Origin of the sequence: Desemzia sp. C1, assembly GCF_020882875.1 — a bacterium.
Classification (GTDB): Bacteria; Bacillota; Bacilli; order Lactobacillales; family Carnobacteriaceae; genus Desemzia; species Desemzia incerta.
Genome location: NZ_JAJIZP010000003.1, coordinates 2,050,525 through 2,165,867, shown reverse-complemented (window position 1 = coordinate 2,165,867; position 115,343 = coordinate 2,050,525). Strand labels below are relative to the sequence as shown.

Below are 115,343 nucleotides of genomic sequence, written 5' to 3'. Positions count from 1 at the left end.
TGATGAGTTTGGGAAGCAGGAAAATCAGTAAATCCTTGGACCAATTTGGCCGCTTCATCGTATTCCATTTGTCCAACCGATTTATCCATCAATTGTATGAACAATAAGTTGATGAATTGAAGGACTTCTCCTCTGGAACGGAAATTATCTGCTAAGATGATCCGCTCACCGTCTTGGTTGTTTCCATAAGATTCGTATTTTTTCAAAAACAATCCAGGGTCAGCTAGACGGAACGAATAAATGGATTGTTTGACATCCCCCACCATAAAGAAATTACCGTGATCTGTTTCTTGCTGAGTCAGCCAGTACAATATATTCTCTTGCAGTTGGTTGACGTCTTGGTACTCATCTACCATCACTTCTTTAAACTTCTCTCTATAATGCATACTCGCTTCAGTCGGAGTCCATGTCCCCTCATCAAATTGTGCTAAGATATTTAACGTCAAATGTTCCAAGTCATTAAAATCGAGCAAGTTCCGTTCTCTTTTTCTAGCTGTATAAGCTGTAGAAAAGAGTTGCGTGACTCGGCTCATCTCTTTGATCAAAGGCACGGTTTTGTGCATCAACTCGATTTGATCTGCCAGAGGTGCTGAAAAATACTCATCTTTCATTGTTTGATACCGTTTCTTATTCTGATCGCGAATTGACTTCATGTCTTGTGCGACTTCTTTGATTTCTTCATCGGCATTCTTTTTAGGACTTTTCCATCGAGCAAATTCAAATGAACGCATCGACTGATAGATCGCTTCGACATTCCCTTCATTCAGCAAGCGCAGCAATTCAGCAATATGATTGCCTTCTGCTTCCAATAGTTCTTTATTGGCGATAAGGTCGTCACTGTTCTCGCCCATACTGATTGCGTAGTTGTATTGTTCTTCCAGCCCAACTAAGATTTCTCTGATTTGAGGTTTGAGCAAGTCAGTAAATAACGTACTGGTTGTAAAAGAAGCTTCATCGACTTCATATAAGTCTCCTAAATGTTCCAGCCATAATTCCGGATTAGGATTGGCACGAGAAAATTCAAACAATGAAAAGACTAGATCTTGTAGTCCGCTGTCGGTACGGTCATTTGAATACGTACTCGTCAATGTCTTGAATAAACTGTCTTCTTCGCCATATAATTCTTCTCTGACATCGTTCCATACATCTTCTTGCAGTAAGACGATCTCAGTCGAGTCGGTCAGCAAACGAAAGACAGGATCCAAATCGATCAAGTAGTAGTATCGGCGGATGACTTGCAAACAAAATGAGTGAATCGTACTGATCGAAGCTTGAGACAGCATCGGGATTTGTTTGACGAGATGTCTTTTTTGACTGATCAAACTTTCACCAGTGATTGCTTTTTGTAAAGCAGATTGGATACGCTCTTTCATTTCTCGAGCTGCTGCATCTGTATAAGTAACAATCAGCAATTCGTCCACATTTGTTCCTGCTTTGACTTTTTCGATTACTCGTTCAACTAAAACGGTCGTTTTCCCAGAGCCGGCTGAAGCAGAGACCAATAAATTGGTCCCAGAATCGTAAACGGCTTGCCATTGATCATCTGTAAAACGACTATTTTCAGGTTTTAAGGGTAACTCTCTCATCTTACAGCAGTCCTCCTTCTCGTTTCATGCGTTCCAGTATCTCTTCCATACTTAATTTTTCCATTCGACGGTATTTATTTTCCGTATACAAAGCAGCATCGAAGAACGAAACAGCTTTTAAGGGACCGTTCACCGAAGAGATAAACGAACTTTTCTCTTTGATTGGACTCAACCGCGTGTCTCCTTTGATGATACTGTTTCCGGCTTCAATGATTTTTCGTTTATTGAAGTTCAGTAACGTCTCAATATCATCCAGGGTCACAAACTTGTTGGACTTCATTGTCCCTTTAGCCAATTGTTCAAATGGATAGATCAGCGATTTTTTCTTCGGTTCAACCGTCAGATCCAACGCATCTAGCATGTCTTCATCATCCAATAAAAACCCGTCCATTTTATACAGCTTCAATAAAGATTCTCGGTACGAATCTTCATCGCTGAACGTTCCTTCTTTAAGGAAAGGATTTTGTACTTGCAGGTAAAAAGCACCAGCTGGAACAGCTTTCTTGCCGATCAATTCATCGGAGTGTTCTACGGCAATATCTAAATACGTCAGCATTTGCATGGCTAATCCGTAGTAAGCATCAATAAAACTAAACGAGTGTTTACTGGATTTGTAATCGACTACAGACAAGTAATGCTTGTTGTTGATCTCCATCGCATCCACTCGGTCGATTTTCCCTCTCAAATGCAGTTCTCCGCCATTATCCAATGGGAAAACATGCCCTTCGATCCCTTTTTGAGCAGCAATTCGCCCAAACAGCACTTCTGTTTTCGCATTTTCCATATTGGTCCGTCTACTTTGATGTTGAATCGCCCATGCTACTCGCTTGATGGTATTGGCTAACTGCTCACGAATGTAGTGCATACGGTTGGACGCAGATAAAATCTGGTATTTGCTTTTAGAAACTAGGGATTCCAATACTTCTTCTGTCAATCGCTCCAGAGCTTGATTATCCAGTTGATCAAATGTCACATCTCGGTCGATCAGCGTTTTGAACAGCAGATCCAAGGCTTCATGGAAGTATTCTCCCGTTCCAGCCGGTGATAATTCGAAGACATTCCGTTCCCTTAGCTTCAATCCGTACGTCAAGAAGTGAGAAAACGGATCAGCGTAATACGATTCAAGTTGAGAAACAGATAAATACAGGTCTTTTCCATATAGTTTTTCTGCGAGATCTTCTGTCAAAGGAATCGGGATATTTTTTTGACGCAAGCTCGCCACAAGACGCTTGAACGGTTTAGCTGTGCGGTCATTATTTTTAAAGTACAAGTACAGCATTTTCCAAAATGGATGCAAATCATCTTGGCTGTCTTGCGCTTTTCTCAATACCATTAGCAGTTGACCCATAGTCGCTTCTCTTGAGCTGATAAAAGACAATACCGTTTCTTTGGTCAATTCTGTCAGTGAAGTAATGTCCGCTTGTTTAGGTTGGATCTTCAATGAAAAATGATCCGCGATCCGCTGAACATATGGAGACAGTTTTGGACTTTCTTTTGCTTCGCTGCTGGTTGGGTAAGTCAAATACAACTTGTCTGAAGAATCAAGAAAGGCTTGGTACGCAATAAAAGGTTCCGCAGCCATTTGAGATTCAACAGATGGTTTCAAGTATTTCTCTTCCGTTGCGAGATAGCCTTCAATCAGCGAACGGTCTTCTTCTGTCAGCATCGTCTTGTTTTCTGCTTTGATCGGCAAATTGACATTAGTCATTCCGAGAATGAACGTCACTTTAGCTGTACCGATCCTAGTTCCGGCTAACCCTGAAAAGATTACTTGATCGATTGTCGGAGGGACAATGCTGTAAGAAGCATTCTCAAACCCAGTAATCAAGATCATACGGAAGCTTTCTTCGTCAAATTCTTGCTCGCCTAATACTTCCACATATTCATCTAACATCTCGGTAAACACTTGCCACACTTGTTCGTGTCTTCGTGCCCCTTCCAAATCCTCTTGTTCAATCAATTGGTCACGCCAGAACAACAATTGTTCCGGAACACCATTAGACTCTAAAAATTGATAAAGAATACGGGCAGCATCCATACTGGTCTCAGCTTTATCCAGACGTTTAAAAAACGGAACCAATGTGTGATTTAGAAAATCTTTGATTTGATTGGCTGTCTGTTCAAACAGGACATCTGCATCTGATTGGAAATCCGTTTCGTCATAATGGAACCGCGTATATTTCCATGGGTCTTTTTTCGTCCAATGGTAACCTTCGTATCCATACGCCAAAACGACATTTTCTGTAATATCTACTGCATCTCTATATTGTTGAGCGTGTTTTATGAATTGTTTTGTGCGTACCAGACGATCAGTAGTCAATGGCGTTGTAAAAGCCGGCAAGAACAATTCCGTTCTTAAAAAGCGCATCACATCTGAGTAACGCCAATTGTTCTTTTTGATCGCAAATAAAGCGTCTAATAATTCAGTCAATGGATGGTGAGACATGACTTCTGCACTATCAAAAAACATTTCAATATGATGCTTCTCAAATGTTGGTTCCAACAACGTACGGTATTCCTCTGGGTTACGCGCCAAAACTAGAATGTCTTTGTAGCGGTATTTCCCGCTGGCGACCAATTTGATGATTTCAGTAGCCACATGATTGACTTCTGCTTGTTTGTTTTCCGCTCCCCATACTTCGATACACTCGCCGATCGTAGAATGGTCTGCTGTTTGTTTCGATTGAACCGGAGACAATTCGTTGCTTTCAACCCAATACTCTTCTAACTGATTCAATTCGCCACAGTAGTAGTTGTTTTTGGAAGAGATGATCTTGTCTAAGTAAACTTTGATCCCGTTAGTACGGGCAGCTTGGTAGATCTTGTAATACGTCGTTCCCGTAACTCGAAACAAGCTCAACAAATCTGGTTTTTCAGTTGGATAAGGCTTGTCTAACGTCAATGCTATCGTCACTTTATTGGCTTGCTGCATCAGAGCCAAGATCAATTGTTGCTCTTGAGCGGTAAATTGATAAAAACCTTCGATATAAACGTAGGTATCTGACATGTCCATGGTACGGACTTTGTCAATAAGTGCTGTGATCACATCTTCTGACTCGATGTATTTGCCTTTGACTGCTTCTCCATATGCTTGGTAAATCAACGAGATATCTTGCAGTTTTAACTTAAAGTCAGCTTCTTGAGGTGTTTCGCCTAATAAATGCACCATTTGGGCTAAATCTTCTGTTGAGATACGTCCGCTGCGCAACTCAAAAAACAAATCACTCAGTTTTTGGATAAATCCGTTTTTCCGTACTTCGCCTCTATAAATAGTTAACTCTTCTTCATATTGCAGCAATAATTTTCTTAACAGCATTGATAATCCTGTTTGTGTCAGTTGTGGTCGTGCATACAGATCTGAATCTTGCAATAAAAACCAAGCTAAACGACTGAAACTGAGGACTTGAACATCCATCATTCCCAATAATTCTTGGCGATTGAATGGTTCTCTTTCCCCTAATTCTTTTAAGACCGTCATTTCAGCATCGAACTTGATGTGTTCAGGTACAAGATAAAACACTTTTGTCTCTCTATTTTCACTCAATAACTCCGAAATTTCATCCAACATGCCATCTCGTTTATCTGTATTGGCTCTTCCTAATCTAAATTGTAATCCCACGAATTTCACCGCCTACTTTTTGACTATTCTTTCTCTATTTTACCATATATCCAACTGTCTAATAACTAAAGAGAACGAAAAAAACAGAACACTTGTCCGCTTTTTTCGTTCTCTAATGTTATCTTAATTGAGCGTAAGCTAAACTCCCTGCCATAATCAGAAAGCCTACCCCATAAACAAATTTGAAGGTTGCTCGGTTAGTTTTGTGTCGATACCGTTTCATACCGACTAAACCGCCTAAACCGCCGCCAACTAAACCCAGCAGCAACAAACTTTTTTCGGAGATCCGCCATTGATTCCGTTGGGCTCTTTTTTTATCGATGCCCATTAGAATGAATAACCATACATTCACCAAAAGGAAATACAACACTAAGAGCATGTTCTATGCTCCTTTAGCAGCGTTCAATTGAGCAATAGCCACGATGACATCGGTAGCTTTTTCCATACTTTCAACCGCTACAAACTCGTAACGACCGTGGAAGTTTTCTCCACCGGCAAAGATATTTGGTGTTGGAAGTCCCATGAACGAAATTTTCGATCCATCTGTTCCTCCGCGAATCGGTTCGATAACCGGTTCGATGTTCAAGAATTCCATCGCTTCTTTAGCCAACTCGATCGGACGCATATCTTTTTCGATGATTTCACCCATATTGTAGTATTGATCTTTCAAGACCACTTGGATGCGATCGCTGTCTAATGTCTCATTCATTTCTTTTGCGTTTTGTTCAATCGTTGATTTGCGTTCTTCAAATTTTGCTCTGTCGTGATCACGAATGATGTAAGACAACTGAGCTTGTTCTTCTTCTCCAGAGATGTTTAGTAAGTGATAGAAACCTTCACGGCCTTCAGTTTTCTCTGGAACTTCATCTTGAGGCAATTTAGCATCAAAAGCCATCGCCAATTTGATGGCATTCACCATTTTTCCTTTAGCCGTACCTGGGTGGACGTTTTTCCCTTGGATCGTAACGATTGCTGAAGCTGCATTAAAGCTTTCAAATTCCAGCTCTCCAACAGGTCCGCCATCCATCGTATACGCAAAGTCAGCGTCAAACTCTTCTACATCAAATAAGTCCGCTCCGATTCCGATTTCTTCATCGGGTCCAAACCCTACACGAATCTTTCCGTGTTTGATGTTCTCGTCGTTGATCAATGTTTCCATAGCGGTCACGATTTCAGCGATACCTGATTTGTCATCAGAACCTAGTAAAGTAGTACCGTCTGTAGTTATTAATGTTTGGCCAACATAATTTTTCAAGTTGGGGAAATCTTCCGGAGAAAGCACAATATTCTCTGCTTCGTTTAAAACGATGGCTTCTCCATCGTAGTTCTCGTGGAATTGCGGAGATACATTCTCTGCATTGAAATCAGCTGTATCCATGTGCGCAATAAATCCGATCGTAGGAACGTCTTCATCAACATTACTTGGAACGGTAGCTGTTACAAAACCGTTTTTAGTGTTGTAAGAAACATCAGACAAGCCGATTTCTTTCAACTCTTCCATCAATTTTTCAGCAAATTCTACTTGTGACTGTGTACTCGGAATCGTTGTACTGGTTTCGTCTGAACGAGTTTCCATTTTGACATAGCGGATAAAACGTGGGATTAGATTTTCATACATGTGCATTAACTTCCTTCCATTGCGGTAATGATGATTCTTATTAGAATATTATCTCTTACTTTAGTCCTTTTGTGCAAGTACTAGTCTACAAAAATTTAAACGGATCTGTATTCAAAGAGGAAGAGACGATTTCTACATCCCAATCCAATTCGGATTTCCATTCTGTAAACAAGTCAACCAGCTTCGGTTTGCAAATTTGTTCAATGTGGTGTCCTGGATCTATAACAGAAAGGCCGTCTGCTTCCATATCATGTCCAACGTGGTAATACACGTCTCCAGTGATGTAGACATCCGCTTGTTTTTTGAGTGCGTCGGCATAAAACTTGCCGCCATCACCTCCACAAACGGCTACTCGTTGGATGAGCTGGTTTTCATCACCCGTGATATAGCGCAGTCCGTCTACTTGGAACGTTTCTTTCATTTTTTGAGCAAAATCTATAAATGTCATCGGTTCTGCTAGATTTCCTACACGGCCTAACCCAAAACTGTCGTACAAATTTTCGATCGTGTATAGATCATAAGCCGGTTCTTCATAAGGATGAGCTTGAATCAGCGCGTGTTCTACGGCTTTCACTAAACGATTCGGCACGACAACTTCTACTTTTAATTCCGTCACTTCTTCCGCTTCATTGACATCCCCAATGGTTGGATACGCCCCTTTTATCGGCGTGAATCTTCCCGTTCCTTTAATCGTGTAGCTGCAATCGACGTAATTCGTTCCGATTTGTCCAGCTCCAGTAGCTGTTAAAGCATCTCGTACTTCAGCAGCGTTTTCAACTGGGACCATCACAGCCAATTTCTTATAATACTCTCGTGTCGTTTCTGTCATCACTTCTGTATCGGATAACCCGATTGCTTCTGCCAACCAATCGTTCATCCCGTTTTCCGTAATGTCCAGATTAGTATGCGCTGCATAAACCGTGATGTCATGCTTGATCAAATCATGGAACATCTTGTTTTGTGGAATATCACTCGTTAAATTTTTTAAAGGACGGAAAATCGGCGGATGATGTGCAAAAATAAAATCCACTCCGTTTTCAATCGCTTCTGCCACAACTTCAGGACGCACATCTAATGTGACCATCATTTTCGAAACTGGTTTGTCTAAAGTCCCAACTGCCAAGCCAATCGGGTCTCCCTCTTCAGCTAAATGAGACGGTGCAAATGCTTCGAATTTTTGTACAAGTTCTTTTCCAGTTATTCTCATGCCTTTAACAACTCCTCTATTTGTTGAATTGTCTCTTTCACGATTTTGAGTTTTTCTGTCTGATCTGACTTTGATTGTTCTAGACTGTTTTGAATGTACTGATTTTTCTGCAATTCTTGTTGCCATTTCTTTTTGAACAATGGCGTTTGATTCTCTTTCAATAAAAATCCGAATTGCAAATCAGCTTCTGTTGCGTCTACAGGCTGATCACTCTTTTCAGCAACCGTGATTTCATAGAGTTTATGATTTTCTTCCAATAAGTCTTCAGCAACTATTTTATAATCATGTTCGACCAACCATTTGCGCAAAGTATATTCTCCAACGTTCGGCTGCAGCAATAAACGTTCTTTTCCACTCAAATTCCCGGCGTTGAAACCTTTATCTAAAATAGACGCAATCAAACTGCCGCCCATTCCGCAGATCGAGATGGCTGTAATATTATCTTCCAACTCTACGACGTCGAGTCCGTCTCCAAAACGGACATCGATCTTATTTTCAAATCCCAATTCAGAAACATGCGATTTAGCAGATTGATAAGGTCCATCCACTACTTCTCCTGCTATCGCATAGTCAATCGTTCCATTCAAGACTAATGCACTAGGCAAATAAGCATGGTCTGAGCCGATGTCTGCCAAACGATCATTTTTTCTGACATAGTTTGCGACTTTTTCCAGACGCAAAGACAATTTTTTTTCATCCATATCAACAACGTTCCTCCACGTACAATTTCTTTAAATTAATCTTCCAAGAATCCTTCATCCATCAAGTAGCCTTCAGCTGCCTCTTTAGATTTGAAGATGCCTTCGATTTGTCCGTTCTCAACGAGTACAGCCCACATAGGGTGATCATACTGCAAAACCAATTTTTCGCCATAATGATTGGTCCATAATTCTTGGTATCCCACTTCATAGCCGTTTTCTTTTTTCTTCAAATACTCTAAAGCTTTATCTACTAAATCTCTGATTTCCGCTTCAGAAGCTTCTAAAACAGAAATATACCCTTCTTTTTCCGTTTCTTCTTTAGGCATGTACCCTGCATAAATCAAGGCATTGCCATTTGGGTGTAAGAAACGTACGACCATCGTTTTAGCAATAGCACTTCCTTCAAAATGGTAATTCACTCGGTTCATGGATACAGGTGCAGCTGTTAGTTCTGGGTAGCTGTCAAAAATAGCCTTTTTTTCTTCAAATGATAACATGTAATTGCTCCTCACTCATACTTTCGTTCCTTTTCAGTATAGCAGTTTTTCAGTGAAATTACTTAGATAAGTATGATTTTTTAGTTAGATATCCTTTACGAATAAACATGCGGACGAGTATTATATGATGATGTTAAACCGATTATAAAATCTAAGACTATTGATTAGTGTTATGTAAACGGATAAAATAACGAGAAGGCAATAAAACAATGATATTCATTCGTTGGAAACCAAAATTGCGGAATTATCTATAAAAGAGGTGGTGTATTGAATTTTTCAAGATACTTTTTAACGGAGAAGCATGAGTTTTACCGTTTTGATGAAGATTCCGAAACGATTGCTTACTTCCTAATAACCGATACAAAAAATCGTACTCCTGAGTCTTATGGAAAAGCTCTATTTGATGATTCCTTCGAGCCTTCAGACAATGACTTTTCTGTAAAAGTTGGTGTATTAGACGATTTAACTGAAAAACAAAAAGAATGGATATTGTCTTTTGCTGAGAGTTTATTAAGTTACAAATACGATATTGATTATTCTGTCGATTTTTTTGACTTGAATTGTGATTTTGAAGTTGATTATCCATATGGATCTTGGTTAACTGAATTCATTGAAATGGTAAATGACCAATTCGAATCAGGTATTCAAGTAGAAAATACTCAGTCCTTTATGAATTTAATCCAGAAATAAATACATATAGGAATCATACTAAACACTACACCCCTCGTACTTATCTTATTTAGATAAGTACGAGGGGTGTAGTGTTGTTTATTGATAGTTAATGATTGAAAAGTTATTGTCTTTTTGCTCTTCTTTTCTCAGCTGTAATAAAAACTTTTTCTTCATCCTTTTTTCCAATAGTAACAATCTCGATTATTTCTATTTTTCCATTTACAGAGGGTTTAAAAATAAGACGAATACCCAGTTTTTGGTTTTTCAATTCTTTAAATCCTGCTAATTTTGCATAGTTGGTATTTCCAAGACTCTTGCCAATCTCTGATCCTCGAATTTTTAACCGCTCTTCAGCTGCGTCCACCCATTGTTTTAGTATGCCGTCTAATTTCTTGTAATCTTTTTGAGCTTCTTCCCAAAAATATACCTGAGCCATTAGTCAAATAACTCTTTGTCAGACATAGTAACAAATGGATTCTTTTCTCGCTCTGTCTCAAGAACTTGTTCAGCAGGAATGAGCTTGCCTGGACCTTCAATGATTCTACCTTGCACTTGAGTGTAAAAAAGTTTCTCTTCTAATTCTTTATAACTATTAACTAACTTTTCATATACCTCATTGCTAAGAATCACAGCTTCAGGTTTATTATGATTAAAAATGAAAGTTGGTTCGCCCGTTTCATTTGTTTCTTTTACAATTTTTGAGAATTCTTTTTTTGCTTCAGTAATGGATTTCATTTTCATGTCAAAAGTTTTTAACATTTATGATTTCCTCCATTTCTTTAATCTTTTAATTTATTATATCTAAAAAAAGACCTTTATTCAAATCTTATTAAAGTGTTTTTAACAACTCTTTCTCTGGATGAAATATGCACTTATTTATTTAAAGCATACCTATTTCAAAGAACAAAAACAGCCCAGTAAAAAGCTGCAATTAAGAAAGAGACAGCTACTAAACTATTGAAAAAGACAGCAAATTTTGCTCCTTGAACAGGATTTTTATAATGCCTCAAAGCAATCAAAGCGAAGTTTCCAGCTAATAAGATATACGCTGATACTTGCCAAGTACTGAAAGTTATCTTGTGCATAGAATATGGAATCAAGAGCAATAACATCAAAATAAAAATGGCTACTCGTAAACTAACATACAGTTTTGTGGATTTCATCTTAAACTAGGCCCCATTTCATTATTTAGTTGCGTCAGGAGTACAGCGTCTTTTTTTGAACCATCTCCAAAAGAATAAAATTATTTCAGGTACTATTACAACCCCGATAACGATAAACAAAGCAGACATAGATCTATCTAATAAATGTTCATAAGCCCAGATGTAAAAAATAACCAATATCAATATACGCAGAATAAAACTGATAACTTTCTTTCCCACTAAAAAAAACTCTTTTCTGATTAATTTGGTTAACGAAGCTTGTACATTTTATAGAAATCATCGTGTTTGTTTATTCAAGAAAAGAGTTACTATGTATGCGAAAAGAGCTAATATTCCCCAATAAGTAAAGCTCAAGAAGACACCTATTCCATTAATAGGAATAACTGCATTTGCAATTGGATTAAAAATAATATCGAGTGCTAAAAAATTGAGTATTGTTTGAACAGTCGTTTTAACTGACATCATGTGACCTCCATTTATGGAATATCATAAATTTTTCTGTATGCTGATATGTATAAATAATAACCGTGATTTATTACTATCATTTTAAACCTCCTTGTCTCTTTTTACTATAGTTAGTTGCAATATAATATAGAAATTCTCAAACGATACATAAAAAGAACCTGAAACATTTTTGTTTCAGGCTCTTCAATAATCAATATCAAGTTTATAAATCGATCGGTTGTCCACCAGTTACACCATAGATTTGACCCGTGATATAACTTCCTTCATCTGATGCCAGTAAAACGTAGACTGGAGCTAATTCGACAGGTTGTCCGGCACGTCCAAGTGGGCTGTTTTGTCCAAATTCAGGAACTTGCCCTTCTAGTTTTCCATTGTCCAATTGCAGCGGTGTCCAAATTGGACCAGGTGCTACACCATTGACGCGCACGCCTTGTGATGCAAAGTAAGAAGACAAGGAAACTGTAAAGTTGCTGATTGCTCCTTTTGTAGACGCATAGTCCATTAATGGTTCGCTTGGATTAAATGATTGAACGGAAGTTGTCGTGATGATCGCACTTCCTGGTTTTAAATGTTCTTCTGCAGCTTTTACAGATTCAAACATACTGATGATATTTACTTTGAAAGTATCGTGGACTTGTTTCATCGACAAATCACTTAACGAAGGGCGAGCAATTTGCTGAGCAGCGTTTAATACTAATATATCTAAGCCGCCAAAAGCTTCAACCGTTTTTTCAACGATTTCTGTTGCTGCACCATCTTCACGCAAGTCATATGGCAATAGCAATGCTTTTCTGCCTTCTTTTTCAATCAATTCTTTTACTTCATTAGCGTCTTCTTCTTCACCTGGGAAGAAATGAATCGCCACATTGGCACCTTCTCGAGCATAAGCTATAGCAGCTGCTCGTCCCATACCTGAGTCGCCGCCTGTGATTAAAGCGTTGCGTCCCTCAAGTCGGTTATACCCTTTATACGATTCTTCACCGCAATCTGGTCTAGGCTCCATCTTACTTTGTAATGCTGGGGTGTTCTGTTCTTGTTCCGGAAATTTATCCGCATAATACTTGTTACGTGGATCTGTTAAATGTGTATTTTCCATCAAAAGTCATCTCCCTTTTTTATGATTACATAAATAAGGATAACAAGATAATTTTTATATGGCTATTGATACGCATCACATTATCAATAAAAAACAGTTCTCCCCAAACATCGATTTTAGGAAAACTGTTATGTGTTTTATCAATAGTCAAGCTGTCTTAAATACAAAATAATTCTCTTTTTTTCATCAAATTTTGCATTGTACTGTCTAATAGCATATTCTAATGTTCTCTTTGTTTTTGGCTCATCGCTGAATGCGTTTAATAATTTATAAACCAATTCTGAAATTATATAGATCAGTCCTGAAGAACCTAATTCAAGCCCTAACAGCTCCTCATCAGACAACTTGGTGTCTACTAATCTTTTTACTTCCTGATTGTATTCACCTTTAATCAATATGTAGTCTTCTTTGCGTTGAAACGCTTCTAGTAAATCTTTCTCATTCAACACTTCAAAATAAACAAATTCTTCTGCCAAATGAACATCTCCCTTTCAATAGAAATAAAGGCTCTTTAATCAACTTTATTTTTTATGGAATATAGAGTATACAAAAATCCCACCATAAAACCCCGCATATTTAGGAAAATCTTGTAAAAGATATCTAATCGCTGAAACATTTTCTATCAAAATTGGTGTGAATAAATGAGAGACAGACAGCGTCAAATAAATTGCGAAGCAAACAAAAGCAATCAAACGAAAATTCACTTCTCTCATATATTTTACTGAATATAACGCGATAAAGATTAGTAACATAACCAAGAAAGTAGGAGTTAAGGTATAGAGCACCTGAACATGGGGTTCTGAAATAAATTCACCTCTCAAAAAAGTTTCTTCTGTTACTTGTAAAAAGTATCGGTAACCAATCATCAAAATTGTCGGAATTAACACAAACAAACCATAAAAAGTTGTTTTTTTCATAGACATTTTCATCTCCCTATTTTTAGTTTAGAAACTAAGCTATAAACCTTGTTATTTTGCTCAATAAATTGAGTATTTTTTTAAGAAGCGTCCTATTTAATGTACAGATAAATTCTTTACTTTTCTGTCATAGACCGAGCGTACTTATCTAAGCCGATACCATTCAAATAAAGAGCTATCGACAAGAGTAATGTTACAGTGGTCATATCTTTTGGAAATATCACGATCATTAATAAACTAATACCGATATCTATTAAAAGACTAGTACAAATTATACGTTTTATTTTTTGCTGTATTTCTTTTGAGAAACAGTTTAATCTATCCAATATCTCTACAGGAATCCAAAAAGAAGTGAGTTTAAAGGAGACATTATTTATCAAAAATCCAAGCAATGCGATTATTTTGGTTAAAATCAACAAACTAAAAACGATATTAATTATGCCATTTGCCATAGGGTCCTCCTATACACTAAGGGGTAAGATTTTTTGATTACTTCACATTTAAAAATTATCTTTTACTTCCCAAGATAAAAAAACGCTTTTTTCTAATACCTTTTTATCTTTTTGTACCTCGTCCAAAACTTTCAATATTAAGGGAGATGCATTCTCAGCATTTAACTCTGTTATAGGAACCCACTCTATACCGTTAGAATCATTTTTTCCATCTTCTACTATTTCAGGAATACTTCCTTCATTTTCAGATAATTGAATATCATAAAGTGCAAAAATATGATGAGTTGTATACTCAGGAGAACTTTTAACAAAACTATCATAAATCCGATTGTTTCCGTACTTCGAAACTTTATGTCCGGTTTCTTCTAAAACTTCTCTCGTTAATGTTTCCGTCAACCCTTCCCCGTCCTCTTGACTGCCACCAGGCAAATCGTATCGATTCTGATAAGGTCCTGCATTTTTTCGTATACATAACAGCCTATCTTCAGTTATATGAACTCCGTATACTCCAATATGTTGATGATACTTCTCTCCATTGTACATTCATATACCCCTTTTTCATCATAAGTTCAAAGCCACTGACTTAAGTTCATGTATTTGTTTTTAAAAATAGGCTATGACCGATTTTTAACAGAACTAAACTCTATATCAATAAAATTGAATCGTGCAATTATCAGTCGCTACCAGAGCAATCTCTTCTTTAACAAAAACTTTTTCTCCTACATGAAATTCAGTAAGGTTCTCGTTCCTAACTTGTCTATCAGCGATATTAAATTCATCGCAGTTTATTTTGTAGGTCTCCCTAAAATTATCTTTGTAGACTATGGAAACCTCAATCAGTTCTTTTTCCATCATCATATCTCCTTTTAACTAGTATGCTTTCGCAGCAATTTCTCAAGATATCAAAATTACTCAAACGCCTCTCTCTTGAGAATACTTTTGATCAATCCTCCAGATATTAAATGATGGATCAAAACTTGGGTTAAAACTGTTCAATTTGTTCAAGTTTTTCTACTATCAATATACTTAGATCAATTGCTTCACCGTAATCAACAGGTGAAGCTGTGTCTTGAAGAGTCGTTAAAACAATCATATTTTTATAAGTCATAACAAATGGAACACAATAAACGTTGTCTTGACTGAAATATAACCAGTCCGAACCTTGAAAATCATTGGTAATATTTTCTTCATTACGCATAAAAGAAATAGTGAAATACTTAGTGCCGTTTACATAAGTAATAGTTTTTTCAGTTGCTTTATCTGAACCTGAAGAGAGTTCACCATCAGAAGTCAAGAACTCTCTTTTATTGAAAGACAGTTCTTTATCTATAGCCGTAACTGAGTTACCTAAATTACTCAATTAAGGATTCACAGATTAAATTTTCTAACCTTTTCCTTAACTTGCTCCACTGCTGGTCAGCCATATCATTCCCTCCTCTAAATAGTAGGATTCTTTTTCTTTTGATAAATCATTCCTACTAAAAAAACAGTGGCAATAGCCAGAAAAATCAAACTTAAGTATCTAAGACTTTGGGGACTGGTAAAGTAGGTTAAAAAAGAATACGTGTATTGCCATATGACCATACTGGGTCTAGTCATGTAGTTCCAGAATCGTTTCAAAATTTTTTTCATCGCACAAAACTCCATTCTATTTGTATTTATTAAATGCTTTTTGAATCATTTTTGTAGAGATAAAGCCTAAAATGATTGAAGCAAATAGTAAAATTACTGAAGGTAGCAATTGAGCAATGCCCTCTCCATAAAAATAATCCTTAAAGACCCATAATCCAATAAAAATGTAACCTAAAGTAAATACTAAGCGAAATATATAATTAAACAGTGTGGTAGAAAATGAAGAAGGATCTGGTGTTTTTTCGTCACTGTTGTTCATGCTGCCAGTAGTACGATTAGTATTTGTATTACCCGATGTCTGACTTGCATTTACCCTGTCATACATAGAACTGGAAATATTATTCTCTTTATCGTATTTGTTTTGATGGTCTCTGTTACTCATCTTAAACACCGCTTTCTGTGATAACGTTCACATCACCATTATACCTTAGTTGAAAGAAAGTAAAATAACAATTTGTATAAAAAACTGATTTGTTAAAAGTATTTGGATAGTAACCTATGCAAATTAAACGTCCACGTAAACAAAAGCAAAAACAACCATTCATCATTTGAATGGTTGTTTTTATATGTATTCAAAAAATTATGTTTGATTAATTCAATTTTTTCAACCGAAAACCGTTAAGGATAGAAAATGTGAGAAATAATATCATAATAGCGGCAACTAGGGCAACTATTTCATATATAGGGTGCACATTCAACGAACTTAGGAATATGCTGAAAAACAATAGAAAGATGCCAATATAAGTCCATTTTCCAGTTTTAATTTCAATGATATCGCCATCACTAACTTTTAGCTCATTACTTGTAATCCCAAGTTGCGATACTTTTAGCAACGCGTCTTCCTCTACAAACTGCAGCTCCAAAGATTCCTGATGAGAAATTTTAGCAACTTTTTTCCCATTTACTTTTATAGCAAAACGAACTGCCATACCCGTAAATCCGGTATTTCTAATGATTTTAATGGACATCCAATCACCCTCCCAAAATTTGATACGAATTTAAAATGATTATATAAACGCTTTTAAGAAAAGTGATTTGACGTTCAACACTTGAAAATAGAGTAACTATTTTTCTAACATACTATTTATCTTTCAGTTTCTCGAGTCCTTTCCTAATTATATAAACAACAGGTCTAATAAAAAAAGTTAGTCCTATCAGAATGAAAAAAGAACTGTATGTTAATTTTCCATTGATCAATAGATTTTTTGGATTACTAGTAGGAATTGGAAAAAACATTGTCGTGTAAATTATCCCTGTTAAAATATCCAATAATAAATACCATTTCGCATTCTCTTTTCTACTAAAATACGCATTGTGATAAATAGTAAACCCGTTAAAAATCAGTAGAATCAGTCCCATGATAAATAACGTTTCTAATCCTTGAGTTTCACCCCATTGATAACTCAAAAAAATCGTTTAAGATAAAATCAAACATCAAAAGAACTAATAGCAACATAAATGAATAGTATCCACATTTATAACGCATCATTTTCTGATATTCATCGTAATCGTTCATCATTATTCCCACCCCAGTTAAATAATTTTCATTCGTTCTTTTCCATCCTTTTTTCATTCCATTCTCGAATAAAGTAAGGGATTGAGATAGACAATCCTAATAATGCAGGCATGAGTTTAAAAATTTCAAATCCAATTTTGCCATTAATCAGAAGACTATTTGGATTAGAAATGAAATATTCAATAGTAAAAGTTAAATTTATAATCCCACTTATCAAGAAAAACCACATATACCCTCGTTTTTCATTCTCTTTTGTGTACCAAGCATTATGGTAAACACTGATGATTGTGTTAAACAATGAGGCGATCAGCACGATGACGAAAATCTCTATCTCTTTCGTTGTTCCCCATTCCCAGTGAGAACCTAATCTAACTGCTAAGAAAGCATTTATCAGTAGTAGACCAATAAGAAGATTAAAAGAATGATTAGCGCACTTGTACTTCATGAAAATTTGATATTCATCATATTTTTTCACTATTATTCCTCCCAGAATAAATCATTTAATGTTACACCCAGCACTTTACAAATCTTAATACACAGATTGATCGTTGGATTATAGTCTCCTCTTTCAATAGCACTGATCGTCTGCCTAGTGACATCCACTGCATCTGCTAGTTGTTCTTGGGAGAGGTCTTTTTGTGTACGAGCTGTCTTTAATCGAATGTTTTTAGCCATATATCTGCTCCTTTTAATGACAACTATATTTTACATTTAGACAATTATAACATACAGTTTTTATCACTAGTGTTGCATGAAACATAATATGTTTCACAATGTTATGTATCCTATTCCAATATGCAAAAAAGTCCTTTATACTGAACTTGGATGACTTATCCAAGACCAATAAAAAGGACCCAACTTATGGATAAGTATAAACTAAATTCTGCTTTTAATAAATGGTTTTCGGCAATTAAGTTAGAAAAATTACCGATTCCTATTCGTGAAAAGGTTTTTGCCTTTGATAAATACCATAAGAAACTTAGTTTCTTTCGAGCTCTGCAGCTTTTTCTTCATGCGATCAATGAAGAGAAAGAAAGTCTCAGAGATATGGATACTGCTTTTGTTTCCAAAGAACTTCAAAAAGAGATTGGGATTGAAAGCATCAGTTATTCTCAGCTTTCTAGAGTTCTTCCCAAAATGGATTCAGAAATTCTTTTAGCTATTTTTTACCAGCTTCTCAGTCAGGTTAAAAAGAAAATGCCCGTGGATAAGCGAAATAGTCTCTATTTAATTGACTCTTCGACCTTTTCATTGAATCAAAATCTTTATCAATGGGCTGATTTTCGTAAAACGAAATCAGGAGTTAAGCTTCACTTAAAACTCTGCTTTATGGATAATGACCATCTTTATCCAGATGATTTTACACTAACTAATGCGATTGAACATGATACAAACCAGTTGGAAGTGTTGGTCAATCAACCTGAGGCAACTTATGTATTCGATCGTGGTTACCTAGATTTCGAACGAATGGATAAAATGCACTGGAATGGTTATTTCTTTGTGACGAGAATCAAAAAGAATACAAAAGTTCATGTTTTGGAAACATTAGCAGCTTCCAAAGAAGACTCTATTATCAGCGACCAATTGGTCGCATTAGGTGCTCAAAACTATCTAACTTCCCGATTTCGTTTAGTGACTATTCAAGATCAAAAAGGGAAAGTTCTTCAGTTCATCACGAATCGTTTTGACTGTTCCTCTGCTGAAATTGCAGAAATGTATAAAGCTCGTTGGCAAATAGAACTGTTCTTCAAACACATTAAACAGCATATGACAATCAAAAAGTTTTTTTCAAGAAGCGAACAGGGAGTCGTAAATCAATTGATTTTAGCCTTGATTGCCAGTTTACTAACCTATTTGATTCAGTTAGAAACAAAGACTGGACAGTCTATTTTCCAAATTAAACGACTTTTTCGTTACCTCCTATTTCAACCTGCAGAAAAATGGATTGAACTTTTAGTGCCCAATTGACTACAATAAAACGTTGTTGTTGGATGCTAATGGAATCAGCTAAATAAGCAAAATTTTCTGGAAATAGTCATCCTTTGCGTAAGCATTCGATTTTTTTTACTTTTTTCAAGAAAATAATAATTCAGAATATTCTGACTATATTTATGCAACACTAGTGAGTTTTAGTAGTTAATTCTTCCGAATTTCATCTCGCCTTAAGTCTGTATGATGAACTAAAAAGTCCTGAACGTTTCCATTTCCAATTTCCAACATTTGGAGACATTTTTCTTTGAATGCAAATTGTTATATACCAAAGCAAAAACAACACCAAAATAGATATCATAGCAGCTACAGAATTCATCCAAAAGCTAGTGGCAGGTAAAAGGCCAACTTTGTTCATCAAAGAAAGAATAGTTGGAACCATAAAAGATGTTGTCAGATAATTTGCTATAAATAAACAACCAGCATCTCGTATCAAATTATAGTAATGATAATTTTTTTGATAATCTAAAATGCCAAAAAAGATTAAGTCTGCAATTATATTTATCAGGAGTAAATAACCTATCAGGACATAATTTGCTTCATATGTGATTAAGGAAATTAAAACTATCAGCACAGGAGTTTTGAATAGCCGTTCATAAAAACGTAATTGGTCTTCAAATTCTAAATCTTTAAATTTCCTCACAGTATCACCTCTCCCCCATCTTATTTAATAACCCCAAAGATTACATTAGGTTCTTCAATAGATTCATTGAATGTATTTTGCAAAAGTTCTTTAGAAATGGGCGAATTTTCTCCTGCTAGAATAAAAGATTTCATAAATCCTCAATTTGTTTAAAAAGAATTTTCTCTATAGCATCTAAACAATCTTCTGCAATATGAGTTGGTTTTGTTTCATTCCATAAGTGTCTATTTTTTGTTAAACTTTCAATTCCTTCACCTGTTAAGACTAGAACGCTTTTCATATCGGAATTTTTAGCAAGGAGCATATCATTTTTCCCAGAATCTCCTACTACATAACATTTTTTCGAGTCTAAATCATATTTTTTTATAGCTTCCCTAACAAAAAAAGGCTGAGGCTTTTTACAATGGCAATTGTCTTTTCTAGCGTGTGGACAAGTATACACTTCTGCTATCTTAACCCCTTCATTTTCTAATTTATTCAATAATTTTCCTAGAGAATCATTGTATTCTTCCAGTGTCATTCGCTCATGAGCGATATGACTTTGATTCGTAATTATTATATTTAGAAAACCATTCTCGTCAGCTTTTTGCAACGCTGGTACAGCTTGGTCAAAGAATTTAAAATTATTATTTATTAGAGTTTGACTATCTGCACCTAAAGTACCTAAAAGATCCCAAATTATTGCCTTATTCATAAGCAACAGATTCTCCCCGTCTTAACTTTTTGAAATGGATGAAAAAATTATTGTCTCATTCTACAAAATATAAGCATCTAGCGATAAGCTAGCATCATACTTAAAACAATTTAATGCCGCAAAAGCATAAAGATCAACATCATCGGCCTCGATACTCACTGTCTCATATTGAGCAATCAGATTATCCATTACTTTTTTATAAAATGGCATATAACTTTTGATATCGTAAATATCTGCTCCACCAATATAGCCTATCTCTATCTCACGACTATTATCTGTACTGTAACAAAATACATAAGATCTAATTTCTTCATTTTTTATAAGTAATTTAGACTCCTGGAAATTTAAATCATCGATTATTATTTCCTTCCACTGAGCCGTTGTGATGTCTTCTCGTAATGGATTGATTCTTTTATGAAAGTCTATATAATTTTTCAATTGCAATTTAAAGACTTGATCCTGAATTTTATCAGTCATCATTCCTAATGAATAGATCTCTCCATTTACTTGAGATGTTTCTAGGTTGCTAATTTTCGCTTCCGTTAAATTGGGTGTATAACATTTCCGCACTAATTCGAATCCACACTTGATTAAAAAATTTGTAGCTGCATGATCTGTTGATTTAACGGAGACTTGAAGCTTTTTAGTATCTGAAGTTAGATACAACTGATCAAAAAGTTCTCTCCCGATTCCTTTCTTTCGATAGTCTGGGTGAATATAAATTCCTATGTACTCTCTGTAAGGGTGAATTGAATTTTTCCATAAACTTCCTATCCCTATAAGATTTTCGTTTTCTATAGCTAGAAAAGTTATCTTTGCTTCCTTACCCCAAATTAAAGAGTAAGAAGCAGTTTTTAATAGTTGATTTATTGCTTCATCGAATGCTGGTTTATATGGGATAAACATGTTGCTTCTCCTAACTAAGGTCTATAAATAACCTCGAATTCTTCACACACTACTAAAGCTTCTTCATCGAAAATCCGATTGTTATTTGTATATTCTTTTGAGAAGAAGTCAATATGCACTTTTCTCCAATAATCCAATGTTCTATCACCTTCGCCCTCTTTAAATGCATGATCTTTTGATACCTTATTGAAAGGTGTCACATAGACTTTTGTTATTTTGATAATACAAACAGCATTACCATTTCCATCCAAAATGATGCTTAATTCATTTTCTTGCGGTATCACTTCATCCTCTATTTCATACAGTTCATATCCTGAAGTCGTAGCCGTTTTAATACCTCGCAAAGTTAATTCAGCTAATTCGTCAGGATACGCACCATAACTCCAAGCTTCATAGTCAGCATTCTTTTGTTCTGGGTATTCCTCAATAAACCGCCCCCATAATTCCGTTGCTTTCATTCATATTCCCTCTCATTCTATAGATTAAAAAATTATTTAAGTTCATAATGTAAAACATATTTGTTATCTTCTTTATTAAAAGAATAGTCTCTAAATCCTTCTGAACGCAATAGATTTCCCATTACTTCATTACCTTTAACATAATCTGCAATTAAAACAGTGTATTTATTTTTTTCTTTACTCATTTGTATAACTTTTCTTATCGTTGCTCGACCATGGCCTTTCCCTTGATATTGTTTTCCAATCATCATGCGCCAAATCATAATTTCTTTTTCATCTTCATCAATATCTAACAGTAGAAAACCTACAACTTTATTTCCATCTCGTATGGCATAAGGAAATACATCATTATTATTGCGATACAAATAACATTCCGCTAAAGAATGGACATTAGAAGCAACAAAATGTTTTTGGTCCTCAGTAATTTCTAGATTGATTACATCTTTAAAATTTTCTTCATTAACAGGTACAAATTCAATCATCTCATATCAATTCCTTACTGAAGCTAATATATAGTTTAATAGTTTGTGACTTTTGTGATTGAAGAAACTTGAATAGGAAAACCGCTTCTCGGCATATTCTTGGTGGAATAGTTTTTCTTCACCATTCAAAACAACTACTCTAATAATTCAGTATTAAGGCATAAAAATAAACCAAATGAAGAAGCAGTAGCATAGAAACAAAATAACAATAATATACGTAACCAAAATCAGTACACTTATCAGTCGGATTGATTTAAGTTTAATAAAAATGTTGTTCTTCGAAAATAGAACGACTATTGTCACCAAAAATAAGAATAAAAACAATACTATGAATCCAAATAAATAATAACCAGGATATAAAAAAGGGGTTAAGTAAATCAAAAACAACCCTATTGATAACAAAACAGTTAAAAACAAGGAAAGAGAAGCTTTTTTTATATCCATATTTATCATCTCCAAAAGTAGATTAAATTTAAAATACAGAAAAATAAGATTAATCTCATCTTAATATCATTCTACACTAGAAATGCAAATAAATCACATGCTTTATCAAATCAGTTAACAAACTAGAAAAATGTGTCCCTGCCATAAACTCTACCGTCATAAGGCAGCTATAATTCCTTGATGCAGCCTTTAGAGACTTCCATAATTTTTTTGCGTTACCTTTGTATACCTAATTAACAGAAATAAGTAACGCAAAGCCAGCTTTAATTCTCTTAATCCTCAATTCACCTTAAAAAAGGAACACAAATTCAAATTTGTGTTCCTTTTTTGGCTTGAAAATCAATTAATGGATACGTAAAGACAGTTTTCTAAAATTTTTACAATGTTCCACCCACTTCAACCTTCTCTATTCCTCGGAACTAGAAACTCCTGTAGGAATCAGGAGTGCTGGTAGCCATGTAAAGGATGCAATGTGAATTAGCCAGGGTTTGGGCTTCAGCCCTTACGCTGGCTTTGAAAGCTTGCAAGTCTGGAGACGTTTTTTGGCTCCAGGCGTTCCCATGGCTTTTACCCAGCATCCCTGATTCCGGAAGGAATTTTTTTCAACAAAAAAAAACACTCACCACATGGCAAGTGTCTTTATAATTTATCTTTTATTCCAAGAAATCTTTCAATTGTTTAGATCTGCTTGGGTGGCGCAATTTGCGTAGAGCTTTTGCTTCGATTTGACGAATACGCTCACGAGTAACGCCGAAGACTTTACCTACTTCTTCAAGTGTTCTTGTACGGCCATCATCTAAACCAAAACGTAAACGCAATACGTTTTCTTCACGATCTGTTAAAGTATCCAATACATCCTCTAATTGTTCTTTCAACAATTCGTAAGAAGCATTGTCTTCAGGACTAGTTGCGTCGTGGTCTTCGATGAAGTCTCCTAAATGAGAATCATCTTCTTCACCAATAGGCGTTTCTAATGAAACAGGCTCTTGAGAGATTTTTAAGATTTCACGTACTTTTTCAGTTGGCAAATCCATTTCAGCACCGATTTCTTCTGGTGTAGGATCTCTTCCCAAATCTTGTAATAATTGACGTTGGATACGCACTAATTTGTTGATGGTTTCAACCATGTGCACTGGAATACGGATCGTTCTCGCTTGGTCAGCGATAGCACGAGTGATTGCTTGTCTGATCCACCAAGTTGCATACGTAGAGAATTTAAACCCTTTAGTATAGTCGAATTTCTCAACAGCTTTCATCAATCCCATGTTACCTTCTTGAATCAAGTCTAAGAATTGCATTCCACGTCCTACATAACGTTTTGCAATACTTACTACTAAACGCAAGTTGGCTTCAGCCAAACTTTGTTTCGCTTCAGGATCTCCTTCTTCGATTCGTTTAGCTAAAGAAACTTCTTCGTCGGCAGATAATAGATCTACACGACCAATTTCTTTTAAATACATACGAACAGGATCATTGATCTTAACGCCTGGAGGAGCAGTCAGATCTTCTGGTTTTTCTTCCTCTTCTTCTTTTTTCAGTTGTCGTTCAGTAGGATTTCCATCTTCTCCGACAACACCAATTCCAGCATCTTCAACGCGTTGGATTAAATTATCCATATCTGTAGCGTCTAAACTGAAAGGCGTTGCAATTTGATCAGCTAATTCATTGTACTTGATAATCCCTTTTATCTTGTACTCGCTGATAACTCTTTTTACCGCTTGTTCATACGTTTCTTTATTTGCAGTTTGTTTTTCTGCCATCAAAAAATGCCTCCCCTTTTCCAACTGAATGATTTAAAAAATACTTAAATCCATTAATTATGATCTTACCATACCTCACTTGTTTTTCAATAAGCGAGATAGATCCACGACTTCCTTCATTAGGATACGCAATTCATCTCGATTCCCTTGTCTGGAAGCTTCTTTTATTTGCTGCTGCTTTTCTTTGAGCTGATTTTCTAAAGAGGATTTTCTAGAAATAATATCTACACAGTCTATAATTTCCTGATTAGACATCTCTTCACTCACAGACATCAATTCAAGTTCCGCAATATGGTTCCTCAATTCAGGTTCTTTTACGAAATCCATAAAAGCTTCTACAGTTCCTTGATTATCTGTCTGTTCTTTAAAACTCTCAAACAACACATACAGCATTTGGTACTCATCGTGAAGAAAGTGAAAGTGTTCATCGATGCTTTTCAGCTGTACCCAAGCAGCTTCAAAATGGAACAAGCGATTCAGCAATAATCTTTCTGCCCGTTCAATCGGCCCAATCGTTCGCCTTTGCTGTTGAACTTGAGGAGCGACTGCTCTTCTGGGCGGCTCTTGCTGTTCTGTTTGTTTCCCTTTGTTTTTCTTGCTTTGGTACGCATAGAACGTCTGTTGGAACTGCTCTTTCAGTGTCTCGAGTGTCAAATCGAACTCTTCAGACAACTGCTTCAGATACACTTCTCGTTCTACTGCTGAAGGAATTGTCAGCATCTCATTGAGAATTTTTTCAATATACCCCAACCGTTCGCTCTCATTGTTTAAATTGAGCGATTTTCGGTAATAGCGCATCTTGAAGTTGAATAACGTATCTCGTCCATGACGGACAAATTCAACAAATGATTCCGGAGACTTTTGCTTGATGTAGTCATCAGGATCCAGACCTTCTGGAAAACTCACTACTTCTACATCAAAATGTGTTTCTTCCGTCAAAAGATCCGTAGCTCTTTTGGTTGCCTCAATCCCGGCATTATCCCCATCATAAGCTACTACGATTTTATCTGTGATTCGATCCAGCATATGAATCTGTTCATTCGTTAAGCTGGTTCCCATGGTAGCCAAGGCATTGGTCACACCGGCTTGATAAGCCGAAATAACATCCATAAAACCTTCAAATAGAATTGCTTCTTTTTCTTTTCGGATCGTTGAACGTGCCCGCTTATAGTTGAACAATACTTTTCGTTTATTGAACAAATACGTTTCTGGACTGTTCAGGTATTTAGGTTCATTGAAATGCGGATTTTCAGTCGCTTTGAACAGCCGGCCAGATAAAGCCACGACTTTTCCTTGCTGGTTTTCTACCGGAAATAAGATCCGGTTAGAAAATCGATCCATTTTATCCCCATTCTCACGAGTGATAAAGAGTCCAGATTCTTCCATCTGCTGCTCTGTATATTCTTTTCCTTGTAAATATTGCAGCAACACTGTTCGTTCTTTAGGAGAAAAACCGATTTTAAAGGTTTCAATTGTCTCCATAGTCAATCCGCGATCCAGTAAATACTGTAACGCTTCTTCACCAGCAGTCGTATTGACCAAGATATGGTGGTATAACTCCACACTATCTTCATGCATTTGGATCAATTGATCTTTTTTCGAGTCTCCTGCTGCTTGAAAACCATTCTGCTGCGGCAACAACTCATTATCTACAGGGATATTAGCCAATTCAGCTGTCTTAATGACCGCTTCTGGAAAAGATAATCCATCTACTTCCATTAAAAATGAATAGACGTTCCCTCCACGCCCGCAACTGAAACAATGATAAATTTGTTTTTCTTCTGTAACGGAAAATGATGGTGTTCGTTCTTCGTGGAATGGGCAAAATCCAAACAAGTTCTTTCCTTGTTTTTTCAATTGCACATACTGACTTACGACATCCGTGATGTTGGTTTTTTGCCGAATCTCATTAATTGTCTCTTCAGGAATCCTTACTGCCAAATACTCCACCTCAATCCATTCAAGACTGTTGTCTACTAAATAAACAGTAAAAGTATCTAAGAGTCGCACTCATCAAATAAGTGCGACTCAATTATTTTTCATTTATTATTATACGCAACAATACATAATGTATTATAGCATGTAAGGCTTTAAATTACAAAGTCAAAATATTATATGATCCGCTTTTCGGCGTATATTTGCTACGGATTCATAGACTATTTTGAATCGAAGCCTCCTTATTGGATGGACGCTACTTTTTTACCGATATTCGTCCGTTTTTCAAGTCCTAACCAAATGACTTGGGCGATAGTAAAATCGATCATACTGTGTACGACTGTGCCTAGTCCAACCAGCAATAATACGGAAGACATAAACCCTTGTGCGTAATACCCTTCTGTCATGTTTCCTCCGAAATAAAACAACGAAACTACTGCAATTTCACTTACAGCATGAACAATCCCGATCCCTAATGAAAAAAGAATCGATTGTCCTTTATTATTCAGTAAAGATGGGCGTTTTTTCAATAGTTGAGAACCGAGGACTACAAATACTACATGCGTCAGTGCCCTTAATGTTACCACTATTGGGAAACCGCCTAAAAAGAAGCCCATTGTTGTTCCAAGTGCAACGGTCAGCGCCACTCCTGGAGAAATGAACATAGCAATAAATATAGCAACATGACTCGCTAAAGTAAATGAGGCTGGTTCTAAAATGATCTTTACCGGACTGATCATCGGAATCAAAATCCCGATAGCGATCAATATAGCTGTTAACGTTAATTTTAATGTCTGATTTGTTTTTGTTTTCATTTTTTCACGATCCTTATAGGTTTTTTACAGGTGTCAAGACACCTGTAAAACAATTATATAAGTTATCCGAAAAATGTCAATATAAAATCAGCTTACGTACAATATATTTAGTCGCTTCAGTTCTTCTTTGATTTCTTCAAACGTTTCACTGTCTTCACAGGCAATGGTGTGTAAATGGATTCCATTGGTTAAGTCTGAAAGCAATCCTGTTTCCGTTTCTAGCACCCGTTTCGTAAATCGGTCTGCGTCTTTTCGAGAAGCAATGTTTAACCGCCCCGCCAACTCTCCATAAATTGGGTGTTCGACAATGACGTCTAACAATTCCCCACCTTTATCGACCACGGCATACAATTCCTGTTTCGTCTGGTTGCCTGTATGCTGACAAGCTATGGTACCGGTATATTGCCGGTATGTATTTTTCGACCGGGCAGCAGCATCTAACACATAACCGCGCGGGGTTGCAATAATATCTACTCCAGAAGCACGCAGTAAAGAAACGTCCCCCACAATCACTTGTCTGCTGACACCGAACTGTTTAGCCAGCTTTGACGCACTGAATGGTTCGCTTTCTTGTCTTAATGTTGCAATAATCGATTCTCTTCTTTGAGCAGCATCCATAATCTTATCCATCCTTTTTTGTCCTTAATGTATTCATTATACAAAAAGGATCCTCCATAATACAACGGAGGATCCTTTTATATTTGGAGGTGCGGATGTTTTTTTGGACTTTTTCAAGCAATTAAACCTAGTTTCTTTCTGTAATCAATCGGACTGAGACCGCCTAGAGACAATTTTATTCTTTTGTTATTGTACCAATGCAGGTAATCATCAAGTAGTTCAATGAATGCGTCAATTGAAATATTGTCCCATTTAAAGCCATAGAAGAACTCATTTTTAAGTCTACCGAAAAACCCTTCGCAAGCCGAGTTATCCGGTGAACATCCTTTTTTAGACATGGACTGTGTCAAACCGTTGGTTTTAATCCTTTCAATCCAACCTGGCCATCTGTAGTGAGCTCCGCGATCAGAGTGTATGATTGGCTTTGAATTATCAGCGAGTGTATCAAGTGCCTGATCAAACATACTATTAACGAGCTCCGCATTTGGTTGTGTACTGATAGTCCAACTAACTAAGGCCCCGTCAAAACAATCGATAATGGGCGATAGATAGACTTTTCCGGCGGGAATACGAAATTCTGTAATGTCTGTCAACCACTTTTTGTCAGGTGCTTCAGCTTTGAAATTTCGTTGAATAAGGTTAGGTGTCGCGGGAGTAATTTCACCTGCATATGAACTATATTTCTTTTTAGTTACTGAATGAACAATGAGTTTTTCTTCCTTCATAAGCCGTCTAACAACTTTCTCGGAAACAACAATATTTTGCTTTTTTAGAACGTCATGCATACGACGATAGCCATACGTACGACGACTTTCAATAAAAATATCTTTAAGCATTACCCTTAGATCAGCATATTTATCCGGAAGCTTAGCCTGACTTCTGTGGTAATAATAACTACTCTTAACTAAATCCAAATTCTCTAGTAAAAGTGCCAATGGATAAAAGGTTTTTAATGCATCAATCACTCTTGTTTTTTCCTTGTTGGAGAAATGTTTTGGATTGATGCCCCATTCTTTTTTACAAGTTCGGCAGACTTTTCCAAGATATCTTTTTCCATTCGTAGTCGATAAACTTCTTGTTTTAAAACATCAACTTCATTTTTCAACCCTTCTAGTTGAGGGCTATCAGGCATATTCGTCATATTAGGTGGAAGCTCCTCTCCGATGAGCTCCTCTTTCCAATCATAGAGCGTTTTACGGGTGACCTGCAGGCGCTCAGCAATTTTGTGGACAGAGGTTTCTCGGCTCACAAGATGGATAACGGCCTCTTTTTTCTGCTCTTGAGAATAGTTTAACTTACTTCGCCTGATTTTACGAGCTTCAGGTGCAAGTTCTTTACACCAATCGCTAAGAATGTTTCTATCTGGATAACCCAACATGCGAACAGTTCTAGAATAATTGCGACCGTATTCGATATAGTGATTAACAGCAAACTGCTTTTCTTCTTGCGTAAATTCACGTTTTCTTTTTGAAGTCTTAGAAAGATCACCATTCTCTTCATATTCCTTAAACCATTTGTATAAAGCTTTTGAAGAAGGATAGCCTAATTCATGAATGACTGACGCCAAAGAGTGTTCGTATTTGATGTAAAGTTTTACAGCTTTCATTCTTTCTTCGTAAGAGTACATGGACATTCTCCTGACTTATAGTTGTCCAAGATTATGTCCGCACCTCCTTTTGTTGTTTAAGAAGCAAATTGTGCGTCATGAAGGTTACGATAAACTCCATTCAAAGCCATCAGCTCTTCATGGTTTCCTTCTTCAGCAATCCCGTCTTCATTGACTACCACAATACGAGTCGCATGTTTGATCGTTGCTAAACGATGGGCAATGATCAATGTTGTGCGCCCTTCTGCTAATGAATTCAAGGACTCTTGAATCACTTTCTCTGTTTCTGTATCCAGCGCTGAAGTAGCTTCATCCAAAATCAAAATCGGCGGATTTTTTAAAAACATCCGTGCGATAGACAATCGTTGTTTTTGACCTCCAGAAAGCTTGACGCCTCTTTCTCCGACAACACTGTCGAGACCTTCAGGCATATTTTGAACTACAGTTTCTAAATGTGCCAAACGGATAGCTCGATAAACTTCTTCATCTGTAGCCTCTAAATTCCCATAACGAACATTTTCACGAATCGTTCCTGGGAATAAAAACACATCTTGTTGGACGACACCGATTTGATTGCGCAAAGAATCTAACGTGATATCTTGAATATTGTATCCATCAATCGTAATTTCACCTGAATCGATCTCATAAAAGCGCGGCAACAAATTGCAAATCGTTGATTTTCCGGCTCCACTCGGTCCGACGAAAGCAACAGTCTCACCAGGATGGATCGTTAAATTGATTCCATCTAATACAGGAGTTTTGCCTTCATAAGTAAAGGACACATTTTTGTATTCGATATTCCCAGTAAGACCACTGACTTCTACTGCACCTGGTTTATCTTTGATATCAGGTTCCAGATCCAATTCTTCAGAAAACCTCTTGAACCCGGCTATACCTTTGGGATAACTTTCAATCATGTTGTTGACTTTCTCTATCGGTCTGACAAAGACGTTCGCTAATAAAATAAAACCGATGAAGTCACCGTAACTGATTTCTCCTTGAATCGTATAGTATGCCCCAAAAAACAATGCGAACAAACTAATCAAACGAATCAGTAAGTAATTGTAGGCATGACTGATGCCCAGCATTTTGAAAAACAAAATTTTAGATTTGCGGTACGATTGGTTCAATCCTTCAAATAGAGAACTTTCGTGAGCTTCATTTGCAAAGGCTTGAACCACGCGGATACCGCCAACAGCAGCTTCAATCCCAGCACTGAAGTTCCCTAAGCTGTTGTAAATATCTGTATTGACTTTCGTCATGCGCTTATTGAAAAAAGCTAATGCCAAAGCAATAAACGGAACCAAGATAATGGTTGCGATCGCTAATCCGGTATGGATTTGAAGCATCATATAAAAAGCACCCGTTAAGGTGAAAATCGTAATAAAAATATCTTCCGGACCATGGTGAGCGACTTCTGCGATCTCAAAAAGATCAGAAGTCAGTCTTGTGATCAGCTGGCCTGTCTCACGGTTGTCGAAGTATCGAAAAGATTGCCGCTGCAAATGAGAATACAAGTCTCTACGCATATCGGTCTCAATATTCGTTCCCAATTTATGTCCGTAGTACGTCACTACAAACTGCAGTGATGTGGTAATGATATACAATAACAGCATTCCTACAGAAGCTGCCACGATCAAAGTCCAATTGGCAGTCGGCAGCAGTTCATCTGTTACTTGACTGACAACGATTGGAAATGCCAGTTCCAAGACAGCTACCACTACAGCGGAAATGAAATCGATGGTAAAAAGTGTTTTATACGGTCGGTAGTAATCAAAAAATCGTGTTAACATAATATCCCCCTAATGAACGATCCCTAGTCGCTATAGTTTTTTCTCAATGTATTCTTTCAAGATCACAACATGATTATACACTTCATCTTTTGCCGCATACACCAATGTCACATCTTGTGTCTTTAAACAGTCGTCTAGTTGTTGAATAAAAGTCGGTGTTTCTGGATTGGCGTCTAATTCTTGAAGGTACTTCTCTTTGAAAGAATCAAACTTTTCCGGATCATGCTGGAAAGATTTCCGCGCTTCTGTAGTAGGTGCGATATCTTTGTTCCACTCGTCAACAGCTGCTGCTTCTTTTTTTATCCCTCGAGGCCAAATACGGTCTACTAAAATCCTATACCCATCTGTCGACGATGCAGCTTCATATACTCGTTTCATTTTCACTTTATGAGACATATGAACAGCTCCTTTTCCTTATTCAAGTACGATAGTTAAAAAAAGGACTCCACTAGAAATGACTCTTCCTAATGGAGCAGGTAATTCAACTTACTTGATCACTAATTTATCTAAATCAGCAAAAGATAATGCAAATTGTGCGATCTCACGAAGCATAGACAAACGATTGTTTCTTACTGTTTCGTCTTCTGCCATGACCATGTTTTCTTCAAAGAATTCATGGATGGAAGGCGCTAAGTTGGATAAAGCAGCGTATCGTTCTCTTACAGAGAAGTCAGCATAACGCTCTTTAACAGAAAAAACAGCGTCGTATAGATTCTTTTCACTGGCTGTTTCGAACTTATCGGTCTCGATAGAAGTCTCATCAGAAGCTTTTTCAGCTAAATTGATTGCACGTTGGACAGCCTCGATAGTTGATTTAAAGGTTTCTAATTGGCTTTCAGCTTCTAATACTTGAGCGATCTCAATGATTTGCAAGATATCGTCTTGAGTAGAACCTAAAGCAGCATCCACTACCCCGTAATTCAATTGAAGACTTGTCAATAATTGACGGATTCTGCCTTTGATGAAGCTTAATGCATCAGCTTGTGTCTCAGCGTATCCGCTCAACATCAATTCTGGCTTTTCATGTAACTGAGAAGAAATGTTTGCCCAAATCGTACGGACTGGGAATGACCATTGTTTGTCGACAACGATACGAATCATTCCATAAGCTTGTCTTCTTAGACCAAACGGATCATTTGATCCTGTTGGAACAACTCCAGCAGCAAACAAACTCATTACACTGTCTAATTTGTCCGCAATAGCTAGAACAGCCCCTACACGACTAGTTGGCAATGCACCTTCACTAGAAATCGGTTGGTAATGCTCACGAATCGCTTGAGCAACTGCTGGTGTCTCACCAAATAATAAGGCATATTTCTCGCCCATGATTCCTTGAAGTTCAGGGAACTCATCTACCATGTTCGTTACCAAATCAAATTTATAAATGTCGGCTGCTCTTTTCAGGTCGGTCATTTCTTGTTCAGTCAACCCGATTTGTTTCCCGATCACTTCAGCGAATAGTCCAGTCCGTTGCATTTTTTCATACAATGAACCGATTTTTTCATGGAAAGTAACAGATTTCAATTTTTCTAGGCATGCATCGATAGACAATTTTTTGTCTTCTTCAAAGAAGAATTGAGCATCATCTAAACGAGCAACTAATACTTTTTCATTTCCTTTAGCTACGTTTTCGATGTGGTCCGCATTTCCATTACGTACAGAAATAAAGTACGGCAAGATATCTTTTTCTTGATTCATCACGTAGAAATAACGTTGATGATCTTTCATCGAAGTCATCAAGACTTCATTTGGAATCGCTAAGTAAGATTCATCAAATGTTCCGTAGAAAGCCGTTGGGTATTCTACGATATTAGTGATCTCTTCTAGTAACTCTTCGTCTAATGGAACCGTCCATTGGTGTTTTTCAGCTAACGCATTGATTTGACTAACGATCAAAGCAGTACGTTTTTCGTTGTCGGCTACCACAAATTGCTCACTTAGAGCTGCTTCGTAATCTAATGCCGTTTCGAAGACAACATCTTCACCTAAGAAACGATGTCCGCGGCTGGTATTTGACGTTTCTACATCCAACACTTTAAAAGGAATCACTTTCTCATCTGCCATAGCAGCGATCCAGTGGATAGGACGAATGTATTTTAACGAATGATCTGCCCAGTGCATGCTCACTGGGAAAGTCATTGATGTCACGACTTCAGACAATTGCGGAAGAATATCCATAGCAGATTTTCCAGGAATGAATTTGTCTACGTGAACGTATTCTACACCTTTCAACTCTTTGAAATAAATATCTTCTGGCGTTAATCCTTGACCTCTAACAAATCCTTGAGCTGCTTTTGACCAGTTTCCTTCGTTATCTAAAGCAATTTTCTTCGCTGGACCTTTAGCGGTTACTTCTTGATCTTCTTGTTTTTCAGCTACATCATGAATCAAAACGGCCAAACGGCGCGGTGTAGAATAAGATTTGACTTGTCCAAAAGACAAGCGGTTTTCTGTCAAAAATTTTTCCACGCGCTCCATTAACTGGATGCGGCTTTGAGTGATCACGTTAGCGGGCATTTCTTCTAATCCGATTTCAAGCAATACATTGTGACTCATCTTATTCAGCTCCCTCCACTGTAATGTCTTCTTTCAATAATGGGAATCCCAATTTTTCACGCTCATTGACGAAGGCTTTTGCGATCGAACGAGCCATGTTACGAATACGTGCTAAGTAACCAGCTCTCTCTGTTACCGAAACAGCTCCTCGTGCATCTAACAAGTTGAATGTGTGACTGCATTTAAGCACGTAATCATAAGCTGGATGTACCAACCCAGCATCGATTTGTTTTTGAGCTTCTTTTTCGTACTCTTCAAAGAAGTGCAGCAACATCTCTTGATTGCTGTTGTTAAACGCATATTGAGAGTGTTCATATTCTGGTTGAATAAAGATTTCTCCATATTTTACGCCTTGAGTCCACTCAATATCGTATACACTGTCTACTTCTTGGATGTAAGAAGCTAAACGCTCAAGACCATATGTGATCTCGCTGGTAACAGGCTTGCACTCTAATCCGCCGACTTGTTGGAAGTAAGTAAATTGTGTGATTTCCATTCCATCCAACCACACTTCCCATCCTAGTCCTGCACATCCCATAGAAGGGTTTTCCCAGTTGTCTTCTACGAAACGAATATCGTGTTCTAAAGGATTGATGCCTAATAATTCCAAGCTTTCCAAATACAACTCTTGGATGTTTTCAGGAGATGGTTTCATCACAACTTGGAATTGATGATGTTGGAACAAACGGTTTGGATTCTCTCCATAACGGCCGTCTGCTGGTCTTCTTGAAGGTTCAACGTAAGCCGCGTTCCATGGTTCTGGACCGATAGCACGCAAGAACGTATAAGGACTCATCGTACCAGCACCTTTTTCTGTATCGTAAGCTTGCATCAGCATACAACCTTTATCAGACCAAAAATTTTGCAACGTCAAAATGATCTCTTGAAAAGTTAAACTGTCTTTTTTCATTTTTGATTCACTCCTAGAATTTTTTTGAAATAAAAAAAGTCCCTATGCTCAACACTGTTCGTTAAGCATAGGGACGATTATATACACTAACCGCGGTTCCACCCTAATTCTAGTATTGTTATCGAAACACTACTAGCATCTTTGTTGGTCTCAGCTCCAGATGCCTTTCAAAATCTTCTTGTTATTTGGCTCGCACTATCCCAAAATCGCTTTAAACAAGGGTCAGATTTTTACTTCTTCCTTCAACGCTGTTTCTTCAATTCTTTATTATAATAGCTTCTTTATTGACTCATTGTCAATCTTTTCTGTCATTTTTTTCAGGGTTGCGGGCATCTTTCAACACGCTGCCCCACTTATCCATTTTCTTGATGAACCCTTTACTTTTTAATTTGATCCCAACGGAATCGTCGTATATCTGGTCCACCAAAGATTGAATCTCTTTTTTTGTCTCTTCTTTCACACTGATAGACCCAATTTGATCTAAGGAAACCCTCGAAAATAAACGAATGAAGTAGATGCTCCTTTGAGTCGCATGATATCGGTGTTCATCCATATGCCAGTGTTTCTGGCACAACAGTCCTCCATATGTCTGAGAATAATCAAAAGGACCTTCCGTATTGCCGCAAACCCGGCATCCTCTTAACCCTGGAGCAACTCCAAAATAAGGCAGCAGCTGGATTTCAAAAATATTCATGATGATTTCCGGATCAGATCCTTCATCGATTTCTTGTAAACTGGCAGCTAACTTATGATATAAAGCAGGATTAGGCTGTCTGTCTTCTAATGCGACATCTGTCAGATTTAACAAATAAGTGGCATATGCATTTAAGAAGATATCCGTTTGCATGCTCTGGTACTGCTGCTGGTCTTTAGCGTCATTCAAAAAACAAAGCCCCGTTGTTCGAACGTCTCCAATATAAGTTGCTTTTGTAAAAGGGAGGATGGCTGTTTTTAGTTTGTTGTTTCTCTTCCCTGTTCCTCGAGTAAAAAACGTCAACTTGCCAAACCGATCTGTAAAGATCTTTACTAAATGGTCTTGTTCTCGATGTTTTTTAACAGACAAAACAATGCCTTCAAATTCTTCAACTTGAGACAATTCATCCACTCCCTTTTAACTCAGTTTAATAGTCGTCTTTTCTGTATCCGAAATCTTGCAAATTGGTTTGACGATCTCGCCAATCTTTTTGCACTTTCACCCACAAATCCAAATAGATCTTGTCTCCAAGCAGTATTTCAATGTCTTTTCTTGCACGGATCCCAATATCTTTCAGCATTTTACCGCCTTTACCGATAATAATGCCTTTTTGAGAAGAACGTTCTACAATGACCGCTGCGTGAACTTGAACTTTGTCATTTTCATTGCGTTCAATACCTTCTACCACTACTGCTACAGAATGCGGTATTTCTTCACGAGTCAATTCCAATACTTTTTCACGAATCAATTCAGAAATGATAAAGTATTCAGGATGGTCCGTAACTTGGTCTTCAGGATAGAATTGAGGTCCTTCAGGCAAGTATTTCTTAACTTGAGCTAACAACGTTTGCACGTTGTTTCCTTCTTTGGCAGAAATTGGAACGATTTCCGCATAATCCATAGTGGTTTTGTAGTCTTCAATAATCGCAAATAATTTATCGGGATGAACTTCATCGATTTTGTTGATCACTAAAAATACTGGAGTTGAGCTGTCTTTTAATTTTTCAATGATGAAATTGTCTCCAGGACCACGTTTTTCAGTTGCGTTGACCATTAAGAGAATCACTTCTACACCCTTGAAAGAACTCAATGCAGAATCCACCATGAAGTCTCCTAGGCGGTGTCTTGGCTTATGGATTCCAGGTGTATCGATAAAAATAATCTGCTCTTCTTTTGTTGTGTAGATACCTTGGATCTTATTTCTAGTGGTTTGAGCTTTATCACTCATAATCGCGATTTTTTGACCTACAACTCGATTTAAAAATGTTGATTTCCCTACGTTAGGTCTTCCTACAATAGAAACAAAACCTGATTTATAACTTTTTTTACTCATTAATCCATATCCTCCGATCGAAATGCACCTGGTAATAATTCTTTAATGGTGGTTTCGTGTTTATTTCCTTTTTTATTGGTTAGTAAGACAGGCATATCCGGATGACAGAACTCAGCCATCACCTGACGACACGCACCGCATGGTGAGATTGGGCCGTCAGTATCACCCGTCACTACTAAGTAGTCGAATTCTTTCTTACCTTCAGATACAGCTTTAAAAATCGTTGTTCTTTCAGCACAGTTGGAAAGTCCATAAGAGGCATTTTCAATATTGCAGCCGGAAAAAACTTCTCCTTCTTTTGTGACTAAAGCAGCACCCACTGGAAATTTAGAATAAGGTACATACGCACGGTCCAGCATAGCAGTTGCATCATGGATAAGTGTTTCGATTATAGTGTCATTTGGTTTCATGAAATAATAGCTCCTTGAATAAGTATTTTTTTATAGGATTAAACGTAAATTTATACAAACCAACTAAAAATCTTAGGCAGCAAAATGGTTCCGCCAACAATCAGTGAAAATAGGGACGTTACCAATACCGCCGCCGCTGCCATATCTTTAGCTTTTTTAGCTATAGGGTGAAAATGGTGATCTACTACTAAATCTACGACATTTTCAATAACTGTATTCCAAATTTCCATCACAAAGACTAGAAACACACACAGCAACATCCAAAGCCATTCTATCGTAGTAAGATTGCAAAAAAGACTCAATAAAATAGCTGCCAAACCTAACGTTACATGTGTACGCATATTTCGTTCCTCACGAAATACAGTGGTGACTCCTATAAAAGCATATTTAAAAGAATCAATGTATCTTCGGTTTTTAGTGCTTTTTTTATTCTCGTCCAAGACCATACTCCTTTAGTATTTCATTTTGCAGCCCAAACATTTCTTTCTCATCTTCCGGCTCCATATGATCGTAACCGTTCAAATGCAAAAATCCATGTAAGGCCAGAAAACCAAGTTCTCTTTGGAATGAGTGTCCATACTCGATAGCTTGCTCTTTTGTTCTATCGATCGAAATAATGATATCCCCGATATTTTTAGGAATAAGACCTTCAAAATCACCTAAGAAGAAATCCGGCTCATCATCCACTTCGTCTTCTAACGCAAAGCTGATGACATCTGTCGGCTGATCTTTGTCCCGGTATTCGCGATTGATCTCTTGGATCCGTTCATTCGTGACAAAGGTAACAGAGACCTCAGTATTTTCCGGCAGCTCCAGCTTTCCTGCCGCAAATTCCAATAACGTACGGACTAGTTCTGTTTGTTCTGAAGATACCGTATTGGTTTCATCAAATAAATCTAATTCCATAAAACTTGACCAACTCCTTAAATTTCTCATTCATTTTTTAAGATTTTTCATTGTGAGGTTCTATTTTTGGGTATTCGATCCGACTATGGAACGTTCCCACTAAACTTTCGACTAAGGAATTTTCAACAATGTGCAACTCTTCCATAGTAATTGAGCATTCATTGAATTGACCTTCTCTAAAACGCTCGGCAATCAAAGAGTGGACAAAGTCTTCAATCGATTTTTTCGTCGGGTTGGACATTGAACGACATGCTGCCTCGGCACTATCAGCGATGTTGATAATCGCTGCTTCTCTTGATTGAGGTTTAGGACCAGGATAGCGAAACTCGCTTTCATCTACATCTGGATTTTCTTTTTTAGCTTCCGCGTAAAAATATTTGACCAGTGTTGTTCCATGATGTTGCGCACAAATATCAATGATCGACTCAGGCATATTGGCTTCTTTTAATATCCTCACACCTTCAGAGACATGTCCTAAAATGATGTCTTTGCTTTCGTATGGCGATAACAGCCGATGAGGATTATCCATACCGCTTGGCAGATTCTCTACAAAAAACAATGGATGCGTCAGCTTCCCGACATCATGGTAATAACACGCCACACGAGTGAATAACGAATCCCCGCCAATCGCACTCACTGCGTTGGAACTTAGATTAGCCACCATCAAACTATGGTGATAGGTTCCAGGAGCTTTCGTGAGCAGCAATTTCAATAATGGCTGATTCGGATTAGACAACTCATTCATAGTCAATACAGCTTTATCGTCATAGTAAACATCAATATAAGGAATCAACATAATGGAAAATACATAAGACAATATTCCGCCTAGAATCGAATAAACGAGCATCATAAGCGTTTGGATCGTAAATACAGGTTGGTTTAGATAAAGAATCATTGATAACATTACTATACCATTTCCTATTATCATTAACCAAAGTAAGCTGCCAGATATTTTCTGCTCTTTTTGCTGTTTCGTAAAGGCACCAAACAAGCCATTCAAGCTGTAAATAACAGCAATGATCAATGCGCTAGTGGTTCCTTTGTAATCTGCAAAAACAAAAATCGAAAACACCGGCAAAAAGCTGTTTAAGAAATAACTGAAACGACTGGATAGAAATGCATTTGCCAGCATTGGCGCTAAGGCTGCAGGATAAAGAAAAGCAATATTGTTGATTCCAGCTAATTGCAGCAGCTGCAAGCCTTTCATTATCGCTACACTGACAATCACCAATAAACTGTACAGTACAATGACTTTTGTCATTTTCTCAGATGACGTGGTTTCGATCTTAGTGATGTAATAGATTCCAGTAATTTGAGCAGCTAGTAAAACCAGTAAGCTGTACAACATTTGATAGGATGGTTCGTCATCCAACATGCCCAACAACTCTAATTGGTGGATATCTGTACTATCTACCACATGCCCTTCTTGAACGATTACTTGCCCTTGCAAGATCATGACCGGCTGCACATTATCCATGGCCTGTTGTCTAGCTTGTTCGGTTGCTTGATCATTATAGATATTATTTTCAACAATAGCTTGATCGACAATCAAATACCCTATTCGCTGATACGAACTATCAAGGTCACTGTATTGGATCGTGTCTTGAGCGTCTTCAATCGTTTCTTTTAATTGATCCGCTCGTATGGGTTCAGACATTTTTTTGGAAGTGATCGTAGTGACCAAATCACTTAATTTAGTTAGCGTATCAGAAGGAGTATTTAATAACTCTACAATGATCCACTCAGGAATTTCCGCTATAAAATCTTGAGCAGCTTGTTCTAAATTAGTCGTTTTTTCCTGAAACATACTGTACTTTTCTTCTGTGGTTAGCGGTTCTTCTTCTACTACAGGTGCGGCATCAGTTTCTTCATCCGCATCTTCGGGTTTAGTGGCACGAGATTTCTCCAGCTTTTGAATTTCTTCAATCGTCACAAACAATAACTGGACTTTTGACAGCTGTTTATTTTTCAACTCTGAGTTGAAACTGTAAACAGGCGCCACATTGTCTGCAGCAATTTTTTGATTGATTTCTGTCTGTGCCGTATCTTCAACGGTCGAATTCGCTCTTATTGTGGTGTCTGCGACTTCATACAGTTGGATATCCAACACATCCGGTTTTAATCCTGAATACATTAAGGCAAACAAAACAGAGGAGAACAACAACATGATTAAAGGAATAAAAAACTTTCCTAATTTGTTTTTCACTATAGTGAACACTTTCATCATGTGTATTCTCCTCTGTTGTTTATTGTTTCTTCTCTTCTTTGTCTTGGTTCAGCAACGATTCAGTCTTTTCTTCGCTGTAGGCTTCAATGATGCTTGCTACTACAGGGTGACGCACAACGTCCGCAGCATCAAAGGTGCTGAATTTAATGCCCTTAACAGAACGCAATACTCGTTCTGCATGAACTAGACCACTTGTCGTTCCTCTTGGCAAGTCGATTTGGGTCACATCGCCATTGACGATCATTTTTGAGCCAAATCCTAAACGAGTCAAGAACATCTTCATTTGTGGAACAGTTGTATTTTGAGCTTCATCTAAGATAACAAATGCATCATCTAGTGTTCTCCCTCTCATATAAGCTAAAGGAGCAATCTCGATGACTCCACGATCCATCAAACGAGCTGTATGTTCAGAACCGAAAATGCTGTACATGGCATCATAAATCGGTCTCAAATAAGGATCGACTTTCTCCTTCAAGTCACCTGGTAAAAAGCCTAAACTTTCTCCAGCTTCTACAGCTGGGCGACTAATGATGATTCGTTTGACGTCTCCTTTTTTCAATGCAGAAACTGCCATGACAACTGCAAGGTAAGTTTTTCCTGTACCAGCAGGCCCGACACCAAAAACCACGTCATTTTTTTGAATTGAATGCACATATTGTCGCTGACCAAAGGTTTTTATCCGAATAGGTTTGCCATCATGATCTCGGCCAATCTCTTCTTCATACATACTGATAAATTTCGATAAAGTACCTCGATTGGCCATTTTTACAGCTGTAACGATATCGGCTTGTCCGATTTGTATACCTGTCTTCAATAATTCTTGCAACTGGATAAACATTTCACTTACTAAATCTACGTTTTCTTTAGATCCTACAATCTCTAACTTATCTCCGCGAGTATGGATGACCACATTCATAGATTCTTCAATCAATGTCAAATTTCGATCTTGTGAACCGAAAAGATTAATGGCTTTATCAGGATTTTTTAGTTCTAGTGTACGAGTTTCATTTGTAAGTTCAGACAATCGGCAAACACTTCCTTTTTTTATTTATACAAATCATAGCATATTTTAACGGTAAAAAGAAGCTATCTAACAACTATATCAAGAGTTTCCAACGAATGTTTTGATGCATTTATCGTAAATCCGGCTTCTCTTAACAAGTATTAACGGGATGTTGTATGGATTTTGTCTCCCAAAAAAAGAAAACCTTTTCAATACGAAAGCAACTTTCTTTGGACAAAAAAAGATGGCTTCGAATAGACATTCGAAACCATCTTTTAAAATCGCTGATACAAAACTTTCCTAAGAAAGCTGTTCTTTCACGATTCGATTTACTGCGTTGCCATCAGCTTTGCCTTTAACTTTGGGCATTATGGCACCCATAACTTTACCAAAGTCGCTGGTGGACGTTGCGTTCACAGAAGCAATCACTTCTTGAACGATCGATTGAAGTTCTTCTTCAGTTAACTGTTTAGGCAGGTAGCCTTCCACAATGACGATCTCATTTTCCAATTTCTCGACCAAATCTTGACGATCTGCATTCTTGAATTCAGTTAGTGAGTCTCTTCTTTGCTTCATTTCACGAGAAAGAACTGACAATTCTTCTTCCTCATTCAATTCCGTACCTTTTTTGATTTGTTCGTTTTGCAATGCAGATTTCAACATACGCAATACAGAAAGCTTTTCTTTATCTCTAGCTTTCATTGCTGTTTTAACATCTTCATTGATCGTAGTTAATAGAGTCACGCTTCTTCAACCTCAATTCTAAAGACTTGCAAGGATTAATGCTTGCGTTTTCTAGCTGCTTCAGATTTTTTCTTACGTCTTACGCTAGGTTTTTCATAAAATTCCCGTTTGCGAGCTTCTTGCATAGTACCTGTTTTAGAAACGGAACGTTTGAAGCGACGAAGAGCATCATCAAGAGATTCATTGTTCTTAACGACTGTTTTTGACATATTCAATTACCCCCCTCCGTGCTATTTAAGTAACCGTTATTTCATATGCATAACATGCATAATTAACAAACTGTCCTACTACATTATATCTAAACGTTTTCGCTACGTCAATATGACTTTAGCTATATTCAACAAAAAACTGTCATTAACAAATGATAATGTCTTAATAAATAACAAATGAAAATGTCCCATAACTACGTTACTCTAATCTTATTGGATTGGAGAGATAGAATGGGAGCAGAATTAACTATGTTTGAAAACAAAAAATATGAAGTCATAAAAAAAGTATGTAATGGTCAGTGTTCAAAGGAGCGGGCAGAGATTGAACTAGATTTATCCCGTAGGCAGATTAACCGATTGGTTAATCGCTATAAAACGCAAGGAAAAAAAGGTTTTAAGCATGGGAACAAGGGACGAACTCCCGCTACAACGTTGTCAAAAGAAACCCAACAAAAGATTATTCGACTCTACAGAAAGAAATATGATGGTTTTAATTTGTTCCATTTTACAGAAAAACTGCAGGAGGAAGAACAAGTAACCGTCTCTTATACGACCGTTCGCAATTTATTATATCAAAAACATATTCTTTCTCCTCGTGCTTCTAAAAAAACACAACGAACGAAGCGCAAAGAATTAAAAGAGAAAGAACGGTCTGACCAACTACTAACAAAGAAAGAGAGCCAAGTTTTAAATGAATTAGAATACGTAGATCCTGTGAAAGCTCATCCTAGCCGCTCACGAAAGAAATATAAAGGTGAACAGCTTCAAATGGACGCTTCAAGACACGATTGGTTTCAAAACGGAAAATATGCGCATCTCCACGCTGCTATAGATGACGCCACTGGAATCGTGGTTGGGGCTTACTTTGATAAAGAAGAAACATTAGATGCCTATTACGAAGTAACACATCAGTGTCTGACTACCTACGGTATTCCGTATAATATTTTGACGGATAATCGAACCATCTTTCACTATAAACAAGAAAAGAGCCCTTCAGAAGAGAAGGACACTTTTACACAATATGGATATGCCTGCCATAACTTGGGAATAGAGTTAACCACAACAAGTATTCCTCAAGCAAAAGGAAGAATTGAACGATTATGGAATACCCTCCAAGATCGTCTCCTAAATGAAATGGCCTTAAAAAATATCCAATCCATTGAAGAAGCAAACCAATTTTTGAAACATTATATTCCTACATATAACGCCAAATTTGCTTTACAGCTAAACGATACCAAAAGTGTTTTTGAAAAGCTACCAAAAGATATCCATTTAGATTATATACTGGCTCGCTTTTCACACCGAGTTGTCCAGAAGGGACACGCACTCAAATATCAGAACAAGTTATATCATTTATATAATCAAAATCAGCACGTCTTATTGGCCCCAAAAACGAAGTTAATGATTATTCATACTAAAGAAAATCAACTGTATGCTAGTCATCAGGATTCACTTTTCATGTTAAAAGAAATTCCGCTTCACGAAAAAGTTTCAAAAGAATTCGATAAGCCAATCGAACGTAAAAAGATGCAGGTGCATATCCCTCCAATGAGCCATCCTTGGAAAAAAGCATCTTATGATCGCTATCTTCGGAAGAAAAACCAAAAGGAAGCTCTTAAAACCAATTCTAGAACATGAATACAAGTTTTTAACTAGAAAATAGATTTAGAACGCTAATTTCAGTTGATTCAGAAAATGGCTTCGTGGTTTTCGAAGCCATTTCCTGAATCAACTTTACCAAGCGTAGCGCGGTAGTTTTGCCAGGAATAGGATCAACGAAATAATGACAGTGAACCTAACTCAAATTTGAATAAAATCGGGACATTTTCATTTATCATTGACACAAAGTCTTTAGTCGATTCTTGGGTAAATTTTATTTTGTAAGCCATTATTCCCAACCATCAGCTTCATCAGGATCATATTTTGTATTTGCTAATTCTTCTCCCATTACTTCTTCTACCGTAAATGTAACCGGATTTTCTTGAGAATCTTGAATTGCGATTCTTCTAGCAACCTCAGCTTCACATGTTTTTTCTTCTAATTCCTCAATTTGGCTCAATAAACCTTCATACACTTCTTTTGATAGAACTACTCCAGCAACATCATTCCTATTAAGAATGTAAATACCTTGTTTTAGCTCTTCTGATTTTTCAAAAACATCCATAGGACTCTTTTTCACATCAGTAATAGACCATTTTGCAGCATTTCGATTGCCAAATCTATCACTCCTCTACATTGTTAATGTCATTATAACAAAGTAAAAAGTTTTCTAAACGTCTTTTGTCAGTCTTTTAAACATCCTAAGTCTGATTTATTCAACTGTAATTTCTGTCAAATCATTTTTTATTCTCATCATCTCCTTTCAGTATGTGTAAAATAGTTCTCGAGAGTTAATAAATTTACTGGAAAAAAGAAAGAAGGCACTTTATCATAAATGTATGCTTTGCACGGCAAATACATAAATGAAAGAGGCCTTCTTATGGATAAAATTATATCAAAGGTTTACCAAATAATAAAGGATTCGAGTAACTTAATAGATACAGAAGAAGCCATTCAAGTCTGTATGTATGATATGTTCGCTCAGTTAATGGGGCAGATTTTCACCAACCTCAACCAAGTGATCAAAGAGGAAAAACAGCGTGAAGGCTGGAAAGTGAAACGAGAGGATTGGAAAACGGTCCAGTTTATTTTCGGTCCCGTTCGGTACCGCCGTACCTTAATGATGGACCAAAATCATCAGAACCATTATCCGCTAGATGAGTGGTTAGGCATTCGAAAATACCAGCGTCATAGTCCATTAGTAGAAGTGAAAGTGGCCGAATTGGCGAGTAAAGCTACTTATCGAGATACCGCAGATATCCTGAATGAATGGACAGCCATGACGATTAGTCATCAAACCGTGGGCACCATACTAAAACGTGTAGGAGAAGCTCAAGCCAACGAGGACGAAGAGACGGTGACCGAACTAGAGGAATCAGCTACCTTACCAACAGGAAAAAAAGTGGACTACTTTTATGCCGAGGCAGATGGTGTTTTTGTGCGGGGAACTAAAAAGAAAAAATGCATAGAAGTTCATCATGCCCTCCTCTATGAAGGATGGGAGAAAAATGGCAAACGGGTCTCCTTGAAGGAGCCCAAAGTTATTATGACAATCAAAAAATCAGCCGGTTTTTGGTCAGAAGTTCAAGCTTTTACGGCTAATCGTTATGCTTTACAACAGTCTCAAGTCATAACGAATAGTGATGGTGGTCAAGGGTATACTGCCGAAAAGTTTCAAGAAGCTTTTTCTCAGTCCGCTTTTCCAGTTCTCAATCAGTTAGATGCTTATCATGTTTCTCAAAGCTTGAATCGAGCATTTGGAAGGCAAGCGCATGAATTTAAAACACCTATCAAGCAAGCCCTTAAAAACCACGATAAAGACCTGTTTACCATTTGGATGGATACCTATGAAAGTACTTTGGAAGACGCTCAAGAACTCAAAAAATTAAAGGAATTTAGAACCTATATTTCAAACAACTGGGAGCGTATTTTTGATTGGCGTGAAAAATTGGAAAGCGCACCGAAGGACGCCAGACGCTTAGGGGCGATGGAGTCTCATCAACGCCATATTTCATTTCGGATGAAAAAACGAGGCATGCATTGGAGCAAGCGTGGTTGCGAAGCGATGGTAAAAGTCAAACAAGGGATGTTTAACCAAACATTACGCGAAGCCTATCTTCATCAGCAAAATAGAAGTAGCAGACAGCAACGTCAGGCCAAACGGACGGTTCGTTTGGCATCCTTATTCCAGGAAAGAACCCGTCCTTCTTTAGGAGCTAAAATGGGAACCATCTCTTTGTCCGCTTCAAACTCTTCAGCTTTAGGACAACTCATTAAGAGTTTTCGTTGATTCCTGTCTGTTTGGAGAAGGTTCCTGGTTTGCGGAACGTTCTTTAAACAGATAGGCCAGCAAGCGGCGAAGCTGCGCGGTAGCAACAAGTGTACAAAAATAGAGTGCCTAATCAAGCAGTAAAATAGGATGATCGAGAAAAACTTGACACAAACCTCCTTTCATCATTTATTGACTTTCAACCTTTTTAACGATATTTTTAAACTACTCAACTAAATCGGAATGAACATAAAGGAGGCCTACTAGATGCCTGAAGAATACACCCAAGAAATGATGGCCGAATTATTTGGTCACATCCTGGTTTCGCATAGACCAGTCTTTTCTTTTACAGAGTGCTTAACGATTTATTCAAAAGAAGACATGTTGGCAATAGCTCAAGATATAGATTTTAAAGTTCGCCGCAGTAAAACAAAACAGGTCATTGCAGAGGACTTTTTTAAACAGCTGTCTCTTAAAAGTCAATATAAGTTAACTTTTCAACCGACAGAAAATATTCAACTCTTAAAAGAACTGATAAGTGGTCCCAAAGAAATTGATTTTCTTTCATTTTCGCGTAAGCATTTTGAATTATTCGATTTATTACACCATCGTTGGGTTTTCCTCTTTTATTACAAAGGCACCTACACGTTAGTATTGCCAAAGGAAACCAGAGACATGCTGCTGACTTTCATTGATGATACCGAATTCAAAGAAACCCACCATTTCAGAAATCTTATCCGTAACTATACAAATGCCTTTTTGAATTTATACGGTGCTTTTGAAGCAAACTTTATTGTTGAAACGTGGAACAAATACAACAAGAAGCATCAACTTGAAAAAACTGACTTTTTGTTTGAGGTTGTTCAATTAGGCTGGTTTGAAGAACGGCTCAGAATTACCGATAATTTAGAATTTATTTTTGATGATTCGGTTATGGATGAAACAGAAGTACCTAACTTCATCCAGAATCATTCCATACATGACTACTACCAGCCAACAAAAGTAGATATCCAGTATTTTGCTAAACACGAATTTGATGAGCGAACTGCTCAATATAAGAAAATGAAACGGTTTTTTGCTAAAAAAATGAGTTCAGAAAAACTTGTAGATGTCATGGATATGATTATGGCGTATATTAAACTCGATTTTGGCATGCGTGGACTAGTTCAAGAATTAGATAATCAGTTTGATATTCTTTTTGATGACTTTGAAGACGTACAAGACTTTAGCACTCTATATCAAGACTTAAACAACCATTCACGCAAATGGTCCAATCGTGGCCATACACCAAGCGAATTAATTAAAAATCATCATACACTATCTTCCATTCCTAATAATGTTGTTCCTTTTACAAATAAGAACGCTGGAAAGCAAGAACCTGTCCAAGTAAAAAAAATTGGTCGAAATGAACCTTGTCCGTGCGGCAGTGGGAAGAAATACAAACATTGCCACGGGAAATAGTATGTAATAAAGCCATCAAGTGAGAAACTAAACTTGATGGCTTTTTGTATATTTTTTTGTTAGTTGCTTTATTTCTTAATCTTAAGACGTAAAGTTAAAAAAAGTCATTTTTTAAGCAAATCTGCTCTGCAACTCTTCTTTATTATCGAAGTTAACTACTCCAATATTATATTCATTAAGAGCTTGTATAAATTCTTCTTTAACATTACTATAATTTTCTCCACTCACAATTACATCAAGTGTAGTATTCTCACCATAATTAACAGCTCTATACGAAGAGGTATCTAACCAACTTATTAAAACTGAATCCACACTATTTTTATTGAGTGAATTTTGCACTTTCACTAATTTTCTTTCTCGGTCTTTATTAAAAAAAAGATAATCAATCTTATGTTTTAATTGTGACTTTCCCGTTATATAGAAATTTGGAAAGTAATTATACTGCGATTTATTTTCTGAAAAGTACTCTAACACTTCTTGATAAAAGATTGTTTTTATTCTACTACTGTGAGTGAAAGACAAATCAGATAGCCTTAATAAAGTTTGAGTCATTTCATGTATAGATTGACTTAAGTTTTTTTCATCTGATACTTTAATGATTTCATTATTCGTACTCAGATTAGCGGAATCGAAATCAATAATTGAATGCATTAATTGATTTCTCAACGTAGTATTCTTCATTAAATCTATTCCATTAGACTTTAAATTCCAAATAGTATAACCTTCATCTGTAATTTTGAAATTCGAACCGTCTTTTATTACAATCAAGGAAATATTATCACCAAAGTTGTCGAGAAAAGGTGTCTGTACTTCGATGGTATTATTATTAACGTCTTGAAACTGATGATTATTTTTCACCCAATCAAAGTAGTTTAAAGCCATATCGTTTGCTTTCAAAAAGAACACCCCCTCTCCCTTATTATATATCAAAACCATCTTGAACAGTTAGTTGAATCATTTCTTTATTTTGGATATTGGCATACTCAAGAATGTTCTGTAGTATTACAAATACATCAGTAGTATTTGTAATTGACCTGTATGGTAAAGGATAACTCTTTGTATGAGTGTGTCCATCATTTTTTAAAATAAATTCTTCTTCCGAAAATATATTAATTCGATTTCCTCTAATTCTTTCACCATTAGCATTTTTATGGAATCCATTGTTTACCTAGATAATTCATAGTTTTATGAGTTTGCGCTCTAAAACCGTATTTCTTCAACATTTGTAAAGAGTTTCTTTTTTCACCCATTTGGTGCGTGAAAAAAGAACACCTTTCTGTTAATGTAGATTTGACGAAAATACAAAACAGAGGTGTTCTATATGTCAAATTTACGCGATAATCGACTAAGTTTCAATAAAAATGTTCAAATTTCCTCAAAAAGTGAAAAGCTATCTTCCCATGGCGGATTGATTTTGGTTCGTGAGTTCCTCGAAAAAATTCAGTTTAATAAATTAGTGAAGAAAAATGTGCATTTTGAAGACAAGCGGAAATTCTTTACCCATTCAAAGAACACAACGTTTCTTCAGGTACTGTATCAACTCATTTCAGGTTATAAGTCGGATAGCGCAGCCAATGCCTTGCGGCATGATCCCGTTTTTAAGCTCATCTTAGATGAACAAGAAGGCAGTTCACAGCCAACTATCTCTCGGTTCTTTTCAGAATCGACAGAAAAAAATTTAGATGAATTGAATGACTTGACACAAGCCTTAATCGAGCTGTTTCATGAATCTCAAGCTACACAAGAAATGGTTTTAGATTTAGATTCTACTCATTCTGATACATTTGGTAACCAAGAGTCTACTGATTATAATGCTCATTATGGGACAACTGGCTACCATCCATTGCTTGCTTTTGATGGACTTACAGGTCTTTTTCTTGGAGCTAAGCTGCGTTCTGGAAACCAATATACCTCAAAAGGTGTCGGTTCTTTTGTCCGTGATTTACTAGATTCCTATAAAGACCGTACAACTGAGTTAAATATTCTGGTACGTGGAGACAGCGGATTTGCCACACCTGAAGTTTATGAACTAGCAGACGATTACTCCGTTCAATTTGTGATCCGTCTAAAAGCTAATACGAAACTTCAAACGATTGCAGAACATCTGATCACCTATGGTGATGATACGAATTGGGAAGAAACAGAAGTTCAGTACTTTAACATCGATTATCAAGCAAAATCATGGAAGAAACCTCAAAGAGTAGTGATAAAATCGACACGCGATGGATTGCTTTTTCGCCATGAATTTGTGACAACTAATCTTTCTACTGTTATTCGCAATGACCAAGTGTTTAAGATGTACCAAAACCGTGGGACTATGGAAAACTTTATTAAAGAAATCAAGTCAGGCCTCTATTTTGATAAAACAGATAGCTCTGCGTTTTTGACGAATGCCATCCGGATGACTATTAGCGGAATTGCTTATGATCTTATTCAGTTAATGAAATACTTAGTATTTCCAAAAACAGAAATAAAATCTCTTATCGATACCATTCGTTTTCGGTTCATTAAGGTTGCTTCTCGACTGACACATCATGCTCGTCGAGTTCAAATCCAATTCAGTTGTGCAAATGTGTATGACAAAGAGTTTGAAACGATTCTTCAGAATTTAACTTACCTATGATTCGAGTGTTAAATCGATAATTTTAAAAATTATTCAAAAAAACAAGGGGAAAGTGCGCTCTTTTTTAGTAGAAATGAACTTTTCTTTTCTTCCGTTAGGAAGGAATCTAATCGATTTGTAAAAAAGAAAGAAACATTTCAGTTTCGCCTAATTTTTTGATAAAAATGTCCCTGTATAAAAATCTATGAATGATTCAGGTTGAAGAAAATTATAAAAAGTTAGATTTTATTCTTGGTACAAGTGAGAAAGATGAAGGGTTATTATTATTGGTTCTTTCTTTCCTAGGATTTCTGATTGCACCATTGGGCCTCATTAGTTCGCCCATCGTAATGGCTAGAAATAAAAAAACAAACACACTCTACACGTTTGTGTCCGTAGCCTGTGTTTGTTGCATCGTCTTCAATCTATTTATAGGTTATGGTATTTTAAGCGATATTCTTGGCTGGGGAACGACGACTGTTAATTACTTGATTTAGCAACTAGTACGTAATTGCAATTTTATTAGACTGTACTTTTGCTCTTAGATTGATTGTCGTCGTGAACAAAAATACTTTTCTTTTCAAGTAATAGGTAGCTTGTGTCGCATGATCTACTTTTAATATTGCACTTGTAAAACTGCCTATGTAGGCCACAATAGCAGGTGCGTACGCTTTTATAATCTTGTTCTGACTGACGTCAATTTGATAACTCGCCTGCCATTGACCAGCTGTAGATGCTGATATTTTATACGTGTCATTTTTAACACTTCGTAAACTATTGGGCATTTCTTCAACTTCTATGACTAATGGCTCTCCTTCAGGGCTGACACGTTCGAATGTTTGTGTTCCACCCTGTGCCAAGTCGTAAATTAGCTCCGGTGCCTCTGTTGAAAAGTGGCTTTCTTCAGCGTGCACTTTCGCGGTTGGCAAACTTACAAAAACAAGCATGATACATCCCAATATAAACACAGTTTTTTTCAAAATAGTGCCTCCATTCTCTATAGTGTCCGATCATTCTGTCTAACAGTCTTCATCACAACTCATTTTTCTGGATTCTATATATTAAGTTGCCTTTTTTCAGCAGCATGCTGTCCGTTTAGTTTACCCAACACACCTTTTCCATCCGAATAACTGCTTTCACTCAAGAAACGGAACCCATTAAAAAGGGTGTAAACCACGGGAAAAGTACGCATAAGCTGATGATGGAATAGACAATAGACCCGTTGTTTTATTCATTACATCATCCCTCACGTTAAATACAATAAAACCGATACTAATAACAGCTATTAATAGATATCAAAATCCCATAATCATCTCTTTCTAAAATTAAATTTAACCCATTATATACCTTCTAACTATAACACACTTCATCGTTGGTGTGTCTTATCATACATAATGAGAACAAGATAAGCCCTACAAAAAAAATTTGTTTTTAATAAAACGGATAAGCCACCATAATTGATGACAGTTTCAAAAACTTCTTTAAACGCCTTGTTGTTGACTGAAATCATGGGGGGGGGTAAATAGAAGACCCCGATTGAAACGGCTGTCCGGGTAAGGTGTCCGCTAATATAAGTGCTGAGCCACCGATAATCAAGTGCGCATGTATCACATGACATTCAAAACTATCAGGAATAGGACCTTCAAACTCATCTGACCAGTCATTTAAATACTCTATACCATACACTTCTGCGTCAAATACATTCGTATAAAAATCTACGGCTCTTTTGACTGTCCATCGAGTAACAAATAGGGTGTTAGCGTCATCGCCATAATGAATCTTCCTTTCTAAATTTCACTGAGGTTAGGTTATACCCATCTTCTCATAGGCAGGAAAGAAACACTTCTCATTTATTGCGCAATTTCAATGAATCCGTTAACAACTGAGGTAAGTTGACTAGAATAGGAGGATCTTCCGGCAAAGGTTCACACAATACAACAACAAATTGTTTATTCGAATCTGCAGGGAAGTGACGGCTGTCTTCTTTTCGCCCTTGCAAACAATCATCAAGAACGAAGTAACACAACGGGTTCATTGTGCTTTCAATCGAACAAACTAACAGATAATAAGTCCCATCTGGTATATTTCTGAAGTGGTAGCGGGAGGCTTTGGTTAGTGTCGTTGCGACAATTGGCAGCAGAAAATCCAGTGTGTCGTTTAAATTCTCAGCTGAAGTGAAACTTACTGTAACCAAAATGGTGTGTCACTTTTTCTATTGCCGGTTCTTCAGAAAGTGACCGTTTCATATAGTGTAAGACGGTCGGCATCTTATCCCTCATCAAAAACCGCCATTCATCAAACCACGTTTCCCTTCGTTTGGCTAAATCGCGTTATCATTCCCACACCTTTTTCTTACTGTCGCTTGACCATGTCCCCCTTTGGCGAGTCGCCAACAATGAGTCTGTCAAACACGTCGTTCTTCATTCTTTTATCCGTTAACCACAACAAAATTGCAACGAAGATGCCACTCAGCACCCTTAGATACCATCATTTTCACGTGCACAACTTGATCTGTAATAAAAAAGTGATATGTGCTAAAAAAGAAACACAGGACGGCAGTGGCTCTCGCACTCATCCGTCTTGTATTTCTTTTTTATGTGTCGCGCTTTTGTGTAGGCGTTTTTAGTTTTGACAGTTCTAGACTCTTTTTAAATGTCAGTCACATGATAGGCCAAACGTTTGATATTTAACAAATGCTTTACTTCAACGTTATCTGAAATACTGCTGCCACCAATTGCGCCACAACCTAATGTTAGTGACGGTGCCAATCCTGTTGAAGCACCGATACCGCCGAAAGTCGATGGCGTATTAACCAGTAACCGAGAAGCAACGATTTTTTCACCAAATTCTTCAGCATGATCTAAACGCTTCGTATGCAATGCCGCGGTATGTCCAGCACCTTCATTTCTTAAGATAGCATTGCACTTGGCGATGCCTTGTGACCAATCCGAGACGGTAAACAATCCCAAGACAGGTGTCAATTTTTCACGAGAATAAGGATTTGTTTGGCTCACCTCATCTGATTCTGCAACCAAAACTGAGGTTTCTTGTGGGACGGTTATCCCTGCTAGTTGGGCCACATGATAGGCTGACTGCCCCACAATTTGTGGATTCATCATGCCGTTTTCACGAAGGAGAATGGTGGCTAATTGGTCACTTTCAGCTTTGCTCAACAAGTAGGCGTTATTTTCAATCAAAGCCTCTTTAACCGCTGCCTTAACCGTTGCAAGCGTAATGATCGATTGTTCTGATGCACAAATGGTCCCATAATCAAAGGTCTTACTTTTAATGATTTTTTGAATAGCCGCGTCAACATCAGCTGAGTCATCAATCAAAGCTGGACCATTACCAGGTCCAACCCCAATTGCTGGATTACCAGATGAATAAGCTGCTTTAACCATTTGTCCGCCACCAGTTGCTAAAATTAAGGCTGTATCAATGTGCTTCATTAAAGTTTGCGTGCCTTCTAGTGACGGTTTCTCAATCACTTGAATCAACCCATCTGGCGCCCCTGCCTGAACAGCTGCTTCATTGACTAAACGTGCCGTTTCACTGATGGCCTTAACGGCGTGTGGGTGAGGTGAAAAGACGATTGCATTACGCGTCTTTAGGGCAATAAGCGATTTGAATATAACAGTTGAAGTTGGGTTTGTCATCGGTACAAGTGCGGCAACAACTCCCATTGGAATCGCGTATTCAACGACTTGATTGACATCATCTTTGTGGATGATGCCCACCGTTTTTTCATCTTTTAGCTGATGATAAACGCCCTCGCTGGCAAACAAATTTTTAGTGGTTTTATCTGCAACATTACCAAATCCTGTTTCAGTATGCGCCAGTTCTGCTAAGGACTCAGCTGCTATCGTTAACTTTTCTGATACATTTTTAACAATAGCATCAACTTGATTTTGGGAAAAGTCAGCATATTGCTCTTGTGCTTTTTTAGCCATTTCAATTAAAGCTTCTACCGTCGTCGCCTTTTCAGCCGTTGTGACGGCTTTTTCTGTCGTTTTGCTTTGCTGGTTCATCATGCGTATTCCCTCTTTCTGATTGGTATAACCTTATTTTAAAGCGTTTACATTATAACTGTTAGGAATTATTTGACCTCTTTTTGGACAATTTTTATTTCCTTTCACTAAATGGGATGCCGACACTTTTTCTCTCTTTTATTTGCATTAACGGCCATTTAAGGGTACAATCAAGATAATCACAGCGGCAAAACAGTCCGTTTGGAAAGGATTGATTGACATGTGCGATGCTCTTCTCGTTGGCTTTGAGCCTGAAGATGAGGCGACACTTAAACAGCTTTTTAGTGATGTCTTTTTTAATGTCACCCTTTTGCCCGATCAGGCGACTGCTAAGACGGCCTACAGATTGGCTCAACATCACGCCATCGACTTGCTCTTACTGAATCTTGGCAGTGACCCAACAGATACCATCTTTGACTACAAAATGAATATCCTAGGCATTCAACCAAATGTTAAAGTGATTTTGTTCGATGATCAACCAAACTATGATCGTCTCCTCACTGCACTGCGTTGTGGTGCAATCGATTATCTGGTTAAACCATTAGATTTGAAGCTTTGTAAAACAGCTATTCATCGCGCTATTTTGGCTTTGAATCAGGTTTCGCTTTTAGATTATCATCGCGAGTCTGTGACAGATACGTCTAAGGAAAGTGCACACCAAATGATGCAATACATCCATCAAAATTATGATAAAGAGATCACATTGGGGACATTAGCTACCTTCATGCACCTCAATAAAAGTTACGTTAGCCGCACATTCAAAGAAGTGGTCGGCACAACTTACAGTCACTATCTCAGGCGGTATCGAATAGACCGTGCAAAAGAATGGCTCAAAAATCCGAATCACACGATTACTGACGTGGCCCAAGCCGTTGGTTATCCTGATATTGCCTACTTTAGTCGCTTATTCCGAAAAGAAACCGGTATGGCACCTAATGTGTTCAAACAAAAAGCTGCTGGCGCAATCCCCCCTGCAGCAATCAGCTCATTACCGAAAAACGCCTCCCAACACTAATCTTGTCACATTTTTTGCTAACCTCTTGATAGCCTTGGACATAAAAAAAAGAGCGAATATCTTCGCTCTAAATAGAAACCACTATCCGGTAGACTCAAAAGCCTAAACCTCTTTTGCTGTTTACTGGATTGTTTTTTTCAATGCATCCAAATTGGCTTCCATGACTTTGATGTAATCCATCCCAGCGTCTTGATCTTCTTGAGAGACCCCTTCTATTGGGCTTAAAACAAGCAATTCAACGCCCACTTCATTGGCCAATGTTTCTGCTATTGCAGAGCTGGCATTTTCTTCATAATAAATGTAGTGAACATCGTGTTCTTGAACAAAATCTGTTAGTTCAGCCAACTTTGCTGGACTGGGTTCAGATTCTGGCGATAATCCTGAAATAGCGACTTGGGTCAAATCATAACGCTTGGCTAAATAGGCAAACGCTGCATGTTGCGTCACGAATTCTCTGTTTTCAGCACCATCAAAGGCCGTTTTGAACGCGTCATCCAATGCCTGCAATTTTTCATTGTAGGTCGCTGCATTTTCGTGATAAGCATCGGTATTGTCAGGATCCGCTTTGGCTAATCCCTCAGCGATTGTCGTCACTTCGTCTTGTCCCAAGCTAGTTGCCAGCTCTCATCGAAGAGATAGCGGGCCTCATCTAGCATCCATGGTTCAGATCGGTGATGATCAAGCCACATCAATAACTTCGCCCATTCGACTTGATGGCCTGGGATAAATCCATATGGCCGATATTCATCTTTCGTTAATCCCTTGTTAAAGGAGAAATCAGCCTTCCAATCAGGGGTGTAGTGTTCCCAAATCAGCTGATGAGGTTTGGAAGCCACGTCTTGTGTGATATTTTTTGCGAGCCGATAAGCTTTATCTAAATACACCGCTTCTTTTGTTGCTTCGTAGGCGGTTAGACAGGCTTCGCACATATGCATATTAGCATTTTGCCCTCTATAGGATGCTTGTTCAGTCCAATCACTGGTCCATTCATCACTGTACAAACCGATTTCCGGATCCCAAAAATGAGTCTCAAGCACATCAAAAACCGTATCAATGACCAGCTTGGATAAGCCAAAGATGCTGCCAGCAAAACAAACGCATGCCCATAAGCCATTTTTGCATCATCAACAACGTCTTGACCAGATAGTTGAAAAAAATACCCGCCATTGACCGGATCTAAATGGTCATTTTGAATCGCTTGAATGCCTCTTTTGGCGGATTGTAAACACCAATCTGGTCCACCAAGCAAAGCCCCCACACTAAAAATGTAGGTGAATCGAGACACGCCAACCAATTGCTTTGTTTTTGTATCATTCACTGTCCCGTCATCAAGAAATCCCCCCATGAAACCACCGTTTTGATGGTCGATACACTGCGGGTAGTAAAAGTTCAGTGTCTCAAAAATATGGTCTTTCAATTTAGACTTATCTTTAAAATTGGGATCCTAGATAATTCATAGTTTTATGAGTTTGCGCTCTAAAACCGTATTTCTTCAACATTTGTAAAGAGTTTCTTTTTTCACCCATTTGGTGCGTGAAAAAAGAACACCTTTCTGTTAATGTAGATTTGACGAAAATACAAAACAGAGGTGTTCTATATGTCAAATTTACGCGATAATCGACTAAGTTTCAATAAAAATGTTCAAATTTCCTCAAAAAGTGAAAAGCTATCTTCCCATGGCGGATTGATTTTGGTTCGTGAGTTCCTCGAAAAAATTCAGTTTAATAAATTAGTGAAGAAAAATGTGCATTTTGAAGACAAGCGGAAATTCTTTACCCATTCAAAGAACACAACGTTTCTTCAGGTACTGTATCAACTCATTTCAGGTTATAAGTCGGATAGCGCAGCCAATGCCTTGCGGCATGATCCCGTTTTTAAGCTCATCTTAGATGAACAAGAAGGCAGTTCACAGCCAACTATCTCTCGGTTCTTTTCAGAATCGACAGAAAAAAATTTAGATGAATTGAATGACTTGACACAAGCCTTAATCAAGCTGTTTCATGAATCTCAAGCTACACAAGAAATGGTTTTAGATTTAGATTCTACTCATTCTGATACATTTGGTAACCAAGAGTCTACTGATTATAATGCTCATTATGGGACAACTGGCTACCATCCATTGCTTGCTTTTGATGGACTTACAGGTCTTTTTCTTGGAGCTAAGCTGCGTTCTGGAAACCAATATACCTCAAAAGGTGTCGGTTCTTTTGTCCGTGATTTACTAGATTCCTATAAAGACCGTACAACTGAGTTAAATATTCTGGTACGTGGAGACAGCGGATTTGCCACACCTGAAGTTTATGAACTAGCAGACGATTACTCCGTTCAATTTGTGATCCGTCTAAAAGCTAATACGAAACTTCAAACGATTGCAGAACATCTGATCACCTATGGTGATGATACGAATTGGGAAGAAACAGAAGTTCAGTACTTTAACATCGATTATCAAGCAAAATCATGGAAGAAACCTCAAAGAGTAGTGATAAAATCGACACGCGATGGATTGCTTTTTCGCCATGAATTTGTGACAACTAATCTTTCTACTGTTATTCGCAATGACCAAGTGTTTAAGATGTACCAAAACCGTGGGACTATGGAAAACTTTATTAAAGAAATCAAGTCAGGCTTCTATTTTGATAAAACAGATAGCTCTGCGTTTTTGACGAATGCCATCCGGATGACTATTAGCGGAATTGCTTATGATCTTATTCAGTTAATGAAATACTTAGTATTTCCAAAAACAGAAATAAAATCTCTTATCGATACCATTCGTTTTCGGTTCATTAAGGTTGCTTCTCGACTGACACATCATGCTCGTCGAGTTCAAATCCAATTCAGTTGTGCAAATGTGTATGACAAAGAGTTTGAAACGATTCTTCAGAATTTAACTTACCTATGATTCGAGTGTTAAATCGATAATTTTAAAAATTATTCAAAAAAACAAGGGGAAAGTGCGCTCTTTTTTAGTAGAAATGAACTTTTCTTTTCTTCCGTTAGGAAGGAATCTAATCGATTTGTAAAAAAGAAAGAAACATTTCAGTTTCGCCTAATTTTTTGATAAAAATGTCCCTGTATAAAAATCTATGAATGATTCAGGTGTTTAAGTTAATTCTTAAAAGTGTAAGATTTGTCGTTTTATCTAAAAATTGAAAAGTTTTTTTGTTTCAGTAAGAAAATACATTAGTTCAAATTTCCTTTGATCATCCGAAAAGCTTTTTACCAGAATAATTCCATTAGTAGGGTACGTGATTATCTTTCGGTGCTTTTTTAATATGTTTTTCAATAGCTTAATTAAATCATGTGCCTCAGCATCAGTTAATAATAGTTCCACTTAATGTATACCTCCATTTGAAGATGACATAGTTTAAACAATAAATCATAGTGACTTTTTTATGTTTTTTATTACTACAGGTTTTTACCTCTACACTAAATAATACGTAGTAACATCTATAAAAGTTTATTTAAGAAAGTATCTATGCTTAAATTTTGTTCTTTGCTATAAATCATCTTTTCTGTAATGGCAGAATCTCTTCTTCGATCAAGTCAGTAAATTGTTCTCTGACTTCTTTCCAATAAGTCAGTTTCTTAACGGGTTGTTCCGAACTCTGTTTATATATTTCATAATCACTTGTCCGTTTTAACTCGTGTTCTCCATTTTGACGTTTTTTTGAAGGATTGTAATTTTCTACTACATATTGAAATTCATCTGGTTTCAATCCCATCTTTTCAGAAAATTCTTTAACTAATGATTGAGTAGTTTCTTGAATCATATCTTCTAGCAAGGTTGAAACTTGTGCACCACGATAATCCTCTGGATGTTCTTGGATATCGTTCCACAGTTTTTTCATCAATTCAGCTAATCTTGGATTTCCTCTACCTAAATCATTTATATAAGAATCAACCTCATTTGAGTTTTGCTTGATTTCTTCAAATTTCGAACTAGCGTCATTACTTGGAACAAATGCTTGAATCAACATAAGGATATATTCATAGTTGATTTCATCTGTTCTCACGGACTCCAACTCATATTCTATGTCTATTTCTATCGGATCAACTTCATCTATTGGTGGTATCTTGAGAAATTCTATCACATTGACATATCTACCATGATACTCTTCAATGACTTCATTGGTTAGTCCATATTGTTCTTCTAATAATTCAGGTTCAAATTCAGAATAAACTTTGATTGTAGCTAGAGAGCGATCAAAAACTTGAAATGCTTTAGCAAATTTTTTCAAAGCTGGAATGTTAGAATCGTCCACATCGACTTCTTCAGGAGTTTCAGCAATCATGCGCAATTCATGGACGGCTTCTTGAAAAGTTTTTTTAGTCTCTTTCCAAGTTGGTGCTAAGACCTCATTCTCTCCTCCATTTGAATACAAAATCAAAGCCTCCGTTACTTTTTCTTCAAAAGTTTTTGGCGTTTGGAAAGTAACGATTTGCCCGTAATGTTTAGAGTTATCAAATAATCGATTCGTTCGCGAAAAAGCTTGTATGATATCATGCGGTTTCATCGGTGGTCGATCAATAAACAAGGTTGATAGACTTGGAGCATCAAAACCTGTTAATAAACGGTCCACCACGATTACAAGATCTAATTGTTCTTTCCGAAATTTATATTTTTCTTGTTTTCTTGCTAGGCGATCATTTACGTTTCGATTGTATGCTTTCATTTCTGCTACTGAATAATTAGTATGGAACATTTTATTATAATCTTGAATCGCTTCTGCCATTTGTCTTTGATTTTCCAAAGAAGCTTCTTCGTTTTCTGAAATAGAATACGTAATCGCTATCCTTGGAAAATCTGGTAGCACACTTTTTGTACGTTTTCCGATTTTTACATCTGTTTGGTTATCCATTACCTTTTTAAACAAATCATAATATCTTTGTGCCTGTGAGATAGATGAGGTCGTTAAAATTGCATTGTACGTATTTCCCACTCCATTAGGAAAACCAAGCTTAGAACGAGATTTATTGATAATGGAATGGATGACTTCAAGCATGTGCTCTTCATTTTGGTAAACTTGTTTAGGAATCAAGGCTTCTTTTTCTTGATTACTCATTGCAGAAAGTTCTACATCTGGATTCAGTTTTTTTAGCAGTATATCCAATTCATAATCAGAGAAAGTACTCTTATACTCTACTTGAAACCCTAACACTGCTTTATCATGAATAGCTTCTTTAACAGTATATTCATGAAGACGTTTACCATATAATTCTTCTGTTGTACGAGCCAAATCCCCTAAAGCTGCTCTGGCATTTTCCGCGAAAATCGGCGTTCCTGTAAATCCATACCATAATGAACGACGGAAAAACCGTTCAATTTCTTGTTTCTTTTGAGGAGATACTGCTCTATGGCACTCATCTACTACAAAAGCCATTTTTACTTGAGTCAGTTTTTTGTATTTGCTGCTTTCTTCTTTTCCTTCATATCGCTTCATCACGTGATTTAATTTTTGAATAGTAGTAACCACTACTGTTCGTTCATTGGACAATAACTTATTAACTAATTTAGTAACGTTATCTGTCTCGTCTATTTCAATTACATCATGTTCTGCGTACGAAGAAAAAGATGCTGTAGTTTGCTGATCTAAATCTACTCTATCTACAATAAAAATTGTCTTATCTAGAGAAGGAATCTGTAATAAATTACGAGCAACTTTATACGAAGTCAAAGTTTTTCCTGATCCTGTTGTATGCCACACATAACCCGATTCTTGTCTTCTCGACGCTTCCTTCACGGCTTCAATAGCGTGAATTTGATAGGGTCTTAATAAAATCAAGCCTTTTCGTTTACTGTCGATTACGGTGTATTGAGTAACCATTTTATGTGCCTGAGGAATTGATAGGACTTGTTGAGCAAATTCAAGATAATTTGTTACAGGTTGATTTGTACCATCTACCCATTTAGTTAAAAAAGGTTCTTTCAAATTTGTATCTGTTGCTGCAGCAATATAACGAGTATCTGTCCCATTGGAAATCACAAACATTTGCAAAGCTGAGAAAATGCCTTTAAATTTCCCTTGGACTAAGTATTTCTTAATTTGTCTAAAAGCATCCATGTATGAATGCGCTCTATTTTTTAGTTCTATATGTATCATTGGTAGACCATTAATAAGTAAAGTGACATCAAATCTACGTTCTCTGTCATCAGAATCTTGTTTAAAACTGATAAATTGATTGATTACTTCGTAAGATGACATACCACCGGCAATATCAGCTCGATTAAGTACTTTTAAACGTATCGTTCCAAGTGAGGCATCTTCTCTTTGAACTTGCACTTTTGCAATTCCGTTCTCACCTGCAAGCCATTTAGCAGCATCGTAAAAGTTTGCAAAATTCAATTGGTTTTGTATTTGATGAAACTCTTGTTCAGTTAAATTTACATCATTCAACACATCTTTATTATTATTTTCCAATTTTTCTTTAAAATTTTCCCACAACTTCTCTTCTGTATTCAAATCATCACGATAGGTCCATTGAGAAATACCATTAGTCAGTTGGTTAATTAAATTTCTTTCTAACTCCGATTCCGTCGTGAAACTATTTGTCGCCATTTGCTCACCTCGCCAAAAAATATAGATTATGTACTCTTTTACTTAGTATAACATGCGAAGTAACAATGTTCGTTATAAATTTTTGGCGATTGGGAACAGCGTAAGTTATCAGATGTTGCTGATATCATAGGGGGAGGAACTCCAAACACCAACAATGAAGAGTATTGGAATGGAGATATAGATTGGTACTCTCCAGCTGAAATCGGAGAGCAAAGATATGTTAATGGCAGTCGAAAAAAAATAACAATGTTAGGGTTACAAAAAAGTTCGGCAAAAATTCTTCCAGTAGGCACAGTTTTGTTTACCTCTCGTGCCGGTATTGGAAATACAGCAATATTAAAAAAAGGAGGTGCAACCAACCAAGGATTTCAATCAATCCTCCCAAAAGAAAATCAACTTGATACTTATTTCATTTATTCGAAAACTGATGAACTAAAAAGATATGGTGAAGTAACTGGCGCAGGATCTACCTTCATAGAAGTTTCAGGTAAGCAAATGGAAAAGATGCCAATATCGATTCCATCATTTGAAGAACAAATTAAAATAGGTAATTTCTTCAAACAACTCGACGACACTATCGCTCTTCATCAGGAGAAGTTAGAGAAGTTAAAGCAACTGAAGAAAGGTTATTTGCAAGTGATGTTTCCCCAAAAGGGAGAAAAAGTACCTCAATTGAGATTTGCTAATTTCTCTCAAGACTGGAAGCAGCGTAATTTAAATGAACTAATGGACTTTTCAAATGGAATCAATGCTCCAAAGGAGAATTATGGTTCAGGGAGAAAAATGATTAGTGTAATGGACATACTTTCTACAGACCATTTAGTTTATGAAAATATTTTAAACTCAGTCAATGTTTCTAAACAAACTGAAGAAAAGAACAAAGTTGAATTTGGAGATATGATCTTTGTAAGGTCGTCAGAGATTATCGAAGAAGTTGGATGGGCAAAAGCTTATTTAGATGAAAATTATGCTCTTTATAGTGGATTTTCAATACGCGGCAAAAGAAAAGAAAAATATGACCCTATTTTTGTTGAACATTCTTTAAATGGTATTAGCAGAAAACAAATTGAACGAAAAGCTGGTGGAAGTACTCGTTTTAATGTTAGTCAAGAAGTTTTAAATTCACTACTAATTCAAACACCTTCGTTTGAAGAGCAAATTAAAATTGGTACTTTTCTCAAAGAATTAGACACTACTACTTTTTTGCAAAAAAAGAAAATTTCAATTCTAAAAAATATAAAACAAGAACTTCTTAAAAAAATATTTAATTAAACTATACAAAAATATAAAACCTCCTAATAATAGAACTGATGACTTTTCATCAAAAAATTATTAGGAGGTTTTATTATGGTAAGGAGAAAGAAATCAGAACAATTGCTGCACAAATATTTTGAAGAGTGGATTCATTTGTATAAGACAGATGCAGTTCGTTCGGTTACGTTGAGGAAATATTACATGACTTTACAAAAAGTCGCCGAGTTAGTCCCTAATTTAAAATTAAAAGATTTAAGCAGAAAAGAATACCAGAAGCTGCTAAATGAATATGCTGTAACTCACGAAAAACAAACGACAATGGATTTTCATCATCAGTTAAAAGGAGCTATTTTAGATGCAGTTGATGAAGGTTTAATAGAAGTAAATCCAACTAGAAAAATAATTATCAAAGGAAAGAAACCTACTGAGAAGAAACCGAAATTCATCAACCAATTTGAAATTCAAGCATTATTAAAACAATTAGATTTAACAGAAGAAATTAGTTGGGACTGGTACATCCTTTTAATTACAAAAACTGGACTTAGATTTTCTGAAGCTTTAGCATTAACACCGAATGATTTTGATTTTTCAAAACAACAAATAATTATCACTAAAACTTGGAACTATAAGAGTGCAGCGGGCGGTTTTCAACCCACCAAAAATAAATCATCTATTAGAAAAGTGCAAATTGATTGGCAAACAGCTATGCAATTTTCTCAGTTGATTAAAAATTTAAAACCGGATCAACCAATATTTGTGAAAACTCGAGTATTTAATTCTACAGTGAATAATCGATTAAAAGTCCTTTGCATAAAAGCTGACATTCCAATTATAACAATACATGGATTACGTCATACACATGCTTCACTTTTGTTATTTGCTGGAGTAACTATTGCAAGTGTAGCTAGTCGTTTAGGCCATTCTAGTATGACAACTACTCAAGAAACCTATTTGCATATTATTCAAGAGCTAGAGAATCAAGACAATGATAAAGTAATGAGACATTTATCTACTTTGTTTTAAACTAAGAATAACCAAAATAAAAAACCATAAAGTCAGAATCAATATTCTGACTTTGTGGTTGATGTGAACTTAGTCAAACAAATAGTTTTTTTAAGTAAACTTTTTTTAAAGATTTTAGGTCTTCTAGATTATTTCGATGAAGAGCAATACTATCATCAATTTTTTTAAAAAAAGCTCCAATTCTATTTTGTTCTTCAAAACTAGGAATTGAAAAGGAAGTCACTGAAACTTTTTTCCAGTCAGAACGAGGCATTTTCGTGCCAGTAGTATCATTTGCAACTTTTTGATATTTATCTGCTTGAATTAAATAATAATCAAATTTTTCATCAGAATTTACTGCCTCAAATACCCAGAAATCACCTAATGCAATACCTTCAAAATCAGGTAATAGCCAATTTTTTAGGTAAGGGCGAAGTTTCCCGTAAAGAATATTGCCCGGTTCAAAGATAATTCCTCTTCTATCGTCAAATTTATGACTTATATCTTTATTAAGCCTTCCTTCACCTGCGACGATATCTTCAAATTCAACTTTAGGAAGTTTATTTGAACTAGATGAAGTAGATTTCCTATTTACTATAGATATAAATTCACGATTTTCCCAGTCTGAAGAAAAGTTTGCAAATCTTAACCTAGGTACTTTTTCTCCATTTTGAGGAAACATCATCTGCAAATAAGCTTTCTTCAGTTGCTTTAACTTCTCTAACTTCTCCTGATGAAGAACGATAGTATCGTCAAGAGACTTGAAAAAGGCACCGATTTTTTGTTGTTCGTCAACTGAAGGCAAAAACATTTTTATATTGGTCAAAGAATCTTGATTGATATTTGTATTAGCACTACTTGTTGCTTTTGCCATTATTTGATTTCTAATATATTTCGTTGAAAATACAAAACGTTTAAAATTATCGGACATTTCCACATCTGGTCTAAATCGAATAATAAATCCAGAGTATGTACACTCTATAAAATCATGTGGGATTAACGAAGCTTCACCTACTCCCTCTGGTTTTACTGAAGATCTTACAAATAAGACATCACCTTTTAGTAGGCTGTATTCTTTACGCTGTCCCTCTGTACAATCTGCATAACTTAAATTATTGGCACTGACAATGTTTTTTCCAAATACATCTTGTAAGTTTACAAAGGGATATCCGTGACCCATAGATTCCTTTCCAAAATTCATTCCGTTCTTAAATGAACCTAAGTCTCCTAACTTACGCTGTTCCCAATCCTCATTAAAGCCTTTGAACCTCAATTCTGGGACCTTTTTCTTACTCATGTGAAAACACCGCCTTTGTTGCTTCAATGATATCTTTGGTATCTTCAGTTACAGCAAGTTCATCTAGCATCGCTAGAAATTCAGTTTCTGATTTTTTGATTTCTGCATTTAGTTGTGTAATTTCTTTACTTAAAGCAACCATATCAATTTGTTCTTCTTCTTCAAAAGTGTCAACATACCTTGGGATGTTCAAATTAAAATCATTCTCAACAATTTCATCAAACGAAGCTACATAAGAAAACTTATCTTTAGTTTGTCGCTTAATATAAGTGTCTAATATGGCATCAATGTGCTCGTCTGTCATATTATTTTGGTTTTTTCCTTTTTCGAATCCTTTAGAAGCATCAATAAACAACACATCTTTTGAAGAACGCTTTTTCTTTAGAATAATAACTGTTGTCGGAATTGATGTATTAAAGAATATGTTTGCTGGTAAGCCGATTACCGTATCAATTGATCCATTTTCTAACATTTTTTGGCGAATCTTGCCTTCTGCATTTCCTCTAAACAGCACACCATGTGGAAGAACAATAGCCATTACACCAGTGTCTTTCAAATGGTAAAAACCATGTAGTAAGAAAGCAAAATCAGCTTTTGATTTTGGAGACAATACACCATATTGCGAAAAACGTGGATCATCTAGGAAACCTTTATCTGCACTCCACTTAGCAGAATAAGGAGGATTCATTAAGACTCCATCAAAGTTTGTTGGTTCTTCAGTCGGCCAATCCTGATCTAGAGTATCTGCGTTGTGCAAATGCTGATGCTCTATAGGAACGCCGTGAAGAATCATGTTCATGCGAGCTAAGTTATAAGTAGAAGTATTTAGCTCTTGACCAAAATACGAAATTGTTCCAGGTTGGCTAGAATATTTTTTTGCATTTAATAACAAAGATCCAGATCCCATTGTTGGATCATATACTGAAAATCCTCTTTGATCTTCCTTACCATGCAATACGATTTGAGTCATTAATTTCGCGACTGGTTGAGGAGTATAAAACTCTCCCGCTTTTTTACCAGAATCTGAAGCAAATTGTCCTATTAGGTATTCATAAGCATCTCCTAAAACATCTCCAGCATGTCCTGCCATATTTAACGCAGATAACTCTTGCATAACTTGAGCAATCGTCTGATTTTGTTTTTGGGGTGTAGCTCCTAACTTTTTGGAATACAGATCGACATCTTCAAACATATTTTCAAATATTTCACTAGATTGTTCAATATCACGAAATCCTTGTGCTAAATTTTCTAATTGGAAACGACCATCGTTGATTGCGTTAACCAATGCCGTAAAAGTAATGTTCGGTTTAATGGTATAAGAATATTCATCTTGCAATGCTTCTAGTAAATCTTCTCTCGTATCGTTATCTTCATAAGCATCTTTGTAAAGTTTTTGAGCATGTTGTAAATCATCTGTTTCCTTTTCTAATAGGACTGATGAATAATAAAGCATCTTATCAGATAAGTATTTATAAAATACTAATCCTAATAAATAACTCTTATATTCATTTGCGTCCATCTTTGATCTTAATATATCCGCTGAATTCCACAAAACTTGATACAACGTTTTTGTACTATTTTCACTCATCTTATGTATCTCCTATAAACTCGTTATTATTTTTACAGCTATCTGTAAAGTTAATTACTAAACTATCACTTGATTTCATCGTAAGTATACTATTCCTAGTATAACAAAAAAGCGAACAAATGTTTATATTTTTTTCTGTTTCTATTTGTCAAAACAAATTGTACAAAGTTTAGTTCTACAACATTTGAAGTTGATAAGTAGAAACTAATTCTCTTTTTTATTTAATTTTTTTGTAAACTCATTCTTAGGAATTTCAGGAGGAATATGGGGTGGCTTGGAGCCATGAAGAAGGATGCAATGAGAATTACTTAGTGTGCGGCTTCAGCCGTTACACTAAGTTTGAAGCTTGCAAGCCTTGAGACGCTCTTCGGCTCAAGGCGGTCCCATGGCTCTCCCTAAGTCATCCCATATTCCGGAGGAAATTTTTTTACCAAGGGTAGAAGATAAGGCTCATTTTTACCTAACAAAAAAAGGCAAGTCACTTTAAAAGCGACTTGCCTTTTTGATTAAACTATCAGTTGCAGTTTAGAAAAATTATTTAGTTGCGATAGATTCTAGACCTTCAGCTTTTAGGTACTCGCTAAATGGTACTAATTCTTCAGCTTCATATTTTTCTTTGTAAGCTTTGATTTCTTCTTCGCTGTAGAAAGCAGGGTCTAATTTCAATGTTTCTACTGGAATTGGACGATCTTTAGTAATTTTAGCATCGATTACAACAGTTTTACCTTCTTTGTTAGCTTTGATAGCTTCAGCCATTACTTGATCCATGTCTTCGATACGGCTTACTGTGAAACCAACAGCACCTTGTGCTTCACCAATTTTAGCGTAGTCTACATCAGTAAATTCAGTACCGAAAGTGTTTGTGTTTGTATCTTCGTATTTGTTCTTGATGAAACCATACTCAGTGTTAGTGAATACTACGTTGATAACAGGCATGTCGTAACGTACGTTAGTAACAACGTCTTGGTAGTTCATAGAGAACGCACCGTCACCCATTAAGTTAAATACTTGACGTCCAGGGTAAACATTATTAGCTGCAATACCACCTGGAAGTGCGATACCCATTGAAGCAAACAATGGAGAAGTTCTCCACATGTTTTTAGGAGTCATGTGCAAGTGACGGATAGATGTTTGAGTTGAGTTACCAACATCAATTGAGTAGATTGCATCTTCGTCAGCATATTTGTTGATAGCGTTGTATACTTGATAAAGTTGTAAAGCACCAGATTCTTTTGTTTCCAACTTAGTCATGTAGTCACGCCAGTTTTGAACGTTTTTCAAGTTAGCATTCCACCAAGCTGATTCTTCAACAGGAGCTACTTTTTCTAGTAATGAATGAACTGCTTCACCAGCATCACCAAGAATAGCAACATCTGCGTTATGACGTTTACCAAGCATTGTTGGGTTGTTGTCGATTTGGATGAATTTTTCAACGCTTCCGAAAGTATTTTCTACTTCAGCAAACGGGAAGTTTGAACCAACGAAAAGAACTGTATCTGCTTCTCTAACAGCTTCGTTAGCTGGTTTCCAACCAACACGGTAAGTTGAACCAGTTAATCCTTCAAAATCATAGTCGAAAGTTTCAAAGTTTTTACCAGTTGTGATAACTGGAGCTTTTAATTTACGAGATAATTCTTGAACTGCTGGACCATGTCCCATAGTTCCGATACCTGCATAGATAACAGGACGTTTAGCGTTGTTTAATACTTCAACAGCTGCGTCGATATCTGCTTCATTGATTGCAGAAGAAACGTAATCACGGTAGCTGTGACCTGAAGAGTAGAATGCGTCGTTAGCAATTTCGTGGTAACCGAAGTCGCCAGGTACTTCTAATACAGCTACTCCACGTTTAGAGATAGCAGTACGGATTGCGTCGTCGATCAATTTTGGTAATTGTTCAGCGTAAGCAACACGACGGTTGTATACTGCGATATGGTCGAACATTGGGTTTTGGTTTAATTCTTGGAAAGCATCCATGTTTAGTTCTCTTTGAGGACGAGATCCTAAGATAGCTAAAACTGGTGTGTTATCCATAGCTGCATCGTAAAGACCGTTGATTAAGTGAGATGCACCAGGACCACCTGATCCAACACACACACCTAATTTTCCGCCGAATTTCCATTGCATTACAGCTGCCATTGCTCCTACTTCTTCATGTTTTACTTGTAGGAATTTAATATCTGTTTCTTCTTGCTCACCTAAAGCTTCCATTAAAGGAGCTAAAGTTCCTGAAGGAATACCATAAATTGTATCTATTCCCCATCCTGCTAAAACTTTTAGTGAAGCTGTACTAACTTTAGTTTTTCCATGTTCCATTTAAAAAATCCTCCCAGTTTGTTTTCACAAAATAAATGCAACTCTCATTCTAACACTTTTAAATTAAGAATCAAGTATTATCTCTGACAAAATCACATTTTAATAAATAAAACAACAGTTTTTTAACGCAATTAAACTAGCCCATCAAATCCTTAAACGCTGTTTCATTTCTGACAGAAAACTGTTTAAACGTTTTCTTCATTTTTTTTAATTCTATGATTTATCCTGCTTCATCCATTCATTCTTCGGTAAATTTAGTGCTGTTATTAAAAATTCAACCAAGAAAACATTAGCAGGAGAAAACACCGCATAAAGAGAGACCGAAACAAATTTGCTTCAGTCTCTCTTGTTTACTTCGTTATTACACGTAATGCAATTCCTTCACATCACTGTAAGCTTTGTCGATAGTTCCGCCGCCTAGACATTCGTCGCCATTGTAAAAGACAACCGCTTGTCCTGGAGTGATTGCACGTACAGGTTCGTCAAATTCAACTGTTGCGCTGGTTCCGTCTTCGTTCATATGAACAGTTACGCCTGTATCAGGTTGGCGATAACGGAATTTAGCCGTACATTTGAATGTACTTGGTGTTTCATCATTTAGTGTAAAGCGAATGTCAGATGCGTCCAAATGAGTCGCATACAACCATTCGTGGTGGTAGCCTTGTCCAACATATAACGTGTTGGATTTAAGATCTTTACCAATCACGAACCATGGATCATTGGTTTTTCCGCCTCCGCCAATACCCAAACCTTGACGTTGACCGATCGTATAGTACATTAAACCATCATGTTGTCCTTTGATTTCGCCATCAACCGTCACCATATTTCCAGGTTGTGCCGGCAAGTATTCCATCAAGAATTTTTTGAAGTCGCGTTCGCCGATAAAGCAAACTCCTGTAGAGTCTTTTTTCTTAGCAGTCGCTAATCCTGCTTCTTCTGCGATACGGCGCACTTCTGATTTTTCCATGCCGCCTAGTGGGAACATAACTCTAGATAATTGTTCTTGAGACAATTGGTTCAAGAAGTAAGTTTGGTCTTTATTGTTGTCTACTCCACGCAGCATATGTGTCACGCCATTTTCATCGCGTTCTACACGTGCATAGTGCCCAGTGGCTACATAATCTGCGCCTAAGTCGGTCGCGTAATCTAAGAAGGCTTTGAATTTGATTTCTTTGTTGCACATTACATCAGGATTTGGTGTACGGCCTTTTTTGTATTCTTCTAAGAAATACGTAAAGACTTTATTCCAATATTGTTTCTCGAAGTTAACGGAATAATAAGGAATTCCGATCTGATTTGCTACAAGAGCTACGTCGTTGTAATCTTCAGTTGCGGTACATACACCGAATTCATCTGTGTCGTCCCAGTTTTTCATGAAAATCCCTACAACGTCATACCCTTGCTCTTTTAATAAATGAGCTGTTACCGACGAGTCCACGCCGCCGCTCATTCCTACAACAACACGAATTTTGCTGTTGTCTGTCATGTTATCACCATCATTTCAAATAGATTCTGAAATCTTAACGATTTGAAGGTCGTATTTTTCCAGTCTGTTCTATTATACTAACATTTAATAAGAATGCAAGGTTTGGTTTTGAAGAATAAATTACGTTGTACCATTTTTTGTGAAAATAACTAGCATAGAAATAAGCCATAGGCTTCATTATTTGTAAAATAGCGAAAAGTAGTCAGTTCATTCCATGGTTTGTGTAAAAAAAGCGTCTGTTTTTTAACTCTGCTTTTATTTTTGCGCACGCCAAATAAGCTATCCCTTCTAATTTTTTAAAAAATTAAGCTACCCAAGCAGTTAGATGAGCTAGATGGTTTTTACTGATCTTATCTTTCGCAAAGGCTAACATAATGAGAAAAGTCATTGTCACAAAAAGATTCAGTTTCTTTTTTCCTCGTATCGTATGATTCTCAAATAGGTAATCTCGATCGATTCGTCCATTTACTCGCTCAATAGAGGTTCGCTTTTTGTAGATTCGTTTGAACTTAAAACTATCCCTAGCGACTTTGTTAAATATACGTCTGTCTTCTTCACATTTTATTCTGAAAAGCCGGTTATCCTGATATTGAGGTTTAAATCCATAACGTAAAGAATCTGTTTTCTTATCATATCCCTTATACGCTAGCTTTATCTCATTTCCTTTTCCATCGACATAGGAAACCGCTCCGTTATACGTATAAATCAAATCTGTATCTCGATATTGTTTGGTTAGCGTATCTTTATCCCACTGGTTTTTAATATCAATAATAGGGATTATTTCTTTAGATTCAATGAGACTTAATAATGGAGCTCCATCATATCCTCTGTCAGCTAGAAGATAGTCACACTGTTTCGCTTGTGAGGTAGAAAAATGTTTGATCAGTCTTTTTGCGACCGTCGGTTCGCCTTCAGATGCTTTAGTCACTTCGTAGGCTACAGGCAATTCATAATTTGCATCAACGATTAAATGAAGTCGATAACCAAACCATGTTTTCTTCTTTGTTATCTTCTCGCCATTGGCTGTCGTAGTGGTATATTGTTTTAGTGTGAAATCTGCTTCAGTATCTCTTCTGCCATCATATTCTACTTTTTTATTTGGTTTTGTAGCATAAGAAGGGATAATTTTTCCATCTAAAGCTAAAGTTTGCCCAAATCCATCCAGTGTTTCATATAAATTAGTGACCAATTCAGTAAACATCTCATCTAATAGGTGTTGATGGAGCAGTAACTTTTTTAAAAATCGAGAAAAAGCAGCTTCTGTGGGAGCTAGTTGAACCCTATACTTTCCTTTTTGTGAGCGCGAAAAATGAGGTTGAAATCCGCATAGTTCTCTGAGTTGGCTATTCCGCTTCAACTCTCGAATCAAAGAAGCGACAGAGCGATGTTGAAAGACAAAGCTAGCTACGAAAGCACGCCACATGGTATGAACTGGATAATCATTTCTGCCCTTTCCGCGTTCTTCTTCTAATGCAGTTAACAGGTTTTCATCCGGTAATGCAGTTAATACATCATTCAACTTTTCTAAATCGCCTAATTCATGGTTTTCAAATAATGATAATTGTGTTATTCTATTCATGGAAAAAGTGACCTCCTTATATGAGTCTGATAACCATATTTTACTACTGTTTCAGTAGTTTGAGGCACTTTTTCTCTTATCTTTTTTAGTTAGTCGCAAAATATCAAAAATGATAAATCGCCAATAAGAAAATGCTGATACAGCAGTCTTTCTTATTGACGATTTTTATTTTAACCACATTTACAGCCCTAGAGCCCCATGGGCTCGCCAACAACGTGATTTATTCTTGAAAACAAAGCACACAAAAAGAGGTGTCCAACGTTGGACACCTCTTTTATCTTCATTAAACTTTCTCTAAAATGCCGCTTTCTACAAACTCCATTAAAATATAACCGGCACGCTCTTGTGCTTCTGTAAAAGCGTCTCCTTTATACAAGTTCACCGTACGCAGTCCATTAGCCGTTACTGCAGATAATTTAAACGTTTTTAAATCGCTGGAAACGCTCATTTTCAACTTCGGACTTTTTGCAGTACCGATTTCTAAATCACGACTGAATTGAAAATTGCCGTTTTTCAGCTGTTCGAAACCATTATCTCTTAGTGTATATTTTTTTACATTAGGGCTCATTTTATAACTGTCTGATGAACCGTCTAATTGATCTTTTTCTAAAAACGCCATTTGCCTACCGCCTTTATTTAAGTTATTTTTTTAATCGTGCGATGCTTTTGGTCAACTCTTCAATAAAAATATCCAACTGTTCTTCTGTCGTGCCTAAACCAAAACTGACACGAATCGACTGGCTGATGCGCGGGCTGTCTTCACCGTACATTGCAATCAATACATGGCTAGGATCGATATTTCCTGCTGTACAAGCTGAACCAGCCGACACGGCTATGCCGACTAAATCCAGGCTGACTAACAACTGTTCTGAATGGACGCCTTTGATCCATAAGTTTAGAATATGAGCTAAACGGTGGTCAGGAGACCCATTTAATTCATACTCAACTCCATGAGCTTCCAATTGATTCAAGAAGTACGCTCTTAGAGCTTCATGTTGCATTTTACGTTCTTCTCTATTGGCCTGCATGATTTCTACGGCTTTTTTAAATCCGGCGATTCCAGGAATATTTTCTGTTCCTGCACGTCTTTTCTGCTCTTGTTCACCGCCTAACATAAAACTAGGCAAATGAATCTTTTCATTGATGTATAAAAATCCGATACCTTTAGGACCGTTGATTTTGTGAGCCGATACAGAAAGTAAATCAATGTGGTCGCGTTTTACATCAATATCTTCTGTTCCATAAGCTTGTACTACATCAGTATGAAAATAGGCTGCAGTTTCGCTTTCGTGGATGATCTCTCCAATTCTTGCAATGTCCATCAATGTACCTACTTCATTATTGCCATACATGATAGAAACTAAAATAGTATCTGGACGTAAAGCCTGTTGCACATCTTCAGGATTTACTCGTCCTGTTTCATCAACGGGTAAATAAGTGACTTCAAATCCCAATGCTTCCAAATGTTCCATCGGGCGAATGACTGCATGGTGTTCTACCATAGTCGTAATAAGGTGTTTTCCTTCGTGTTGACGTGAAATAGCTGTTTCCATAATAGCGGTATTGTCGCCTTCCGTCCCACCGCTCGTCACGATAACTTCCATCGGTTTAGCACCGATGCTCTTAGCAAAAACCATTCTTGATTGATCCAATATTCTTCTGCTGTCGCGTCCGAATCCATGAATACTTGAGGCGTTTCCGAAGTGTTTGTTCATCATTTCGTACGTTACTTCGGCCACTTCAGGATGAACTGGGCTCGTAGCTGCATGATCTAAATAAATTTTTTCCATGTTATCCTCTCATTCATTTGTTTTTTTATTCCAAAATTGTATCACTCTTTGATTCGTTGAACAATAGCCCTTCTTTTCTCTCACTAACGCTTTTTTCCAACCACCGCAATAGTATTTCTTCTGTTTTTATTTGAGGATCCAGCACATCTGTCTGGATCAATTTCAAGCCTTCTTCTACAAATGTTAAAGCTTTTTTCGAGTCCACTTCAACAAAAAGGAAGTAAGCAGCCAGCACTCTTTTAATCGTGACAAACTCTCGGTCTTTGAAAGCTTGTATTTCTGCATCTTGAAACAGTTCTTTTGCTTCTGTTGCACGCTGTTGAATACTTAAACAAAACAACTTTTCAGCTTTCAACATGATTTTATCATAATTAGTCAGCTTATCGACCGCTTCATATTGCTGTTCTAAAATCTCAAAAGCTGAATCAAATCTAAACTCAGACAGCTCTTTATAATAACTAAGGCGCATGACATAAACTGTATAAGGGTCTTCCAGAGGAATCGATACTGAACGCTCAAAAGATTCTAACGGCAATTGAGTTAGTGCTTTCCCATTAAACAAGTAATAAATGGTCCATAATTGATGATACATCATTTTTCGGTATTCCTTTTTTTGGCGGCCTTTTTTCAATACTGCTCCATCGTTCAGTTCTCTAGGAACGCCATTTGAAAGGAGGAAGAATACAGCTATTGCTGAAAAGATTAAGACAGGTATCATTGGCAAAACGGATAACTGGTACAACACCACAGCTATGACTAAAGCTGCAGCATTGAATATCAATCCTCCGCTCATATACAATTGATACGGATAATTTTCAGGATCCCATTTTTCATTCGGGACCATCAAGGCTTGTCCTAAAGCTGCATTCTGTTTTTGCTTTTTAAGCACTATACGACCATTTACTTTGATGATCGACCAACTAAAAATACGGTACGACAGAAAAGTATATCCAGTGAGCAGTCCAAAAACAAGGTGCCCTAATTCATGCACTACCATATGAAGAAGAAAAGAAAGGACGATGTACAGTAATAGCAGACTGAAGAAATAAGGCTGTATATCTACATCAATGAACAAAATGAGAGTCTCTGCTGCAAGAAGCAGGAGTAGAGGCCAGCAGATATTCCATATATCCTTAGCTTTCACAGCTTCACTCCCTTTTAATTGTTTTTGACAGTTCAGTAAACAGCATAATCAAGATTTCTTTTGTCAAACGGCGATTCTTTCCTTTATATACATAAGCATGCATGTGCATAGCCGGGTTAAAATTGGCTTCGATGACAGTGTAACCAGGATTCTGGATAGTACTTGGTTGTGTCAGATCCGGAATGATCAAATCAATTCCTGTTACATTTGCTTCAATCGCTTCTGCCATTTTTACAGCAAGCTCTTTATAGCTGTCGTGCATCTCATCTGTTACGTCGATCGAATCTCCGCCGGTACTGATGTTGGAGTTTTCTCTTAAATAAACGACCGTTCCTTTTTCAGGAATGCTCTCTGTGGAATAGCCTTGTTCTTTCAACATCAATTGTTCTATCTCACCAAGGACGATTTTTTCTAAAGGAGCTCTATGGTGAGTTCCCCGTAAAGGATCTTGATTCTTTTCATCTACTAATTCTTTGACTGTTGCTGCTCCATTGCCAATGACATTGGCTGGCGTTCTTAAAAGAACAGCAGGAACATGATCATTTACAACAAAAAAGCGGTATTCTGTACCAGCTATATATTCTTCTACCAATACAGAGGAATCCTCTTTGAAAGCAATTTTTACAGCTTGATTGAAATCTTCATGTGTAGGACCATTTTTAAAAATGGAGATTCCTATTCCATAATTGGTCGACTTGGGCTTAACCACGATAGCTTTATGTTGGTAGCGCCAAAAATCATTTTGCGCTTCTTCAACTGTTTGGTATTCTCCGCCGCCTGGTACATGGAACCCATTTTCAGCCAGGATTTTTTTAGTGACCGTTTTATTCGCCATAATCAAAGAAGAAATATACGTATCCTTAGATGTCATGTTTCCATTTTTTACGTATTCTACATGATTGCCATAGCTCAATTTAACAAATTGGTCATGCTCATCGATCACGTCTACTGTGATGCCTGTTTGCAAAGCATCATGGATCAATAATTGAGTAGACATTTCTAAAGAAGTAAACCCTCTTAGTTGATACGGTTTTTCCATAGCTTCTTGTTTGTATTGTTGAGCTAGTTTCATCCCAAAAGCGATGTAGTCCCCTTCTGCTTCTATCCCATCCATAATTTGAGCAGATAAAGTCTTTTCAGGGTGCTCGAACAACTCTTTAGCCCATGCTACAGCTGCTTCAGCTTTTTCATATCCTGAGTGAACAGCCATTTGCTGCATTTCATCTAATAGAGCCAGTCCTTCTTCTTTAAACTGTGAAACTTCTTTAGGATGTTCTACAGACGTCAAATGATTTTTTTCATCACCGGTTTTAGAGGTTACGGCTGTAGTCTCTTCATCCAACCAAATCATCAAATAACAGAACATCTTCACGAAAACAAGATCTTGTTCTGTGATGCTGAAAGAAGTGAACGGATTTAAATCAAAGTTGCGCAATTCAACATAGGCAATCCCTTTATTGAGCATATCTTTGACTTGTTTCGTACCACGTAGACGAATCGGAGAATAGAACTCCCGCTCTTCTGATAATGCCCCTGAAGAAACTAACGTTTGGATACTCTCTACATAAGCTTCTAATGATTCGTAAGAAACGATGACTTCTTCATCATTCGTATACCCTAGATGACTATTACGCAAACTGCGTGCATAGTGTTCTGGGACAGCTACATCTGATGGATAAAAGTTTTCCATCACAGTCGGCGAAGCGCCGAATAAGTAACTTAACATCCAACGGTAACGCAAGAAATTTCGAGCCAGCTTCATATAAACAGCAGACTGAAAGTCTTCTTTTGACGTGATATCTGTTTGGTTTTCATATAAAGCATTTAAAATAGCTGTATCAAATTCAAAATTGATATGGATACCGCTTTGCATTTGTTTTTTCTTACCGTAAACTTTTGCTAAATATTCTCGGTATGCCACATCTGCACGTTTTTCCAATCGTGCGATCGGGATATCCTTTTCCTCAGGCAAGCTCCCTGGCATACTAAGCGGCCAGATCCATTCTTCATCATTCATCGAATGATACGTCACATCATGCAAAGCCGGCAGCCATTGGTTAATGCTTTTAGCTCCAGTCAACGGCGGTGTGATCAGCTCTAATTGAACATCGCTGAAGTCTGTTTGAATATAGGGATGAAAGCTTCTGCTTCCAAGTGTAGTCGGGTGTGGCGTTGTTGCTAGTGTTCCATCTTTCTTAACTCGTAAACCTTCTTTTTCAATACCGATTACAGAACTGTTCCATATTGGTTTGATTGAGTGGTCTTTCATCATTTGTTTGATTGTTTGCATTATGTGTTGACACTACCTTCCTGAACAACTTCTCTTGATTACTTATTTTAAGTGAGAAATTTTGTTTGTCAAAACTATTATCGCAAAGTTCCTAAAAAAAAGCGACCCAATTTGATTTCTCTTTTGGGCTATCTTCATATATTTATTTCTTTTTAATGTAGTTTTTAGTGAATGACCATTTTTCGTTTGATGTATCGCCTAAATTACTGCCTGAAGTGAACAAACGTTTGCGATAAAATAGAAACTCTTTATTATACATGATATACTAAATAAAAGTTTTTCTGCGAGGAGAGAATTCACATTGACGAATAAACCACTGGCCTTTAGAATGCGTCCTACTCATATTGATGAGATTGTCGGACAAAGTCATTTAGTAGGCGAAGGAAAAATCATTAAACGAATGGTAGATGCCAGAATGTTGTCTTCCATGATTTTATATGGGCCGCCAGGAATTGGTAAAACTAGTATTGCCAGTGCCATAGCGGGATCCACTAAATATGCTTTTCGCATGTTGAACGCTGCTACAGATTCAAAAAAAGACCTGCAAATCGTTGCAGAAGAAGCTAAAATGAGCGGCTCAGTAATTTTAATGCTGGATGAAGTACACCGCTTGGATAAACCAAAACAAGATTTTTTACTTCCTCATTTAGAAAATGGACGAATCATTTTGATTGGAGCGACGACGGAAAATCCGTATATTGCCATCAACCCTGCTGTTAGAAGTCGAGCACAGATTTTCGAGTTGAAACCTCTCTCTATTGAAGAAATCAAAATGGCCATGGAACGTGCACTAAAAGATTCTGCCAATGGCCTAGGAGAATATCAAGTGAACATTGACGAACCGGCTCTATTGCATTTTGCTCGAGCAACGAACGGTGATCTAAGAAGTGCTTTAAACAGTTTAGAGTTAGCGGTTAAATCAACGCAACCTGATTCTGAAGGTGTGATTCATATTCCTCTTGAAGTCGCCGAGGAATGCGTACAAAGGAAAGCTTTGACACACGACAAAGATGGAGATGCTCATTATGACGTGATCTCAGCGTTGCAAAAATCGGTTCGAGGAAGTGACGTTAATGCCGCATTGCATTATTTAGGGCGTTTAATCGAAGCTGGAGACTTGCCGATTATAGCCAGACGGTTAATGGTGATTGCCTATGAAGACATTGGATTAGCGAATCCAGGAGCCTGTTCCAGAACAGTCACAGCGATTCAAGCTGCAGAACGCATCGGGTTTCCAGAGGCTAGAATACCTTTAGCCAACATTGTGATCGATTTGTGCTTATCCCCTAAATCCAATTCTAGTATTTCAGCTATTGATGCTGCCATAAGCGATATACGTAATGGAAAAAGCGGTGATGTGCCTGACCACTTGAAAGATTCTCATTACAGCGGAGCCAGCAAGTTAGGACGAGGTGTAGATTACAAGTATCCGCACAGTTATCCTGGTGCTTGGGTAGATCAGCAATACTTGCCTGATAAACTCAAAAACGCACGTTACTTCGATCCGAATCATACCGGAAAATATGAAGATGTTTTGGCTGCTCAATACGATGCTATAAATAAGAAAAAGAAAAAATAGCGTAAACGCTCTCTTTATTATCTGTACAACGTTTCTCTTCAAAGCGTGAGAATATTTGATTGACAATTAAAGAACCCCATGCTACTATAAGGATAAGAATTCTGAGGTATGCGCGATGTCCTAAAATGTGTTGACCGAACATTTTTAATAAAACATTGGGATCCAAACTGAATCAAACGGATAACAAGCCTTTTCACTTGGAAGTTAGATGCTTGACAGTGGAGCCCACCTGCTAGATTGCGGGTTCAATACTACTTGGACGCATAAACGGTACCATCGGAATTTTACATACAATTTCAATTTAAAAAGCCATCCTTTTTGGGATGGCTTTTTTTTATGGTGTATAATAAGGATAGTAAATGAGTCATTATTAGGAGGAATTTATATGTTATTATCTATTTTATTTGTTATCTTTGCGGTTCTATTGCTTTATACATCTTATTTTTTCTTGACTATGAAAGCTCAGGTTTTTCTCTATTATAAGAGCAGTGACGCCAGCGAAAAAACGAAGCCGATTTTTACGGGTTTTGGGATTGGTTTTCTATTGTGCGGGCTATTTTCCCTCTATCTCGCTTTCTTCTATACGATCATCCAAGCATTTGTCTTTTTAGGTATTGTGATGGTTCTTATCCTTTCTTTCTTGATTTATTTGAACAAAAGCATGTAAGAAAGAATTTAAGCCAATGCCCTTCTTTTGAAAACGATATCGTTTCTCTATGAAAATAAAAAAATATACGTTACAATAGAAGTAAGTAAAGGATAGATAAAGAATGGAGTGGTAGGTATGTTGCAAGAATATAATCGTATTTTAGTCGCTATAGATGGTTCTAAAGAAGCAGAATCAGCTTTTAAAAAAGCTGTTCAAGTAGCTGTACGTAATAAGGCCTCATTATTGATTGCCAATGTTATTGATACAAAGGCTTTCCAAAGCATTTCCACTTTTGATGGGTCAATGGCTGATAAAGCTAGTCTGCAAGCTAGAAATACGCTAGAAGAATATGTTCGATATGCTAAAAACCACCGTGTCGAGGACGTTAGTTACGTCATTGAATACGGTTCTCCAAAAGTTCTGATCTCAAAACAAATTCCTGAAGAACATAATGTTCATTTGATTATGTTGGGGGCAACTGGTTTAAGCGCAGTAGAAAGAATTTTTATCGGTTCTGTTTCTGAATACGTTATCCGACATGCTGCTTGTGACGTATTGATTGTTCGTACAGACTTAGAAAACAAACCGACAGATTGATTATATTAGTAAAAAAGGAAGCCGCAATCATTTTAAATGATTGCGGCTTCCTTTTTTACTGAGTCGATTTAAAAAATTATTTTTTTAGACGTTCCACGTCACGAGCGATCATGACTTCTTCATCTGTAGGGATCAATAAGACTTTAACTTTTGAGTCATCTGTAGAGATAATGCGTTCTTCACCACGAACAGCGTTTTTCTCTTTATCGATTTCAGCACCAAACCAGTTGATACCATCAATAAGGATTTCACGAGTTTCAGCAGAGTTTTCACCGATACCTGCTGTAAAGACAATCGCGTCTACACCATTCATCAAAGCAACGTATTGACCAATGTATTTTTGAACACGGTTATAGAAAATATCTAGAGATAATTGTGCTCTTTCATTTCCTTCAGCTGCCGCATCTTCAACATCACGCATATCACTTGAAACGCCTGATAATCCAAGTAATCCAGATTTTTTATTGAAGACATTAATCATTTCATTGATGTCAGTAATGCCTTCTTTTTCCATCAAGTATGGAATGATAGAAGCATCGATATCACCTGTACGAGTTCCCATAGTAATACCTGCTAAAGGAGTGAATCCCATGGATGTATCAATCGATTTTCCGCCTTGAACAGCTGTAATAGATCCACCGTTACCTAAATGGCAAGTGATCAATTTTAAATCTTCTAACGGACGATCAAGCATTTCTGCTGCACGTTCTGATACATATTGATGAGAAGTTCCATGTGCTCCGTATTTACGAGCCGCATGTTTTTCATAATATTCCATTGGAATACTGTACAAGTAGTTTACAGCTGGCATATTTGCGTGGAATGACGTATCAAATACAGCTACACTCGTAATGTTAGGCAACAATTTTTTGAATGCTTTAATACCAGTAGCATTAGCTGGGTTGTGTAATGGAGCTAAATCAGCTAAACGCTCGATCTTTGCCAATACATCGTTATCGATCAAAGCAGACTCTTTAAAATCTTCTCCTCCGGCAACTACACGGTGTCCCACGCCTTCGATTTCTTCGTAGTTTTCGATGACATTTAATTCAATCAATTTATCTAAAACTTTTTGGATAGCAATTTCGTGGTTTTCAATATCTTCTACAATATTGTATTTTTCACCATTATATTTTGTAGTGAAGATAGAATCTTTCAAACCAATTCTTTCGATGATTCCCGAAGAAATAACTTGCTCTTCAGGCATTTCAAATAAAGTAAATTTTAAACTTGAACTACCAGCATTGATTGCAATTGTTTTTGACATGTGTCTTCCCCTTTTCTTCTCTTACAGATTTTCTTTCTTCCAAGTATCCACTTCCTCCATAAATTTTAACATGGATTGGTGGTTTTTCAAATCAGGAATGTTTCCTAACAATACTTGTTTAGCTTGTGCCGCTTTGTCCCCTTTTTTCTGAAGAATCAAAATAGACTTTTGAGACGGTTCATTTGCGAAGAGTTCTTTCGGCAAATGCAGCATCCCTTGCAAAAATCCGTATTCTTGAATAGCTTTCATCAATGAAGCCGCTTCAGAAGTTTCAAACAACAGTTTAGGTACTAAAAATAAACCAAAAGCATTTGGTTTTAGATACTTCAGACTTTGTTCGATCAATAAATGATGAGCGTAAGAATGTCCTTCTTTTGCTGCAGATGTATACACTTTTGCTCTTTCATCCACTGGATAATAGCCAATCGGCAAATCGCTAACCACTAAATCAACTGGATCAACTAATAAGTCTTGAAGAGCATCTTGATACGTCAACTTCACATTTTGTCTTTGAAGTCTAGTCGTCATAGCTGCTAAATCAATAAGCAAGTCATCGTTTTCGATCCCTTCTGCTTCCACTTCTACTTTAGCCGTCGTCAAAGCATTATAAACAGTCGACAACAAATTGCCCGTTCCTACAGCAGGGTCAAGAATCCGCATATTGTCCAGTGAAGAATCACGCAGTTTTTCGATAAAGTACACAAACATAAAACCAATGGCATCAGGTGTCATTTGATGATTCGGTTGTACTTTATCTTCTTTCAAACCTTTCAAGATAGACAATTGCAAAGCCTTTCGAATATCTTCAGGTTCCATAGCAGCAGTATCGATACTTTGGTAAGTCTTCATTAACTGATCAGTCGTTGCTGGATCCAAACTATTTTTTAATTCGTCTGGGATGCTTTTTTCAATCAGGTTGCTGCCCGTTTCAGTCAAAGCTTCTAAATATGAAAAGTCAATTTCATTTCTTAACAATTGGACTGTATTATCTAACGGATTAAAAAGTGCTTCAATGTCTTTTTGAGACAATCAAATCAACCTCTCTTCCTCATAACGATCATTTAATTGGGATAACATCATTTTTGATAAAAGTGCAAAGCTACTTTACCATCTTATCGAATCTATTGTGTATGCACAAGATACAAAATGATTTATTGGTTTTTCTAGGGCTTAATAATAATTAATCATTCATTAAGTTCATCTTATCCTTTTACCTATAGGTTCTCATAAGAGAAACTGGTAAACCGATTAACCTGTTTGCTTTAAAAATAACTAAAAAATAGGGGAGTGAACAATTGTCCACTCCCTTTTCTATTTCTATTATTGAGCTGCTGGGTATACAGAAACTTGTTTTTTGTCGCGGCCTTTACGTTCGAAACGTACAACGCCATCTACTTTAGCAAACAAAGTGTCATCTCCGCCGATACCTACGTTAACTCCTGGGTAAATTTTAGTACCACGTTGACGGTATAAAATTGATCCACCTGAAACAGTTTGACCATCAGCACGTTTAGCGCCTAAACGTTTTGATTGTGAGTCACGGCCGTTAGAAGTAGAACCGCCCCCTTTTTTATGAGCGAAAAGTTGTAGATTCATTTTCAACATTTGGAATGCACCTCCATTTTTTTATTTGATGTTTAATTGAACATATTCAGAATATTGTTCTACTATCCCTGTTAAAGAAATAAGTAGACTCTCAAGTAAAACTTGAGCTGTTTTCATCTGCTCTTCAGTTAAGTCTTTAACCAGTTCTACATATAAGTAGCCGCCTTCAGCTTCATCGTTTTGTTCGATGATAGGAGTAACTCCAGTTAAAGCCGTCAAACTATTCGCAGTTCCGACCGTTAAAGCCGAAACAGCTGCACAGACGATGTCGCTGCCATAGGGTCCTGACTCGGCATGTCCCGTCACTTCGAAAGAAACAATGTTTCCTCTGTCGTTTCGTTTAATAAATGCTTGAATCAATTGGAAACACCTCTTTATTATGCGTTGATAGCATTGATGACAACTTTTGTATATGGTTGACGGTGACCTTTTTTGTTGTGGCTGTGTTTTTTAGGTCTGTATTTGAAAGTAGTTACTTTCTTTTGTTTACCATGTTTAGCTACAGTTCCTTCAACAGTTGCTCCTTCGATGAATGGAGCTCCCACTTTAGTGTCATCTCCACCAACTAAGATTACTTCGTTAAAGTTAACTGTTTCACCAGCTTCAACGTTTAATTTTTCGATGTAGATTTCTTGTCCAACTTCAACTTTAAGCTGTTTTCCACCTGTTTTGATAATTGCGTACATATATTCGCACCTCCTTATTAGACTTAGACTCGCCGTCATGAGTGCCGTAATGGACTTGATAACTCAATTCCGCGCGGTTGTAGTTGTGGTGCTGCACATTTACAACATTAACATCTTACCAAATATAAAAGAAGCCGTCAATGTATTTTTCTCATTGACGGCTTCTTTTATTCGATCTTTTAGGCAATAAATAAATCAGACGACACTGAACGAGTCCCATATTGTTCTGCAAAGTCGATATCGTGTGTAACGATTAAGATGCCGGTCCCATCAGAGGCTATTTCTTGAATCATTTTGCCGATACCGTTAGCTGTGTCTCTGTCTAAAGCAGAGGTTGGTTCATCAAAACATAAAATTTTTGGATTCAGCATCATTGCACGAGCGATTGCTGCACGCTGCTGTTGGCCACCAGATAAAGTTCCTGGATAAACATCTCTTTTATCCAAGATGCCCATCTGCTGCAATAAGCTTTCCGCTTTTTGAACAGCTTTCTCTTTAGTCATCAGCTTTTGTGCTAATGGTGCTTCTAAACAATTCTCTATGACCGTTAAATTAGGAAACAATTGGTAATCTTGAAAGACCATCCCAATTTGATTGCCGTATGTTTTTTGTTCTTTTTTTGAAACATAGTCCGCTTTTCCTTCAGCATTTTCTTTGCACAAGAAAGTATCGTCGATCACTATAGTCCCGTTATCTGCTTTTTCTAATTGGTTCAATAATCGCATCAATGTTGTTTTTCCTGTACCGGATCTCCCCACAAGAGTAACGATTTCCCCTGTATCGATTGTAAAATCAAAATTCTTGATTACATCGATCCCATTGAATTGTTTAGTGATGTTTGTTGCTTTCAACCCCATTTGAATCTTCTCCTTTAGTAATTCGATTTCTTCTCAATTGCGTTTAAGGCTAATGTGACTAAGCCAGTGATGATCAAGTAAATGATTCCTACAGCTGCATAAGGTACCAAGGATGCATACGTATTAGCTGCAATTTGACCTGCTCGCAACAACTCTCCCAGCCCTAAAATGTAAATCAAAGAAGTATCTTTTACTAAAGAAATCACTTCGTTTCCAACTGACGGCAACACTACACGCATGACTTGTGGAATAATAATTTTGATAAATCCTCTGACACGCCCGATCCCCAACACTTTGATTGCTTCAAACTGACCATTGGGGACAGATAAAATCCCTCCACGGAAAATTTCGGCATAATATGCTGTGTAGTTGATAATAAACGTAAATACAGCTGCTGCAAATCGATCAAACGTGATTCCTACAAGAGGCAATCCGAAAAAGACTACCATAAGCTGAAGCAGTAAAGGCGTTCCTCTCATCACATAAATATAAACTTGAATGATCCATGTGATCCATTTAGGTGCATACACTCTTACACAAGCTACTAAAAAACCTAATGGAATGGTTACCACTACTATAATAAAAAATAACCCTAACGTTGTCTGCAGCCCATTTATTAAACTAGGCATGATCTCAGTAATCAAATTCATTTTTCTACACTCATCCTTTGCTTCGTTGCTTCATTTTATTCCGCGATCCATTTATCTTTTATTTCGGCTAAAGTACCATCTTTTTCCATATCCGCTAACACGTCATTCAGTTTTTCTAAAAATACCGTATCGGATTTTCTAACTCCTACCGCTGTATTCTCTTCAGCAAATCTTTCTTCCAATACTCGGTACTTTTCGATCCCTTTTTGTTTCATATAATACCGTGCGTACAATTCGCTAACTGCAGCAGCATCACTTCTGCCGCTTTCTAAATCGTTGAATACATCATTATAAGACGGATATTGTATCACATCTTGCCCTTCAAATATTTCTACAATGTCACTTTCGTGATTTTTCAACAAATCTACCGTACTGGATGACTGTTGAGAAGCTACTACTTTCCCTTCTAAATCTTCCCAATTGTTTATCGGACTGTCCGCCATCACAACAAAGATTTGTCCACCGGAAAGATACGGTGTTGTAAAATCAACTTTTTCTTTCCGTTCTTTCGTAACAGAATACCCGTTCCAGATCACATCAATGTTTCCTGAGTTGAGTTCGGTCTCTTTCATTGCCCAATCGATGGGTTGAAACGCTACTTCCATTCCTAAACGGTCAGCTGCTTCAGTTGCCAAATCTATATCCAATCCTACCAAATTCCCTTCATTATCTCGGAATCCCATAGGTACAAACGTATCATCTAAACCAACAACAAACGTCTCTCCAAGTTCTCCAGTAAAAGAAGCTTTATCTTCCGCCGAAGTTTCTTCTTTACCACAAGCTAGTAAAACAAATGAAAATGCTGCTATGAGAGTGATCAAGTTTATCTTTTTCATATTCTATCAGTCCTTTTCAATAATATAGAAAATAGATTATTCTGCAAACCATTTTGCATAGATCTCGTCAAAGGTTCCATCAGATTTCATTTCTTCTAAAGCAGAATTGATCGCTTCTGTTAATTTATCGTCTTCTTTACGCGTACCAACTGCATATTCTTCTTCTCCAAAATTATCTTCTAATACCCGGTACTCAACATCTGCATTTTGTTTCATGTAGTAGCGGCCCAACGTTTCATCTACAACGATCGCTTCACTTCTGCCGGATGCTAGATCGTTGAATACATCATTGTTAGACGGGTAAAGAACCACTTCTCCATTAGCAAATGAATCAACGATATTTGAAGGGTCTGCATTGATTGCATCAACTGCACTAGAAGATTGTTGTGCAGCTACTGCTTTCCCTTTTAAATCTTCTTTTGTTTGAATCTCGCTGTCCTCTAATACAATAATGATTTGGCTGTTTTCTAAATACGGAGTACTAAAATCAACTTGTTCTTTTCTTTCATCTGTAATCGTGTATCCGTTCCAGATAGCATCAATATTGCCGCTTTTTAGTTCCGTTTCTTTCAGTGCCCAGTCAATGGATTGGAATTCAACATCGACACCCATTTTTTCTCCTACTTCATTCGCTAAATCAATATCAAAACCAACGATCTCGCCTTCACTATCTCTAAATCCCATCGGAGCAAAAGTATCATCTAACCCGACAACGAATTTTCCTTCTTCAATAATTTGATCATAAGAGTCAGTTTGGCCTTCAGTAGATCCGCAACCTGCTAGTAATGTTGTTAAAATACCCAATCCTAAAAGTGATTTCAATACTGTTTTTTTCATTTGTAATTGCTCCTTTTTTATCTCTATTTTTTTGTTTTTACTAAATATTTTCAGCTGCAGTCTGAAAATACAAAAAAATCGTCCTTTGATTTTCTTTTTAAAGAAAATCAAAGGACGATTGACAATCACTATCGTGGTTCCACCTTTTTTCGCAAGTTCTTCACAGATACTTGCCTCATCACGTTCAAGACTACTAAACGCTAGTACTATAACGGGCACTCCCGGGTCAACTTACTAAATCAGTTCAGCTGCCAGCTCAGAGATGTGTGTTCAAAATTATTTCTTAGTTGCTTTCACCACCCGCAACCTCTCTAAAAAGATTTAATTCCTACTTTTTCTCTTCTTTGCTTTTAAAAAAGACTATTTAATTTAAAGGTACTATATCACAATTATTTCTTTTTGCCAAATATTTTTTGCCAGAAACTTTGCTTTTCTGATTTCATCGACATCAATGGAACGGTTTCACCTAAAATTCTGCGTGCGATATTGCGATATCCTTGCGAAGCAGCATTTTTAGGGTTCAATACGATTGGATCTCCGTTATTCGAAGAACGAACAACATCGTCGTCGTCGAAAATGATACCTAATAAGTTGATAGACAAGTGACGAGTGATCTCATCCACATCCATGACTTCACCGTCCTGCATCATTCGTTTACGAATACGGTTGATAATCAATTTTGGTTCTTCGATTTCCGTTTGCTCCAACAAGCCAATAATCCTGTCTGCATCTCGGATAGCAGAAATTTCTGGAGTCGTAACTAAAATCGCTTCATCAGCAGCGGCAATCGAATTTTTGAACCCTTGCTCGATCCCAGCTGGGCAATCGATCAAAATGTAATCATAATCTTTTCGCAATTCTTCTACGATATCGATCATTTGTTGTTCATTGATTGAACTTTTATCTGCGTTTTGCGCGGCAGGAAGCAAGTATAAATTATCGTTGAAACGTTTATCTTTGATCAATGCTTGATGCAATTTTGCTCTTTCTTCTACCACATCTACAATATCATAGATAATTCGGTTCTCTAATCCTAAGATAACATCTAAATTGCGCAACCCGATGTCCATATCAATCAAACATACTTTTTTCCCTTGTAATGCTAATGCAGTTCCTAAATTAGCCGTAGAAGTTGTTTTTCCAACTCCACCTTTACCGGAAGTAATGACAATTGCTGTACTCATTAAAATAATCCTCCTGTCACTTTATCGATAGACGGCTGTATTTTCTTTAACCGATCCAACGTCTCAAAAGATAAGATATGTAAATCATTTATATAGGCTACTTCTACTTTACTAGAACGGCTTTCTTCGTCTTCGTTATCGATCACTTCAATGCTGTCAGCGATACGAATCTGAGCTTTAGTCAGAAAATCCGCTACAATAACAGCCGTAGTGTCCCCTTCGATTCCTGCATGAGCCAGTCCATGAAGTTCACCAATAATAAAAATACTGCCTTTCGCACGGACTACGCCTCCAGGATGCACTTTTCCGATTAACAGAATGTCTCCTGGAGCATCTATGATCTGTCCGCTGCGTACTGTTTGTACTTTCATTTCCAGACTCACTTCTTTTTGCCACTCGATTGCACGTTCGTAAGTCAAAACATTTGAGGTAAATGATTTGATCGAAAAGTGACTTTTTTCTTCAATTTTAGTAGATATCTGGCTTTTTTGCTCGTCATTCAACAAACGATTTCCTGAATGTACTTCCAATTGAATATCTTGGCGTGTCTCACCAGAAAGTTTTCGTTCCGCTCTTAGATGGTCCAGCAGACCGTCTAATTCTTCCAACAACTCTTCAAAAGAAGCTGTATCGCTTAAGTTTAATAAAAAGCCGTCTTTAATTCCCTTTAATGCAACATTCTGCTTCATTGAATCTTATCCCCCAATTTCAAAAGACTTACGAACCTATTTTTAATCGCGTGTGATAGCGTCAGCTAATTTTTTCAACGGATAGTAAAGGACCACCAACAATAGAGTGTTTAATAGCAGAGTTGGTCCTAGACGATTCGCTAAGAAAGTAGTGACATCAATGGTCGCTAAATCGATGACCATATAAAATCCATATAATAAAAACTCCGTTAAGCTCAGTTGAAGAATCGTTATCATAATCAACACTAATAAATTAGGATTTAGAATCTTTTTCAATTTATCGCTTAAATAAATCATTGCAGGGAGAAGGGACGTATAAATCCCTAAGATCCCTACATAATAACTGTCGTAAAGCAATCCCAGAAGGATCCCAAAAAGTATCATATAGCTGCGATCAATATAAAAAGCAAAGATAATCGTGCACACAATAATCAATCTGGGAACCATATCACTGGTAGCTGTATACATTTGTGCAGAAAAGACCGATGCGATTACTCCATCTAATAACAGAGCTATAAACAACGTGAGCGGAACAAAAATATTGATTCTTGTTTTTTTCAACATTCTCTATTCCCCACTTCCAGACGCTCGTTGGATAATCGTTACAAAACGAATATCATTCATATCAGCTGCAGGTGTTATATAAGCTTCCATAGCTAAACCGTGTGAATCTAATTTGATTTCATCCACTGTCCCGATCAATAAAGAACTAGGTGATAGTCCGCCCAAACCTGATGTAACGACTTGATCCCCTTCTTTCGGTGTTGCATCGGTAATGATTTGATTCAAAATCAAACGATTGGTTTCAGCCTCATATCCGCTGATAATGCCGTGAACAACTCCATTCTCTGTTAATACTTGCGCAGAAACTCGGCCAGTATTTTGGTGAGAAGTCGTTACTAGCTGCACTTTTGAGCTCGTTGGACTTACTTCGACGATACGTCCGATGTAGCCGTTCCCGCCCATAACCGACATATTCATTTCGACACCATTTTGGCTTCCTCTATCAATGATCAATTGGTCTACCCAATTGTCCGGGTTGCGCCCTATAACAGCTCCGTTGATACTGTTGTAATCAGTTAATGTATCAGTCAACTCTAATTGCTCTTGCATTTTTTCGTTATCCTGCTGCAATGAAGCTAATTTAGCTTCTGTTTCATACAATTGATCCATTTTTGATTTCAATGATTTATTTTCTTCGTAAGTATCGATCAAACCTTCTACGGAATCAATAATGTTCACCACACCATTGGCTGGTTTGCTGAACACTCTGCTGGTTAATGCTGTTATATCGTTTGTAAAACGCTGAATGATCGGAGCATTCCCGCTGCCCGTGATGGAAAATGCCACTAGACCGAGAACAACGATTACACTGATTAATAAAATAATAAGTTTTTTATTTGAAAAAAACTGGTTCAAAGTACCACCTCGTTGATTTTTACAGGCTGTGTATATTTTACCATAGGTTGCTCAAAATAAGCATACTGTTTTCGTATTTTATTTTGACTCCTCTTATACTTACTGCCCATATAATGCAGAACAAATCCTTCACTCAAAAATAGCGGGATGGATAATCCATACCCGCTTGAAAATAAGTCGTTTTATTTGTTTCCTCGTTTTTGGTAAACATCTATGTGTTTCAAAGCGTCGCCCGTACCGATTGCTACACAATCCAACGGTTCATTGGCTACGAATACAGGTACATCTGTTTCTTCCGCAATAACGTCACTGATATTTTTAAGAAGAGCTCCCCCACCAGTCAATACGATACCGTGGTCGATAACATCTGCTGAAATTTCAGGAGATGTTTCTTCTAATGTTTCTCTAACGGCAATAACAATGCCTTCTACAACTTCTTGAATCGCTTCAGCAACATCTACTGCAGAAATTTCAATCGTCTGCGGCAATCCCGTAAGTAAATCTCTACCTCTGATATCCATTGTGCCATATTCAACTGCTTTTTCAACTGACGCACAACCGATCTCCATTTTAATTTGTTCAGCCGTTCTTTCACCGATCAGCAAATTATATTTTTTACGGATGTAATGAATAATGACTTCATCCATTCTGTCTCCAGCCAAACGAATCGTTCTGCTGCTGACGATTCCCCCTAGTGAGATCGTTGCAACATCTGTCGTTCCGCCTCCTATATCTACTACCATACTACCTGTTGGATCCATTACAGGTAAACCAGCACCAATAGCAGCTGCAAACGGTTCTTCAATAATGTAGGCATCTTTTGCACCAGATAGGCGAGTAGCATCAATGACAGCACGTTTTTCAACTTCTGTTACACTGCTTGGAACACATACCACCACGTAGGGTTTAGATGTTCTCTTGCCAACTGCTTTTTTAATATAGTACTTCATCATTTCAGCCGTAATATTGAAATCAGCAATGACTCCATTTTTCATTGGGCGAATCGCAATAATCGATCCAGGAGTTCTCCCGATCATATTTCTAGCTTCTTCCCCAACGGTTACGATTTCTCCGGTGTTAATGTCTTTAGCTACTACTGATGGTTCTCTTAAAACGATACCTTTTCCTTCTACGAAGACATTTGTATTAGCTGTCCCCAAATCTATTCCTATGTTTTTGCTTCCAAAATTCAACACGCTTTTCATCCTCTCAATTGTCTAATCGAAACTAGTTATTTTCTCTTTATAAAGAAAAAGATTAGACTTCCAAGAACGTTTCTTTGAACGTTCCGCATTTTTCCGCTTTTAATATCATACTTCAAATTGAAATCAGACGCATTAATAACACCTGTTTTTAATGTAAATTTAAGTAGCTCTCAATAGTTTCGTAATCTTTGCAATTGAGACCATTTTATTTAAAGCTACACTTAGTATACAATTTTATAGCCACAATATAAAGGTGTACAGTTAATTCCCTTTATATTTTTGTCATTAACAAATGATAATGTCTTAATAAATAACAAATGAAAATGTCCCATAACTACGTTACTCTAATCTTATTGGATTGGAGAGATAGAATGGGAGCAGAATTAACTATGTTTGAAAACAAAAAATATGAAGTCATAAAAAAAGTATGTAATGGTCAGTGTTCAAAGGAGCGGGCAGAGATTGAACTAGATTTATCCCGTAGGCAGATTAACCGATTGGTTAATCGCTATAAAACGCAAGGAAAAAAAGGTTTTAAGCATGGGAACAAGGGACGAACTCCCGCTACAACGTTGTCAAAAGAAACCCAACAAAAGATTATTCGACTCTACAGAAAGAAATATGATGGTTTTAATTTGTTCCATTTTACAGAAAAACTGCAGGAGGAAGAACAAGTAACCGTCTCTTATACGACCGTTCGCAATTTATTATATCAAAAACATATTCTTTCTCCTCGTGCTTCTAAAAAAACACAACGAACGAAGCGCAAAGAATTAAAAGAGAAAGAACGGTCTGACCAACTACTAACAAAGAAAGAGAGCCAAGTTTTAAATGAATTAGAATACGTAGATCCTGTGAAAGCTCATCCTAGCCGCTCACGAAAGAAATATAAAGGTGAACAGCTTCAAATGGACGCTTCAAGACACGATTGGTTTCAAAACGGAAAATATGCGCATCTCCACGCTGCTATAGATGACGCCACTGGAATCGTGGTTGGGGCTTACTTTGATAAAGAAGAAACATTAGATGCCTATTACGAAGTAACACATCAGTGTCTGACTACCTACGGTATTCCGTATAATATTTTGACGGATAATCGAACCATCTTTCACTATAAACAAGAAAAGAGCCCTTCAGAAGAGAAGGACACTTTTACACAATATGGATATGCCTGCCATAACTTGGGAATAGAGTTAACCACAACAAGTATTCCTCAAGCAAAAGGAAGAATTGAACGATTATGGAATACCCTCCAAGATCGTCTCCTAAATGAAATGGCCTTAAAAAATATCCAATCCATTGAAGAAGCAAACCAATTTTTGAAACATTATATTCCTACATATAACGCCAAATTTGCTTTACAGCTAAACGATACCAAAAGTGTTTTTGAAAAGCTACCAAAAGATATCCATTTAGATTATATACTGGCTCGCTTTTCACACCGAGTTGTCCAGAAGGGACACGCACTCAAATATCAGAACAAGTTATATCATTTATATAATCAAAATCAGCACGTCTTATTGGCCCCAAAAACGAAGTTAATGATTATTCATACTAAAGAAAATCAACTGTATGCTAGTCATCAGGATTCACTTTTCATGTTAAAAGAAATTCCGCTTCACGAAAAAGTTTCAAAAGAATTCGATAAGCCAATCGAACGTAAAAAGATGCAGGTGCATATCCCTCCAATGAGCCATCCTTGGAAAAAAGCATCTTATGATCGCTATCTTCGGAAGAAAAACCAAAAGGAAGCTCTTAAAACCAATTCTAGAACATGAATACAAGTTTTTAACTAGAAAATAGATTTAGAACGCTAATTTCAGTTGATTCAGAAAATGGCTTCGTGGTTTTCGAAGCCATTTCCTGAATCAACTTTACCAAGCGTAGCGCGGTAGTTTTGCCAGGAATAGGATCAACGAAATAATGACAGTGAACCTAACTCAAATTTGAATAAAATCGGGACATTTTCATTTATCATTGACAGGTGTACAGTTAATTCCCTTTATATTTTATTCATTTAGTCATACTTTATTTTCTTTTTGATCCTTAAATCTGTAAGGAAAGGTTCGTGAATTTACTTCGATCTTATTTTTTGATTGGTATTTTTCTCTATAAAACACAAAAAAACAGTCTAGTTTACACTAGACTGTTTTAGCTAACTGATAAATTTTTAAATGTTTAAATTTAATTAAATTTTGTTAACGTTAGCAGCTTGAGGTCCACGGTTACCTTCTTCAACGTCGAAAGAAACTGATTGGCCTTCTTCTAAAGTTTTGAATCCGTCTCCTTGGATAGCTGAGAAATGTACGAATACATCGTCTGCGCCTTCGCGTTCGATAAATCCAAATCCTTTTTCTGCGTTAAACCATTTTACTGTACCTTGCTCCATGAAAAATTCCTCCTCGTGCTTGTTAGCACTATATAATTCACATTGTTGCTGACGGTACGATTCGGAATGTTTTGAAACAATTCTTTTTTCCACCTAACAAAATGCTAACTAAAGTATAACACGATAAAAAAAACTTAGCAACCTATAATGCACTCTTTTTTAAATTCTTTTTGTTTTTTTACGATTAACTGCATTAATTGAAAGTTTCTGCTCTAAAAAATACCTAATTCTTTTAGACTGGCGTAATCATTTTGTCCCACGATAATATGATCCAATAACTCCACCCCCATCAAGTCGCCGCACTCTGCTACACGCTTAGTAAATACAATATCAGCTTCTGAAGGGTTTGGACATCCAGAGGGATGGTTATGGACAACAACTATTTTTGCAGCTGAATACCGTACGGCACCTTTAAATATCTCTCTGGGATGCGCGACACTGGAACTCAATCCGCCTTTGAAAATCGTTTCTTTTTTGATGATCTCGTTTTTTGTATTTAAAAATAAGACAATGACGTGTTCTTGCTGCAAGTCTCCCATTTCCGCAGACATCATTTCACCAATTTGTCGGCTGGATGTGATTTGACCTGTTTTTATTTGCGGAGCTTGAGCGATTCTTATACCTAATTCTATGGCAGCTTTTAATTCAATGGCTTTCGTTTTTCCTACGCCGGAGATCGTAATCAATTCTTCTAATGAAACGTGTTTTAAGTAATATAAGTCATCAAAGGTGTTCAATATGTTTAAAGCAACCGAGACAACATTCGTACCTTTTACCCCTGTTCGTAAAAGTATTGCCAATAATTCATGGTTTGATAAAGCTTTTTCACCGTACTGCTCCAGCCTTTCTCTTGGGCGGGACTGGACAGGCATTTCTGCTAATAAGTTCGTCTGATTTAACAACACAAAAAAACCTCCTTTGACATACTATATGCAAAGAAGGTCTTGTTCAGTTTTTTAATTTGAAAAGATCCAATTCTCTTGAAGGAAATGTTTCACTTCAAACAAATCTTTCCGTATCACTAATGATTTTTCTTCCGCTTCATTAGTTGGTTGAAACAAATCAGGAACCATAATAACTGGAATACCTGCATCGAAAGCAGCTCGTATCCCATTCATGGAGTCTTCCAGGATCAATGTTTCGTCTTTCTCTCCATCGAATAAATTCCAAGCTTTTTCAAATATTTCCGGACTAGGTTTAGCAAACTCTACTTGATCTCTAGACACGATTTCATCAAAATAATGAGCGATTCCAGCACTATTGACGCACAGATCGATCATATTTCTTCTGCTGCTTGAAGCGATACCTTTACGAATGCCTTTCTCTTCTAGAAAAGCCAGTAATTCTTTCAAACCTGGTTTGACCAAGATACCTGCTGATTCAATATGATCCAGCAAATAAACCCGACTTTTTTCAATAAAAGCATCTACTTTCTCATCATCCTTAAAATCCTTATACAAATTGGCAAAAAACTCTTCATCCGAAGCTCCAATGTATCTTTCATAGTATTCGTAAGTAAAAGACAACCCAATTTCATCTGCAGCTTTTTGATTTGCTGTGTAATACATCATTTCTGTATCGAACATCAAACCATCCATATCAAATATAACTGTTTTTAACTCTTTCATTCAAATCCCCCTAGTGATTTAATCAGCGGCTAACAATTCACGCCGTACTTCAGAAATAAAATACAATGATCCTGTAATAAATAATATGCCGCCTTCTCCCATTGTTTCCAACTCAGACAATAGGCCTGCTTGCCACTGTTCATAATAAGTGATGCCTGAACGGATATACGGCCCAAGCTCTTCACTAGTAGCTGCTTTAGGCGAGTCAAAAGTTGTCAAACTCAGTTGGACATTAGGCAAACTCTGAATCAAGTCCACCATTTGCTGAATGTCTTTGTTGACAACAGCTGAAAATAAGATCCGTACTTCTTGTTCCGGAAAATCATGTTTGATCGTTTCGACTAACCGCTCGACACCAGGTTCATTGTGAGCACCATCCAACACAATAATCGGCTCATCACTGATTTTTTCCATTCTGCCTGGCCAGAAAGCTCTTTTCAATCCTCTTAATAATGCTTCATGCTTGAGAGTGAGCTGTTTTCTTTCTGCATACAACTCCACAGCCTTGATAGCCGCAGCCGCATTCTCTACTTGATGTTTTCCTAACATAGAGAGTTGGATCGTTCGCAGTCGCAATGTCTCATCTTCAAACGTAAATTGTTCTCCCCAAGTCGGCAATGTATGCCAGTCTTCGATCCAAAAATCTGTTGCATATTGATAAAGAGGGCTTTGACACTCCGATGCCAATTGCTTGATCTCTTTTAACGCTTCGTGAGGGATATTTCCGGTGACTACAGGAACAGTCGGTTTGATAATGCCTGCTTTTTGTTTAGCTATCTCAGGTAAAGTATCGCCTAGAATAGCCATATGATCCATACCGATCGTCGTAATAACAGATACTTCCGGCAGCACGATGTTGGTCGAATCGTATAATCCACCTAAACCGACTTCTATAACCGCAACATCTACATGTCCTTCTCCAAAATACGTAAACATCATAGCTGTAATCACTTCAAATTCACTCGGTCCGCCTACGCCTGTCTCTTCCAACTCTTGAGCTAACGGGTAAATGATATTTGCCAGTCGGACGATTTCGCTGTCCTCAATCGGTTCGCCGTTGACACTGATTCGCTCGTTAAAAACTTCTATAAAAGGAGAAGTGAACGTGCCGACAACCAATCCATGCTCCTCCAGCATGTTGCGGATAAACGTAACCGTAGATCCTTTTCCATTCGTACCAGCTACATGGATCGCCGGTGTTTTCTTTTCTGGATGGGCTAATCGTTCCATCATCCATTCCATACGCTTCAATCCCGGCTTTTTCCCAAATGTTCGAATGCCGTGGATCCAATTCAGCGCTTCTTCATAAGTCTTCCACATATCTTCCCACCGTTCTTCCATTAAACTGCTTTCTACATTAGTATAAAATACTTTGCATCGTTTTGCAGTAGAAAAAGCTGCACCCCTTTAAGGATACAGCTTTTCTATTAGTCATTCGATACATCTTATAAGAATTTTTGTTTTAGAACTGCGATTCTGTCGCTTACTGTTGCTTGTTTTTCCAAGTACTCTGCTTCTTTCGCTTTTTCTTCTAAAACGATTTTTTCAGGAGCATTGTTAACGAACTTCGCATTCGACAATTTGCCTTGGACGCGTTGAACTTCTTTGTTCCATTTGTCCAATTCTTTTTCCAAACGAGCGATCTCTTCTTCAATATTGATCAATCCAGCCAACGGAAGGTAAATCTCAGCCCCTGTAATAATAGCTGTCATCGCTTCTTCTGGTGCTTCAATAGTGTTAGAGATCGTCAATGTTTCTGGATTGCAGAAACGTTCGATATAAGACGTGTTCTCTTTCAAGAATGCTTCGATCGTGTCGTCATTTGTTTTGATAAGGATGTTGATTTTTTTCGATAATGGAGTATTCACTTCTGAACGGATATTGCGCACTGAACGAATCAATTCCATTAAGACATCCATCCCTTTTGAAGCTGCTTCATCGGACAATTCTGATTGAACTGTTGGATAGTCCGCCACTACAAGTGATTCTCCTTCGTGAGGAATATTTTCCCAAATTTCTTCAGTCACAAAAGGCATAATTGGGTGCAGCAAACGTAAAATTTGATCTAAAACGTGAGCTAAGATACTTCTAGTCGTCAACTTCGCTTCTTCATCTTCGCCAAATAAAATTTCTTTACTCATTTCAATATACCAGTCACAGAAATCATCCCAAATGAAGTGGTACAAATGACGACCAGCTTCACCAATTTCATACTTGTCTGTCAATTCCGTAACAGATTGGATCGTTTCGTTTAATTTCGTTAAGATCCAACGGTCGGCTACTGTTTTTTCTCTTGTTAAATCAATATCTTTTACTTCAAGATCTTCTAAGTTCATCAATACGAATCGACTAGCATTCCAAATTTTATTGATAAAGTTCCAAGCCGCATCCATTTTATCGTAGCTGAAACGAACATCTTGACCTGGAGCAGAACCGGTAGATAAGAACCAACGCATAGCGTCTGCACCGTATTTGTCGATAATGTCCATTGGGTCGATACCATTCCCTAAAGACTTGCTCATCTTGCGTCCTTGCTCGTCACGAATCAACCCATGGATCAACACATCTTTAAACGGCTGTTCATTGGTAAATTCTAAACTTTGGAAAATCATGCGGCTTACCCAGAAGAAGATAATGTCGTAACCCGTCACCAATGTACTGGTCGGGAAATAACGTTTAAAGTCTTCTGCATTTTCATTTGGCCAACCCATTGTTGAAAATGGCCATAATGCTGAACTGAACCAAGTGTCTAATACATCAGGATCTTGTTCCCAGTTTTCAACATCTGTCGGATCTTCCATTCCTACATACATTTCTCCAGTTTCCTTATGGTACCAAGCTGGAATTCTGTGTCCCCACCATAATTGTCTAGAAATAACCCAGTCATGAACATTTTCCATCCATTGAGTATACGTTTTTTCAAATCGTTCTGGGACAAAATTGACTTTTTTGTCTGTCTCTTGGTTTTCCAGAGCTTCTTTAGCTAACGGAGCCATTTTAACGAACCATTGAGTAGATAAACGAGGTTCCACCACTACTCCAGTACGCTCAGAGTGTCCAACACTGTGAACCATTTTTTCTACTTTCACTAAACGACCTTCAGCTTCCAAATCTTTGATAATAGCTTTTCTAGCTTCAAAACGATCCATTCCTGCGTAGTTTCCTGCAGTTTCATTCATAGAACCATCATCGTTCATCACATTCACACGAGGAAGATCGTGGCGATTCCCAACTTCAAAGTCGTTCGGGTCATGGGCAGGGGTGATTTTAACCACTCCAGTACCAAATTCCATGTCAACATAATCATCCGCAATGATCGGTATCTCACGATTCATCAATGGCAATGTAACAGTTTTACCAATCAATCCTTGATAACGTTCATCGTCAGGATGTACAGCCACTGCAGTATCTCCCAGCATAGTTTCAGGACGCGTTGTAGCAATTTCTACTTCACCACTGCCATCTGTTAGTGGATAAGTCATGTGGTAAAAAGCACCTTCGATGTCTTTATGAATCACTTCGATATCCGATAAAGCTGTTTTAGCTTTAGGATCCCAGTTAATGATGTATTCCCCACGATAAATCAATTCTTTTTCATACATGGTTACAAATACTTTACGAACCGCTTCAGATAATCCCTCATCTAATGTGAAACGCTCGCGGCTATAGTCAACAGAGATTCCAACTTTTGCCCATTGTTCACGAATGACACTAGCATAGTCTTCTTTCCATTCCCATACTTTATCGATGAAGTTTTCTCTCCCAAGATCATAGCGGGAGATGCCTTCTTCAGCTAGTTTAGCTTCTACTTTGGCTTGAGTTGCGATTCCAGCATGGTCCATTCCCGGCAACCATAATGTGTCGTAACCTTGCATGCGTTTTTGACGCACTAAAATGTCTTGCAACGTTGTATCCCAAGCATGTCCTAAATGCAATTTACCTGTAACGTTCGGTGGTGGAATAACCACTGAATAAGGTTCTTTTGTTTTATCTCCACTTGGTTTGAACAAATCTTTTTCTAACCATTTTTCATAACGCCCAGCTTCGACTTCATTCGGCTGATATTTCGTCGGCATTGTAATCTCTTTTGCCATATTGAACCACTCCTTTTCTCTTTTACCCTGTATTTGCTGAAATCGAGTAGGAGGAGCCTCACGGCTCCGACCTCTCACACCACCGTACGTACGGATCCGTATACGGCGGTTCAATATCTTGCGTAAGCAGACTCTACCATTTCGCTTAGGGATACTAAGCCCCAGTGGTGGAGTCTTTCGTTTGTAAGGGCCCAGTGAACCTCTGGTGATTTAGATAATCTCCAGTATTTCTTTCTGGAATAACCGATTCTTTTGGCACTATCTAAATTTAATCCATATTTTAATAACTTCGTTATTTTTGTTTTTGGTAGTTTCCATCTTTTGAGAATAAGCTGTCTGATTCTGTGATGTATCCAAGGTTCTATTTCTTTCTGAATAAAAGATTTAATGAACCCTAATCCAAAGTAACCAATCCATCCTCTTGTTACTTGGTTGATTTCATTTAGAATAGTTTTGAAATCCCCAGGACGTTTGCGACTGGTTCGTCGTTTTAATTCTGCTCTAAATTTCTTTTTAGCTTCTTTGGTAGGTATAAAACGACAAGTTCCATTCACTTGTTTCATCAGACAGCTCAAGAACTTTATACGGGTAGGTGAGCCAACTTTGCTTTTATCTGTATTGACAATCAGCTTGAGATCTCTTTCAATAAAACGAGATACACTTTCTAGCACACGTTCTCCTGCTCGTTTTGTTCTTACATAAATGACGAAGTCATCTGCGTATCGTACAAAATGATGTCCTCTTTTCTCAAGTTCTTTATCCAGTTCATGTAAGTAGACATTGCTGAGAAGGGGCGATAATACGCCTCCTTGCGGTGCGCCTGTTTTACTTTCTACGAATTCGCCAGACAGGTCTATGACACCACTCATCAAGAACTTACGGATAGCCTTAAGAATCGCCTTATCTTGAATAAACTGTTCAAGATGGTACATCAACTTATCATGATTAAGCGTATCGAAACATTGTTTTAAGTCACAATCCACCACCACTTTATAGCCTTCTTCATAGTACGCTACGCATTGTTTTAATGCTGTGTGTGTTCCTTTTCCTGGTCGGAACCCATGACTTTGAGGAAGAAATTGAGGGTCGATAATCGGTTCAATCACTTGTCTGATGGCTTGTTGTACCACTCGGTCACGTGCGCATGGTATTCCTAGTTTACGCTTCGTTCCGTCAGGCTTTGGAATTTCTACTCGTTTGACTGGCTTGGGTTTGTAAGTACCATCCAAAAGTTTCTGCCTTAACGGCAAATAAAACTCTTCAATATGTTCTTCTACTTCCCAAACCGTCATTCCATCTACTCCAGCTGCGCCTTTATTGCGTCTGACCGCTTTTGCAGCTGCGAGTAAATTGTCTTTACTTACAACGAGCTCCATCAACGATGGAGACTTACGATACATTTCCTTCATATTACCTAGAGGCATACTCTACACATCTACATACTCTTTCGGTTCCACCTTGTCCCTCTGTAGAATGCCAACCGCTCGGTTGTTTTCTGTAGTTAACGTATCCTCTAACCTCCAATCTATACTTTGTATGAATATTGTTCGGTCCTTCAGTACATTTTCCCTACTATGACCTCTGCTGACTTCTGTCTATTCGTTGTTACTACGATAGTTTTTATCGCTAGACAGACCTCCCCAGGTAAGGTGCGATAACCTTCCACTCATGTCACTGCCTCATTTACTAAATGGGATTCGTGCAGTATTGGACTTTGCTTTGTGTTGCAAGCTCGTCCGTCCCAATCCAGCCTCCATATGAGATTTCTGTTCGTCAGTGCGAGTATTTGCTTTCAGCTTCCTTCAGATTCCACCTCACGGTGGACACCCTTGCCTTCAGCTAACAGTTCCTACTGCCAAGCCTGTAGTGGACTTTCACCACCAAGTTATCGCCCATGCTGGGCGCACAACAAAAAAGCATCCATCCTAATCTGTTATTAGGACGAATGCTTTTGGATTCGCGGTACCACCTATATTGCCTATCCGTTATGTTGGATAGACCACTTCATTCACGTTAGTAACGAAACGTTAGTCCGGACAAAGCTACTCTTCATTCACTCTGTCAGCTCCCAAGCTACCTTCATTCCAGTTCAATTAAGGACTCCCACCAAACATCCTTTTCTCTTCAAATTGAAGTCTGAAACTACTCCTCTTGTTCATCGCTTTATTCTTTATTAGGATAGCATGTTCATTTTTAAAATTCAATAACGAATATATGAGTTTATTTCTGTAATAATATGTCTTCTCTTTTCCACATACTTAAAAAAAAGGATGAATTGCCACTTGATTTTTCATTTGTTATTCATTTTATCGAGCAGATTTTGCAGCTTCAATCACTGCCTCATAGTCTGGTTCATCCACCATTTCAGGAACAATTTCTTGGTAAACAATCGTTCCTTTTCTATCAATCACAAAAACCGAACGTGCCAATTTCTTTAATCCAGGCATATATAATCCGTAAGCTTGAGCAAAAGTCAGACTTGTATCATGCAGCATCTCCATCTCTAATCCTTCTCCTGCGCACCAATTCCGTTGCTGATCTTCTGTGTTATTTGAAATTGTCAGCAACTGTACGCCTTCAATCTTACTAGCTTTTTCGTTGAACGCTCTTGTTTGTTGAGCGCATACGCGTGTATCGATATCCGGTATGACACTGATCACGACGACTTCATTAGTAAAATCTGTCAGCGATACTTGATCTCCATTTAAATTAGACAATGAAAAATCAGGCGCTTTTTCCCCTACTGCCGGTTGTATTCCTTCTAATTGATATGGTGTTCCTTTTCTTGTGATTTCCATTTTATTCACTCCTATATTGACATCTGTCTCTATTATAAAGTTCTTTTCTCTCGATGGCTATGTAGAATAACATTTAGACAAAAAAATAGATCACAGAACAATATTCTGCAACCTATTTTATGAGTTATTTATTAAAGCAACGCACTAAAGGCTTCTTCTTGCTGAGCTTCTAGAGTATCTCCAACGCTGATTTCGGAGAAGACTAATCCTGCCATAGCACGTTCAATCAAACCTTCTACATCTAATTTAGATTCGTACTCTCGCGTTCTTTCTAAGTCCGGTTTGGTCTTAGGAGATGGAGGAGCAAAAATCGTACAACAGTCTTCAAATGGTTGAATAGATAAATCGAATGTATCGATTTTTTGAGCGATGTCAATGATCTCATTCTTATCCATAGAAACTACTGGTCGCAAAACAGGTGTATTCGTCACATCATTGATAGCAATCATACTGTGCATCGTTTGTGATGCCACTTGACCCAAAGATTCTCCATTGAAAATCGCTAAACCTTTACGTTGTTCACGAATACGGTCTGTGATACGCATCATAAAACGACGTGTCACGGTCATCAAGTATCCTTCTGGAACTTTCTTTTTGATTTCTTCTTGGATCTCCGTAAAAGGTACTTCAATAAACTCGATACTTCCTGAAAAAGCAGCAATTTTAGCCGTTAAGTCTTTCGCTTTTTGCAAAGCTCTCGGACTTGTGTATGGAGGACTGTGAAAATGAACAGCTTCTACTTCTACTCCACGTTTCATAGCCAAATACCCCGCTACTGGAGAATCGATTCCCCCTGACATCATCAGCATTCCTTTACCGCTTGACCCTACAGGAAGCCCGCCTGCTCCTTGAATCGTTTCACAAGATAAAAAGATTCCGTTTAAACGTACTTCTACTCGTAAAGTAATATCAGGTTTTTTGACTTGAACTTTTATTCCTTCAACATTTCTCAACACTTCTGCGCCAAGCAACTGGTTGATGTCGTTCGTGTCCAATTCGAAATCATGATCAGCTCTTCGAGTAGCGATTTTAAATGTTTTTCCTGGTGCATACTGCTCTTTCACCATCTCAACAGCTACTTGTTTTACTTGCTCCATGTCTCTGTCTAATTTCATAACGGGAGAATAATTTTGAATACCAAATATCGATTTCAATCGTTTCAGTACTTCTTCGCTGTTTGCATCATGCAATTCTAAATGCATACGGTCCCGTTCTCCATGAACTCTAACTTGCGGAAAATCACGTAATGCTGCTCTAACATTTTGTGACAAGCGGTTAATAAAAATCTTTTTGTTTTTCCCTTTTGTCGATAATTCACCGTAGCGAACCATCACTTCATTGTATTGCATACTGTACTTCCTCTCTAAATCCCTGCCTATTTGATATCTTTAAAATTTTGATATAAAGCATCAAACGCTTTTAAAAATTGTCGTGCTTCTTCCATAGTATTAGTGTCTGTTAAACTGACCCGAACTGCTCCAGTAGCTGTTTTTTCCGGCACACCCATCGCCGATAACGTACTCGAAGTGGTCTTGTTTCGACTTGAACACGCACTGGTCGTCGATATAAAAATATCTTCCTTTTCAAATGCATGAACACTCACTTCTCCGCGAATGCCTTGCAATCCAAAACAGATAATATGAGGAGCACCTTTTTTGGTAGAAAACAATTGAACCTTAGGATATTTGCTCAATTCATCCATTAAATAATCTCTGACTAGTCTTTGGTTGGCTGTTTTTTGTTCTTGTTGGTCAAATAGTAAACGCAATGCTCTGGACATGGCAGCTATCCCGGCAACATTTTCAGTTCCATTGCGTCGACCTTTCTCTTGTCCGCCACCACTCATCAACGGAGCGATTTTCCGTCCATGTTTGATGTATAAAAAGCCTGTTCCTTTTAATCCATGGAATTTGTGTCCCGAAAAAGTCGCTAGATCAATACGGGAAGAGCTGCTTAAATCCAAAGGAATTTTCCCTACAGCTTGAACTGCATCTACATGAAAATGGATTGACGGATACTCTCTTAAAACTTCACCGATTTCATCTATAGGCTGAATGCTGCCCACTTCATTGTTTACAGCCATAACCGATACCAGTACAGTGTCTGGTCGCAAAGCATTTCTCAAATCTGAAACAGAAACGACTCCTGTTTCATCAACCGGCAAATAGGTCACTTTAAACCCTAATTGTTCTAATTGAGCCATACTTTCTTTGACTGCCGGATGTTCTACTGACGTAGTGATCAAATGTTTGCCGTAACGCATTTTTTCAATAGCGGTTCCTTTGATCGCCCAATTGTCCCCTTCTGTTCCGCTGCTGGTGAAGTAAATCTCAGAATCTTTCACCTGCAATAAAGAAGCAATCTGCTTTCTTGATTGTTGCAGCAATCCATCTGCTAAATCACCCAAACGATGCAAACTGGAAGGATTCCCGTTCATTTTTTGACTCACTTGTATAAAAGTCTCCAATACGCTGTCATCAACTTTAGTTGTAGCACTATTGTCGAAATAAATCATTTTTCCACATTCTTTCTACTTTAACTAATTATTTATTAGTTAAAAAATTCTCTACTTATTATAACAAAATCTTTAGTAAGTACAAGGTTTCATTTAGCTTTTTCACTCTCTAGACACATCTTGTTATTTTTTTCACTTTACTGTCTTATGACATGAAAAAAGCTGAGCGGTTTCCCTCACTCAGCTTTCCATTCCTATTCTGATGGTTTGACTTCATTGAAATACGTGTTTTCTACTTTTTTATAAGCACCAGGCTCAACTTCTTCTAAAGCAGTCGAGATCGTCTCCAATGCTTCTCGATAATCATATTCTTGACTGAACAAAGCAGAACTCTTTTGAACAGCTGAAGCAATTTGAGGATTGCTTTGACGGTAACGATTAGCATACTGCATCATATATTCTGTCAACAACGCTGTATCCACTATTTCTTCTGTTTTATCAATCAACAGTTCCACATCGTCTGCAATAAAATCAGCCATTTTTTTGATCTCATCCATATCAATTCTCAGTTTATTTATTTCAACCGACAAGTTCTCGATTTTTTTCGTCACTGCAAAAAACAGATCCATATATTCTGCCGGCAGACCAGGTAAATGTTGTTTTTCAATATAGCGTTTCATACCGCGCATATTAAATTCAAAATCATCAATCAGTTGTTTGACATGCGTTTCTTCTTTACGCAATTCTTTCAGCTGCTGCGCAATGTCATTTTGTTTTTTATCGATGTCTTCTAGTTCTTCCAACGTCTTCTCAAATGTCTCTTGAGCTTCGGAATATACCACAGCTTTATTTTGAAGACCTTCTATGTAATAACGAACTGTTTCCGTTACTTCATCTAATTGATCTTTAAAGCCTTGTGTCCGCTTCAGCTCGTCATGATTCAGTTTGTAGCTTTGTGATACGCGATCGATTTCGATCAGCAGTTTACTGTTTTTGCGTGTTAAGTAAGCAATCAGCTGTTCCAATTTTTCTTGATGGTCATTTACATATTGGCTGGCGCTCATTTCTTTTTCTAAAACATCATACAATTGATCGATTTCTTCTTCTATGACAGGAAGTTTTTCTTTAGCAGCATCAATTTCTAATTGTCCAACTAATTTTCCGGCAGCCGCTCTTTCTTGTTCAACTTCAGAAATTTTACTTTCTATATTGTCCTCTGGAAATTGAAAGTTTTCTTCTTTCAGCATGTCATAACCTGTTTTGATTTCTTTTAATTGCTCAATGAACTCTCCATTGATTTCTTTCAATAAAAGAGGGACTTCAGTGATATAAGCATTTAAAGTCTCTGTCTTAGCATTGACATTTTCTAGAACCTCTTTGGCTTCGATGTGATCTCCTTGAGAAGTAAACTCAGAAAAAAGCGAAAAATCCGTTTCCAGTAAAGTCAGTTTTTGTTCCAATTGCTCTAGAGCCGGACCAAAACTGAAACTTTGAGTCAACAACTTCTTGCGAATCGTTTGATAGGTTTCTTTGATTCTATTTAATTCTTCTTTATTCTTTTCTTCGCCTCTCACCAATTCTGTCAAAGCATCTTGGATCAACAGCAAGGTTTGTTTTGTTTCATCAAGCTTGCTTTTGGCACTTTCTTCTAAACTTCCTGCGTGACTAAACCGCAACTTATCAACAGCACGCTCTGCTTCATATAAATGGTTTTCGATTTCGGGTATAGAAACTGTCTCTACCTTTTTCCATTCATTTTCCCATTTTTCAAAATTTTCTTTTGTTTGTCCTGTCAACTTCAGTGTTTTGATGACTTGTACATCATCCACTATCGGCATATCCAACAACTGGATTTTTTGTTCTTCTAATTGATCTACTATTCGATAATGTTTTTTCCTCGTTATGTAACTGAAAATAAAAGCAGCTACTGCTAAGAGAAGAATAACAGCTATGATAATTTCAACTTTCATGTGTAGAGCCCTCCGTTTGAAATGAACCACCCGTTTTATCCGTTCGTTTCACTTTTATGCATAAGGGATGGATTTTTTTCATTTTTCCTAGTAAAATACCTATTAATTAGTATAACATAATGAAAAATTTCTAACACTAGAAATAAAAAAATTCTGGAACAATCTGTCATTAACAAATGATAATGTCTTAATAAATAACAAATGAAAATGTCCCATAACTACGTTACTCTAATCTTATTGGATTGGAGAGATAGAATGGGAGCAGAATTAACTATGTTTGAAAACAAAAAATATGAAGTCATAAAAAAAGTATGTAATGGTCAGTGTTCAAAGGAGCGGGCAGAGATTGAACTAGATTTATCCCGTAGGCAGATTAACCGATTGGTTAATCGCTATAAAACGCAAGGAAAAAAAGGTTTTAAGCATGGGAACAAGGGACGAACTCCCGCTACAACGTTGTCAAAAGAAACCCAACAAAAGATTATTCGACTCTACAGAAAGAAATATGATGGTTTTAATTTGTTCCATTTTACAGAAAAACTGCAGGAGGAAGAACAAGTAACCGTCTCTTATACGACCGTTCGCAATTTATTATATCAAAAACATATTCTTTCTCCTCGTGCTTCTAAAAAAACACAACGAACGAAGCGCAAAGAATTAAAAGAGAAAGAACGGTCTGACCAACTACTAACAAAGAAAGAGAGCCAAGTTTTAAATGAATTAGAATACGTAGATCCTGTGAAAGCTCATCCTAGCCGCTCACGAAAGAAATATAAAGGTGAACAGCTTCAAATGGACGCTTCAAGACACGATTGGTTTCAAAACGGAAAATATGCGCATCTCCACGCTGCTATAGATGACGCCACTGGAATCGTGGTTGGGGCTTACTTTGATAAAGAAGAAACATTAGATGCCTATTACGAAGTAACACATCAGTGTCTGACTACCTACGGTATTCCGTATAATATTTTGACGGATAATCGAACCATCTTTCACTATAAACAAGAAAAGAGCCCTTCAGAAGAGAAGGACACTTTTACACAATATGGATATGCCTGCCATAACTTGGGAATAGAGTTAACCACAACAAGTATTCCTCAAGCAAAAGGAAGAATTGAACGATTATGGAATACCCTCCAAGATCGTCTCCTAAATGAAATGGCCTTAAAAAATATCCAATCCATTGAAGAAGCAAACCAATTTTTGAAACATTATATTCCTACATATAACGCCAAATTTGCTTTACAGCTAAACGATACCAAAAGTGTTTTTGAAAAGCTACCAAAAGATATCCATTTAGATTATATACTGGCTCGCTTTTCACACCGAGTTGTCCAGAAGGGACACGCACTCAAATATCAGAACAAGTTATATCATTTATATAATCAAAATCAGCACGTCTTATTGGCCCCAAAAACGAAGTTAATGATTATTCATACTAAAGAAAATCAACTGTATGCTAGTCATCAGGATTCACTTTTCATGTTAAAAGAAATTCCGCTTCACGAAAAAGTTTCAAAAGAATTCGATAAGCCAATCGAACGTAAAAAGATGCAGGTGCATATCCCTCCAATGAGCCATCCTTGGAAAAAAGCATCTTATGATCGCTATCTTCGGAAGAAAAACCAAAAGGAAGCTCTTAAAACCAATTCTAGAACATGAATACAAGTTTTTAACTAGAAAATAGATTTAGAACGCTAATTTCAGTTGATTCAGAAAATGGCTTCGTGGTTTTCGAAGCCATTTCCTGAATCAACTTTACCAAGCGTAGCGCGGTAGTTTTGCCAGGAATAGGATCAACGAAATAATGACAGTGAACCTAACTCAAATTTGAATAAAATCGGGACATTTTCATTTATCATTGACATAGAAATAAAAAAATTCTGGAACAATCTTTAACGCGTTCCTAAAAAGAAAGTTGGAGTCCACATATGTCAAAAGAAAGCAGCTATTCATTAATGAACAATCAACTCCGTGCTTTGTTAGACGGAGAACCTAACTTGATCGCTAACCTGAGCAACGCATCTGCTTTGCTTTATGAAACATTACCTCAAATCAATTGGTCTGGTTTTTATTTATTTGAAGAGGCTTCTAAAGAGTTGGTTTTAGGACCGTTCCAAGGAAAAGCAGCTTGCGTAAGAATCCAACCTGGAAAAGGTGTTTGCGGAACAGCATTTGAGCAAAATCATTCCATCGTAGTGGAAGACGTTAATCAGTTCCCTGGACACATTGCTTGTGATGCAGCGAGTCAATCTGAGATCGTTGTCCCTCTTGAAACGAAAAACGGAGACTTGATCGGTGTATTGGATATCGATGCTCCTATAACTGGAAGATTCGATGAAATCGATCAAAAATACCTGGAAGAATTTGCGGCTATTTTAATGAATGCGGTCAATTAAAAGTTCTTTTTTTCTTAACACTTATATTGACATCAAAACAGAGAAACACTTGACGTTTCACTGATTCGTAAGGTATACTACTGGTTGTGTAAAATAATGCAGCAAAAAAAGTGGTAACCGCGTCAACAGTTCATTGCCTAAAGAGTTGAATCTTTAGTTTAGTCCAATTGTGTAACCTGCGGCTGCAAAGGTGAAGATTGAAAATGAACTGCACGTATTACTGAACTTTTAACTTAATTATTTTACTCCAAAAAATTATTCATTGGAGGAATTTTATAATGTCACGCTATACAGGTCCAAGTTGGAAAAAATCTCGTCGTTTAGGTATTTCATTAACTGGTACAGGAAAAGAAATCGAACGTCGTCCTTACGCACCTGGAGATCACGGTCCAAACAGCCGTAGAAAATTATCTGAATACGGTTTGCAATTACAAGAAAAACAAAAATTACGTTTCATGTACGGTGTAAATGAACGTCAATTCTTCAACCTATTCTTAAAAGCTGGTACTATCAAAGAAGGAAAACATGGGGATAACTTCATGATCCTTTTAGAACAACGTTTAGATAATGTTGTTTTCCGTTTAGGTTTAGCTACTACTCGTCGTCAAGCACGTCAATTAGTAAACCACGGTCACGTACTTGTAGATGGCAAACGTGTTGATATTCCATCATACAGCGTTCAACCAGGACAAGTAGTTTCAGTTCGTGAAAAATCTAAAAACATGGAAATCATCAAAGCAGCTGTTGAATCTGTATTTGGTCGTCCAGAATTCGTTTCTTTTGACGAAGAAAAATTAGAAGGTTCATTAACTCGTCTTCCATTACGTGAAGAATTGAGTGCTGAAATCGACGAAACTCTTATCGTTGAGTACTACTCAAGATAATAAGAATCATTCGACGATCTTTCTTAAAAGCTTGGAAATCTTTCATAGATTTCCAAGCTTTTTTGTTTCCCCTTTATTTCACACTTGTGTTTTCATTTATCTACGTCCCAGTTTTTGTTTTTAATCAGCAAAATGTGGTACTATTGGTAACGAGACGAATTATTTTTGAATGAGGTGTTATACATGGTCAATAAAGATGCCAATGATTACTTGCAAAAAGGACAATATGGTGTTAAACAAACGTTGATTTCAGAACGAAAAGAATTCATGGGCAGTTTACGAGAAAGAGTTTATTTGACTGCACGACTAGAGCAGCTTTCCCAAGAGAATGCACTTCAAGCTTTCCAAGATGAATTTCAAAAACATCCAGATGGCCATTTGCTGTTGAATGGTACATTTGGTATGAGTTTCTTTGACGGCTATATCAAAGAAAGTAAACATATGGGGATTCCATTCACTCTAATAGCCAATGAATATGCACAAACCACCCCTTATGCAATCATTTATACTGCTTCGACTGCTGTAGATGAACCCATTATTGACCTTGCTGAGAAATACCCTCTTCCTCTAAAGAGTGAGCCTCAACAAAAAAGTCAGAAAAAGTCATTCTTTAAACGCTTTTTCTCCTAATTCTTAATTTATACAGGAGTGATTTAAACATGCAAATCAAAGAAACAAAAGATTTTAATTTGATGGGACAGCTGGGAAAAACCATGCAAGAAAAACATCGTGCATTATACCCTGATTTTTTCAAACCATATGATGAGGAATCAATAGCTCAGCATTTTGAAACAGTTTTTCAAAATCCAAAAGAAAAGGTTTTTCTGTGGCTGGATGATTCAAAACAGGATCAACCTGTCAGTGCTTATTTATGGTTAAGCGAACAAGAAATCAAAGAAACTCCTTTTCGTTATGGCTATACACGATTATATATTTCACATATAGCCGTTTTGCCGGATTACCAAAACAAAGGTCTCAGCAGTGAATTGCTGCAATTTGCAGATGATTATGCGAAAGAAAAAAAAGATCCCGTATGTGGAACTGCATTATTGGGCAAATAACACGATTGCAAAAGAGACTTACCAAAAAAACGGTTTTTCTATTTACAATGAAATCGCTCAGAAGAAACTTTAAACAAAACGCCAAAAAGGACACAGCAAAACGCTGTGCCCTTTTTGATCATCTTCTTTTAGATGTTTTTGATGATTTCAATGACCATCTCTGCTGATTTTTTACCCGCTTCAATAATAAATTGGTCAAAGACCACTCCTGCTTCATCATCTGCAGTATCAGAAACAGCTCGTACGATTACAAACGGCTTATTGAATTGGTAGCATACTTGCCCTACAGCGGCTCCTTCCATTTCTGAAACAAGAGCATCCGGGAAGTTCGCTTTGATCTCTTTGATGACGTTTTTATCCGCTATAAATGAATCACTGGTTACGATAACACCATTAACTGATTTCAATCCGACTTTTTTCGCAGCATTATCTGTAATTTCGATCATTTGTTCATCAGCTTTATAACGCGCCGGCATTTGAGGAACTTGTCCCATAACATAGCCGAAAGCACGTGCATCAGCATCGTGATAAGCTAATTCAGTAGAGATCACAACGTCCCCTATCGCTAAACTTCCATCAATCGCGCCTGCAGAACCTGTATTGAATACAACATCTGCCTGGTGATCATTGATCAATAATGTAGTTGCTATCGCAGCGTTGACTTTTCCTATTCCTGATTGAACTAAGATAATGTCATGACCCCACATCTTTCCAGAAGAAAAATTTGCTCCTGCTGTAGACCAATCTTGACGATCTGTTAAATTACTTTTTAATGTAATGGTTTCTTGTTCCATTGCTCCAATGATACCGATTCTCATACTCTATTTTCTCCTCATGTCTAGGACGCATCTATTTTTTATACAACAAAAACAATCACTAAAACGATTGCCAGTAAAGCAGCCACTGCCAATATGGCTAAGTTAAGTTTCTTTCCAGCATCTCTTATTTTATCGTTTTCACTTTTACGGCTTTTAGTAGCAAATCCTTGTTTTTCTCTTTCTTTTTGGTATTTCTTTTCAGCTTTTAACCGTTTCTTTTCCCGTTCTTTTTGAGCTTTCAATTCTTGCTGCTGCTTTTCTCTTTCTTGCTCTCTTAAACTTTTACCCATTGTTCTCACCCTCTTTGTTGGTTTGCAACAATTCGATTTTCCAATAAAGTAAAGCCATGATGGTTTTAGCATCAATGATTTTGCTATCTTCATAAGCTTGCCAAGCTTCTTCAAAAGACAGCTCGATCAACTCTAAAAATTCATCTTCATCTAATGCTGCTTCTTCTTGTTCTTCTAAAGACGAAGCTCGATACAAATGAATCACTTCATCTGTAAAACCAGGAGTCGTATAGAACGTTTTTACGAACTCGAACTCGTGGGCATAATATCCTGTTTCTTCTTTTAACTCTCTGACCCCTGTTTCTTCCGGATCAGTATCTGTATCGTCTATTTTTCCGGCAGGAATTTCATAAATCGTTTGTTCAATCGGTTTACGAAACTGTTCTACGAATATCATTTTTCCTTCTGAGGTAAACGGCATGATCGCGACTGCTCCAGGATGTCTGACGATTTCTCTCGTAGACACTTTTCCATTGGGCAACTCTACAGATTCTACTGTATATTCTGTAATGTTCCCTTTATAAATAGATTCCTTGGATAATGTCTTTTCTTCAAATTTCATGACTTTTCCTCCCTTTGTCAACATCTCGTTCTATGATAACGTTGAACTCTGAAAAAAACAAGAACTAGAATATTTAACAGTCGAAAGAATCCCCAGTTTGCTTTATACTTAGAGTAATAATTCATTCTTAAGTCGCATATATTTTCAACTGCTTTTTATGCTAGAATAAATGTAAGATAAATGACTAATAGAGATGTGTTTAAACTATTTTTAAGAGGTGGACAAAAAATGGATAATTTTATTAAAAATTTTGGAGATATTTTGAAATATACTTTTACAACTGCAAGTACCATTGTTGTTTTCTTAGTCTTGCTGGTATTTGATTTTGGTTTTTGGCCATCTTTGATCATCAGTTTGATTATCGGAAGCTTTTTATACTTTAAAAAAGACAAATCAGATAAGCCGGCAAAAACAAAAGTGCAGCGACTCCGGAAATTGACTCCCGAAAAAGAAGCATTTTATAAATCCAAAGGACTTTCTAAGGATGAAATGAAATTTTTTAGAGAAACGATGCAAACGGCAAAAGTTAATATATTAGAACTAGAACAAAATATGCGCAAATCTACTAAGCTGACTGCTATTGAAAAACGCAACAATACGATCCATTTAGCCAAAGCTTTATTTAAAGAAATCACTGAAGAACCTCAACGCTTGCATGAAGTAGATAAATTCTTATACGTGCACCTTCCTTCGTTAAAAGATTTGACCGCTAAATACATTGAGGTGGATAATCATGAAGTGAAGCACAAATCAACTTTTTCTGTTTTAGCAGAAAGTGCCGAAACGATTGATGGTATGTGCAATCTGATTGCTAAAGATTACGTCTCTTTCAAATCTGAAGAAATTGAAGACATAGAATTAGAGATGGAACTTGCAAAGAAAGCCATTACAAGAGATAATCATTCCACAGACGAAATCAATGATGAGGAACTATAATATTAGGAGTTGAGAGTATGGTCGATACAAACAAAGAATCATTCAATACGCATGAAAACGAAACGCCATCAACGGTCAAAGATGTAAACGTTGAATTAGAGAGTTTATTAGCTAATCCATTCCAAACACCTGCAGCTCCTGTAGCTGCAGATCCTTCTATTGAGAATGATGTACAAAAAGAAACAAAGACTGAACGCTTGGTCGATAAACTGCCTAAAGAAAGACAACAGCAAGCTTATGCATTAGCCGGTCAAATCGACGAAAGCAATATTGAATCGGTCATGTCTTATGGTGCAGCTGCGCAAAAAAAACTAGGGGAATTTTCTCATTCCATGCTGGATCATGTCCAAAATCAAGATACTGGAGATATTGGAGAAACCTTGAATGAATTGATGTATCGTTTGAATGAAGCTAACCCAGATGATTTAAGAGCTGAAGACAACAATATTTTCAAGAAACTTTTTGGGAAGATCAATCGCTCGATATATGAAGTAACCGCTAAATACCAAAAAATCGGTGCTCAAGTCGATAAAATCGCTGGTAAGTTAAACAAAGAAAAAGATTTGCTGTTGCGAGATAACGCTATGTTGGAACAATTGTACACAAAAAACTTAGACTATTTTGAAGCGTTGAATATCTACATTGCTGCCGGTGAAGTAAAAGCAGAAGAACTTTTAACTAAGTTGATTCCTGAAGCTGTAGCAAAAGCAGAAAACAGTTCTGATCAAATGGATGTTCAACATGTAAATGATTTGAATCAATTTCTTGATCGTCTTGAAAAACGAGTGTACGACTTGAAGTTAGCTCGTCAAATGACGATCCAACAAGCTCCGCAAATCCGTTTGATTCAAAATACAAACCAAGCATTGTCTGAAAAAATTCAATCTTCTATCAATACCGCTATTCCTTTATGGAAAAACCAAATTGTTATTGCATTGACCCTATTGAGACAAAAAGATGCTGTTGAAGCACAACGCCAAGTATCTGAAACCACTAATGACTTATTAAAGAAAAACTCTGAACTATTGAAAACTTCTGCTATTGAAACAGCTAGAGAAAATGAACGAGGTATTATTGACTTAGAAACCTTGCAAAAAACTCAAACTGACCTGATCGATACGCTGCAACAAACTTTGGAAATCCAAAAAGAAGGCCGTATCAAACGTAAAGAAGCAGAACGTGAGTTAACCACTATGGAGACTACTCTGCGCGATCAATTACTAGAAATCACAAGTAAAGATTAATATTTTTCTTCCCCTTTCCATGTGATGTGAGCATATCCTTTGAACTTTGAACTATTTGTGTCTATACTAGGTATTGTAATAGTTCATTACAAATACTTTATTTCTTAGGAGAGTGGAGCTTATGTCATTTATTTGGTCATTAATCGTTGGTGGTATTTTAGGAGCCGTTGCTGGGATGATCGTTGGACGCGACGTACCGTTT

General features: G+C 37.2%; 113 protein-coding genes, 1 other RNA gene and 3 other annotated features (2 of these 117 only partly in view). Of the genes, 23 read left to right on the top strand and 91 right to left on the bottom strand.

Annotated features, from left to right (window positions below):
- From addA to LMF32_RS10910, 7 genes are all read right to left on the bottom strand, one after another.
- Window positions 1-1,586, bottom strand: partial view of a helicase-exonuclease AddAB subunit AddA gene (gene addA / locus LMF32_RS10940; RefSeq protein WP_230524761.1) — the 5' portion only. Its footprint begins 2,200 nt before the window's first position; the window shows 1,586 of its 3,786 coding nt (coding positions 1-1,586); the start codon lies at window positions 1,584-1,586; the stop codon falls past the left edge of the window.
- Window position 1,587: 1 nt separating this feature from the next.
- Window positions 1,588-5,205, bottom strand: a complete 3,618-nt coding sequence (locus tag LMF32_RS10935) for a PD-(D/E)XK nuclease family protein (protein ID WP_230524760.1) — start codon at window positions 5,203-5,205, stop codon at window positions 1,588-1,590.
- Between the two features lie 118 nt (window positions 5,206-5,323).
- Entirely contained in the window at window positions 5,324-5,584 is a 261-nt protein-coding gene (locus LMF32_RS10930) for a DUF1294 domain-containing protein (protein WP_230524759.1), read from the bottom strand.
- Window positions 5,585-5,587: 3 nt separating this feature from the next.
- A complete protein-coding gene (gene pepT / locus LMF32_RS10925) occupies window positions 5,588-6,823 on the bottom strand; it encodes a peptidase T (RefSeq protein WP_230524758.1) in 1,236 nt (411 codons plus the stop codon).
- An 85-nt stretch (window positions 6,824-6,908) separates the two neighbouring features.
- The gene (locus tag LMF32_RS10920; RefSeq protein ID WP_230524757.1) at window positions 6,909-8,030 is read right to left on the bottom strand and encodes a Nif3-like dinuclear metal center hexameric protein; all 1,122 of its coding nucleotides are present in this window, start codon (window positions 8,028-8,030) and stop codon (window positions 6,909-6,911) included.
- Entirely contained in the window at window positions 8,027-8,731 is a 705-nt protein-coding gene (locus LMF32_RS10915; RefSeq protein WP_230524756.1) for a tRNA (adenine(22)-N(1))-methyltransferase TrmK, read from the bottom strand. Before LMF32_RS10915 ends, LMF32_RS10920 begins: the two co-directional genes overlap by 4 nt.
- Window positions 8,732-8,766: 35 nt before the next feature.
- The gene (locus tag LMF32_RS10910) at window positions 8,767-9,228 is read right to left on the bottom strand and encodes a hypothetical protein (protein WP_230524755.1); all 462 of its coding nucleotides are present in this window, start codon (window positions 9,226-9,228) and stop codon (window positions 8,767-8,769) included.
- 267 nt (window positions 9,229-9,495) lie between these two features.
- Here LMF32_RS10910 and LMF32_RS10905 point away from each other — a divergent pair, with 267 nt between their 5' ends.
- Window positions 9,496-9,918, top strand: a complete 423-nt coding sequence (locus tag LMF32_RS10905) for a hypothetical protein (RefSeq protein ID WP_230524754.1) — start codon at window positions 9,496-9,498, stop codon at window positions 9,916-9,918.
- Between the two features lie 103 nt (window positions 9,919-10,021).
- On the opposite strand, the gene LMF32_RS10900 is transcribed toward LMF32_RS10905, so the two are convergent.
- From LMF32_RS10900 to LMF32_RS10825, 16 genes are all read right to left on the bottom strand, one after another.
- Window positions 10,022-10,336, bottom strand: coding sequence for an addiction module toxin RelE (locus tag LMF32_RS10900; RefSeq protein WP_230524753.1), 315 nt, complete (start codon window positions 10,334-10,336; stop codon window positions 10,022-10,024).
- Window positions 10,336-10,659, bottom strand: a complete 324-nt coding sequence (locus tag LMF32_RS10895) for a type II toxin-antitoxin system Phd/YefM family antitoxin (RefSeq protein WP_188204641.1) — start codon at window positions 10,657-10,659, stop codon at window positions 10,336-10,338. Before LMF32_RS10895 ends, LMF32_RS10900 begins: the two co-directional genes overlap by 1 nt.
- A gap of 137 nt (window positions 10,660-10,796) precedes the next feature.
- Entirely contained in the window at window positions 10,797-11,063 is a 267-nt protein-coding gene (locus LMF32_RS10890) for a hypothetical protein (protein ID WP_230524752.1), read from the bottom strand.
- Window positions 11,064-11,339: 276 nt separating this feature from the next.
- Window positions 11,340-11,525, bottom strand: coding sequence for a hypothetical protein (locus tag LMF32_RS10885; protein WP_230524751.1), 186 nt, complete (start codon window positions 11,523-11,525; stop codon window positions 11,340-11,342).
- Between the two features lie 205 nt (window positions 11,526-11,730).
- Window positions 11,731-12,624 carry an SDR family oxidoreductase gene (locus tag LMF32_RS10880; protein WP_230524750.1) on the bottom strand — a complete coding sequence of 298 codons (894 nt, stop codon included), beginning with the start codon at window positions 12,622-12,624 and terminating at the stop codon, window positions 11,731-11,733.
- A gap of 140 nt (window positions 12,625-12,764) precedes the next feature.
- On the bottom strand, window positions 12,765-13,100 hold the full coding sequence (locus tag LMF32_RS10875; RefSeq protein WP_230524749.1) for a hypothetical protein: 336 nt from the start codon (window positions 13,098-13,100) through the stop codon (window positions 12,765-12,767).
- 45 nt (window positions 13,101-13,145) lie between these two features.
- Window positions 13,146-13,541 carry a hypothetical protein gene (locus LMF32_RS10870; RefSeq protein WP_230524748.1) on the bottom strand — a complete coding sequence of 132 codons (396 nt, stop codon included), beginning with the start codon at window positions 13,539-13,541 and terminating at the stop codon, window positions 13,146-13,148.
- Window positions 13,542-13,657: 116 nt separating this feature from the next.
- A complete protein-coding gene (locus tag LMF32_RS10865) occupies window positions 13,658-13,993 on the bottom strand; it encodes a hypothetical protein (RefSeq protein ID WP_230524747.1) in 336 nt (111 codons plus the stop codon).
- 48 nt (window positions 13,994-14,041) lie between these two features.
- On the bottom strand, window positions 14,042-14,536 hold the full coding sequence (locus tag LMF32_RS10860; protein WP_230524746.1) for an NUDIX hydrolase: 495 nt from the start codon (window positions 14,534-14,536) through the stop codon (window positions 14,042-14,044).
- Window positions 14,537-14,641: 105 nt separating this feature from the next.
- Entirely contained in the window at window positions 14,642-14,845 is a 204-nt protein-coding gene (locus LMF32_RS10855) for a hypothetical protein (protein ID WP_230524745.1), read from the bottom strand.
- A 130-nt stretch (window positions 14,846-14,975) separates the two neighbouring features.
- Window positions 14,976-15,353 (bottom strand): hypothetical protein, encoded by a 378-nt coding sequence (locus LMF32_RS10850; protein WP_230524744.1) that lies wholly within the window; start codon window positions 15,351-15,353, stop codon window positions 14,976-14,978.
- A 77-nt stretch (window positions 15,354-15,430) separates the two neighbouring features.
- A complete protein-coding gene (locus LMF32_RS10845; RefSeq protein ID WP_230524743.1) occupies window positions 15,431-15,625 on the bottom strand; it encodes a hypothetical protein in 195 nt (64 codons plus the stop codon).
- A gap of 16 nt (window positions 15,626-15,641) precedes the next feature.
- Window positions 15,642-16,007, bottom strand: coding sequence for a hypothetical protein (locus tag LMF32_RS10840; RefSeq protein ID WP_230524742.1), 366 nt, complete (start codon window positions 16,005-16,007; stop codon window positions 15,642-15,644).
- A 208-nt stretch (window positions 16,008-16,215) separates the two neighbouring features.
- Window positions 16,216-16,593 (bottom strand): hypothetical protein, encoded by a 378-nt coding sequence (locus LMF32_RS10835; RefSeq protein ID WP_230524741.1) that lies wholly within the window; start codon window positions 16,591-16,593, stop codon window positions 16,216-16,218.
- Window positions 16,594-17,169: 576 nt separating this feature from the next.
- The gene (locus LMF32_RS10830) at window positions 17,170-17,616 is read right to left on the bottom strand and encodes a hypothetical protein (protein WP_230524740.1); all 447 of its coding nucleotides are present in this window, start codon (window positions 17,614-17,616) and stop codon (window positions 17,170-17,172) included.
- Window positions 17,617-17,618: 2 nt separating this feature from the next.
- A complete protein-coding gene (locus LMF32_RS10825; RefSeq protein ID WP_092480012.1) occupies window positions 17,619-17,816 on the bottom strand; it encodes a helix-turn-helix transcriptional regulator in 198 nt (65 codons plus the stop codon).
- A gap of 186 nt (window positions 17,817-18,002) precedes the next feature.
- Between LMF32_RS10825 and LMF32_RS10820 the strand changes: the two genes are divergently transcribed.
- Window positions 18,003-19,109, top strand: coding sequence for an IS4 family transposase (locus LMF32_RS10820; protein ID WP_079650520.1), 1,107 nt, complete (start codon window positions 18,003-18,005; stop codon window positions 19,107-19,109).
- A gap of 184 nt (window positions 19,110-19,293) precedes the next feature.
- On the opposite strand, the gene LMF32_RS10815 is transcribed toward LMF32_RS10820, so the two are convergent.
- From LMF32_RS10815 to rpsU, 23 genes are all read right to left on the bottom strand, one after another.
- The gene (locus tag LMF32_RS10815) at window positions 19,294-19,773 is read right to left on the bottom strand and encodes a hypothetical protein (protein WP_230524739.1); all 480 of its coding nucleotides are present in this window, start codon (window positions 19,771-19,773) and stop codon (window positions 19,294-19,296) included.
- A gap of 130 nt (window positions 19,774-19,903) precedes the next feature.
- Entirely contained in the window at window positions 19,904-20,467 is a 564-nt protein-coding gene (locus LMF32_RS10810) for an HAD-IIIA family hydrolase (RefSeq protein ID WP_230524738.1), read from the bottom strand.
- 60 nt (window positions 20,468-20,527) lie between these two features.
- Entirely contained in the window at window positions 20,528-21,373 is an 846-nt protein-coding gene (locus tag LMF32_RS10805; RefSeq protein ID WP_230524737.1) for a GNAT family N-acetyltransferase, read from the bottom strand.
- A gap of 14 nt (window positions 21,374-21,387) precedes the next feature.
- Window positions 21,388-21,831: an ASCH domain-containing protein gene (locus LMF32_RS10800; RefSeq protein WP_230524736.1), complete on the bottom strand. Its 444-nt coding sequence runs from the start codon at window positions 21,829-21,831 to the stop codon at window positions 21,388-21,390.
- Between the two features lie 32 nt (window positions 21,832-21,863).
- Window positions 21,864-22,313 carry a GNAT family N-acetyltransferase gene (locus LMF32_RS10795; protein WP_230524735.1) on the bottom strand — a complete coding sequence of 150 codons (450 nt, stop codon included), beginning with the start codon at window positions 22,311-22,313 and terminating at the stop codon, window positions 21,864-21,866.
- 1,097 nt (window positions 22,314-23,410) lie between these two features.
- Entirely contained in the window at window positions 23,411-24,517 is a 1,107-nt protein-coding gene (gene rpoD / locus LMF32_RS10790) for an RNA polymerase sigma factor RpoD (RefSeq protein WP_188205481.1), read from the bottom strand.
- 75 nt (window positions 24,518-24,592) lie between these two features.
- On the bottom strand, window positions 24,593-26,467 hold the full coding sequence (gene dnaG, locus LMF32_RS10785) for a DNA primase (protein ID WP_230524734.1): 1,875 nt from the start codon (window positions 26,465-26,467) through the stop codon (window positions 24,593-24,595).
- Between the two features lie 227 nt (window positions 26,468-26,694).
- Window positions 26,695-27,267 (bottom strand): hypothetical protein, encoded by a 573-nt coding sequence (locus LMF32_RS10780; RefSeq protein ID WP_230524733.1) that lies wholly within the window; start codon window positions 27,265-27,267, stop codon window positions 26,695-26,697.
- A gap of 87 nt (window positions 27,268-27,354) precedes the next feature.
- Entirely contained in the window at window positions 27,355-27,885 is a 531-nt protein-coding gene (locus LMF32_RS10775) for a transcription repressor NadR (RefSeq protein WP_230525116.1), read from the bottom strand.
- A gap of 113 nt (window positions 27,886-27,998) precedes the next feature.
- A protein-coding gene (locus LMF32_RS10770; RefSeq protein WP_230523472.1) for an IS3 family transposase occupies window positions 27,999-29,512 on the bottom strand; the annotation gives its coding sequence in 2 pieces (ribosomal slippage) (window positions 27,999-28,894 and window positions 28,894-29,512; 1,515 coding nt in all).
- A 56-nt stretch (window positions 29,513-29,568) separates the two neighbouring features.
- Window positions 29,569-31,284: an ABC transporter ATP-binding protein gene (locus LMF32_RS10765; RefSeq protein WP_230524732.1), complete on the bottom strand. Its 1,716-nt coding sequence runs from the start codon at window positions 31,282-31,284 to the stop codon at window positions 29,569-29,571.
- A gap of 30 nt (window positions 31,285-31,314) precedes the next feature.
- Entirely contained in the window at window positions 31,315-31,680 is a 366-nt protein-coding gene (locus LMF32_RS10760; RefSeq protein ID WP_230524731.1) for a DUF488 domain-containing protein, read from the bottom strand.
- 90 nt (window positions 31,681-31,770) lie between these two features.
- A complete protein-coding gene (gene glyS / locus LMF32_RS10755; protein ID WP_230524730.1) occupies window positions 31,771-33,840 on the bottom strand; it encodes a glycine--tRNA ligase subunit beta in 2,070 nt (689 codons plus the stop codon).
- 1 nt (window position 33,841) lies between these two features.
- The gene (gene glyQ, locus LMF32_RS10750) at window positions 33,842-34,750 is read right to left on the bottom strand and encodes a glycine--tRNA ligase subunit alpha (RefSeq protein ID WP_230524729.1); all 909 of its coding nucleotides are present in this window, start codon (window positions 34,748-34,750) and stop codon (window positions 33,842-33,844) included.
- A gap of 295 nt (window positions 34,751-35,045) precedes the next feature.
- Window positions 35,046-35,846, bottom strand: coding sequence for a DNA repair protein RecO (gene recO, locus LMF32_RS10745; protein WP_230524728.1), 801 nt, complete (start codon window positions 35,844-35,846; stop codon window positions 35,046-35,048).
- 25 nt (window positions 35,847-35,871) lie between these two features.
- Window positions 35,872-36,777, bottom strand: coding sequence for a GTPase Era (gene era, locus LMF32_RS10740; protein WP_188205252.1), 906 nt, complete (start codon window positions 36,775-36,777; stop codon window positions 35,872-35,874).
- A complete protein-coding gene (locus LMF32_RS10735) occupies window positions 36,777-37,187 on the bottom strand; it encodes a cytidine deaminase (RefSeq protein ID WP_188205251.1) in 411 nt (136 codons plus the stop codon). Before LMF32_RS10735 ends, era begins: the two co-directional genes overlap by 1 nt.
- A 50-nt stretch (window positions 37,188-37,237) precedes the next feature.
- Complete coding sequence (locus LMF32_RS10730; protein WP_230524727.1) at window positions 37,238-37,633, bottom strand: diacylglycerol kinase; 396 nt, start codon at window positions 37,631-37,633, stop codon at window positions 37,238-37,240.
- Entirely contained in the window at window positions 37,614-38,093 is a 480-nt protein-coding gene (gene ybeY / locus LMF32_RS10725; RefSeq protein ID WP_092479971.1) for an rRNA maturation RNase YbeY, read from the bottom strand. Before ybeY ends, LMF32_RS10730 begins: the two co-directional genes overlap by 20 nt.
- A gap of 37 nt (window positions 38,094-38,130) precedes the next feature.
- Window positions 38,131-40,320, bottom strand: a complete 2,190-nt coding sequence (locus LMF32_RS10720; RefSeq protein WP_230524726.1) for an HDIG domain-containing metalloprotein — start codon at window positions 40,318-40,320, stop codon at window positions 38,131-38,133.
- 19 nt (window positions 40,321-40,339) lie between these two features.
- Window positions 40,340-41,344 carry a PhoH family protein gene (locus LMF32_RS10715; RefSeq protein WP_230524725.1) on the bottom strand — a complete coding sequence of 335 codons (1,005 nt, stop codon included), beginning with the start codon at window positions 41,342-41,344 and terminating at the stop codon, window positions 40,340-40,342.
- A gap of 279 nt (window positions 41,345-41,623) precedes the next feature.
- Entirely contained in the window at window positions 41,624-42,067 is a 444-nt protein-coding gene (locus tag LMF32_RS10710; protein WP_230524724.1) for a GatB/YqeY domain-containing protein, read from the bottom strand.
- A 35-nt stretch (window positions 42,068-42,102) separates the two neighbouring features.
- Window positions 42,103-42,276, bottom strand: coding sequence for a 30S ribosomal protein S21 (gene rpsU, locus LMF32_RS10705; RefSeq protein WP_092479968.1), 174 nt, complete (start codon window positions 42,274-42,276; stop codon window positions 42,103-42,105).
- Window positions 42,277-42,507: 231 nt separating this feature from the next.
- Here rpsU and LMF32_RS10700 point away from each other — a divergent pair, with 231 nt between their 5' ends.
- Complete coding sequence (locus tag LMF32_RS10700; RefSeq protein WP_230523607.1) at window positions 42,508-43,914, top strand: ISNCY family transposase; 1,407 nt, start codon at window positions 42,508-42,510, stop codon at window positions 43,912-43,914.
- 250 nt (window positions 43,915-44,164) lie between these two features.
- On the opposite strand, the gene LMF32_RS10695 is transcribed toward LMF32_RS10700, so the two are convergent.
- Window positions 44,165-44,440 carry a type II toxin-antitoxin system Phd/YefM family antitoxin gene (locus LMF32_RS10695; protein ID WP_230524723.1) on the bottom strand — a complete coding sequence of 92 codons (276 nt, stop codon included), beginning with the start codon at window positions 44,438-44,440 and terminating at the stop codon, window positions 44,165-44,167.
- Window positions 44,441-44,755: 315 nt separating this feature from the next.
- On the opposite strand from LMF32_RS10695, the gene LMF32_RS10690 reads away from it, so the two are divergent.
- A complete protein-coding gene (locus LMF32_RS10690; RefSeq protein ID WP_188203812.1) occupies window positions 44,756-46,165 on the top strand; it encodes an ISLre2 family transposase in 1,410 nt (469 codons plus the stop codon).
- Between the two features lie 246 nt (window positions 46,166-46,411).
- Window positions 46,412-47,605, top strand: coding sequence for an SEC-C domain-containing protein (locus tag LMF32_RS10685; RefSeq protein ID WP_188203813.1), 1,194 nt, complete (start codon window positions 46,412-46,414; stop codon window positions 47,603-47,605).
- Between the two features lie 111 nt (window positions 47,606-47,716).
- Here LMF32_RS10685 and LMF32_RS10680 read toward each other — a convergent pair whose 3' ends face one another.
- Window positions 47,717-48,502, bottom strand: coding sequence for a DUF1828 domain-containing protein (locus LMF32_RS10680; protein WP_188203814.1), 786 nt, complete (start codon window positions 48,500-48,502; stop codon window positions 47,717-47,719).
- Window positions 48,503-48,926: 424 nt separating this feature from the next.
- Here LMF32_RS10680 and LMF32_RS10675 point away from each other — a divergent pair, with 424 nt between their 5' ends.
- The gene (locus tag LMF32_RS10675) at window positions 48,927-50,228 is read left to right on the top strand and encodes an IS1380 family transposase (protein WP_230524722.1); all 1,302 of its coding nucleotides are present in this window, start codon (window positions 48,927-48,929) and stop codon (window positions 50,226-50,228) included.
- A gap of 479 nt (window positions 50,229-50,707) precedes the next feature.
- On the opposite strand, the gene LMF32_RS10670 is transcribed toward LMF32_RS10675, so the two are convergent.
- From LMF32_RS10670 to LMF32_RS10660, 3 genes are all read right to left on the bottom strand, one after another.
- Window positions 50,708-51,187, bottom strand: a complete 480-nt coding sequence (locus tag LMF32_RS10670) for a DUF5626 family protein (RefSeq protein WP_230524721.1) — start codon at window positions 51,185-51,187, stop codon at window positions 50,708-50,710.
- An 866-nt stretch (window positions 51,188-52,053) separates the two neighbouring features.
- The gene (locus tag LMF32_RS10665) at window positions 52,054-52,401 is read right to left on the bottom strand and encodes a hypothetical protein (protein ID WP_230524720.1); all 348 of its coding nucleotides are present in this window, start codon (window positions 52,399-52,401) and stop codon (window positions 52,054-52,056) included.
- 454 nt (window positions 52,402-52,855) lie between these two features.
- A complete protein-coding gene (locus LMF32_RS10660) occupies window positions 52,856-54,238 on the bottom strand; it encodes an aldehyde dehydrogenase family protein (RefSeq protein ID WP_230524719.1) in 1,383 nt (460 codons plus the stop codon).
- 343 nt (window positions 54,239-54,581) lie between these two features.
- Between LMF32_RS10660 and LMF32_RS10655 the strand changes: the two genes are divergently transcribed.
- Window positions 54,582-55,250, top strand: a complete 669-nt coding sequence (locus LMF32_RS10655; protein ID WP_230524718.1) for an AraC family transcriptional regulator — start codon at window positions 54,582-54,584, stop codon at window positions 55,248-55,250.
- Window positions 55,251-55,370: 120 nt separating this feature from the next.
- On the opposite strand, the gene LMF32_RS10650 is transcribed toward LMF32_RS10655, so the two are convergent.
- From LMF32_RS10650 to LMF32_RS13625, 3 genes are read right to left on the bottom strand one after another with little or no spacing between them, the layout of a single operon-like run.
- A complete protein-coding gene (locus tag LMF32_RS10650) occupies window positions 55,371-55,859 on the bottom strand; it encodes a zinc ABC transporter substrate-binding protein (RefSeq protein ID WP_230524717.1) in 489 nt (162 codons plus the stop codon).
- Window positions 55,841-56,251: an AGE family epimerase/isomerase gene (locus tag LMF32_RS13630; RefSeq protein ID WP_278046296.1), complete on the bottom strand. Its 411-nt coding sequence runs from the start codon at window positions 56,249-56,251 to the stop codon at window positions 55,841-55,843. The genes LMF32_RS10650 and LMF32_RS13630 overlap by 19 nt, the downstream gene beginning before the upstream one ends.
- Window positions 56,161-56,667 carry an AGE family epimerase/isomerase gene (locus LMF32_RS13625; protein ID WP_278046295.1) on the bottom strand — a complete coding sequence of 169 codons (507 nt, stop codon included), beginning with the start codon at window positions 56,665-56,667 and terminating at the stop codon, window positions 56,161-56,163. Before LMF32_RS13625 ends, LMF32_RS13630 begins: the two co-directional genes overlap by 91 nt.
- Before the next feature lie 180 nt (window positions 56,668-56,847).
- On the opposite strand from LMF32_RS13625, the gene LMF32_RS10640 reads away from it, so the two are divergent.
- Window positions 56,848-58,149, top strand: coding sequence for an IS1380 family transposase (locus tag LMF32_RS10640; RefSeq protein WP_087059323.1), 1,302 nt, complete (start codon window positions 56,848-56,850; stop codon window positions 58,147-58,149).
- 604 nt (window positions 58,150-58,753) lie between these two features.
- Here LMF32_RS10640 and LMF32_RS10635 read toward each other — a convergent pair.
- Entirely contained in the window at window positions 58,754-61,807 is a 3,054-nt protein-coding gene (locus LMF32_RS10635; RefSeq protein ID WP_230524716.1) for a type I restriction endonuclease subunit R, read from the bottom strand.
- Between the two features lie 78 nt (window positions 61,808-61,885).
- Between LMF32_RS10635 and LMF32_RS10630 the strand changes: the two genes are divergently transcribed.
- Complete coding sequence (locus tag LMF32_RS10630; protein ID WP_230525115.1) at window positions 61,886-63,079, top strand: restriction endonuclease subunit S; 1,194 nt, start codon at window positions 61,886-61,888, stop codon at window positions 63,077-63,079.
- A gap of 75 nt (window positions 63,080-63,154) precedes the next feature.
- Window positions 63,155-64,084, top strand: a complete 930-nt coding sequence (locus LMF32_RS10625; RefSeq protein ID WP_230524715.1) for a site-specific integrase — start codon at window positions 63,155-63,157, stop codon at window positions 64,082-64,084.
- Window positions 64,085-64,157: 73 nt separating this feature from the next.
- Here LMF32_RS10625 and LMF32_RS10620 read toward each other — a convergent pair whose 3' ends face one another.
- The 9 genes from LMF32_RS10620 to gshAB form a co-directional block, all read right to left on the bottom strand.
- Window positions 64,158-65,360: a restriction endonuclease subunit S gene (locus LMF32_RS10620; protein ID WP_230524714.1), complete on the bottom strand. Its 1,203-nt coding sequence runs from the start codon at window positions 65,358-65,360 to the stop codon at window positions 64,158-64,160.
- Window positions 65,353-66,948 carry a type I restriction-modification system subunit M gene (locus LMF32_RS10615; RefSeq protein ID WP_230524713.1) on the bottom strand — a complete coding sequence of 532 codons (1,596 nt, stop codon included), beginning with the start codon at window positions 66,946-66,948 and terminating at the stop codon, window positions 65,353-65,355. Before LMF32_RS10615 ends, LMF32_RS10620 begins: the two co-directional genes overlap by 8 nt.
- A 534-nt stretch (window positions 66,949-67,482) precedes the next feature.
- Complete coding sequence (gene spxB / locus LMF32_RS10610; protein WP_188203821.1) at window positions 67,483-69,264, bottom strand: pyruvate oxidase; 1,782 nt, start codon at window positions 69,262-69,264, stop codon at window positions 67,483-67,485.
- A 361-nt stretch (window positions 69,265-69,625) separates the two neighbouring features.
- On the bottom strand, window positions 69,626-70,750 hold the full coding sequence (mnmA, locus tag LMF32_RS10605) for a tRNA 2-thiouridine(34) synthase MnmA (RefSeq protein WP_230524712.1): 1,125 nt from the start codon (window positions 70,748-70,750) through the stop codon (window positions 69,626-69,628).
- A gap of 304 nt (window positions 70,751-71,054) precedes the next feature.
- Window positions 71,055-72,329 carry a transposase gene (locus LMF32_RS10600; RefSeq protein WP_230523769.1) on the bottom strand — a complete coding sequence of 425 codons (1,275 nt, stop codon included), beginning with the start codon at window positions 72,327-72,329 and terminating at the stop codon, window positions 71,055-71,057.
- Window positions 72,330-72,612: 283 nt separating this feature from the next.
- A complete protein-coding gene (locus tag LMF32_RS10595) occupies window positions 72,613-72,948 on the bottom strand; it encodes a cysteine desulfurase (protein WP_188203823.1) in 336 nt (111 codons plus the stop codon).
- Window positions 72,949-72,970: 22 nt separating this feature from the next.
- Window positions 72,971-74,119, bottom strand: coding sequence for a cysteine desulfurase family protein (locus LMF32_RS10590; protein WP_230524711.1), 1,149 nt, complete (start codon window positions 74,117-74,119; stop codon window positions 72,971-72,973).
- Between the two features lie 25 nt (window positions 74,120-74,144).
- Window positions 74,145-75,263: a hypothetical protein gene (locus LMF32_RS10585; protein ID WP_230524710.1), complete on the bottom strand. Its 1,119-nt coding sequence runs from the start codon at window positions 75,261-75,263 to the stop codon at window positions 74,145-74,147.
- A gap of 4 nt (window positions 75,264-75,267) precedes the next feature.
- Entirely contained in the window at window positions 75,268-77,553 is a 2,286-nt protein-coding gene (gene gshAB, locus LMF32_RS10580) for a bifunctional glutamate--cysteine ligase GshA/glutathione synthetase GshB (protein ID WP_230524709.1), read from the bottom strand.
- 328 nt (window positions 77,554-77,881) lie between these two features.
- Here gshAB and LMF32_RS10575 point away from each other — a divergent pair, with 328 nt between their 5' ends.
- From LMF32_RS10575 to LMF32_RS10560, 4 genes are all read left to right on the top strand, one after another.
- On the top strand, window positions 77,882-79,132 hold the full coding sequence (locus LMF32_RS10575) for a replication-associated recombination protein A (protein WP_230525114.1): 1,251 nt from the start codon (window positions 77,882-77,884) through the stop codon (window positions 79,130-79,132).
- Window positions 79,133-79,227: 95 nt separating this feature from the next.
- A non-coding RNA gene (gene ssrS, locus LMF32_RS10570) (6S RNA) lies at window positions 79,228-79,419 on the top strand.
- Between the two features lie 98 nt (window positions 79,420-79,517).
- The gene (locus LMF32_RS10565) at window positions 79,518-79,799 is read left to right on the top strand and encodes a hypothetical protein (RefSeq protein ID WP_230524708.1); all 282 of its coding nucleotides are present in this window, start codon (window positions 79,518-79,520) and stop codon (window positions 79,797-79,799) included.
- A 117-nt stretch (window positions 79,800-79,916) separates the two neighbouring features.
- Window positions 79,917-80,378 (top strand): universal stress protein, encoded by a 462-nt coding sequence (locus LMF32_RS10560; protein ID WP_092479642.1) that lies wholly within the window; start codon window positions 79,917-79,919, stop codon window positions 80,376-80,378.
- Window positions 80,379-80,454: 76 nt separating this feature from the next.
- Here the strand turns inward: LMF32_RS10560 and LMF32_RS10555 are convergent, their stop codons facing one another.
- The 14 genes from LMF32_RS10555 to LMF32_RS10490 all read right to left on the bottom strand — a co-directional run bounded on the left by LMF32_RS10555 (window position 80,455) and on the right by LMF32_RS10490 (window position 91,604).
- The gene (locus tag LMF32_RS10555; RefSeq protein ID WP_092479643.1) at window positions 80,455-81,645 is read right to left on the bottom strand and encodes an acetate kinase; all 1,191 of its coding nucleotides are present in this window, start codon (window positions 81,643-81,645) and stop codon (window positions 80,455-80,457) included.
- A 21-nt stretch (window positions 81,646-81,666) separates the two neighbouring features.
- Entirely contained in the window at window positions 81,667-82,674 is a 1,008-nt protein-coding gene (locus LMF32_RS10550; RefSeq protein ID WP_092479644.1) for a class I SAM-dependent methyltransferase, read from the bottom strand.
- 291 nt (window positions 82,675-82,965) lie between these two features.
- Window positions 82,966-83,250: a 50S ribosomal protein L27 gene (gene rpmA, locus LMF32_RS10545; RefSeq protein ID WP_092479645.1), complete on the bottom strand. Its 285-nt coding sequence runs from the start codon at window positions 83,248-83,250 to the stop codon at window positions 82,966-82,968.
- Window positions 83,251-83,271: 21 nt separating this feature from the next.
- A complete protein-coding gene (locus LMF32_RS10540) occupies window positions 83,272-83,610 on the bottom strand; it encodes a ribosomal-processing cysteine protease Prp (protein ID WP_230524707.1) in 339 nt (112 codons plus the stop codon).
- Window positions 83,611-83,627: 17 nt separating this feature from the next.
- Window positions 83,628-83,936 carry a 50S ribosomal protein L21 gene (gene rplU, locus LMF32_RS10535; protein ID WP_092479647.1) on the bottom strand — a complete coding sequence of 103 codons (309 nt, stop codon included), beginning with the start codon at window positions 83,934-83,936 and terminating at the stop codon, window positions 83,628-83,630.
- A gap of 15 nt (window positions 83,937-83,951) precedes the next feature.
- Window positions 83,952-84,025 (bottom strand) — a sequence feature (ribosomal protein L21 leader region).
- A gap of 90 nt (window positions 84,026-84,115) precedes the next feature.
- Window positions 84,116-84,793, bottom strand: coding sequence for an ATP-binding cassette domain-containing protein (locus LMF32_RS10530; protein WP_230524706.1), 678 nt, complete (start codon window positions 84,791-84,793; stop codon window positions 84,116-84,118).
- A gap of 14 nt (window positions 84,794-84,807) precedes the next feature.
- Complete coding sequence (locus LMF32_RS10525; RefSeq protein WP_230524705.1) at window positions 84,808-85,443, bottom strand: amino acid ABC transporter permease; 636 nt, start codon at window positions 85,441-85,443, stop codon at window positions 84,808-84,810.
- Window positions 85,444-85,478: 35 nt separating this feature from the next.
- Window positions 85,479-86,279: an amino acid ABC transporter substrate-binding protein gene (locus LMF32_RS10520; RefSeq protein ID WP_230524704.1), complete on the bottom strand. Its 801-nt coding sequence runs from the start codon at window positions 86,277-86,279 to the stop codon at window positions 85,479-85,481.
- A 36-nt stretch (window positions 86,280-86,315) separates the two neighbouring features.
- Window positions 86,316-87,116, bottom strand: a complete 801-nt coding sequence (locus LMF32_RS10515; protein WP_092479650.1) for an amino acid ABC transporter substrate-binding protein — start codon at window positions 87,114-87,116, stop codon at window positions 86,316-86,318.
- A gap of 107 nt (window positions 87,117-87,223) precedes the next feature.
- Window positions 87,224-87,470 (bottom strand) — a binding site (T-box leader).
- Window positions 87,471-87,505: 35 nt separating this feature from the next.
- Window positions 87,506-88,300: a septum site-determining protein MinD gene (minD, locus tag LMF32_RS10510; protein ID WP_092479651.1), complete on the bottom strand. Its 795-nt coding sequence runs from the start codon at window positions 88,298-88,300 to the stop codon at window positions 87,506-87,508.
- Window positions 88,300-88,989: a septum site-determining protein MinC gene (locus tag LMF32_RS10505; RefSeq protein WP_092479652.1), complete on the bottom strand. Its 690-nt coding sequence runs from the start codon at window positions 88,987-88,989 to the stop codon at window positions 88,300-88,302. The genes minD and LMF32_RS10505 overlap by 1 nt, the downstream gene beginning before the upstream one ends.
- 42 nt (window positions 88,990-89,031) lie before the next feature.
- On the bottom strand, window positions 89,032-89,553 hold the full coding sequence (gene mreD, locus LMF32_RS10500; protein ID WP_092479653.1) for a rod shape-determining protein MreD: 522 nt from the start codon (window positions 89,551-89,553) through the stop codon (window positions 89,032-89,034).
- 3 nt (window positions 89,554-89,556) lie between these two features.
- The gene (mreC, locus tag LMF32_RS10495; RefSeq protein ID WP_230524703.1) at window positions 89,557-90,408 is read right to left on the bottom strand and encodes a rod shape-determining protein MreC; all 852 of its coding nucleotides are present in this window, start codon (window positions 90,406-90,408) and stop codon (window positions 89,557-89,559) included.
- Window positions 90,409-90,590: 182 nt separating this feature from the next.
- Entirely contained in the window at window positions 90,591-91,604 is a 1,014-nt protein-coding gene (locus LMF32_RS10490) for a rod shape-determining protein (protein WP_092479655.1), read from the bottom strand.
- A gap of 380 nt (window positions 91,605-91,984) precedes the next feature.
- Between LMF32_RS10490 and LMF32_RS10485 the strand changes: the two genes are divergently transcribed.
- Complete coding sequence (locus LMF32_RS10485) at window positions 91,985-93,391, top strand: ISNCY family transposase (RefSeq protein WP_230523607.1); 1,407 nt, start codon at window positions 91,985-91,987, stop codon at window positions 93,389-93,391.
- A 410-nt stretch (window positions 93,392-93,801) separates the two neighbouring features.
- Here the strand turns inward: LMF32_RS10485 and LMF32_RS10480 are convergent, their stop codons facing one another.
- The 10 genes from LMF32_RS10480 to LMF32_RS10435 all read right to left on the bottom strand — a co-directional run bounded on the left by LMF32_RS10480 (window position 93,802) and on the right by LMF32_RS10435 (window position 106,947).
- A complete protein-coding gene (locus tag LMF32_RS10480) occupies window positions 93,802-94,002 on the bottom strand; it encodes a cold-shock protein (protein ID WP_092479656.1) in 201 nt (66 codons plus the stop codon).
- Between the two features lie 212 nt (window positions 94,003-94,214).
- Window positions 94,215-94,874: a DNA repair protein RadC gene (gene radC / locus LMF32_RS10475; protein ID WP_188203874.1), complete on the bottom strand. Its 660-nt coding sequence runs from the start codon at window positions 94,872-94,874 to the stop codon at window positions 94,215-94,217.
- A gap of 84 nt (window positions 94,875-94,958) precedes the next feature.
- A complete protein-coding gene (locus tag LMF32_RS10470) occupies window positions 94,959-95,630 on the bottom strand; it encodes an HAD family phosphatase (protein ID WP_230524702.1) in 672 nt (223 codons plus the stop codon).
- 18 nt (window positions 95,631-95,648) lie between these two features.
- The gene (locus tag LMF32_RS10465) at window positions 95,649-96,971 is read right to left on the bottom strand and encodes a folylpolyglutamate synthase/dihydrofolate synthase family protein (RefSeq protein WP_230524701.1); all 1,323 of its coding nucleotides are present in this window, start codon (window positions 96,969-96,971) and stop codon (window positions 95,649-95,651) included.
- Window positions 96,972-97,075: 104 nt separating this feature from the next.
- Window positions 97,076-99,724 (bottom strand): valine--tRNA ligase, encoded by a 2,649-nt coding sequence (locus tag LMF32_RS10460; protein ID WP_230524700.1) that lies wholly within the window; start codon window positions 99,722-99,724, stop codon window positions 97,076-97,078.
- 110 nt (window positions 99,725-99,834) lie between these two features.
- Window positions 99,835-101,148, bottom strand: a complete 1,314-nt coding sequence (gene ltrA / locus LMF32_RS10455; RefSeq protein WP_230524699.1) for a group II intron reverse transcriptase/maturase — start codon at window positions 101,146-101,148, stop codon at window positions 99,835-99,837.
- A 510-nt stretch (window positions 101,149-101,658) separates the two neighbouring features.
- Window positions 101,659-101,892: a binding site (T-box leader), on the bottom strand.
- Window positions 101,893-102,030: 138 nt separating this feature from the next.
- On the bottom strand, window positions 102,031-102,522 hold the full coding sequence (gene tpx / locus LMF32_RS10450) for a thiol peroxidase (RefSeq protein ID WP_230524698.1): 492 nt from the start codon (window positions 102,520-102,522) through the stop codon (window positions 102,031-102,033).
- 131 nt (window positions 102,523-102,653) lie between these two features.
- The gene (gene thiI, locus LMF32_RS10445) at window positions 102,654-103,871 is read right to left on the bottom strand and encodes a tRNA uracil 4-sulfurtransferase ThiI (RefSeq protein WP_230524697.1); all 1,218 of its coding nucleotides are present in this window, start codon (window positions 103,869-103,871) and stop codon (window positions 102,654-102,656) included.
- Window positions 103,872-103,897: 26 nt separating this feature from the next.
- Complete coding sequence (locus LMF32_RS10440) at window positions 103,898-105,037, bottom strand: cysteine desulfurase family protein (protein WP_230524696.1); 1,140 nt, start codon at window positions 105,035-105,037, stop codon at window positions 103,898-103,900.
- 194 nt (window positions 105,038-105,231) lie between these two features.
- On the bottom strand, window positions 105,232-106,947 hold the full coding sequence (locus LMF32_RS10435; RefSeq protein WP_230524695.1) for a septation ring formation regulator EzrA: 1,716 nt from the start codon (window positions 106,945-106,947) through the stop codon (window positions 105,232-105,234).
- Between the two features lie 255 nt (window positions 106,948-107,202).
- Here LMF32_RS10435 and LMF32_RS10430 point away from each other — a divergent pair, with 255 nt between their 5' ends.
- From LMF32_RS10430 to LMF32_RS10410, 5 genes are all read left to right on the top strand, one after another.
- On the top strand, window positions 107,203-108,609 hold the full coding sequence (locus LMF32_RS10430; RefSeq protein ID WP_230523607.1) for an ISNCY family transposase: 1,407 nt from the start codon (window positions 107,203-107,205) through the stop codon (window positions 108,607-108,609).
- 269 nt (window positions 108,610-108,878) lie between these two features.
- Window positions 108,879-109,346 (top strand): GAF domain-containing protein, encoded by a 468-nt coding sequence (locus LMF32_RS10425; RefSeq protein WP_230524694.1) that lies wholly within the window; start codon window positions 108,879-108,881, stop codon window positions 109,344-109,346.
- Window positions 109,347-109,624: 278 nt separating this feature from the next.
- Window positions 109,625-110,230: a 30S ribosomal protein S4 gene (gene rpsD, locus LMF32_RS10420; RefSeq protein WP_092479664.1), complete on the top strand. Its 606-nt coding sequence runs from the start codon at window positions 109,625-109,627 to the stop codon at window positions 110,228-110,230.
- A gap of 183 nt (window positions 110,231-110,413) precedes the next feature.
- Window positions 110,414-110,860, top strand: a complete 447-nt coding sequence (locus LMF32_RS10415) for a DUF1694 domain-containing protein (protein ID WP_092479668.1) — start codon at window positions 110,414-110,416, stop codon at window positions 110,858-110,860.
- 29 nt (window positions 110,861-110,889) lie between these two features.
- On the top strand, window positions 110,890-111,291 hold the full coding sequence (locus tag LMF32_RS10410; RefSeq protein ID WP_230524693.1) for a GNAT family N-acetyltransferase: 402 nt from the start codon (window positions 110,890-110,892) through the stop codon (window positions 111,289-111,291).
- A gap of 128 nt (window positions 111,292-111,419) precedes the next feature.
- On the opposite strand, the gene LMF32_RS10405 is transcribed toward LMF32_RS10410, so the two are convergent.
- The 3 genes from LMF32_RS10405 to LMF32_RS10395 are packed head-to-tail and all read right to left on the bottom strand — an operon-like array spanning window position 111,420 to window position 112,961.
- Window positions 111,420-112,109 carry a 5'-methylthioadenosine/adenosylhomocysteine nucleosidase gene (locus LMF32_RS10405; protein ID WP_230524692.1) on the bottom strand — a complete coding sequence of 230 codons (690 nt, stop codon included), beginning with the start codon at window positions 112,107-112,109 and terminating at the stop codon, window positions 111,420-111,422.
- 38 nt (window positions 112,110-112,147) lie between these two features.
- Complete coding sequence (gene macP, locus LMF32_RS10400; protein WP_092479671.1) at window positions 112,148-112,399, bottom strand: cell wall synthase accessory phosphoprotein MacP; 252 nt, start codon at window positions 112,397-112,399, stop codon at window positions 112,148-112,150.
- Entirely contained in the window at window positions 112,392-112,961 is a 570-nt protein-coding gene (locus tag LMF32_RS10395; protein WP_092479672.1) for an NUDIX hydrolase, read from the bottom strand. Before LMF32_RS10395 ends, macP begins: the two co-directional genes overlap by 8 nt.
- A gap of 228 nt (window positions 112,962-113,189) precedes the next feature.
- Between LMF32_RS10395 and LMF32_RS10390 the strand changes: the two genes are divergently transcribed.
- The 3 genes from LMF32_RS10390 to LMF32_RS10380 form a co-directional block, all read left to right on the top strand.
- Window positions 113,190-113,897, top strand: a complete 708-nt coding sequence (locus LMF32_RS10390) for a 5-bromo-4-chloroindolyl phosphate hydrolysis family protein (protein ID WP_188203840.1) — start codon at window positions 113,190-113,192, stop codon at window positions 113,895-113,897.
- Between the two features lie 17 nt (window positions 113,898-113,914).
- On the top strand, window positions 113,915-115,141 hold the full coding sequence (locus LMF32_RS10385) for a toxic anion resistance protein (RefSeq protein ID WP_188203841.1): 1,227 nt from the start codon (window positions 113,915-113,917) through the stop codon (window positions 115,139-115,141).
- 121 nt (window positions 115,142-115,262) lie between these two features.
- Window positions 115,263-115,343: the 5' end (the start) of a GlsB/YeaQ/YmgE family stress response membrane protein gene (locus LMF32_RS10380; RefSeq protein ID WP_092479674.1), read on the top strand. The gene runs 168 nt beyond the window's last position; the window shows 81 of its 249 coding nt (coding positions 1-81); it begins with the start codon at window positions 115,263-115,265; its stop codon lies beyond the right edge, outside the window.

What these genes read in the sequence shown, in the direction of transcription:
- LMF32_RS10930 (WP_230524759.1), bottom strand. Translation starts at nt 5,584, where the DNA reads ATGCTCTTAGTGTTGTATTTCCTTTTGGTGAATGTATGGTTATTCATT.
- pepT (WP_230524758.1), bottom strand. Translation starts at nt 6,823, where the DNA reads ATGTATGAAAATCTAATCCCACGTTTTATCCGCTATGTCAAAATGGAA.
- LMF32_RS10920 (WP_230524757.1), bottom strand. Translation starts at nt 8,030, where the DNA reads ATGAGAATAACTGGAAAAGAACTTGTACAAAAATTCGAAGCATTTGCA.
- LMF32_RS10915 (WP_230524756.1), bottom strand. Translation starts at nt 8,731, where the DNA reads ATGGATGAAAAAAAATTGTCTTTGCGTCTGGAAAAAGTCGCAAACTAT.
- LMF32_RS10910 (WP_230524755.1), bottom strand. Translation starts at nt 9,228, where the DNA reads ATGTTATCATTTGAAGAAAAAAAGGCTATTTTTGACAGCTACCCAGAA.
- LMF32_RS10900 (WP_230524753.1), bottom strand. Translation starts at nt 10,336, where the DNA reads ATGGCTCAGGTATATTTTTGGGAAGAAGCTCAAAAAGATTACAAGAAA.
- LMF32_RS10895 (WP_188204641.1), bottom strand. Translation starts at nt 10,659, where the DNA reads ATGTTAAAAACTTTTGACATGAAAATGAAATCCATTACTGAAGCAAAA.
- LMF32_RS10890 (WP_230524752.1), bottom strand. Translation starts at nt 11,063, where the DNA reads ATGAAATCCACAAAACTGTATGTTAGTTTACGAGTAGCCATTTTTATT.
- LMF32_RS10885 (WP_230524751.1), bottom strand. Translation starts at nt 11,525, where the DNA reads ATGTCAGTTAAAACGACTGTTCAAACAATACTCAATTTTTTAGCACTC.
- LMF32_RS10880 (WP_230524750.1), bottom strand. Translation starts at nt 12,624, where the DNA reads ATGGAAAATACACATTTAACAGATCCACGTAACAAGTATTATGCGGAT.
- LMF32_RS10870 (WP_230524748.1), bottom strand. Translation starts at nt 13,541, where the DNA reads ATGAAAAAAACAACTTTTTATGGTTTGTTTGTGTTAATTCCGACAATT.
- LMF32_RS10865 (WP_230524747.1), bottom strand. Translation starts at nt 13,993, where the DNA reads ATGGCAAATGGCATAATTAATATCGTTTTTAGTTTGTTGATTTTAACC.
- LMF32_RS10860 (WP_230524746.1), bottom strand. Translation starts at nt 14,536, where the DNA reads ATGTACAATGGAGAGAAGTATCATCAACATATTGGAGTATACGGAGTT.
- LMF32_RS10855 (WP_230524745.1), bottom strand. Translation starts at nt 14,845, where the DNA reads ATGGAAAAAGAACTGATTGAGGTTTCCATAGTCTACAAAGATAATTTT.
- LMF32_RS10845 (WP_230524743.1), bottom strand. Translation starts at nt 15,625, where the DNA reads ATGAAAAAAATTTTGAAACGATTCTGGAACTACATGACTAGACCCAGT.
- LMF32_RS10840 (WP_230524742.1), bottom strand. Translation starts at nt 16,007, where the DNA reads ATGAGTAACAGAGACCATCAAAACAAATACGATAAAGAGAATAATATT.
- LMF32_RS10835 (WP_230524741.1), bottom strand. Translation starts at nt 16,593, where the DNA reads ATGTCCATTAAAATCATTAGAAATACCGGATTTACGGGTATGGCAGTT.
- LMF32_RS10825 (WP_092480012.1), bottom strand. Translation starts at nt 17,816, where the DNA reads ATGGCTAAAAACATTCGATTAAAGACAGCTCGTACACAAAAAGACCTC.
- LMF32_RS10820 (WP_079650520.1), top strand. Translation starts at nt 18,003, where the DNA reads ATGGATAAGTATAAACTAAATTCTGCTTTTAATAAATGGTTTTCGGCA.
- LMF32_RS10810 (WP_230524738.1), bottom strand. Translation starts at nt 20,467, where the DNA reads ATGAATAAGGCAATAATTTGGGATCTTTTAGGTACTTTAGGTGCAGAT.
- LMF32_RS10805 (WP_230524737.1), bottom strand. Translation starts at nt 21,373, where the DNA reads ATGTTTATCCCATATAAACCAGCATTCGATGAAGCAATAAATCAACTA.
- LMF32_RS10800 (WP_230524736.1), bottom strand. Translation starts at nt 21,831, where the DNA reads ATGAAAGCAACGGAATTATGGGGGCGGTTTATTGAGGAATACCCAGAA.
- LMF32_RS10795 (WP_230524735.1), bottom strand. Translation starts at nt 22,313, where the DNA reads ATGATTGAATTTGTACCTGTTAATGAAGAAAATTTTAAAGATGTAATC.
- rpoD (WP_188205481.1), bottom strand. Translation starts at nt 24,517, where the DNA reads ATGGCAGAAAAACAAACTGCAAATAAAGAAACGTATGAACAAGCGGTA.
- LMF32_RS10780 (WP_230524733.1), bottom strand. Translation starts at nt 27,267, where the DNA reads ATGAAAACAAAAACAAATCAGACATTAAAATTAACGTTAACAGCTATA.
- LMF32_RS10775 (WP_230525116.1), bottom strand. Translation starts at nt 27,885, where the DNA reads ATGGATGCTGCTCAAAGAAGAGAATCGATTATTGCAACATTAAGACAA.
- LMF32_RS10765 (WP_230524732.1), bottom strand. Translation starts at nt 31,284, where the DNA reads ATGTTAACACGATTTTTTGATTACTACCGACCGTATAAAACACTTTTT.
- LMF32_RS10760 (WP_230524731.1), bottom strand. Translation starts at nt 31,680, where the DNA reads ATGTCTCATAAAGTGAAAATGAAACGAGTATATGAAGCTGCATCGTCG.
- glyS (WP_230524730.1), bottom strand. Translation starts at nt 33,840, where the DNA reads ATGAGTCACAATGTATTGCTTGAAATCGGATTAGAAGAAATGCCCGCT.
- glyQ (WP_230524729.1), bottom strand. Translation starts at nt 34,750, where the DNA reads ATGAAAAAAGACAGTTTAACTTTTCAAGAGATCATTTTGACGTTGCAA.
- era (WP_188205252.1), bottom strand. Translation starts at nt 36,777, where the DNA reads ATGAGTAAAAAAAGTTATAAATCAGGTTTTGTTTCTATTGTAGGAAGA.
- LMF32_RS10735 (WP_188205251.1), bottom strand. Translation starts at nt 37,187, where the DNA reads ATGAAACCAAATGACACTATAATCGAAACACTTATCCATGATGCAACT.
- LMF32_RS10730 (WP_230524727.1), bottom strand. Translation starts at nt 37,633, where the DNA reads ATGGTCTTGGACGAGAATAAAAAAAGCACTAAAAACCGAAGATACATT.
- ybeY (WP_092479971.1), bottom strand. Translation starts at nt 38,093, where the DNA reads ATGGAATTAGATTTATTTGATGAAACCAATACGGTATCTTCAGAACAA.
- LMF32_RS10720 (WP_230524726.1), bottom strand. Translation starts at nt 40,320, where the DNA reads ATGATGAAAGTGTTCACTATAGTGAAAAACAAATTAGGAAAGTTTTTT.
- rpsU (WP_092479968.1), bottom strand. Translation starts at nt 42,276, where the DNA reads ATGTCAAAAACAGTCGTTAAGAACAATGAATCTCTTGATGATGCTCTT.
- LMF32_RS10700 (WP_230523607.1), top strand. Translation starts at nt 42,508, where the DNA reads ATGGGAGCAGAATTAACTATGTTTGAAAACAAAAAATATGAAGTCATA.
- LMF32_RS10695 (WP_230524723.1), bottom strand. Translation starts at nt 44,440, where the DNA reads ATGGATGTTTTTGAAAAATCAGAAGAGCTAAAACAAGGTATTTACATT.
- LMF32_RS10690 (WP_188203812.1), top strand. Translation starts at nt 44,756, where the DNA reads ATGGATAAAATTATATCAAAGGTTTACCAAATAATAAAGGATTCGAGT.
- LMF32_RS10685 (WP_188203813.1), top strand. Translation starts at nt 46,412, where the DNA reads ATGCCTGAAGAATACACCCAAGAAATGATGGCCGAATTATTTGGTCAC.
- LMF32_RS10675 (WP_230524722.1), top strand. Translation starts at nt 48,927, where the DNA reads ATGTCAAATTTACGCGATAATCGACTAAGTTTCAATAAAAATGTTCAA.
- LMF32_RS10660 (WP_230524719.1), bottom strand. Translation starts at nt 54,238, where the DNA reads ATGATGAACCAGCAAAGCAAAACGACAGAAAAAGCCGTCACAACGGCT.
- LMF32_RS10640 (WP_087059323.1), top strand. Translation starts at nt 56,848, where the DNA reads ATGTCAAATTTACGCGATAATCGACTAAGTTTCAATAAAAATGTTCAA.
- LMF32_RS10635 (WP_230524716.1), bottom strand. Translation starts at nt 61,807, where the DNA reads ATGGCGACAAATAGTTTCACGACGGAATCGGAGTTAGAAAGAAATTTA.
- LMF32_RS10625 (WP_230524715.1), top strand. Translation starts at nt 63,155, where the DNA reads ATGGTAAGGAGAAAGAAATCAGAACAATTGCTGCACAAATATTTTGAA.
- LMF32_RS10620 (WP_230524714.1), bottom strand. Translation starts at nt 65,360, where the DNA reads ATGAGTAAGAAAAAGGTCCCAGAATTGAGGTTCAAAGGCTTTAATGAG.
- LMF32_RS10615 (WP_230524713.1), bottom strand. Translation starts at nt 66,948, where the DNA reads ATGAGTGAAAATAGTACAAAAACGTTGTATCAAGTTTTGTGGAATTCA.
- spxB (WP_188203821.1), bottom strand. Translation starts at nt 69,264, where the DNA reads ATGGAACATGGAAAAACTAAAGTTAGTACAGCTTCACTAAAAGTTTTA.
- mnmA (WP_230524712.1), bottom strand. Translation starts at nt 70,750, where the DNA reads ATGACAGACAACAGCAAAATTCGTGTTGTTGTAGGAATGAGCGGCGGC.
- LMF32_RS10600 (WP_230523769.1), bottom strand. Translation starts at nt 72,329, where the DNA reads ATGAATAGAATAACACAATTATCATTATTTGAAAACCATGAATTAGGC.
- LMF32_RS10595 (WP_188203823.1), bottom strand. Translation starts at nt 72,948, where the DNA reads ATGGCGTTTTTAGAAAAAGATCAATTAGACGGTTCATCAGACAGTTAT.
- LMF32_RS10590 (WP_230524711.1), bottom strand. Translation starts at nt 74,119, where the DNA reads ATGGAAAAAATTTATTTAGATCATGCAGCTACGAGCCCAGTTCATCCT.
- gshAB (WP_230524709.1), bottom strand. Translation starts at nt 77,553, where the DNA reads ATGCAAACAATCAAACAAATGATGAAAGACCACTCAATCAAACCAATA.
- LMF32_RS10575 (WP_230525114.1), top strand. Translation starts at nt 77,882, where the DNA reads ATGCGTCCTACTCATATTGATGAGATTGTCGGACAAAGTCATTTAGTA.
- LMF32_RS10565 (WP_230524708.1), top strand. Translation starts at nt 79,518, where the DNA reads ATGTTATTATCTATTTTATTTGTTATCTTTGCGGTTCTATTGCTTTAT.
- LMF32_RS10560 (WP_092479642.1), top strand. Translation starts at nt 79,917, where the DNA reads ATGTTGCAAGAATATAATCGTATTTTAGTCGCTATAGATGGTTCTAAA.
- LMF32_RS10555 (WP_092479643.1), bottom strand. Translation starts at nt 81,645, where the DNA reads ATGTCAAAAACAATTGCAATCAATGCTGGTAGTTCAAGTTTAAAATTT.
- rpmA (WP_092479645.1), bottom strand. Translation starts at nt 83,250, where the DNA reads ATGTTGAAAATGAATCTACAACTTTTCGCTCATAAAAAAGGGGGCGGT.
- rplU (WP_092479647.1), bottom strand. Translation starts at nt 83,936, where the DNA reads ATGTACGCAATTATCAAAACAGGTGGAAAACAGCTTAAAGTTGAAGTT.
- LMF32_RS10530 (WP_230524706.1), bottom strand. Translation starts at nt 84,793, where the DNA reads ATGGGGTTGAAAGCAACAAACATCACTAAACAATTCAATGGGATCGAT.
- LMF32_RS10525 (WP_230524705.1), bottom strand. Translation starts at nt 85,443, where the DNA reads ATGAATTTGATTACTGAGATCATGCCTAGTTTAATAAATGGGCTGCAG.
- LMF32_RS10520 (WP_230524704.1), bottom strand. Translation starts at nt 86,279, where the DNA reads ATGAAAAAGATAAACTTGATCACTCTCATAGCAGCATTTTCATTTGTT.
- LMF32_RS10515 (WP_092479650.1), bottom strand. Translation starts at nt 87,116, where the DNA reads ATGAAAAAAACAGTATTGAAATCACTTTTAGGATTGGGTATTTTAACA.
- minD (WP_092479651.1), bottom strand. Translation starts at nt 88,300, where the DNA reads ATGAGTACAGCAATTGTCATTACTTCCGGTAAAGGTGGAGTTGGAAAA.
- LMF32_RS10505 (WP_092479652.1), bottom strand. Translation starts at nt 88,989, where the DNA reads ATGAAGCAGAATGTTGCATTAAAGGGAATTAAAGACGGCTTTTTATTA.
- mreD (WP_092479653.1), bottom strand. Translation starts at nt 89,553, where the DNA reads ATGTTGAAAAAAACAAGAATCAATATTTTTGTTCCGCTCACGTTGTTT.
- LMF32_RS10485 (WP_230523607.1), top strand. Translation starts at nt 91,985, where the DNA reads ATGGGAGCAGAATTAACTATGTTTGAAAACAAAAAATATGAAGTCATA.
- LMF32_RS10480 (WP_092479656.1), bottom strand. Translation starts at nt 94,002, where the DNA reads ATGGAGCAAGGTACAGTAAAATGGTTTAACGCAGAAAAAGGATTTGGA.
- radC (WP_188203874.1), bottom strand. Translation starts at nt 94,874, where the DNA reads ATGCCTGTCCAGTCCCGCCCAAGAGAAAGGCTGGAGCAGTACGGTGAA.
- LMF32_RS10470 (WP_230524702.1), bottom strand. Translation starts at nt 95,630, where the DNA reads ATGAAAGAGTTAAAAACAGTTATATTTGATATGGATGGTTTGATGTTC.
- LMF32_RS10465 (WP_230524701.1), bottom strand. Translation starts at nt 96,971, where the DNA reads ATGGAAGAACGGTGGGAAGATATGTGGAAGACTTATGAAGAAGCGCTG.
- LMF32_RS10460 (WP_230524700.1), bottom strand. Translation starts at nt 99,724, where the DNA reads ATGGCAAAAGAGATTACAATGCCGACGAAATATCAGCCGAATGAAGTC.
- ltrA (WP_230524699.1), bottom strand. Translation starts at nt 101,148, where the DNA reads ATGCCTCTAGGTAATATGAAGGAAATGTATCGTAAGTCTCCATCGTTG.
- tpx (WP_230524698.1), bottom strand. Translation starts at nt 102,522, where the DNA reads ATGGAAATCACAAGAAAAGGAACACCATATCAATTAGAAGGAATACAA.
- thiI (WP_230524697.1), bottom strand. Translation starts at nt 103,871, where the DNA reads ATGCAATACAATGAAGTGATGGTTCGCTACGGTGAATTATCGACAAAA.
- LMF32_RS10440 (WP_230524696.1), bottom strand. Translation starts at nt 105,037, where the DNA reads ATGATTTATTTCGACAATAGTGCTACAACTAAAGTTGATGACAGCGTA.
- LMF32_RS10435 (WP_230524695.1), bottom strand. Translation starts at nt 106,947, where the DNA reads ATGAAAGTTGAAATTATCATAGCTGTTATTCTTCTCTTAGCAGTAGCT.
- LMF32_RS10430 (WP_230523607.1), top strand. Translation starts at nt 107,203, where the DNA reads ATGGGAGCAGAATTAACTATGTTTGAAAACAAAAAATATGAAGTCATA.
- LMF32_RS10425 (WP_230524694.1), top strand. Translation starts at nt 108,879, where the DNA reads ATGTCAAAAGAAAGCAGCTATTCATTAATGAACAATCAACTCCGTGCT.
- rpsD (WP_092479664.1), top strand. Translation starts at nt 109,625, where the DNA reads ATGTCACGCTATACAGGTCCAAGTTGGAAAAAATCTCGTCGTTTAGGT.
- LMF32_RS10415 (WP_092479668.1), top strand. Translation starts at nt 110,414, where the DNA reads ATGGTCAATAAAGATGCCAATGATTACTTGCAAAAAGGACAATATGGT.
- LMF32_RS10410 (WP_230524693.1), top strand. Translation starts at nt 110,890, where the DNA reads ATGCAAATCAAAGAAACAAAAGATTTTAATTTGATGGGACAGCTGGGA.
- LMF32_RS10405 (WP_230524692.1), bottom strand. Translation starts at nt 112,109, where the DNA reads ATGAGAATCGGTATCATTGGAGCAATGGAACAAGAAACCATTACATTA.
- macP (WP_092479671.1), bottom strand. Translation starts at nt 112,399, where the DNA reads ATGGGTAAAAGTTTAAGAGAGCAAGAAAGAGAAAAGCAGCAGCAAGAA.
- LMF32_RS10395 (WP_092479672.1), bottom strand. Translation starts at nt 112,961, where the DNA reads ATGAAATTTGAAGAAAAGACATTATCCAAGGAATCTATTTATAAAGGG.
- LMF32_RS10390 (WP_188203840.1), top strand. Translation starts at nt 113,190, where the DNA reads ATGGATAATTTTATTAAAAATTTTGGAGATATTTTGAAATATACTTTT.
- LMF32_RS10385 (WP_188203841.1), top strand. Translation starts at nt 113,915, where the DNA reads ATGGTCGATACAAACAAAGAATCATTCAATACGCATGAAAACGAAACG.